The following is an 82,116-nucleotide window of genomic DNA, read 5'->3' on the forward strand; positions in this document are numbered from 1 at the left end:
CGGTTGCTTGTTGTGGTTCCAACCGATGCGCTTCGCGAACAGATCGCGAGCAAGTTCGAGACCTTCGGCATCCTCAAACAGCAGAGGTGCCTTGATACCGCTGCGGCCTATCCTGTCGTCATGCGGCTTTCGCACATTCCCCGGACACCAGAGGAGGTGGACGAGATCTTCGACAGCGCGAATGTCGTGGTCACGACCATGCAGATCGCAGGGCGCGCCGAAGCTGAGGTCCAGGAAAGGATGGCTGGGCGGGCCTCGGCGCTGTTCATTGACGAAGCCCATCATATCGGCGCGCCGACATGGGCACGCTTTCGCGGCCTGTTCGTCGAACATGATCCGCCCTTGCCGATCGTTCAGTTCACCGCCACGCCGTTCCGTGAGGATGGTCGCCGTGTCGATGGCGAGTTCATCTACACCTACCCGCTCAAGAAGGCGCAGGCGGAGGGCTACTTCAAACCAATCCGCTTTGAAGCGGTCTTTGGTCTCGACCAGGCAGATGCCGACGCAGCTATTGCCGAGAAGCTCGGCGAAGTTCTTCAGGCCGATCTTGACCAGGGGCTCAATCACCTCGCGATGGCGCGCTGCTCGACGATCAATCGGGCCAAAGAACTGCACCAGATCTACAGTGCGATGTACCCCGAGTTTCGGCCAGTCATCGTTCACAGCCAGCAATCGACAAGGGACCGCCGCGACAATCTCGCTGCGCTCCGGCGTTTCGACAGCAGGATCATCGTCTGCGTCGACATGCTGGGCGAAGGATTTGACCTGCCCGAACTCAAGATCGCTGCGCTGCACGATCCGCACAAGAGCATTGCGGTGACAATCCAGTTCGTGGGCCGCTTTACCCGGCAGGATCCGCGATTGGGCGACGCCACCGTGATCGCCAACACCGGCGTGGACGACATCGACCGGTCGCTGGCAAAGCTGTACGCGGAGGACGCTGACTGGAATGCGCTGGTTGAAGCGCTAAGCACTGCCAAAATCGATCGACAAGTTCGCCGCGCCGAGATGTTCAAAGGGTTTGTCGGCGACCTCAGTGACATTCCCTTGCAGACACTCGAACCCAAGATGAATGCTGTCGTCTATCGTACGTCATGCGATTCCTGGGAGCCGCTACGCGCCGAGGACCTTTACAACGCCGGCGTCTATCTCGGCATGAAGGTCAATCCGCACCAGCGCGTCGCCATCTTCGTCACGCGTTCGGAGGAACTGGCCGGTTGGACGACCGCCCAACACGCAATCAATGTGGTCTGGGATCTGCATATGATGCACTGGGATCCTGTGAAGGGGCTGCTCTATATCAGCAGTTCGTCAAAGGGCCCGTACGATAGACTGGCCAAGGCTGTCTGTGGTGAGACGACGCGGCGTGTCGAGGGCGAGGAAGTATTCCGCAGTCTTCATGGCTTCAACCGCCTGATCCTTCGGAACCTCGGCCTGACGCACCATCAGGGGCGCGGCGTCCGCTATTCCATGTACATGGGCGTCGACGTCGCCGATGGGCTCGACAACGCCAAATCGCAGTCCAGGATCAAGAACAATGTCTTTGCAACTGGCTTTCTGGGCGGAGTGCCGACCTCCCGCGGCTGCTCTGCGAAGGGCAAGTTCTGGTCCATTGCGCCTGTTCGCGACCTCACCGACTGGGTCGAATGGTGCGCGGACATTGGCCAGGCCGTAAACGACCCAGGGATCACGACCGACGGGGTTTTCAAGAGCGCGATGCGTCCCCGCCAGATCAGTGCCCGGCCGGACGTTCCTCCGGTGGCGATCCACTGGCCGGAATCGCTGCTGACCCAGATCGAGGATCGGATCGAAATCAGCTTTGACGACGAGCCCGTCCTGTTCACTGAATGCGACATCGAGCTGCTCGACCACGAACGGACCGGGCCACTTAGGTTTGCCGTGCGCAGCGAGGCGCACACCGCGGAATTCGAGATTGTGTTCAGCGAGGGCGGCGCCCGCTATCCGCAAAAGTCCGGTCCGAAAACCAGCATCAAGGTCGGGGGCAAGGTCAAGTCATTGTCCGAATCCTTCGGCGACGATTCTCCCCAAATCGACTTTGGTGATGGTTCGCTTCTGATCTACAGTCATCTCTACTCCTTGCCGGACGGTGTTTCCGTCGAGCCCTATCCTGCGGACCAGATCGAGGCCTGGGATTGGTCCAAGATCAACATTCGTGCCGAAGCGCAGGGCTTGGAAAAGCGGGCGGACTCCGTCCAACGGCACGTAATCGACACGTTGCTCGCCGATTGCGACGCCTACGATCTTGTGTTCGACGATGACGGCGCAGGTGAGATCGCCGACGTGGTTTCGCTGCGCGTTACCGAAGGCCTGGTCCAGGTCACACTCTTCCACTGCAAGTATTCCAGTGCCGATCAGCCCGGCGCTCGGGTCAAGGATCTCTACGAAGTCTGTGGCCAGGCGCAGAAGTCCGCACGCTGGCGGGATCGTCCCAATCGCATGTTTACCCATATGCTCAAACGCGAGAAGCTGCGCCTCGATAAGGGGCAAAGCACACGCTTCGAACTCGGAACGCCAGCGTTCCTCAAAAAGCTCAAGGCGAGTTGGCAGGACTATCGCTACGAGTTCGACGTGCGCATCGTTCAGCCCGGTCTTTCGCGGAGCGCCATCTCCGAAGAGGGGCTGCATCTTGTCGCCGGCGTAGAGACCTATCTGCTGGAAACCAGGGGCATGCGCTTGCGCGTAATCGGTAGCGATTAAGTTGAACCCTTGGACTAGCGACTGAGGCGTACGCTCCGCTCGATCTCAATCGGGCGAGTGGTCAATAGTCGTATTCATTGTCGCCAAGTAGGCTAGAATTTTGTCATACGTCTTGCGCCTCGGCCGACGCCCTTCGCGAAGATCCTGAACAAACCGTGGGTCGCCGACGGCCTGCCTACCAAACATGCTGGCCTTCGTACCGCTTCGCGCCAAATAGCCCTCAATCTGGTCCAGGAGCTCCATCGCCTTCGACTCGCTTTCCGCTTGCGTTCTTGTTATGTTCTTATTAGGAAGGCTTCCTAGAGTCTAGGATCGAATTTCCTAGACGGATGCGATAGGACCCGCAGCGATGGAAGATGCACGCAAAGCCCTGGACGATCTGATCCAGCAACGAGGCTGTAATTACACCTCGATCTCCCGCCTTCTTGGACGCAATGCGGCCTACATCCAGCAATACATCCGTCGCGGCAGTCCCCGGCAGCTGGACGAGCAGGACCGCTCCGTGCTCGCCCGCTTTTTCGGAGTAGACGAGAAGATCCTCGGCGCGCCCGAGCGGCGTTCCGGCCCGGTCGTCGAACTGGTCCATGTTCCGGTTCTCGATGTCGAAGCCTCGGCAGGGCACGGCGCTTTGGCCGAGATGGAATCCAAATGCGCCCAGTTCGGGTTCGACGAGAAGTGGCTGCGCCGCCTGACCGCAAGCAAGGCGACGAGCCTTTCGATCATCGCCGTGCACGGAGATTCGATGGAGCCAACGCTGCATGACGGCGATGAAGTCATGGTCGATCTCAATGATGGGCAGTCGCGGCTGCGCGACGGGATCTATGTGCTGCGCATGGACGACATGCTCAGCGTCAAGCGGGTCGCAATCGAGCCGCAAGGCAAGCGGGTCTCGGTGCTCAGCGACAATCCGGCCTATCCCAGTTGGCGCGGACTGGAGAAGCGGACGATCAATATTGTCGGCCGCGTGCTTTGGTTCGGCCGCGCGCTTCGCTAGGTAGCTCGCCAATGCTTGCCCTACTCGCTGCCTCGATCGTCGCTGCCGGCCAGACCTTTACCTGCACACCCACGCATGTCTGGGATGGCGATGGGCCCATATGGTGCGCCGAAGGCCCCCATGTCCGCATCGCCGGGATTGCAGCGCGCGAAATGGACGGGACATGCCGGACCAACCAGCCGTGTCCCGACGCGTCGGCTATCGAAGCGCGCGACGCGCTCGTCGATCTCCTTGGCGGCCCTAGCGGGACCATCTCGACAGGGCACGTCGTAGTTCGCGGACCGAGATTGACGTGCCGGTCGGAAGGTTCGGCAGGCGGCAACCGGACGGCTGCCTGGTGCCGACTGCCGAGCGGAGCCGATCTCTCCTGTTCGATGATCCAGACACGCACGGTGCTGCGTTGGGATCGCTACTGGAAAGGGCCTGCATGCCGCTAAGCCCGGAGATCAATCTGACAGGCCGTCTTGCCGAAGGCCCCTTCGGACTAGAACTCCATTCGGGAGGCGGCGTGTGGGAACTCGACACCGGGCGTGGAGCACGCCGGTTGCTCGGATGCGAAGTGGAAGTCTGCGGACGGCGCGCCGGGTTCAACGAGCTCATCTGCGATCAGATCTGGCCAGCAGGACAACCCCGCCCTCCTCGCTCCAAATTCAATATTGAACTGCTCCTCGCCAGCAGTGTCGTGGGCTATGGTTTGATCGCGTTCTTCCTCGGCCTTGTTGGACGTCTCGGCTGATGCTGAGCGATTGGGAACTCTGGGCTTGTGCCAACCAGGTCCTGAAGACCCACGGTGAAAATGCACCGCTTCATGTTGCCGAGCAGATCGGCGTGCTCGCACTGGCACGGGACGAGGCGGGCATCGCCACTTGGAAAGCCATCGCCCAACGCGTGGCAGAGCTGATGGGCAAGGATGGCCCGAACCAGCTTCAATAGACCAGAACGGCCTCAGCCAAGTTTCAACAACGGTTAGCCTATCGGCGATAGATCGCCCGGAAAGAGAGTGGGCTGAGTGCTCCTGCCTGCATTCGTCCCACCTTCAATCTCCAAGCCCTGCATCCTTTCGACCAGATGGCGCGCGAGATCGAGACGAGCATTGCGCTGGGTTCGCGGATCGTCAGCGCCGAGCCCGACAAGCGTTGCTTCAGACGCAACCGCAAGCGCGACTTCGATATGCGTGAACAGGATTGCATCGGCGATTCGGGACATAGTTGCCATGAGAACAAAAACAGAACTAACAGTCAACCGGTACCATATGCACCCATGCGGATAGGCGCTGTGTCAGATCCCGATTTCGAAGGGCTTGGTGATCGAGCGATCGAGTTCGGGCGGCTTGCGAGCCGGTTCTTGCGAACGATCGGGCACCTTGTCCTTCGCCAGCCCGGATGCAGCCGCATCCCGCAGCTGATTGACCGTTTCGAGCGCCGAGCGTTTCATTCCCGGATTGCGCTCAACAGCTGCTTCGAGCTTGCCCGCATTGTCGACAAACAGGGTCAGACCATCGCGCAGGCGGGTTATCGTCACGAGGAATGTCTGCTGGTTGGCAAGATTGCGTTCGCGGCTGTCCATGACGGCAATCCCGCGGTCGGAGGTCAGGCCCTGCGCCATGTGCGCGTTGAGCGCGTAAGCGAGATCAAGACGCTCGAGCATGGGGTCGCCCAGCCCCAGCCGGTGTTCGGCGCCAAGGGAGGTTTTCACCGTAACACCCTTCCCATCAACCTCCACGATGCGCGCCTGATCGGCGTTGAGCAGGCCGCGCTTGTGATCGGTCGCCGTCCAGCGAATGCGGTCGCCATCGTGGATCTCGAGTGGGCGAACCTCAAACAGGCGCAGTGGATCCTGCTCACCTTGCGGTCGCATTTGGCCCGGCCGGAATTCAAAGCGCTTGCCCCGCTCGTTCTGCAGCATCACGCGTTCGCGGGTCGGATCGGTTTCGACCACTTCATAGCGGCCCTTCTGCAGCCCCTGCCCCCTTTGCCGGCGGTCGACTTCGAGCACCATGCCGGCCGCATAGCTGCGCGCATAGCGCATTTCCTCACGCGTCAGGTTGATGCGCGACAGGACATTCAGCCGCAAAGAACCCGGTCCCAATTCTCCATTGGCCTTGAGCCCGGTCTGAACGGCGTCATTCACCTGTCCGCGCAAATTGCGACCCGACGCATAGATCGCGGTCACCTCACGCTCAGCAGGCGAAAGCGATAGCCAGGCCGCCGCGGCGTCGACGGCAGCTGTATTACCTGAAGCGACGATTTGCGGACCGAGATGCCGCAAGGCCTCGTCGATATGTCCGCCCTGCGCTGCATATTGGGCATCGCGCAGCGCCTTATCGCGGGCACGGAGATTGGTGTTCATGGTGGCCGTTTCGACGCCTGCCTTCTGCATGACGTCGAAGGGTTTGCCGGCATCGACAGCGCCCAATTGCTTCCTGTCCCCAATGCTGGCGAAGCGGTCGAGCTGGAGCAGATTGGCGAGACGCACGAGCCTTTCCTTGTCGGCATTGCCGACCATCGAGGCTTCGTCGAGCAGCACCGTGGTGCCGCGCAAAGACGCGCGAGCCTCGCCAAGCCTCGCCTGGTCTGCTCCTTCCAGAAGGTCCCGATGTTGGCGCAAGAAGCGCGCGACCGTCATCGACGGAATGCCGGTGTCACGTTCAAGCATCTGCACGAGCGTGTTCTGGACTGCGAGCCCGAGCACGGACCTGCCTTCCTCGCGCAAGATGTCGGCAACGGGTTTGAGGACGGTACTCTTGCCGGCGCCAGCTACGCCTTGAATAGCGACAATCCGGTTATGCGAAGCAAGAAGCAGGCGCCCTGCCCCCTCCTGCCCAGTGTTCAAGGTCAGGCCATATTTGAGCTGAGATAGCGCCTGTAGCCGCCCTCCAGCCACATCAGCTTCGACCACCGCAGTCCCATGTCCCCGGCCACCTTCGACGGCCGCAATGATGCGCTGCTCGAGCCCGATTGCATCGCGGGTTGTGACAAGATTGCGATCTGCACCCTTGCCTTTTTGCAGGTGGCCCTGGCGCAGCAATTGGTCGACGCGGTGTTCGATATCGGCAAGAGTTGTGGGCAACGCGAAGCCTAGCGCTGAGCGATATATCTCGGTCCGCGAGAAGGCCGCCTCGCGCTCGCCCAAGTGCCTGATCGCCGATGCGACCGCATGAACGGCCGCGATCTGCTCGGGCGTCCGGCGCCCCATGTCGCGAGGCACAAGCGGGTCGCCCTGACGTAGTCCCAGATGCTCCGCAAAGGTCGCAGCCAAAAGGCGCGCGCGCTGGCCGATCGATCGTACTGAATTTCCAATTCCGGAGACGGAGCCAATGTCGGTGGCGGCCCGTGCATTGGCCTGTGAAATGACAAGCCTCGGATCAAAGCCCAACTGTGCTGCTGCCTCGCGCCATTGGTTCACGAGAGCCTGGCGGTCTGCCACCGGCCCTTTGTCCGCCCGGGTCATCAGATTGGCCGCATTGCGCGCCGCGATGCCCTTGCCTTCCATCGTCGAAAGCTTGTCGAGGATCTCGGCACGGCGCGAACTGAAGGCATCACGAACGGGTTTGGGAACGCCCACCGCTTCGAAATTGCCATGCTTGCCGTATTCCCCAACCTGGTAGCCGAGCTTTTCTACGGCCAAGCGGAAGCGCGCCATGGTCATGGCATTGAGCAGCGTGTTGTGCTCCCAAATCTTGTCATTTCTCAGCGCTCGCCATTTGCCATCGGGCCCCTGGGTTACATTGGCAACCACGGCGTGAAAGTGCGCGTTGGGCTCCTGATTGCGGTTCGTATCGTGCTGGAAAAGCCCGATCACGAGATTGCGCGTCGCGACCACCCGTTCCTTGCCTCGGACCTCCATGCGGGTTTCGGCGAGATTCTTCTCAGCCCAGACCAGAGTCTCGCGGACGGCAGCGCCATAGGCATCGAGGATACGCCTGTCGCCGCCGACGAGGGCAAGGATGGACCAGCTCTTGGGCATCGAGAATGTGAGGTCGGTGCCGGCGCGATGCGCCCTGTTGTCGCTCCCGACACGGCTCCCATCGGGCAGCATGCCCTTGAGCACGGCCTCGAACTGCGAGGCTTCGATAACGCCTCGCAGTCCAAGCGCCTCCGCGCCTTTGCCAAGCCATTGACCAGATCTCTCGGCATCGGCGCGGGTATAGTAATTGTCAGCGGCAAAGTAGTTAGCAGCGCCGCCAGCCGTGCGGACATTGGCTACAGAGAGCATCAGGCGTCACTCCGCCCGGCGGCGTCTGCCTCGTGCGTCACAGTTCGAAATCGCCGAGATCGGGACCCTCGTGCGAAGGCTGATCCTGCTCGGGAACGCCGTCTTCGAGCATGAGCTTGCGGGCTTCTGCCTCTCGCTGGCGCTGGGCTATCCGATCGACGGCTTGCGGCTTATCCGAGGGCGGATTGGCCCGCGGCAAGTCGCTTCGGCGTCCCTCCTTCACGCTTTTCGATGGATTCTTCTCATCGCGATGATCGCCTTTGCGGAGCGCCGTATTCGTCGGCTGCAGCGGACGGGAGTTACGCGGCGTTGCCGTGCGCTCTTCGGGCGACGATTTTCGCGGATGACCGGACTTACCTGACGGCTTCCTGAGGTCGTCGGGAATGTCCTTTTCGTCCTGTTTCGCCGCCTGCTGGCGTGATCGCTTGGCATCCACCTCGACTACCGGCTCAAGCGGAAGAGTACCTTGCTTTGGGACGACAGGCTTGCCTGCCCCGTCATCGTTCGACGAAGGATGTTCGCTCTGGTTTGTTGGCGGATTAGCAGACGTCTGGCCGCCCCCAGTTTCGCCTTCGGCTTTCCGGATTGGCTCTCGATCCTTGGCCCGACCGACGAAGACATGTGCGATTCTTTCCCGGTCTATCGGCTTCAATCGGACCGGCGCTGCAGGAAAGCCATCCGGGAATTTGATGAAGCCTGACAGGCGCGGCAGGTTCATCAACTGGTCGGGCAGCAGCAAAGGCTCGATATGCTTGCGCGGCGTCAGGCTGACGGCGTCGCGAGCATTGTTGTAGCCATAGGTGTAGCCCTCTTCCATATCGCGAACCTGGCGATGGCCGATGAAGTCGGAACACCAGGTAGCTGTCTCGCGGTCTGCCGTACCGAGGATCAATTTGGTCCGGGCAAGCGATGCAAGCGTCATCGCCATGTTCTCACCGTAGACCTCCTTGAGCTTGGCGTAGGCATGGATGCCGGTGACGATTGCGCCGCCGAAATTGCGCGCCGTCTGCAGGCCTTTTTCGAGAGCGGGGAGCCGGTGAAGCGCACCCAGCTCGTCGATGAAGAACCAGCATTTGAGGTCCTTGGTGCGGGGCATCGTCATCAGCGTATTCATCGCCGTATCGAGCCACAGTGTGAGAAGCTGCGCGCACACGCTCATATCGACGTAGCGCGCGGAGATGAAGACCATCGAGCCACTTTTCTTGGCGTTAGTGCCTTCGTCTTCATTGGCGCCCTCCTCGATCCAGTCTCGGACCGAAAAACGGCGCCCGGAAGTGGGCAAGAGCTTCAGCGCCTTGGCGTTCACGTTGAACACTGCCCGGATCGATTCCGCCATGCGCGCGGCTTCAGGAGCAGTCAGGGGATCGGCGATCGTGCCTCGCATCATGGCGTGGACCCGCGAGAGATCAGCGGTCATCAGTTCACGGGCAAGCGCAGCATTGGTGCCCCGCCCTTCGGCCACCAGCTTGAGGCAGAACTCGACGAACAAGGCACGCGCCGCGATGACCCAGAACTGCGCCTCCCCGCCCCCGTCATGGGGCACGAGGGCTTCCGCTGCCGCCCAGAATTCACCTTCGGTGCGGCATTCGTCGAAGAGGCTCCATTGCGGACAGCGCGCGTCGAGCGGGTTCAGAATGATGTCCCGGTCGGCCTGGTAGAAGTGTTCGATGAAAGCGCCGGTTAGGTCGAATACGACGCAGCGCTGTCCCTTGGCGCGGGCTTCGGCAATCATGTCCGACATGGCAACTGTCTTGCCCATGCCGGTGGTCCCGATGAGCATGGCGTGGCTCTGTTCGAGCCGCCAGGGATAGACAACCGTCGCAAGATGCGAGGGCCGGTATGGAAATGCCGCAGACAGTTCCTTGGGCGAACACAGATGCCATTTCCAACCCATAGCGCTCGAAAGCTCACGGGCGCGCTCGCGCTGGTTGTGCCCGCGCAGCTCATCGACCAGTTCGGGTAGTGTCACGAGCATGGCCCCGCGCTCATGTTTGCGCTCTTTTGAACGACTGCCGAAGCGCGCTGCGAACCAGTAGAACAACACGAAGGCCGGCACGAGAAGCAAGGCCGAACGCACCAGAGCATCGCCCAGCAAGTCGAGCAGATGATCCCAGGCATTGATCACCGGCGGATAGGCATCGAGCATGATGATGGGGAGCTGGACGGTTCCTCCAAACCCCGTTTCGAGTGCGACCTGTTTGGCCGGGTCGAACTCCATGAAGCCGTAGATGGCAGCATAAATTCGCATCCAGACGAGGTAGGCTTCGTGATCGCTCAGCCCTGCCGAAATGGTCCACCAGCTAGTCCAGGAAATGCCGATGGCGGCGATGATCAGCGGCCCCTTGAGACCTGCTGCAAACATGAAGCTGAAGTGTCCGAGCAGCTGACTTCCGCGCGTGAAGTTGACGAGGTTACGCTTCATCGGAACCTCCCTCGCCGGCGTTTGCGGAGAGCCCCAGTTCCTTGCATTTGCGCGCGTAGGCTTGATGGGCTCGCTCACGCAGACTGTGATCGGCATGCCCTGCGAGAAGGGCATCAACGCCGACCATCGTGAACACTGATTGACGGCTGATGCGGTCGACCGATGTTTCGAGCTTCGATGCAAGATCGTCATTTTCGCATGCCTGCGAAAGCAGCGACCGGATCCATTCGCTGACGCTTATATCGCGCCGCTTTGCTGCAGTACGAACCCGCTCAGCGAGCTCGACGGTGACATGTACCTGGAGAGATTTTGGCCGTGTCATGCACGGACTCCTTGTGGTCAGGAGCCCGGAACGCACTGCGAAAGGCGGTTATTGTCTAAATCAGAAACGAGAACATGTCAAGAACACGCAAGATGCGCAGGAATGCGCCCTTTCTGGCTGCCTTCAATCAAATTCGATTGGCGAATTGGCGACCATTCATTTCTGATTGAGAAGCAGCCATTTTTGCAAGAATCCATCAACACCCTATATTTACTATATTTTTTACTGACTACCGCCTGCGATTTGTCGCGTACGGTGTGCTCTTCCGTCCCCTGCTTAGATGGTAGGTTCCAGTGTCATGACCAGCACGGGATCGGCGGTTTTGAAGTCCCAAAACCAAGGGATGAATACCATGCCGCTCGATTGCCGATTGTGTTAAAGATCGATCGAGTCCGCCAGCAGGAAGAATGGTGTCGCGGGCACCCCACCAGGAGCATGGCTATGGCAGATGTAACACTGAGCGCGACGCCCAAAGGCAACGGTTTCCAGGCAACCGTTACCTATTCGAGTGGCGTGTCGATCAGTTCGGCAGAAGCCTTTCCGACGAAGGCCGAGGCCATTTCAGCAGCGGCCATGAAGGTGCTCGACATGCCCGATCGGCTGGAGGAATTCGATGCGTCTAACGCCGAGGACTGATGCTGCAGGGAATGCTCGCGCGAAACCTACGGGAGCGACAATACGGGACCCGAGCAAAAAGAAAGGAGGAAGCCCTGACGGACTTCCTCCTTGTGTGTGGCATCAGAATTCATCGCTCAGCTTTCCGGGCACTGTGTCGATGACCCGGTCCAGCATGGCCTTGGGCAGTGCGCCATAATCGCCCTCATCGACCGCGATGTAACCTGCCTCACCATCGGTCAGGACATATTGGGTGAAGTAGCTGTGAAGGGACCGGGCATGGGCCTTGTCGAGTGCGGCAACGAAAGCTGCCTGATCTGCCTGGAATGAACCCTGCGCGATGTTCAGTGAAGCGTACATGATCTTTCCTCCTGATGTTCGATGCGTCGCATCAGGAGCTGCGAGGATGTGGGTGACGGGCCGGGTCAGGGACCGCGCATAGCGCGGCCGCGAAGCGGCGATGGGGGAAACGATTTTTGCCGGGCTTGCCCGGTAAAAATGGTGGGGCCCCGCCGTCCTTGACGCGGCCCCAAAGCCCGCATCACACTTGGACTTTCTGCGAGAGAGACCTCTCCAACGTCAGCGTGAAAAGCACTGGCATCGCGGCAAAAACCGTTTTCCTACATGGCCCCATGCTGGCACTGTCGCGCGTGGAGGGGACCAACGGCCAGCGAAAGGACAATCTGATGGCCAGGTCCAAACCGAGCGCGCGTAATGCGCTCAAGAAACTGCGTGAACAGCGCGACGAACTCGATGCACAGGAGGCCAGGCTCCGAGATGAAGCAGCCGGCGAACTGGGCAAGGTTCTTCTCGAATGCGGAGCCGAGACTATCGAACCTGCGCAATTGAAGCAGCTCATCCGCGCATCTCTCACCATCGGGATCGACGATGCTCTCAAGCGGCTCTCCCCCGCCTGACACTTCAACTGCGGCGGGGTGTGGGCTCGATGCCCCGCCCCGCCGTCCAAGCAGCGAGCACAAAAAAGGCCCCGATGGCGCGAACCATCGGAGCCTTGTCATATGCGGGAGGAACTCAGTCCTCGTCGATGTCGGGCGCACCCTCATTGTTCGACGCCCGGCCTTTGGTGAGGAAGTCCACCTTGTCGGCGATGATCTCGCAGCCGTAGCGCTTGGTGCCGTCCTGGTCTTCCCACTGCGTATAGTGGATGCGCCCCTCGACCGTCACGAGCTGGCCCCTGGTGCAGTACTTGGCGACGTTCTGGCCGAGACCGTTGAAGCAGGTCACGCGGTGGAATTCGCTGTCCTTGGCGGTGTAGCCGTTTTCGTCCTTGTAGGTCTTGCCGTCCTTGCGGGCGGGACGGTCGGTGACGACCGAGATCGAGGTGATGCTGGTGCCGCCCTGGGTAGTGCGGGTTTCGGGGTCGCGAGCGATGCGGCCAACGAGGATAACGAGATTGGTCATGGTCTTTCTCCTGATCGAGCATTCCGGGTCCATCCCGGCTGCAAACCCGACTAGGAAGCGGCCACGGCGAAGCGCACCGAAGGGAAACCTCGATCTGGTTCGGGTGGTGCGGGCAGCCGGGCGCAGCCCGGCAACTCGGCCGGACCTGATCGGGGTTGCGCGTCTCGACGGGGATGCTTCAGGAAAGGTTTGCTTACAGGCCGGGTTGGTCCCGAGTGCATTGCACAGGCCAAGCCATGACTTTTCGTACTATCGGGATGCGACGTGCCCCCTGACTTCGCCTGCCTCGAAGGCGACCTCATATCTCGACTACGAAAGCTCCTCCCGAAGCCGACGAATGACGTCCTGAAAACGCGCCGCCAGCACCAGTCTCCACAGTGCCTAGCGGCATAGGCTCGTCCAGACGATGTCCGCGCAGCATCCAGTCTTGGGGGGTGATTAGGCGCCCCCAATCCGCAAAGGAAGGAATCGTACCCAAGTCCTCGCGGACGTGCTGCTCGCCTACAAGGCGAACGGGCACGACACGGCTGTCGGCGTTGACGATGGTAGAACCGAACAGCGTTTCGAGCATGAAGATGCCTTCGGCATGATGCCGAAGGGCCCGGTGCCGCGGATCAGCAAAGATCGTCTTCGACTGGTCAAACCATTGGTGGAGCGGCAGGTAATCTTCCACCACCCCTCCCCATTTCCGGACCGACGATAGGGCGTGATAGTAGCAATGAGCCATCGCACCTCTCCTAGAGATCAGTCGAATGGTCGTCGGTCGCCGTGTAACGCAGCTGGCAGTCCAGAACGAAACTCGGCGTAGCCACGTCGATGACCAGTTCGCCGCAGGCACCATCATTGATTTCCCATCCGGGATGATGGCGTTCGAGAGCAAGGTAAGTCAGTTGCTCGAGGGTGGAATTGAGGCTCTGGTCGCCGCCTTCTCCAGCACAGTCGATCGTCACTTCGGGACACGGAACACTCGCCCCGACGGCGTCAGAGAAGACGCATTCTTCGACTGCACCGCTGTCGCCGCACCCATCGAAACGGATTTCTACGCGGGCAATTTCGGCATTGCGCAGCGGGGCAATGATAGCTGCCTTGAGCCGTTGGATTTCACTTTGTGCCTGCGCCGCGCGCTCGGCCTGGCGGACAGCAAAATCCGCCATGATCGCCTGAAAATCAGTCATCAGATTTCTCCTGCAATGTGGGGGCAAGGACAGATCGTCTTGCCCACGAGAACAGGCGAATTCTTTCCTCTAAAGGGCTGCGCCAGCGCCGATGGCGCTGGCGCGATGCCGGACGCATCAGTCGGTATCCTGAGCCGCGCGCTTGGGAGAAGTTCCAAGCGGACCGCGGCGATCGACGACGGTAATCCGACGGGATTTGGCTTCGATGACGAGGCGCTCCAGGACCCCGTTTCCGGGAAAGGCGACGACATAACGGGGGTCGAGCGAGAGCATACGCTCGTTGCGCTTGAAGCCTGCGCGCGCGCCCAGGCGCATGTCGAGGGAGAAGCTGATTTGCGGGATGTTGCGTCGTTCCGCCCAAGAAGATGCCAGACGGTCAACGCCCTTGGTATCACCGCCGTGGACAAGAACCATGTCAGGAACCCGGTCGTGAACCTTGTCCAGAGTAGCCCAGACGTTGTTGGCGAAAGTGAGAGCGTCCTGCTCGTTTGGATGGCGTGTGCGGCCACCGGCAAAGATCACCGGCGTACCTTCTGGCATGGCGGCGCGGCGCTTGGCTTCGGACCGGGCTCGGACGAACTCGCGGCCCTCCACAAGCGCGGAAGTCAGCATGGCGCTGTGATTGAAGCGCGAACTCGACACGGGCTTCCACGAGGAGCCAAACTCGTTGAGATAGAGGCCAGCGGCCACTTCGCGCATCTCTTCGAGAGCGAGCATAGCCCCTTCGGCACACTGCGCACGCTCAACCTGGGTCTCGAGTTCATGGGTGTGAATTTCGGATCCATCTGCAGTGGCGACGAGCGCTCGGACTTCGTCGGTTGCGCGGTCGACGGCGGTCGATTTGCGGGTCGCGGAACGGTGGAAGATGTTGACGAACGCCCAGCCGAGGTCCTCGGCATCGGCCTCCAGCGCAGTCCCCGTGACCATTGCAAAGAGATCGGACCAAACCGCTTCGAGAGTCTGGACGACCGCCTCGTGGACCGGAAAGTCATTGGTGGAAACAGGGGCAGGACCAACCGAAAAACCGGAAAGATCGAGGCCGGCAAGTTGGTCAGAAAATGATGAGTGCATGGGTATTGTCCTCCTGACTGGCGTGAGGCTGACGCTCCCGCTCATGGCTGCGCCAGCGAGAGCCCGTCAGGGCCAGCTTGAGGCAGTCTCCGCACCCGACAGGGGAAACCCGCTTGGGCAGGCTGGCGCGGGCAGGCCAACGGCCCACAGGGCCGGGCCAACTCGGGCCTGCGCAAGCCGGGTTGCGGCAGACTGGCGGCTGGCCCAGGGCCTTTCTCGCATGGCTTCAGGCCATGAGTGCTAAAGCAAGTTTCGTTAGGGAGGACAGGCACCTCGCCACGATCAAAGTGACTGGCGCATTCAGGCCACCCGTTTTGCGTAGACGCCCTCACCGTTCGACATGTGACCGAGGCAGACGAAGTCGCCGAACAACGCTTCAAAGCGCGAGGCGATCTGGGACAGCCAGCGCTGTGCTCTGGGCGATCTGGCCGTGCGCCAATCGGCATCCCAATAGGCGCCATCGTCACGCTCGACAATCCACACCGCAACCAGGCCGGCGTAAACCGACACGCCGAAATCTGCATAGGCATTGCGCATGAGGATGCGGTCTTCGCGGCCCCGCCAACCGTCGTGGGCGATCAGGGAAGGGAATACCTGCCCTGCGCGCTCGCGCAGATCTTCGCGGAGCCACTCATATTCGAAGTCCCAGTCGTCGTCGTCTTCAACTTCGAGCACGGTGAAGGCCACAACGGCCCCGCTGGGGCAACTGACTGATCGGCCCATGACACCCTCCTTCAGGCGGCCAATGCAGCGTCGGCAGACGCTTCGTCGGCATCATCGGCAGAGGCACGTCCTCCGAGTTTGAGCAGAAGCCTTGATGCTTCCTCCGCCTTTGCGGCAGCGGTGAGAATGGCACGGTCATCCTGCTTCAGGAGCTTGAGCCAGTGCTCGATATAGCTCGCATGGCTATCCAAGTGTGTGACTGGCAGACCGAGTTCAGCGCCAAGCATAGCGCTCGAAAGTTCGGCAATGAGTTCCTCGGCAGCGTAAGCTGCAGAACCAAAGCGATTCTTGAGATTACGGTCGAGGCGGCTGGCATGGCCGGTCCAATGCGACAGCTCGTGGTAGGTCCCATCCATAACGTGTCCTTTCTGTCCTCTTCTGCCAATCAAGCAGGACACATGATCCGAGCCCCCTCTTCTCTGCCGGACAGGGAGGGCCCGAGGGCCCTTCCTGTCCGGTTGCAATCTTGGGAGTGGGTATGGCGCAGCTGTTGTTCTCGACGCCTGCATTCCGGCCCGACGGATCATCGGTGGAGAATGTCCCGATGCTGCTCGACGCCCGGATGCGGCTCGTCGAACCGGCCTGCGCATGGCTGATGCACGTTGCTTTGGTGCGCGGCAGGACCCGCAGCCCGCAGACCTGGCGAACCTACGCTGAAGCTCTCTACGACTGGTGGCAGACGCTAGAGGCCAATGGCTGGGCCTGGGACGAGGTCGGTCCTGGCGAACTGGCCGCCTATCGCGATCAGATGCTCCGGCCCCGTGGCGACAGCGGCAGACCGCTGGCACGCAGTACAATCAACGGGCGGCTCAGGACCATAGGGCGTTTCTACCGCTGGAGCGTGGCGACCGGACTGATGAAGCAGGTCCCGTTCGCAAGCCAGGAAATCGCGTTGTCGCGCAGTCGCCCGCAGGCGTTCCTGGCCCATGTCGATGCCACCGGCGGTCGAATCCGGGCCAACGAGCTTACCGTGCGGCATATGCCGATGTTGCCGCGCCCGCTCGCGCCGGAAGCGATCCGGCGCATCATGGCCGCAATGCCGGCACGCGACAGACTGATCGTTGAATGGGCAGTGACTACGGGAATCCGTCGGATGGAAGTGGCGGGCCTGACCGTGCGTCATCTGAAAGGGGCCGGCAGTGAACCGATGGTGCCAGTGCAGATCGACGAAACCAAGGGTGGGCGGTCGCGAATAATATATCCACCGGCCCCGCTGGTCGATCGTACCCGTGCCTATGTGCGGGAAGAGCGGGCGGTCCTCGTCCGTCGTGCGGCGACAAAACGGGCAGATCGCGATCCCGAGGCTCTGTTCCTGACTTGTCGGGGGCAGCCCATGAAACCGCGCAGGGTTGGCGCGATGTTCACGGCTGCCGCCGAGGCAGCGGGTGTGACGGCGACGTTCCATGCGCTGCGACATACCTTCGCCGCCGCCATGCTGCGGTTCCTGCAACGCGAAGCCCGGGCCAATCCCGAACTCAATCCCTTGCTCGCGTTGCAGGTGCTGCTCGGCCACGCCGATCTGGCAACCACCGCGGTATACCTGCGCGTTGTCGAAACCGACCTCTCGGCAATCGAGACCTCGGTCGACGATCTCTATGCGGCGCTGCTGTAATGCCGCGTCGGCAAAAGGACTACCGGGTCGAGCCATCGCCGAAGCCGCTGATCGGCAATCCGGGCGCATTGCTGGTCAATGTCGTAGATGCCGACGGCCAGCTCGAATGCGCGTTCGACTTCTCGATCTTCGATCGGCCGACGATGGCTGCCGAGTGGGCGCTCGCGTTCCGGCATCACTATGCTGCCAAACAACCGGCCAACAGAGGCTCAGCGTTCCGTACTTTGAAGTTCTGGTTTGCGTTCCTTGCCGAATACGATTCCGCCATCTTAGCCACGCGCGACGTCGATAGCGGCATTCTCAATGCGTTTATCGTTTGGCTCGGCACGAGGCCCTGGAGCAAGGGGTCACGGTATACTGTCTGGTCGATCATCAAGCAGCACATGGCCTGGCTCAAGCGCAACCGGCCCGACCTGGTTCACCCCGAACTCGAAATCCCGTTCAATCCGTTCCCCCGCAAGAATGCGGAAGCGCGCCAGCGTGAGGCACTGAGCCGCGATGAAATGGAACGCGTGCTCACGGCGGCCCATCGGGACATCGAAACAGCCTGGGCACTGTTCGAGGAAGGCCGCGCTGCGCTGGCTCGGGTCGATCGCAAGGCCATTGTCTCCGAACCCGACCTCGCCAAGCTCGATCTCGACGATATCGGGGTCATGCTCGCGGTGATCGACGGTCGGTTCGGCGGCGTGCCACCCAAAGTCGGCGACATGTTGAGAAAGGGCGCGGGCCTCTCGCATCTCCACTTCGCCATGATCCGCCATGGTGGCATGGGCGAAATCGCGGGGCGGCTGTTTGCGCTGCCGGATACGATCGTTGCCTATATGATCGCCATCGGCGCGCAAACCTTTGCAAATGCCGAGGCCCTCAGGCTGATGCGGCGCGACTGCCTGAGCGAGCATCTGCTGCTCGAAGGCAGGGTTCTGGTCAGTTGGCGCAAGGGGCGCGCGGGACGTGAACAGCGCCGCAGCTTCCTGCGCGACAAAAGCTCCTCGGTGCCCGTGCTGATCGATCAGGTTCTGGCTATGACCGAAAGGCTGGTGTCGCATACGCCACGCCGCGACCAGAGTTATCTCTTCCTCACCGGGATGATACACGGGTCTCGCAGAGTCGGTGTGATCCCCGGCTATCTGGCCACGAAACTTACCCGGCGGTTTGTGGAGCGCCATGGCCTGCTGGGCGACGATGGCAAGCCGCTCAAACTGACGCTGGCGGCGCTGCGCGCATCGGGGCTCACACTAGCGCACGAGCGGCTCGGGCATGATATCCTGAAGACGCAAGTGCTGGCCAACCATGCTACTCCAGACACGACACAGCGCTATGTGGACCGGCCCCGCGTCCGAAAGGCGCAAGCGCTGGCAATCGGCAGGTTGCAAGCCCGGTTTGTGGAAATGGTCCGGGGCGATGTCGAGTCCCCGCCCGGGACGGAGGTGCTTCCCGATCTGCGCCACGCGACCGCAGGCGGATTTATCTGTAGCGATCCCCTTGCCGGCGCTGCCGAGGGACAGCGCAAGGGCGAGCTGTGTACGGCCTGGCTCGGATGCTTCACCTGCCCCAATGCCGTGATCCCGCTCAACGAGGACGTGCTGGTTCGCCTGCTGGCGACGCGGGCAGCGCTCACCGACGCGCGTGCCGCCATGGCTCCCGAACGCTGGCGGCTGCTTTATGCACCCAAGCTGGAAATCCTCGAGCGCGATATCCTGCCCCGGTTCTGCGAGGCGATGCTCGAAGCAGTTTCGAGGATGTCACTGCCACAGCTGCCGCCAGTCGAATGAACCAGCACCCCCACCCACTCACGCAGTCGTCGCCATCCTGGGAGGATGCGCGGCTTTCCCCGTGGAGCCGGTTCGGCGACGATGAATGGCGGCTCGATATCCGCACTGCGGGTCGCCGCGCGGATCAGAAGCGGTTCAGTTGGGCGTTGGCCATGCCGGAGCACACGCGCATCGGGAACAGTGATCATGCTCAGCTTGTCCGCGCCGCCAAGCACTTCCTCTGGTCGATGCACTATCATCCTCCATCAGGGCGCAAACGCTCGTCTCCGGCGTCGATCCATCACAAAGCAATGTTGCTGCGCGCGCTGCTGGAATGGATGGCATGCGAAGGACACTCGCGCTTTGCCGGGATCGATCCAGCTTCGGTCGAACAACTTTGCAAATGGTTGCGCAGTCGTCCTGCACGCGCCGGCGGAGGCAAAGGCAATATCTCAACTGCCACAATCACGAACTATCTGCTCGTGATCAAAGACCTTTATCGTCAGCGGGAAAAGCTGAACGATGCGCCACTGGTCGATCCGCTGCCGCTGGAAACGACCTATGAGGCCGCCGGCCACACCAGGGCGACCAAGGGCGTCATACCGTTCATCCCCGAAGACGTGGCCGTTGCAATCCTGAGCGAAGCCCTGCGGTGGGTCGAGGAGCATGGCGATACGATCGTCGCAGCCGAAACGATCCGCCGCGAAGCGCGAGCGCAGGGTCTGCGGCGCGGCAAGCGCCAGGCATCTGATCATGTTAGAGCGGCGCTGAGGCTCGCATCGCTGGCCGGACCATCGGGCGAACGGTTCGATGGCGCCTATGCAGTTCGGCACGCCGCCGTCCACCTCGTCGAGGCGTGCTATATCTTGATCGCGGGCTTCGTCGGGATGCGGTCCAGCGAAATCCTGTCAATGAAAACAGGGGCAATCGAGCATCACCCGATCGGCGAAACCGGCGTTAATCAGGCATATGTCGTGTCCCGGCTGTTCAAGACTGTCGATGATCTCGATGGCCGTAGGGAGCGCTGGGTTGCCCCGGCACCGGTCGTGCGCGCGGTGGAGCTGCTCGAGCAGCTGAGCGCGCCGCTGCGCGAAGCCTCGGGCCGCGACGATCTGTTCCTGGTGAAGAACACGCAGTATGGCCAAATCGTGCCGGTGACGCACATGCATATCGCCTGGCGCATCAATGACTTTGCGCGGCATGTCGGCATCCCCGATCATGATGGGAAACCCTGGAGGTTCAGCACGCACCAGTTCCGTAAGACCTTTGCCCGGTTTATTGCCAGGCGCGACCGTACCCAGCTTCTGGGCCTGGCCGAGCACTTCAAGCATGCTTCCGTTGCCATGACCGCGCGGGGCTACGTCGGCAACGACTTCGACCTGCATGGCCTCATCGACCACGAAGCCCGCGCCGAAACCGCAGCCGCCCTCGATCGCCTGCTCGCCGCGAAACGGCTCGGCGGCAAGATGGGCGAACGTATCGTCGCCGGAAACGCCCGGTTCCGCGGCCGCGCGGGAGAACAGGTACGCCGAGACTATGTTGCGTTTATCCTCAAGGAGACTGATCTTCGCATCCATGCCTGCGACTATGGCTGGTGCGTGTTCCAGCAGGAGACCTCCCGCTGCGGCGGCGAACTGCAACCGAATGAGGTCGGACGAGCGCCGGCGGTCTGCCTCTCATGCGCCAACATGGTGATCGAAGCGAAGCACGGAGCCTACTGGCGGGATCGCCGGAGACGCAATGCTGCGCTGTTGCCGGAGGCCAATCCGATGACGGCGGCCGTGCTCAATGAGGCGATCGGACAATGCGAGCGGGTGCTCACGCAAATCGGAGATGACGATGGGCAAGGATGATCAGGGGCAGCGCTGGCAATCCGCGGCAAGGAGCTACCGGGCGGCGCTGGCGAGGCTGGTGCGCGGCGAAGGGCGCCACGCCGACCATGCGGGACGCGTGAAGATCACGCCGACTTCGGTCGCGCGCGAAGCGGGACGCAGTCGCAATCCGCTCTATACGAGCCATCGGGACATCCTCGACGAGATCGAAGCTGCGGCAGGACCAGGCACGCCCGCACGCGACCTGGCAGCGCGCATCGCCACGCTCGAGACCGAGCTGACGCACCTCAGGGCCGATGCCCGGCGTCACGCCGAGGAGCGGCGCGAACTCGCCAGCGAGAACCTGACGCTGTTGCACCGCGCCCGAAGCGCAGAGGATCGGCTCACGGCGCTCCTGCGGCGAATGCCTGAGGCATCCACCGCAGGTGCCATCATGCAGCCACGCTGAGTTGTTCGGGCTGCTGCGTATGCATCCAGTCAGCTGCCGCCTGCGCTTTGCTCGCCAGCGTGAAAATCGCGCGAGCGTCGGCCTTGAGCACGCGTAGCCAGGACGCGATGTACGCCGCATGGTCCGGCCGTGGATGGTGCGCGATACCGAGATCTGCCATGACCAAGGCGGCTCCCAGATCTGCGATGGCCTCCTCCGCTGCATATCTGTCCGATCCGAACCTGCCGGACAGATCACGGTCGCAGCGGGACGCCGCTCCTGTGGCATGCAGACCTTCATGGAAAAGCGTGCCATAATAAGCGGCAGGCTCCCTGAACTGTGCGAAGGGTGGCATTTGCACGCGATCTTCCGAAGGAATATAGTACGCCTCGTTGCCGCCATGCCGGCACTCAATGCCAAGGTTGCCCCAAAAGATATCGGCGTTCCGCATCCGCGCATCGTCGGACAGGAGATCGATGGTTGGTGGAGCATAACCCTCTACCTGCGCCTCGTTGAAAACGCTGTACCCCCGCGCAAACATGCGAGCGCGGCCACGCCCCTCCTGCTCGGAATCCCGGTCATCGGCATCCTCGCCGCGATCGTTGACCTTCCAGAAGACAATCGTGGTGGCCTGCTCGCCCTTGCGAACCTGGGCTCCCAGCGCTTGCCACTGACGATAGCTGGCCCAGCGTCCGGAACTGTAGCCTGCAGCCTGCGCCGCGATCCACAAGCTGAGAATGTTGGATCCCCGGTAAGCCTTGCCGGTGCCGGCGTTGATGGGGCGCGAGGTCGCTGATCCATCGTGATGCCACGGCATTGTCCACGAGCCCGCCCCTGCCTCGATGGCGGCAACGATCTCGTTGGTGACGCGCGTGTATATATCGGTGCGTTCTTTGCTGCGCATGATCAGGACTCCCGTCCTGAAATCGCACAGCAGGCCGTACGATGGTTGGGAAACAGCAGCGCGCAAAGGCCATCGACTGTCCTCGAAATGAGGACACTTGCGATGTTACATACCTCGTGCGCGAGCGTCGCGTAATAGTGGTCGAAGCCCGAGAAGAGATGCGCGGGCGGCATTGTCACCCGGTCAGCTACCGGCTCATAATAGGCTTCGTCGCCCTGATGACGCAGGACGGCCGGAATATTGGCAAAGAATGAGTCGAGTTCAGCCTGACGGCCCTCGGGTTCCACCACCTCAAGCGTCGCGGCGGGATGGAAACGTTCCGGAAGACCTTCGACCTGATCGGCATTGAAAACCGGATAGGCCTTCAACACGCGACGACTTTCGTCAGTTTTTTCGCCGGTGTCGGGGGCTTCGACTTCCTTGGTGTAGCTCTTGTAGAATATGGCGATGGTGGATTTTTCGCCCTTGCGCACCTGTGCGCCCAGTTCTTTGGCCTGATTGTAGGTCATCCAGAACGGCGAGGCGTAACCGCACATATCGGCAACCATCCAGAGCCAGAATACATTCATGCCGCGATAAGGGACGCCGCACGCCCGCAATGGACGCGAGACTGGCACACCGCGCCATGGCTTGATCCACGGCTTCGTGCCGGACTCGAGGCGGGCGATGATTTCTTGGGTGATACGGGTCGCAGGCGACACTCCGCCGCTTTGTCCCTTGCGATAGGCCATGTTGGATCTCCTGAAATGGCCTGACGACAGTTCCGTCGGTCAGTGCCGGAGATCCCGGAGCCCCCTCCGCTCTCTTTCCATGAAGGAAGCGGCCCCCCGGCATGTGCCGGAGGACCGCTTCACGGTGGCGAGTAGCCGTTCCTGTCAGGAGGAGGTCAGGCGGCCAACTCGCTCGGGGGTTGATTGTCGTCGTTGGCGACGAAATCCGCGTTGGGACTTTGCGCTTCGTTATCGGCAGGAATTTCCGGCAGGTCGGCAAAGCGCATGACCTCGGGCACCCAGGCGAGGGCCCTTTCCCGAACTTCGACCTCGGTGATGTAGGTCCCCGCGAAGACGCGCTCGGCGCTCATCGCGAGATCGCCCTTTTTCACCGATGCGAAGCGCGAGGACAGTTCCAGGCCGCCGACATCGGTGAGCGCATCGAGGATGACCTGCTTCGAGACGCGGTCGAAGTAGTTTGCCGCGGTCGGACGCCACCATTGCGCCATATCGATGCCGATCGCGCTGCCCAGATGATCCTGGAACGCGATTTGGCGTTCGCCTGCCATGTTGAGGCTCGCCTCGAGCGTGCGAGCGACGACAAAGCCGAGCCATGCTGCGCGGCTTTCATCAGCGAGTGCCCGAAACATCTTGAAGCGCGACGAAGCGTCTTCGCCAGATCGCCAGCTCTCATCGAGACCAGAGCGCAGGTCCGCAAGGGATGCGCTTGCCGGCGCATCCTTCGCTTCGAACCCGACAATCGGACCCGCAGGGACGCCGCCACGCAGGGTCGTGGCCGCGCGTGACCGCCAGTCGTGGGTGTCGGCATCCGCGAGGGTGAAGACCATGATGTCGAGCGAAAGGCCGGGATCCGATGCCACGTGGAGCGCGAGCACGTCACGACGTTGCATCGCAAGTTCGTCGATCAGACGCTTGGAAAGCGCTGCACGGCGTTTGCCATCACTGTCGACACTGGCCACGACTTCGACGACATCGTCGTCACCAACGACTTCGATATCGCGCTCGCCGTAGAACACCGGCTGGAGGACCGGTGTCCCGTCGCGCGAGAGAACGAGGATCATTCCGGCATTGGCCTTCAGTTCGGGCGCCAGCTCCGGGGGCTTTGCCCGAATGTCCTGGCATTCGCGCTCGATCGCTTCGATCGTCGCCTCGGCCGCAGCAATTGCTTCTTCTGCGCTGTCTTCATCCTCGAGAATGGCCGCATGATCGTCGTAGGAAGCATCGAGTTCGTCAAGGCGGGCCAGTTCGGCGTCAGTCAACGGAGCCGGCTCGGCCGGAAGGCGAATGAGGCCTTCCACAAGATCGTGACTGGCATAGGCGTCAAGCGTCGGCTTAACCCAGGCAAGGCCCTGCTCTGCTGCGAGCGCCTTGGCGCGTTTCTCCATCTCCTCCGAGGCGAGGGTTTCGAGAAGCGCGACATCAACCCAGGACTCGCTGTCATCGTCGTCGAATAGTTCGCGTTCGATCCGGCCACCTGCAGCGGTATATGCGTCGCGACCGACAAGACGGGCCCGAGCATCGCTACCGCGAACCGTGCCGGAGAGCACCATGCGCCGGATGCTGTCGGCGCTGGGCGCATAATAGCCCGAGGACGCCTGTTCATAGACGCGAGCCTGAATCTCCTGGTCGGAGGTCGCGCCGAAAGCTTTGGCGAGATCGAGAGTGATTTCACCGGATGCCAGAGCATCGAAGACGACAGGCGCAAGGGTCGCGAGACGCAGCCGGCCTTCGACGAAGCGGACCGTCAGTCCGAACCTGCGCGCGACATCTTCCGTCGAGGCGCCTGCCTCGATCAGGGCAGCGAACGCCTGCGCTTCGTCGGCGGGGTTCATCGCGAGGCGATGGAAGTTCTCGGCCAGGCTCGTTTCGACTGCGATTTCCGCATCGTCCTCAAGCACGAGGCAGGTAACCTCGTAGCCCTTCGGCAGGACTCTCTCTTCGGCAAGCGCCAGCAAGGCGCAGCGGCGGCGCTCTCCGGCTTCGACCTCGAATTTGCCACGAGCCGCAGGCCGAACGATGAGGTTCTGCAACAGCCCATGGGCTGCAATGCTCGCTTTCAGTTCGGAATCTGCAGCTGGGTCACCGTGGCGGCGCACATTGCGAGGAGACTGGACCAACTTGGTCAACGGGATCGACTTGATCATGGGACATACTCCTGATTGCGAGCACAGGCATCGACCATCGACGCTCCTTCGGCTCAGTCAGAAGCAAGCCCCCTTCCCTCTCTCTTCACCGTGGCCGGTCAGACAGGTGACGTTCTGCGGCCAAACGAAATTATGGAAGAAGGGAACACGGCCCAAGGATCGAACCGATGCTGTTGCATCACGGAAACTACCTTCCCCATGGCAAGCCAAACGAATTGTATTGGTTCGCATTTTGTTCTACTGGATGGATGATCAATCGACAGGCGGCGAAAAAGCATGGCAAACCAGAAGTTCTTCGAAGAGAGGACTGATCAATCCGAGGTCAAAGCCCGCATCGTGAACAAGTACTTCTCTACTTGGGCACAGGTCGTCATGCCCACGGTTGCGAAGCGCGGCGGAAAGATCGCTTACATGGACCTTTATGCCGGCCCAGGCCGCTACAAGGATGGTGCGGCGTCGACGCCCCTTCTCGTATTGCAAACGGCCATCAATCATCCGCTAATGTCACAAATGCTCACCGCCTATTTCAACGACGCAGATGGTGACAAAACTTCGACGCTCCAAACAGAAATCGATAGCCTCCCGGGTCTAGGAAAACTCAAATATAAACCCGTCGTGACTTGTGGTGAGGTAGATGATGATGCCGCGACGTATTTTAACGAAACGCGCCTCGTCCCTTCGTTCTCGTTTGTCGATCCTTTCGGTTACAAAGGCCTCTCTCTTAGGATTGTCCAGGGCGTCATCAAAGATTGGGGTTGCGATTGTGTATTCTTCTTCAATTACAATCGGATCAATGCGGGGATCAACAATCCCGGCGTAAAAAAGCATATGGATGCGCTGTTCGGAGAAGAGCGCGCGGACACGCTTCGCGCGAGGCTCCCCGGTTTAACGCCGGAATTGCGAGAGGCTGCCATTCTCGAAGAGCTGGCCAATGAGATTCAGTCGCTTGGTGGCAAGTATGTGCTGCCCTTCACATTCCGTAACAGCGAAGGCACGCGCACATCTCATAAGCTGATTTTCGTCTCAAAGCACTTCAAGGGCTATGAGATTATGAAGGACATTATGGCGGCTGAGAGCTCAACTCTCGACGAAGGTGTCCCGTCGCTCACATATTCACCTGCTGATGCGTCGATGCCGCTTTTGTTTTCGCTGGTCCAACCCATGTCTAAGCTGAAAGAGATGCTGCTGGAAGATTTCGCGGGACAAACCCTGTCACTCACGGAAATCTATGAGCGACACAGCGTAGGCAAGCCATACATCAAAAGGAATTACCGCGAGGCGCTTAGTGCGCTTGAAGCCGCAGAGAGGGTCTCGGCGTATTCGACTAAAGGGAAGCGTCGCAAGGATACCTACCCCGACCATGTGAAGGTCCAGTTCAAGGAAGGGTGCTGAGCATGGCGACGAATTCATCAATCGAATGGACAGAGGCGACATGGAACCCCGTCGCAGGCTGCAATGTGGTCTCGCCTGGCTGCACCAATTGCTATGCCATGCGGATGGCGCGACGGCTCGAAGCCATGGGCCAGCCCAAGTACGCAGGCACCACCAGAATGTCTGGTGGACGACCGAAGTGGAACGGCGTTGTGCGGATTGACGAGGAAAGCTTTAGGCTGCCCGCCACATGGCGCACGGGCCGCATGATTTTCGTGAACTCAATGTCCGACTTGTTTCATGAGGCCGTGCCCGTGAAATTTGTGCAGCGCGTGTTCGAAACCATGAGGGCAACTCCACAGCACACCTATCAAATCCTTACCAAGCGCGCGGAACGGCTCGAAGAGCTCGCTCGTAAGCTGGACTGGCCAGCAAATGTATGGATGGGTGTAAGCGTTGAAAATGCAGACTACCTTTATCGCATCGACCACCTGCGCCGCACAAAAGCGGCCATCAAATTTTTGAGCTTAGAGCCCCTGCTTGGGCCGCTTGAGAACATGAACCTCCAGGGAATCGATTGGGTTATTGCAGGCGGCGAAAGCGGGCCAGGTGCAAGACCGATGAACCCTAGCTGGGTGCGATCGATTCGCGACCAGTGCCAGAGCGCTGGTGTGGCCTTCCATTTCAAGCAATGGGGCGGCGTCAACAAGAAGAAGGCTGGTCGAATGCTTGACGGCCAAACTTGGGATGAATTTCCCAAGGAGCCGCTGCGTAGCGAGGCGGCATTGGCGGCGGCTTTCGTCTAGGATCGATCAAAAATCCATGTTGGCGTAGCGATCGTTCAAGTGCACTTGATAATCGGCATAGCTCTCCATGGCGTCGACTGAAGCCATGGCGCGTGCATAGTCGCCGTTAACGACCTTGGTCAGGTTGAGAGGCAGACCAAAGTCCTGAATGTGTATCTTTGCGGGCTCGAGTGAGCCTGACCAAAGATGATCGATAAAATCCCGGATAAGTGCGATAGCCTCAGCGGCCACGAAATCGACACCCTGTCCAAACTTCAAAGCGGCACGGTCACGCGGATGAGGCAGAAGCATCGGTACAGCCCCAGCCTTCGAGTGGAAGTGGAACGCCTCGCCGTCTTTCCCGAACGCCCCGTGGGCAACGAAGTTTCGAAGCTGACGCCGGACTATGGCCAGCTGATCGTAAAATTGTTTTGTGGTGGGGTCGGTGATATCCAGCGCTGCTTTGAACTTTTCGGCCCATTCCGCCTTTGCGAGCTTGGTGACATCCTCCCCTGTCGCGCAGTTACCGCGAAGGATGGCGATGTGGATGAAGACATGCTCAGTCCAGCTAAAGAAGCATTCGATGGCAGAGAGCCCCAGCCATTTGGCCTCCCGATTGAGCTCGACTGCCGGAAAGGCTACCGTATAGCTCATATCGCTAAGATGGTTGACAATCCGCTCGTCCTTCCGGCCCTCCGCTTGCTGTTGCCTGTCGTCATAAAGATCGAGGTAGAAATTTAGCCGTTCGAACAGATCGGGCGAGCGGTTGACGACATTGAGTTGGGAGGCCTTTGCTGCCTGCTCAGCCCTCCAATCGAAATAAGGCTGCGCCGCTTTGGTGGCCTTGTGGATCAATCTGACAATTTCGGCAGCCGCTTCTTCGTCTTCTGGAACATTGGCAGCGAAGACGCCCAATCCAAATTTGCGGTGTTCCACAAGGAAGGGCCGCCCATCATATTCCACCGGGACTGACCAGGCTACCTTTTCGAACTGACCTAGATTCGTGAAACCCAGCAAGTCGACAAGAAGAAAGTAGACCAGATAATATGGTGGCAGCGTCCGCCCGGCATCGGTGCGCTTTGCGTTGAAGAGAAATCCCTTCGGCGCTCGCATGCTGAAATCTGCTGGTTCTAGTGGAGAAATCGCCTTCTGGGCGCGGGTTCGGACAGTTTCGATTTGCTCGCTGTTCAATGTTGCCCACCTTTCAGGTAGATACCACTCGAAACACGGCACCTGTTCCCGCATTTCGAACTAGGTCGACCCCCGTACCATCCCAGTGATAGTCTAGGTGACGCCCTTGAATAGGGTCTGACGCGCGGTCGGGGTAAAACAGCCCAACACATTCGCCGTTCTGATGCCGGATGCTCGGATAGACCAGACCTTCCGCGCCATTCGCCCTGAGCGTTGCAGCGAGGCTTTGCGATGCGACATAGCTGTCGGGATCAAGCGCAGGATCCTCTGGCTCAATGCCCCTGAGATCACGAAGGTCGGCGTTTACTGACAATACGATTTCACGGAACTGCGAGATCCAACCTGGCGCTTCGGCAGTGCGAGTCATGAAGCGGGCATGATGATGGATTGTTTCGAACAGCGCTGTTTCGAATGTATCCCCCGCGTATAGCACGCCGTAGGTCCCATCGGTGAAGCGACTTGGCCGGTCCGTGCTAACATGCGTGAACGGCGCCATCAGATAGGATGCGCCATTTCCGCCTACCCGGCGATCAGCCGGCACCAGATCGAGATTGCCGATCGTCGCCATAATGCGAGGATTGGTTTTTTGCTCGGCGGAGATCAGCAGCGGCCAATCTGCAGGGTCTGCGATGTCTTCGAACAGGTCAATCGGTGGAAAGGCACTGCGGATAATCCGTACAGCACCTTTCCACTCGACCTGGGCAACCGGAATCGCCTTGGGATCAATCACCAGGCACCACGTTCGGCATCAAGATAGCGACGCACCCGCATGATATCAGTCAGCTCGCCGCCAAGCATGACGTCGAGCGCACTCACTCCGGCAAAGGCGGCGTTACCTGCCTTGATCCAGGCGTAGCCACGTTGGGCTTCGGAAAAAATGATCCTCAGCGCCTTGTGGATACCCATCAGGTTGGAGAGCCGCGCCGCACCATCACGCGAGACACGGCCCGGCCCCTCAGCCTTCCATCGCCGGTAGGAGCGAACCGGCATGTCGAGCAAAGTCGCTGCCTGCTCGTCGGTGAGTTCCCATTTCCCAAACAGGTTCAGCACGGCGCGGAACATCGCCGCTGCTTCCTCCTGAGTTATAGGATCGGGCCGGAAGGCATCGGGGACGGTATCAACGGGTTGCAGTGCCAACATGAGCATTCTCCATATGGCAGTATATATCACATTGAATGCCATTTGGCAAGATAACAATCTCATCCCACAAGTCGCGCCAAGACCGATACTGCGCTCGTCGTCGGGACGAAAAGTCGCGTTTGATAGCGTATGATCTCGGTGAAACACCCATGTGCCTTGTACCAGTCTAGGCGAGACGCCGACCAACCAGTCAGTTCGAGCCGCTGCGCGCCGTTGACGAGGCTGCGCTTGAGCGTGAGCGCTTCGCGGCTTTTGATTTGCATCGGCCGCCCGGTCCCGTTCACCGCATCGACGATTTGCTCTGCCGAAAAGGCATGTTCGTCTTCAAGCCCAAGCGCCTGGCATAGTTCGGGCACGCAATGGAGCGGAACCTCCCGGCCTAACAGCGAGCGTCCGTCTCGCGCCGAAATCCGGCTGACGCGAACATAGTCGGAAGGGAGTTTGTCCCACACCGGGAGCAACAGGCCGGTTGCAAGATGCAGTCGCTCACGCTTGTGATTTGAGGCGGCGTCATCGACCTCCGCCTGCCAGAGGCGCTGAAATTCGGTTGGATCCACTGTTTCCCAGTTGCTCTCCTCGAGTTGATCGGCAGTGATGTGTCCGTGCTTCAAGGGACGAACTAGCTCGAAGCGGGCCACACGCATACCTTCGTCGGTGAGCAGACTGCGAGCCGGGACAAGCAACCCGATCCGGCCTGAGCGCGCATTACGCAGAAGTTGCTGACGCGCACCTGACAAGCCGTAGAGCTCGTCGAGGCGTTCGAGACGCAAAGGCTTAAGCGCGCGGGCGATCTCGAGTTCGAGGAGATGCGTAGTCGCACCCGACAGCGCATCGGTGCGCAGTAGCGTGTCGGTCAGCACCTCGTAATGCTCTACCGCAATAGTCTCGACCCCAATGTCGAGCGTGCCGGCCTGGCGTGCTGCATCGATCCGCGCTTCGACGAGGCCGAGAAACTCGTCAAATATGCCGTTTTGCAAAGCAATCGGCAACGCGAGGATGCGATTGAGCCAGCGCTGGATTGTTGGCAGGTCATCGACCATCCCGCCGTCGGGCCCTTCGACCCTGAGCCCGCTCAATTCCTCAAACCGAGAAAGCGTAACGGCTTCCAGCTTGCCTGCGAACAACAGGCCGAACCAGCGATGAAGCGCCTCCTTGGCGTAGGTGCTCTCAAGATTATCGGCAGGATCGAAGAGGTTCTGCCCACCTGTCTGGCGCTGCCCTCGGGTCAGTGCCCCGAGACTGTCGAGCCGACGTGCAATGGTCGATATAAACCGACGTTCGCCACGCACGTCGGTGGTCACCGGGCGGAACAGTGGGGCCGACGCCTGATTGGTGCGGTTGGTACGGCCAAGGCCCTGAATTGCGGCATCGGCCCGCCAACCCGGCTCAAGCAGGAAGTGGACCCGGCGCATCTGGTTCTTTGCCGCAAGGTCGGCATGATAACTGCGGCCGGTGCCACCGGCATCGGAGAAAACCAGAATCCGCTTTGTCCCGTCCATAAAATCTCGCGTTTCGGCGACATTGGCGCGCGGAGAGCGCGACTGGAGCACCTGGCGTCCATCGCGTCCGACGATCAGGCGGCGGGTACGTCCGGTGACTTCGGCGACCTGATCGACACCGAACCGTTCGATGATCGCATCGAGCGCCGTCGCGATCGGCGGCAAGGCACAGAGCTGCTCGATCATGCGGTCGCGCGCGGCAAGCGCCGAACGACAGAGAACAGGAGCACCATTCTCATCACTCATCGGTTCGGACCGGGCATTGCCATTCTCGTCCGTGAACACCGCCATCAGCCGAACCGGGAAGCTTTTGGTGAGGTAATCGACCACGTATTCTTTGCAGTCGCAGTTTATGTCGAGCGTGGCGGCGGTAGGCGCAGGTTTCCTTCGGTTTTCCATGATTTCACTCCAGATAACTACGGTTCCGTCGACCTCAGCAAGTCGAAGGAGCCAACATGCGAACACGATCATCACTGCCGTTTCGGACTGCCCCGCTCCGGGTCGAAGATTCGCCCAGTCACGGCACTCTTCTCGCCGCATTTCTCTCCTCTCTGTCGCTCGACGAGAGGTCAGGCTGTGCGGTTCTGTATGGCGCGGCGGTCCGCCATTTCCTGCATTGGCTGGACCTGCACGAGATCGCGATCCGCACGATTGACGATCGGGCTGTCCGGCGGTTCGAGAAGCATCGGTGTCGGTGCCACCGGTATTCGGCGCAGCAAGCGCACTACAAGGCTGACCAAGCAGCAAGGGTCAGGCGCTTCGTCCGGTTCCTGGAAGATCAAGGCTACGTCGAAGTCGACGACGGGATCGACGATCTGCCACGGCACCTCGCTGACTATTCCGATGCGATCGATCGCCTGCAACTCGCCGAGGGACCCGCGCAGGCCTATCGGTCCGAGGCCGAGCATTTCATGGCCTGGCTTCGCATTACGCGACGCCAATGGATCGATATCGACGACACGATCATCGACCAGTACGCTGCGCATGATTGCCGATGCCCGGTATGGCGCAAGCGCGGCAAGCTGGTCGCCACGGGCACGAAGCGGCGGCGGCGATGCGCACGGCACTTCGTCGAGTTCCTGCGAGGCCGCGGTGTCATCCCATCGGTTGAACCGGTGGCTGACGATGACCCGCACATGTCGGCTTACCTCACGTGGCTCAAGCAACATCGCGGCGTCACCGATGAGACGATCCGGCGCTACCGGACCGATATCAGACGGCTCATGCCGATGCTGGGCGAGCCTTCGCAATGGGATGCCGCCGGACTCAGGAGCGCATTTCAACGACGAAGCAAGGAGACGCCGGGCTCGGCATCGCTGCTCGTCACGATAATGAGGAGCTACATCCGGTTTCTGGTCGTGCGTGGCGAGTGCCGGCCTGCATTGTTGCATGCAGTTCCATCAGTGCAGCGCTACCGCCTTTCGACGCTGCCGCGCCACGTCGACCCGGCAACGATCGAGAGGATCATTGCGGCCTGCCCGACAGATCGTCCGGTAGAAGTCCGGGACAAGGCCATCATTCTCCTGCTCGCCAGGCTCGGCCTGAGGGCTGCCGATGTTCAGGACATGCGTCTCGACGACATCGACTGGCGGTCCGGCCACCTGACGGTCAAGGGCAAGACGCGTCGACCGGACCGTCTGCCATTGCCGCAGGATGTCGGCGACGCGATCTTGGCATATCTTGCGGCAGCCCGCCCGGAGGCCGCCGAAGAGCATCTGTTCCTGCGTGCACAAGCACCGTTTCGGCCATTCCGCTCGTCCGCCGAGATCGCGGGCATCGTCGCTCGAACGCGCGACCGCGGTGGGATCGAAGGAGTGCCGACCGGGTCGCACATATTCCGGCATTCGCTTGCCACCAACCTGCTGCGCGCGGGCGCAGGCCTGGAGTCCGTTGGGACCATCCTGCGTCACAGCTCGCCTGAGACCACTGCCATCTACGCCAAGGTCGATCTGCCGATGCTCATGAAGATCGCGCAGCCATGGCCGGGAGAACCGTCATGCTGAACATGCACATTTCCAGATACGTCTCGCTCCATCGCAGCTTGGGACGGAAGTTCTCCGAACAGGAACGCTTGCTGCGCCAATACGCCGATTTCGCCGGCCGCGCCGGTGACCGGCACACCCAAGTGCAGCGCATTTACGACTGGTGCCACACGGCAAGCTCGCAGAACGTGGCCCGCCATAGGTTCGACGCCGTACGTAACTTCAGCCTTTTCGCTCATGCTGAAGATCCAGCTCACGAGGTTCCGCCTGCGGGCGTCTTCGGTCGGGGCAAGCGGCCACGCCCGACCCCGACCATCATCGAACCGGAACAGGTCCGGGCGATCATGACCGCGGTATTGGACGTTGCGCCCCAAGGCACGATCAGCCCGTACACGTATCATTATCTGTTCGGCCTGCTGGCGGCGACAGGTCTCCGGATTTCCGAGGCCCTCGCTCTTCAATGCAACGATCTGGTCGAGGATGGCCTGATCGTCCGCAACGGCAAGTTCGGCAAGCAGCGGCTGATTACCTTGCAGCCATCGACCCGTCAGGCGCTCGAAGCATATCTCGCCACCCGAGCAAGGCTTGGCGCCACGGGCAATGACCTGTTCGTGACCATTCGGGGGAGAGCACCACACAAGGTGCGCGCCCACGTGGTGTTCGTCAGGCTGGCCCGGCAGCTCGGATACCGCGGACCGACCGGAACGGCCGGGATGCGGTTACACGACCTGCGGCACACTTTCGCCGTGCGTTCCCTTGAGTCCTGTCCGCGCGACAGGGAAGCCATCGCACACCACATGGCCGGACTCAGCGTATATCTGGGGCATGCGTCGGTCGCCAACACCTATTGGTATCTCGAGGCCACTCCGGTGCTGCTGCGCGATATCGCTGTCGCCAGCGAGCAACTTTACCGGGGAGAAGCGGCATGACGGCACTCGCTCCGCACCTCTCGATCTACCTGCGTGAACATCTGCCGCGCGAACGTGCTGTCAGTCCGCACACGGTGAAGACCTATGCCAACTGCTTTGTCCTCCTGGTCCAGTTCGCTGCCGATCGGCTGAAGCGTCGGCCGACCGATCTCGAGATCGAGGATCTCGGCACCGACATGATCATGGCCTTCCTTGACCATGTCGAGAACGGTCGCGGCAGCTGTGTTCGGACCCGCAATGGCAGGCTCGCCGCGATCCGGTCCTTCTTCCGCTACATCGAGTATCGTATTCCGGCCTGCCTGGATCAGGCCCTTCGCGTCAGATCGATCCCTACCAAGAAGACCGACAAGGCGCTGATCGACTACCTCGACCGGGCAGAGATCAAGGCTTTGCTCGACGCCCCGGATCCCCGGACACGCCTTGGCACCCGCGATCGCGCAATGCTGCATCTGGCCTATGCTGGCGGGCTGAGGGTGTCGGAACTCGTAACGCTACAACTGCGCGATTTCCCGGACCGCTTCCTGTCCACCGTGCACATCATGGGCAAGGGACGGCGTGAACGGGTCCTCCCGCTCTGGAAGGAGACTCAGTTCGCATTGCGCGCGTGGCTTGCGATCCGCCCCGATGCGCAAGCTGCCGAGATATTCCTCAATGCCAGCGGGCAACCCATGACCCGCGACGGATTTGCGTTCCGTTTGGCGGAGCACGTCAAGCGCGCGGCAGAGAAGCAGCCGTCGATCCTTGGCAAGCGCGTAACACCGCACGTGCTGCGCCACTCCTGCGCAATGCACACGCTCGCGGCGACAGGGGACATTCGCAAAGTCGCATTGTGGCTCGGCCATGCCAGCATCCAGAGCACCGAGACCTATTTGCGCGCCGATCCCGAGGAGAAGCTGCAGATTCTCGCGGCGCACGGCGCTCCTGCCATCAAGCCCGGGCGCTTCAAGCCGCCATCCGATGCCCTGATCACGATGCTCACCGACGTTCGAAGGCGGGCCTAGCCCGTCTCCGGACAACCCCCTGGCACTCATATTATCTGGAGTGAAATCATGGAAAACCGAAGGAAACCTGCGCCTACCGCCGCCACGCTCGACATAAACTGCGACTGCAAAGAATATGTGTAATGTTGAGCTCAACATTACAGGAATTCGCGAGGGGAGAGATCGATTTCGAGTGCTTCGCGTTCCGCATCGGAGAGATCAGCGAGGCGGCGGTTGAGCATGGCTTCGGCGGTCGAGACGAGTTGCACGACAACCGCGTTGCCGTCCGCAAGTGCCGCGTCGATTGCGGGCAGTAGGCTCGGCAACTTCATCGATAGAAGGAGCTGCGCGAAGAAGCGCTGCTTGGTGCCTTCAAAAACCGAAAGCGCCGCTGATTTGGCACCTGAATTGAGGGTTTCGCCACTATCAGTGTCGACGATCCGGGTTGCCTCGAGTGCCTCGCGCAGGTTGCCATGTATGATTGCCCAAGCGTCTGCATACGCGTCATAAACCGCTACCTGGTCGGGGGTCAGGCAATGCTCGAGAATCTCGTACTCAACTCCGGCGAATGAAAGTGCCCTCGCCGCGTACAGTCCAAGTGACTTCAGATCACGGGCGACCAGTTCCATTGCAGCGATACCGCCATCGCGAATGTCTGCGACGAAGGCTTCGCGATTGGCAAAAGCCGTCTCGGGACCCCACAGCCCAAGACGGGTGGCATAGGCGAGATTATTGACGTCGGATGCCCCGGTCGCCGATGCGTAGAGCACGCGGGCGCGCGGCAGCAGATTCTGGATGCGAACACCGGCAATGCCCTGTTCCGATCCTTTGACCTTACCACGTGAGCCTTCCCCGCCAGCGGCGTTGGCCATCGCATGGGCTTCGTCAAAGACAATGAGCCCGTCGAAGTCCTCCCCTGCCCATTCGAGAATCTGCTCGAGCCGTGTCGCGTCGCTGCGGCCCGAGCGTAGTGTCGGATAAGTCACGAAGAGTATGCCTTCGCGCATCCCGATCGGGACACCGAGCTTCCATTGGCCAAGGGGCTGGACGTCGATGGGAAGGCCTCCGAGCGCGGTCCAGTCGCGGCGGGCATCTTCGAGCAAAGCTTCGTTCTTGGAAATCCAGATGTGGCGCCGTTCGCCCCTCACCCACCGGTCGAGGATGACGGAAGCGACCTGCCGTCCTTTCCCTGCACCAGTTCCGTCACCAAGAAAGTAGCCCATGCGGTAGGCGTGCCCGTCGGGGCTCGCCTTCAAGGCACAGCCCTTGTCGTCGGGCTCAAACCGTACCGGCAGATCGCGGGCATGCGCGCTTGCGGCATAGATCAGGGTCTCGGCCTGCGCAGCGGATAGGACGCCCCCAGCAATGAGGCTCGACGGAAGCTGAGGCACCACTTCGGGCACGGGTGCGGTTATCGAACCCATCGCAACGGATTCGACCAGGGGGGTCGGATGCGGGACAGCATCTGCAATTGAGATCCGGCTCGGCCGGTAGGGCAAATAATGCCCAACCTGGCTTTCGATCGGCGCAGGTGCTTCGAGCGGAGTAAAATCAAGCGGCAGGATCGACGGCGCCGCAGCGGTTGGATGGACCTTAAGTGGAACAGGTTTCGTCCTGTTCGCAACCAGCCGAAGCGGCAATGCTGGCTTGATGCCGATGCTGGGCTCGGCGGGCAGGCTTACCCGGTCAGGCAGCATATCGATCAGCAGATGAAGCTCGGCAAAGTTTGCCGGCTGGGCGATGATCGGGCTGGTACCATCGTCAGCCTTGTCGAGAACCAAGAGCCGGGTTGCGATAGAGGTGCCCTGCTTGACGAAACCGCGCTCGATCATCGCGTTGAGGCGCAACGAGACGGGACCGGCGATCCCGACAAGAAACTTCGGAAGCTCGAACCATTCGGGCATCACTGCGACCAGGCGGCCACCGGGCAGAAGGCGATTCCAGGCAGAACGCAAGTGCCGATCGCCAGTGCGACTATCGTGGCCCCTTTCGATTCCGTGTGAATAGGGCGGGTTCATCAGCACCACGCTCGGACCCACGTCGGGCTTGAGAAGTTCGTCGATCAGTTCCCCGTCAAATCCCGTGACTGTCGCCTCTGGGAACACGGCGCCCAGGCATTCGCGGCGCAGCGGCGATATCTCGTTGAGAGCGAGACGCGCAGCTGCCTTTGCTGCCCATACGCCCAGCATCCCGGTCCCGGCCGACGGTTCGAGAACCAGTTCAGCGGCAGAAATCGCGCATGCCTTTGCAGCCATCCAGGCCAGACGGGGCGGCGTCGCGAATTGTTGCCACTCGATCTGCTCGTCGCTACGGTTGGACTGGGTCGGGACCAGACCTTCAAGGCGCGTGAAAGCCTCATCGGCAAAGCTGGGTGACATTGCAGGTGAGAATTCGGTCGCCTGCGCCAGAAACAACACCTGCGCCAATTCAAGTGCCGCATGGGCATCGCGTACGGACCAGCGTCCTTCGGCGTCGCTACCGCCGAAGTGATCGGCCATCGTTGCATTCACAGTGAGCCGTGAAATTGCTTGATCTGCAACGAGCCGCGCGGCCAGCGCCCTCGCCGCTGCCAGCACTGGCAGCTCGGCGGGATCGGAGAATGCGAAAGCGGTATTTGCGTGTGACATGAGAGACCTCCTGAAGAGGCCCTGGGTTTGTCCGGGTGTCCGTTCGGATGGATCCGCCCGGGGGCCTCACAAGGCCCCAAGCCCGCTTTCCTCTCACCGACATTCAGACCGCAGCTCGGACTGAGCGCATGAGCACATCATTCCAGTCGTCGCCGGTTAGCTCCGGACGCCTGGTGACAATCAGACGCCCTTCGCAAGCGTAGGCCTCTCGCGCACGCTCTTCAGCAAGGTGCCCGCCCGCATCATTGTCGACAAAGAGATACAGCTGGTGCACCGATTCCGGGATTGTGGCCAAGCCGAAGCGTTCGTTTCCTAGCGTCGCCCAGCAGGGAACCTTGAACATTTGCATCGCTGAGAGGGCCGTTTCGTTTCCCTCTGCGAGGCCAAGGCGTCCGCCATTCGGGTACGCGAAACGCACCGCCCCAGAACCGGGGCTGCCTAACGCACGCCTGGGCTGATCGAAAGAAGCCAAGCTGGTTTTGTCGAGGTCAAGGAAGGAGCGGTGCAGCGCCAGAATTCCGGCATCATTGCGCACGGCTGCCACCATCGCGGGTAGAAACCGGACAGCACCCTTTGGCCCCAGCGGCATGTGCGGGTGGAAACGCAGCTCCGGCGAAGAAATCGTGATGCCTCTGGACACGAGGTACTTCTCGGCGGGGCTGCCAGCGATGGTCGACGCCTCACGCCAGAGCCTCAGCGCATTGCGATTGGCGACTTCCTCGCGCGGTTCGGCCACGATCGGACCACTCGTGCCATCGAACAGATCCGCAATTCTTATTCCGAGCCCGGCCATGGCTTCTATCACCGCCTCGTTCGTGCAGCCGGCAAAGCAATGAACAAGAATTGCGCGCTTTCCGAGTGTGATACTTAGCGAAGGAGTGCGGTCGTCGTGGGCCGGACAGCAGCACATTCCGCGCGAACGCGACCAGGCACCGCCCAGCTGCTCGACTATCTTGCGCGCGCGGGTTTCCAGTTGCAGACCTTGGAATTGGGATGATCGGTGTTGGTGCATGGGGGCATCTCCATCGTAACGTGCCTCCACCCGCGCAGCCTCCGCTCTGCGTCGCTGACGTTTCATTTTCCTACATCATATGTTCTATATATGTTCTTTCCCGATTCGACCACCAAAGGATTTGGGAATGAGACTGAAATGGGCAGTAGTTGCAGGGGCAACGACAGGATTTGGGTCCGTCCTCCCCGCTCACGCGCAGGAGATGGAGCCCCCTCAGATGACCGTTGCCTCGGAGTTGACGACCGATGGCTTCCGCGTTGCAGAAGGGACTGATGGCTTCCTTCTCGTCGAACATGGCATTTGGAGAAAGCCTCCAACGGCCTCGTCCGAGCCGCTGGCTACCGATGCGGGTCGAACCTATCTGCCCTATCGATATCCAAAGCCCCAAAGCAGCGCGCCATCGGGCTTCCGTCGGGCAAGCTACCTTCCTCATGTTTACGCTGCTGAGGCTCAATACTCGCTACCAAGCGGCCTTCTCGACGCTCTTGTATGGACGGAATCACGATATAATCCGATGGCCATCAGCAAGGCCGGGGCCGCAGGCTTGGGGCAATTGATGCCAGGGACAGCGCGGGACCTTGGCGTTTCAAATCGCTTCGATCCCAAGGCGAACATCTTGGGTGCGGCCCGATACCTACGCCAGATGCTGGACAAGTTCGGGGTGGTTCATCTGGCCCTCGCTGCCTACAATGCAGGTCCAGGTGCCGTCGAGCGCGCAGGCGGTATTCCTCGCAATGGCGAGACACCGGCCTATGTGCGTGAAGTGCTGCGCCATTGGCGTTTTTGAACGGGGGGGTGTTGTGAGCGCGGATCGAAGACGCGTCTCGGGAGTTTTGAGCCGTGGTAGACGCGGGTTGTTCCTGACCACGACAGACGACGTCGTCTGGATCATCGAGAGCGAAGAACCCAAATGCGAATTCGTCGGATCAGCGGTGATTGTCGAGGGGGTTGTCGCAGGTCGAGATCGTTTGCGCGCAGACTGGATTGGACCGGTCTGATCGAAGCCATAGTTATCAGGCTGCGCGCTTCCCTGCCTTCTTGATGTCGATGACCTTCCCGCCGCTCAGATAGTCAGCCCAGTCCTGCATCATCCGGCGCCGAGGAGCCAGGTATTCAGCGGCATTGTAAGCTCCACGCACGTCGTTTTTCTCCGAATGCGCGAGCTGTAGTTCGACCCAATCCTCATGGTATTTCCTGATCCACATGGGCGGCTTGCCGAACTCGACCAACTGCTCATTGGCCCAGGTGCTCGCCAAGCCCCGGAAGCCGTGTACGGTTTGGCGACTGTGGTATCCGAGGCGATAGAGCGCGTAGATCATTGTGTTCTCTGAAAGCGGCATGTTTGGGCCATTACCCGGGAAGAGAAACTCGCCAGGCGCTGCTGCTATCATAGATTTCGCGATGTGCGTTGCCTGCTGCGAGAGGGGCACCAAATGCTCTCGTCCCATCTTCATTCGCTCGGCCGGTATGCGCCAGACAGGTGATTTGCCGCCGAGGTCTTCGAACTCGGATTTGGCGGCGAAGCGGAGCTCCTTCGTTCGAACCCAAGTCAGGAGCGCAAAGAGAACTGCGTCACGGGTGATTGAGGACCGCCGTTCGCCCTCTTCCTGGTAGGCATGCAGCTTCTCGATGAATGCGGGCAATTCGCTGAGCGGCAGACGGCTCATATGCTTCACTCGTGGTCGCGGCTTTAGCGCCCCACGCAGATGTGTCGTCGGATCATTCGAGGCCAGGCCACACGCGATTGCGAACTGGAAGACTTGCCCCACCCCTTGCTTCGCACGCCGGCTGATATCGAGCGCGCCTCTTGCTTCGATTTTGCGTATCATTGCCAGGACGTCGGGCGCCGTGATTTCATGAACGAGTTTCTCGCCGATGGCTGGAAACACGTCCCTTTCCATGCGCGACCAGACGCGTTCGGCGTGCGCGGCATTCAACGCGCTCTTTCGATTTTCATGCCAGCGCTTTGCGACATCAAAGAAAGTGGCACCCTCCTGCGAGATCACTTCCCCCTTGGATTTCATTGGATCCTTGCCCTCGGCTAGCAACGCCTTTGCGGCTGTGCGCTTGGCACGCGCTGCAGCTATCCCGAGGTCTGGGTAAGCGCCGAACGAGAGCAACTTCTCCTTGCCTGCGAAGCGGTACTTCATCCGCCACAACTTTGATCCGTTCGGCTGGACGAACAGGAATAGGCCCTCCCCGTCGGCCAGCTTGTAGGCGCGATCACTTGGCTTGGAATTTCGGGCCTGAGTCTCCGTGAGAGGCATTGGGGGTATCGCTCCTTTCCGACACTCCGCGAAAATACCCCCAAAATACCCCCACACCAAATCTGGCTGCATGTGGAAGACCATGGGCGCATGCGGACGCGAATCACCCGCAAACCTCTGCTTTTCTTTCGATTTTTGGAAAAATGCGGAAGCTAGTGGAAGCTTCCGGATCAAGGAATGGTAGCGGAGGAGGGACTCGAACCCCCGACACGCGGATTATGATTCCGCTGCTCTAACCGACTGAGCTACTCCGCCATACCAAGGCCGCTGCGATGAGCGGCTCGATCCGGCGCCCCGTTGCTGCGGGGCAGGCCGCGTCCTCTAGGGGCAAGGTTCGCATCGGTCAACACCGAAAAAGCACCTTCAACCCCGAAAAGATACGAGGCGGATCGGGCGCCACAGGCCCTCCTCCCAGGCATAGAGTCCGAAGCCGCGAAAACGGAATGTGCGCGGCTGCAATTGCTGCGCCAGTTCCGCCTGCAGCACCCTCGCCGCCTGCGCCGTCACCTTGTTCTGGATCGTCACGTGAAGGCGTAGCGGCTGTGCGTCCTGCTGGGTGAGCAGGCCGTGCATGCGCTCGGCGATCTCCGCGTGGAGCGCCACCATTTCCGGGCTTTCGATGGAAAGAGCCGTGCCAGTGCCCAGCTTCATCAGCCCCTCGATCCGCGCTGGCGGCGGCGCGGCGCGGGCAAGGTCGCTCAGAAGGTCGATCAGTTCCTCTTCGACCGATGGCGGCAGCGCATGGAACAGCGTCACATGGGCGCGCAGGCGATTACGCTCGGGCGGGTAATGCGCACGCCTGAGGGCGTCCGCCCAGCCCAGCACGTCGGACGGCAGTTCCGCAGTGACGAGCAAAGGGGAGCCCGCCTTGCGCGGGCCGGTCGCGACCCAGTTTTTGGCGGGCCAGTCAGGCGATTGTTCGGTCATCGTGAAACTCCGCTGCCCGTCCCGAATCCGCCCCGATTGCCAGAAAGAGCGACGCAGGGCAAAGTTCGGCCCGGGAGTGCATGAAGGGGGAAGCAGATGCGAACGTTCCGCGTGATCTCGATACTGATCCTGATCTGGAATTTGATCGGCGATGCCGCTTATCTGATGCAGGTCAACGCCGATCTCGACGATGTCGCGAAGACGGACCCGGTCACCGCACAGGCATTCGGCTCGATGCCCGCATGGGCATGGGCCGCTTATGCCGTGGCGGTCTGGGGCGGCACGCTTGGGGCGATCCTGCTGCTCATGCGCCGCGAGATCGCATGGGTGTTCTTCGCGGCCTCGCTGGCGGGCGTGGTGATGCAGTTCGGCTGGAGCTTCCTCGGCTTCGGGATGATCGCGGCCAAGGGGTGGTCGACGGCGGTGTTCCCGGCCGTGATCTTCGCCATCGCCCTCGCCTCGCTGCTCTATGCGCGGGCGAAAGCAAGGGACGGAACGTTGAGCTAAGTTACAGCTCGCCCCTTTGACGGCGAATGGCGAACCACTTGGCGACGTTGCGGTTGTGCTCGGCCAGAGTGCCCGCGAAGGCGTGGCCACCGGTGCCGTCCGCGACCATGTAGAGCGCGTCGGTCTTGGCCGGGTTCAGCACCGCCGCGATCGATTCGCGGCTGGGGTTGGTGATCGGCCCCTTGGGCAGACCGACCATGGTGTAGGTGTTGTAGCCGTTGACCGCCTGAATCTCCGACTGGAGGATGCGGCGGCCGAGGCGCTTGCCCTTGGTGATGGGGTAGATGATCGTCGGGTCGGCCTGAAGCAGCATGCCGGTCCGCAGTCGGTTCGAGTAGAGCCCTGCCACCATGCGCCGTTCGGAGGGCTTGCCGGTTTCCTTCTCGACGATCGAGGCGAGGACGATCGCCTGCTCCGGCGTCTTTACGACGAGGCCCTTGGCGCGGTTCGCCCAGAGTTCCTTGAGCGTGCGGCTCATCGCCGCCTGCATGCGCCGCACCAGTTCCTCGCGCGGTTCGCCGTTCTCGAAGTTGTAGGTGTCGGGGAGGATCGAGCCCTCTTCCGGCACCGAAACGTCGCCGGTCAGCGCCGTCTGCGCCTTGAGGCGATCGTAGACCATCACCGAGGGCATGCCTTCGGGGATCGTCACGAAGCGGCGGATGATCTCGTCGCTGGAGATGATCGCCAGCACGGCCGAGGGGCTGGCGTGCGCGGGAATGGCGAACTCGCCCGCCTTGATCCCGCTGCCGCCTCCGAACACGCGGGCGCGCAGCTTGAAGCCGGAAGCGGAGGCGATCACGCCCTGCTTTTCCAGCCGGTCCGCAACGTCCCCAAGGCTGGCGCCGGTGGGGACGACGAAGTGCTTGTCTTCTTCCAGCGGGCCGGAGCCGTACCAGCCGCCGAAGAAGGCCCAGAGGCTCCCGACGAAGAGTACGGCGACGACTGCCGCCAGGCCGCATCCGCGCCGGGAGATCATGAGTTTAGTCGATCTTGCGCATCACGAGGCTGGCGTTGGTACCGCCGAACCCGAAGCTGTTGTTGAGCACGGCGCGCACTTCGCGCTTGCGGGCGACGTGCGGCACGAGGTCGACGCCCTCGCAGCCCTCGTCCGGGTTGTCGAGGTTGAGGGTCGGCGGCACGATCTGGTCGCGCAGCGCAAGGATGCAGAAGATCGATTCGACCGCACCCGCGCCGCCCAGAAGGTGGCCGATGGCCGACTTGGTCGAGCTCATCGAGACATTGCCGATGGCGTCGCCGAACAGGCGGCGCACGGCGCCCAGTTCGATGGTGTCGGCCATGGTCGAGGTGCCGTGGGCGTTGATGTAGTCGATGTCGGCAGGCGTCATGCCGGCCTTCTTCAGCGCCATCTGCATCGAGCGGTAGGCGCCGTCGCCGTCCGGGTGCGGGGCGGTGACGTGGTAGGCGTCGCCCGACAGGCCGTAGCCGATCACTTCGCAGTAGATCTTTGCGCCGCGCGCCTTGGCGTGCTCGTACTCTTCCAGGACGAGGACACCGGCGCCTTCACCCATGACGAAGCCGTCGCGGTCCTTGTCGTAGGGGCGGCTCGCCTGTTCGGGGCGGTCGTTGTAGCTGCAGTTGAGCGCACGGGCCTGCGCGAAACCGGCGATGCCGATCGGACAGACGGTCGATTCGGCGCCGCCCGCCAGCATGATATCGGCGTCGCCGTCACGGATCATGCGCGCGGCATCGCCGATCGAGTGCGCGCCGGTCGAGCAGGCGGTGACGACCGCGTGGTTCGGACCCTTGAGGCCGTACTTGATCGAGACCTGGCCCGAGATCAGGTTGATGAGGCGGCCATGGACGAAGTGCGGCGAGACGCGGCCCGGGCCCTTCTCGGCCAGCACCAGCGATTCGCTCTCGATGCCCGGCAGGCCGCCAATGCCCGAGCCGATCGAGCAGCCGGCCATGAGCTTGTCTTCCTCGCTCATGTCGGTCAGGCCCGCGTCCTCGAGCGCCTGGCCCGCGGCGTCGATGCCGAAGACGATGAAGGGATCGACCTGGCGCTGTATCTTGTGATCGACGCGCTTTCCGGCGTCGAAGCCGTATTCGTGATCGGCGGGCTTCACTTCGCACGCGATCAGGCACTTCTGGCCCGTGGTGTCGAACTTGGTGATCGGACCTGCGCCCGACTTGCTCGCGAGGATGTTGGCCCAAACGGTCTCCACGTCAGCGCCCAGGGGGGTGACGAGACCAAGTCCGGTTACGACGACACGACGCATATGCTCTCCGAAAATCTCAAATGGCCGCATCCGGTCGTCGGGAAACCGACGGCCCGAAAACGGCGACAGGCCCGCCCCCTTAAAGGGCGAGCCTGCCGATTTCAATCCGGTGTTGCATTCACGCCCCACCCCTCACGAGCGGAGCGCCGAAATGCAGGCCCGAAATCAGACCGAAGGGATTAACCCTTGTTCTCTTCGATGTACTTGATGGCATCGGAGACGGTGCTGATCTTCTCGGCGGCATCGTCCGGAATCTCGACGCCGAATTCTTCCTCGAACGCCATGACCAGCTCGACGATGTCGAGCGAGTCGGCGCCCAGATCGTCGATGAAGCTGGCGTCCTCGGTGACCTTCTCGGCTTCAACGCCGAGGTGCTCGACGACGATCTTCTTAACCCGATCGGCGGTATCGCTCATTTGTATAGACCCCTTCGAAAATAGGCGGGTTTGAATTACGCTAGTCGCCCTAAAGACTGGGCGGCGCGCTGGCAAGAGCCTTGGGGCGGCAGTGATCGCTGATGAGCCTCGCGTTATCCACGGTTGACGGCAGAAAGCGCCCTTGCGGCCAAGGCTCCTCCCCGAGCTTGCCTTGGGGAGGTGGCAGCGCGTCAGCGCTGACGGAGGGGGAATGCCTCACCTCTTCCCCTCCACCACCGCCGGCGGAGGCGGTCCCGCTCCCCGAGACAAGTTCGGGGAGGAATGGGTTTTACTCCGCCGCCTTGGCGGGCGCAGCCTGCTTGACCGGCTCCACCACGCGCAAGTGCAGTTCGCGCAGCTGCTTGGGCTCGGCGTGGCTCGGCGCGTTCATGAGGAGGTCCTCGGCGCGCTGGTTCATCGGGAACAGCGTGATCTCGCGCAGGTTCTGCGCGCCGCACAGCAGCATCACGATGCGATCCACACCGGCAGCCATGCCGCCATGCGGCGGGGCGCCGTACTGGAACGCGCGGTAGAGGCCGCCGAAGCGATCCTCCACGTCCGCTTGCGTCAGGCCGGTCATCTCGAAAGCCTTGACCATCAGCTCGGGCGACTGGTTGCGGATCGAGCCCGAGGCGATCTCGAAGCCGTTGCAGACGAGGTCGTACTGGTAGGCCTTGATCGTCAGCGGGTCCTGGTTCTCCAGCGCGTCCATCCCGCCCTGCGGCATCGAGAACGGGTTGTGCGCGAAGTCGACCTTCTTGTTGTCCTCGTCCCATTCGTAGAACGGGAAGTCGACGATCCAGCACAGCTCGAAGCGGTCCTTGTCGATCAGGCCGAGCTGCTCGCCCACGCGCGTACGGGCGAGGCCCGCCAGCTTGGCGGCCTGCTCTTCCTTACCCGCGGCGAAGAACACGCCGTCGTTCGGGCCGAGACCGAGCGCCGCGATCAGCGCGGCGGTCTTTTCCTCGCCGTGGTTCTTGGCGATCGGGCCGCCGGGGACGCCGTCCTTGATGTTGATGTAGCCGAGGCCCGAGTAACCCTCGCCGCGTGCCCAGACATTCGTGTCGTCGAAGAACTTGCGGCTACCCGCGCCTGCCCCCGGAGCCGGGATCGCGCGGATCGTGCCGCCATTGGCGACGATGCCCGCAAAGATGCCGAAGCCGGATTCGACGAAGTGTTCGGTCACGTCCTTGATCAGCAGCGGGTTACGCAGGTCCGGCTTGTCCGAACCGTAGTCCAGCATCGCCTGCGCGTGCGGGATGCGGCGGAATTCACCGGCCGGGGTGACCGGCTTGTCGCCCGCGAACTCGGCGAAGGTGGCGCGCAGGACCGGCTCCATCGTCTCCCAGACTTCTTCCTGGGTGACGAAGCTCATTTCGAGGTCGAGCTGGTAGAATTCGCCCGGCAGGCGGTCGGCGCGCGGGTCTTCGTCGCGGAAGCAAGGAGCGATCTGGAAGTAGCGGTCGAAGCCCGCGACCATCAGCAGTTGCTTATACTGCTGCGGTGCCTGCGGCAGCGCGTAGAACTTTCCGGCGTGGATGCGGCTGGGCACCAGGAAGTCGCGTGCGCCTTCGGGGCTGGAAGCGGTCAGGATCGGCGTCGAATATTCGGTGAAGCCGGTGTCTTCCATGCGGCGGCGCATGTCACGGATGATCTGCGTGCGCTTGACGATGTTGGCATGCAGCGTCTCGCGGCGCAGATCCAGGAAGCGGTACTTGAGGCGGATGTCCTCCGGGTACTCCTGCTCGCCGGCGACCGGCATCGGCAGTTCCTCGGCCTTGCCCAGCACGGTGGCGACGCGGGCGTAGACCTCGATCTCGCCTGTGGTGAGGTTCGGGTTCACGGTGCCTTCCGAACGCGCCTTCACGGTGCCCTCGATCGTCACGACGCTTTCCGCGCGCAGCGAATCGAGCACGGCGAGCGCCGGGCTGTCGCTGTCGGTCACGACCTGGGTGATGCCGTAATGATCGCGCAGGTCGACGAACAGCACGCCGCCATGGTCACGCTTGCGATGGACCCAGCCCGAGAGGCGGACGGTCTGGCCGACCTCAGCCGCGCTCAGGGCGCCGCAGGTGTGGGAGCGGTAGGGATGGGTCATGACGGGCTCTTTTGGTCGAATGGAATAGTTGCGGCCCCACTAAAGGAGTGCCGCAGCGATTGCCAGATGGGGATTCGCGTAAAATCCCCGTCATCCCGGCGCAGGCCGGGAACGCTTGCGGTCTTCAGGCATTGGCCGGGAGCCTCGATGCAAGGTGGGCTGTTCATCGCCAGCGGTGCCGGCCTGCGCCGGGATGACGGCGGTAACTCCAAATAAACCATTTGGCGATTATGCTCCCGCGCACGGGTCGCCACACCAAAAAACCGGGAAATGCAGATGTTTGCTGACGGCAAGCTGGACGAAACCATCTTCCACCCGACCGACGAAGGGAAAGCGGCGCAGTACCAGGAATGGGCCGACGCACCGGTTTCCGCGCCTGCGAGCGCTTCGGTCGAGGCCGAATTTCCGGCCATGCTCGACTTGCGCGAACTCGCCGATCCGGAAGCGGACCCGGGACATGAACCCGAGGGCCTGTACCTTCCCCTCCCCTACGGTCACACCACCGGATCGCAGTTGCGCCACCGCTTCGTGACGGCCGAGAGCATTGCCGAACTGGCCGACATCAAGAAGCCCAGCCTGTGGCAGCGGCTCCTCGGTCGGAAATAAACTGCGACAAAACGGTAACACGGGGCGTTGATCCCCCGCGCGGTTAGGCGTAACGCCCTCGTTCAATGAAAATTCACCCGCTGATAACGAAAACCGAAGATCTTGCCGCCCTGTGCGAGCGTCTCGCGAAGTCCGATTTCGTGAGCGTCGACACGGAGTTCATGCGCGAGAACACCTATTGGCCCGAACTCTGCCTCGTGCAGATCGCCAATACCGAGGAAGCGGCGGCGATCGATCCGCTGGCGGACGGTCTCGACATGACCCCACTGCTCGACCTGCTGACGCAGAACGAGGACGTCCTCAAGGTCTTCCACGCGGGCGGGCAGGACGTGGAGATCATCTTCAACTTCACCGGCCGCACCCCGCACCCGATCTTCGACACCCAGATCGCGATGATGGCGATCAGCCAGTCCGAGCAGATCGGCTATTCCAACCTCGTCGAATCGTGGCAGGGCCTGACGATCGACAAGGGCGCCCGCTTCACCGACTGGTCGCGCCGCCCGCTGACCGACCGCCAGATCGAATACGCGATCGGCGACGTCACGCATCTTTCCAAGATCTTCCCCAAGATCCTCAAGCGCCTGATCAAGACCGGGCGCGGTGCCTGGCTGGACCAGGAGATGGAAAAGCTGGCCGATCCGGAGAACTACCGGAACGACCCCAAGGAAGCCTGGCACCGGATCAAGGCGCCGGGCCGCAACCCGCAAGTGCTTGGCCGCCTGCGCGCGATCGCCGAATGGCGAGAACTGGAAGCGCAGGGCAAGAACATCCCGCGCGGCCGCATCGCCCGTGACGAGACGCTGGCCGACATCGCCAGCCACCCGCCCAAGAGCCAGGCCGATCTGGCTAAAGTGCGCGGCCTGTCGCAAGGCTGGAAGGATAACGAAATCGGCCGCCGCCTGATGACCGCCATCGCCAAGGCGGAGCCACTGACCGACGACGAGATGCCCGCCCGCGCCCCGCGCGGCGCGCCGCTCGGCAAGGAAGGCTCGCTGGTCGCCGACCTGCTCAAGCTGCTGCTCAAGATCCGCGCCCGCGAGATCGACGCCGCGGCCCGCCTGCTGGCGCGCAGTGATGAGCTGGAACTGCTCGCGGCGGGCGTTCGCAAGAACCTCAGCCTGCTGCAGGGCTGGCGCTACGACGTGTTCGGCCGCGATGCGCTCGATCTCGTCGAGGGCAAGCTCGCCTTCGCGGTGGAGAACGGCAAGCTCAAGATGACGCGCGTGGAAGACGTCGTCGACGATACGGTGGCCGAATAAGCCCTCCCCGCTGCGACTAGGTCCTCTGGACCAAGTCTCGCTCCCCTCCCGCAAGCGGGAGGGGCAACGCTGCGATTTTTCCTCCCCTCCCGCTTGCGGGAGGGGCCGGGGGTGGGCTCCCTTCCTCCTTCTTCCGCATTGCACAACTCCGCTTGGCGAACCGCTCCCACCGTGCAATAGCCACCACATGACCGTCTACCAACCGACGCTCAAGCAGCTCCAGTATCTCGTCTCGCTCCACGAGCACGGCCATTTCGGCCGTGCCGCCGATGCCTGCTTCGTGTCGCAATCGACACTGTCGGCGGGTCTGCGCGATCTGGAAACGCTGCTTGGCGTAGTCCTCGTGGAGCGCACCAAGCGCGCCGTCCGCTTCACGCCGCTGGGCAATGCCGTGGTCGAGAAGGCCCACCGCATCCTGCGCGAGACGGAGGAACTGTCCGAACTCGTCCAGTCCAGCGGCAAGCCGCTCTCGGGCGAAGTGCGCATGAGCGTGATCCCGACGATCGCGCCGTTCCTGCTGCCCCGGATGCTGCCACGCCTGCGCCGCGAACGCCCGAATCTCAAGCTCTTCCTGCGCGAGGAACCGAGCCAGGCGGCGATGGAATCGCTCCACCATGGCCGCGCCGACTGCGTGCTGCTCGCCCTGCCCTATGCGACCGGCGAGGTGGAGAAGGAGACGATCGAACTCGACGCCTTCTTCGTCGCCTTCCCCCGCGACGATCCGCGCGATCCGCCCGCCGAAGTCAGCCCCGACGTGATCGACGAGAACCGCCTGCTCCTGCTCGAGGACGGGCACTGCCTCAAGGACCATGCCCTCGCCGCCTGCAACCGGCCCGAACTGCGGGCCAGCGCGACGATGATCGGCACCTCGCTGCATACGCTGGTGCAAATGGTCGACAACGGGCTGGGCCTGACGATGCTGCCGGAAATGGCGCTCGACGCAGGGATTCTCAATGGAACCAACGTCGTCGCCCGGCCGCTGATCTCGCCCAACGCGAATCGCGAGATCACGCTGGTGTGGCGCAAGAATTCCCCGCGTGCAGAGGAATTCCGGATGCTGGCGGACGAGTTGCGGGCTGGTTGACCTGGCTTTGTAGCCTGAGGGGGCTTCGACAAGCTCAGCCTGAGCGGTATTGAGAGCCAGTCCTTGAACCCCGCTCAGGCTGAGCTTGTCGAAGCCCCGGCGTCCTAGCGCCGCCGCAGCACCTGCAGCGCCACGCCGAGCACCGAAATGCCGATCCCGAGCGCCGAGACCCCGCTCCAGCCCCACTCGTGCCATGCCGCCGTCGCCGCGCCCGAACTGGCCGCACCGGCCAGAAACATCATCGCCATGTAGACGGTGTTGATGCGTGAGCGAGCCTCAGGCCGCAGCGCGTAGATGATGCTCTGGTTGGAGATCTGGCTGAGCTGCACCGCCACGTCGAGCACCAGTACCCCCACGACCAGCCCGGCCAGCGAATGCCAGAAACCGAAGATCAGCCACGCCGCCAGCGTCATCACCGTGCCCAGCACGATGGCGGGATGCGGACCGCGACGGTCGGCGAGCCGCCCTGCGACCGGTGCTGCAAGCACGCCCGCCGCACCGACGATACCGAACAGTCCCGCAGCTTCCGGCCCAAGGTCGAAGTGCTCCTGCAGGCGCAGGGCAAGAATGGTCCAGAACACGCTGAAGACGCCGAACTGGCAGCACTGGGTATAAGTCGCCAGCCGCAGCGCGGGAAATTCGCGCCACAGACTCCAGAGCGAGCGCAGCAGGCCGACATAGCCGAGTCCGGTGTCTTGCGGACGGCTGCGCGGAAGCTGGAACGCCATGAGCAGTGCGGTCAAAAGCGCCAGTGGAACCGCGAGCCAGAACATCTCCCGCCACCCGAGCGTTCCGGCAACGAAGCCCGCCAGCGTACGGCTGAGCAGGATACCGCACAGGAGACCGGCCATCACCGTGCCGACGATTGCGCCACGCTTCTCGTCAGGGGCGAGATTCGCCGCGAACGGCACGATCTGCTGCGCAACCGAAGCGAGCAGCCCGACCAGCAGCGATGCGGCCAGCACCAGCCCGGCACTCGGCGCGACGGCGACGAGTGCCAGCGCGGCGGTCAGCGCCAGGCATTGCAGCACGATCAGCCTCCGCCGCTCCACCAGATCGCCAAGCGGCACCAACACGACGAGGCCGAAGGCGTAACCGAGCTGCGTCGCGGTCGGCACGTAAGTCGCCGCCGCACCCGCAAGGTCGCGCTCCATCAGCCCGATCATCGGCTGGTTGTAGTAGATGTTGGCGACGGTCAGCCCGGCAGCGACGGCCAGCGAGAAGACGACCGGGCGACTGGGGCCGCCGACGGCACTGGACGCCGACATGGTGCTGGACGCGACGGTAATGGTGAAATCCTTCGTGCTGTAGCCCCCGCTCCAAGCGCAAATGGCCCTCGAGCCGCGTCAGACCAAGTGCGGGGAACGCAAGTCCGCTTGCCCGCACCGCAAGCGCAAGGGGTTCAGTCCATGTGCTTGAGGCCGACCCGCAGATAGTCCCAGCCCGTCACCACCGTCAGTGCGGCGGCCGCCCACAGCGTCGTCAGGCCCACGGTATGCGGCACGTTGATTACCAGCGCGCCGAGGTCGAGATTCCACCACGGCATCGCCACGCCAAGGATCAGCGCCCCCAGGCAGATCAGCTGGAACGTCGTCTTCCACTTCGCAAGGCGGCTGACCGGCACCGAAACCTGCAGCCCCCCAAGAAACTCACGCAGGCCCGACACGGCGATCTCACGCACGAGGATGACGAGGCCCGCGATCACGTGCATGTCGCCCACGAAAGGCCCACGCAGGATGCCTTGCGCGGTCAGCACCAGAATCACCGTCGCCACCATGATCTTGTCGGCGATAGGGTCGAGGAATACGCCCAGCTTCGACACCGTCCCGCTCGAACGAGCAAGATAGCCGTCGAAATAGTCGGTGAGTCCCATCAGGCAGTAAAGCCCGAAAGCCAGTCCGTACCCGAATTCCCATCTGGGCCACCAGAGCAGGAAGGCCAGCAACGGAAGGGCGACGATGCGTGAAAGCGTCAGGATGTTCGGCAGAGTCAGCATGATGGGAATGCCATAGCCCGCAATCGCTACGGGAATAAAGTGGTGAACAGGGCTTGTGCCCCCGCCCCATGCCATTAAGTGTCCCGACGACCAATGAGCAAGGCCGGCGGCATACTTAGATCATGACCACGACGACCCAACTCATCCGGGCGCGACGTTTTCTCCCCCTTTTCGTCACCCAGCTTCTGGGCGCGTTCAACGACAACCTGTTCAAGAACGCGATGGTGCTCTTCGTCGTCTACGAGGTGTACCACTCGGAAGGCCAGGAGGCGCGGTTCAGCGCGATGGCCTCGGCGATCTTCATCATCCCCTTCTTCCTGCTCTCGGCGCTGGCCGGACAGCTGGCCGACATGCGCGACAAGGCGAAGCTGATTCGCATCATCAAGGCCTGCGAGATCGGCATCATGCTGGTCGGCGGCGCGGGCCTTGCCCTTGCGTGGCAGGGGCAGGCGCTCGACGCCGTGGCCATCCCGCTGATGCTGCTGGCGCTGTTCGCGATGGGCGTTCACTCGACGTTCTTCGGACCGATCAAGTACGCGATCCTGCCGCAGCACCTGAAGGACGGCGAAGTCCTCTCCGGCACCGGGCTGGTCGAAGCGGGTACGTACATCGCCGTACTCGCCGGCACGATCGTCGCGGGCTGGATCAGCGTCGATGCCGCCGCGATCGGGGTGATCGTCGTCGCCATAATCGGCTGGTTCGCAGGGCGACAGGTCCCATCCGCCCCGCCGCTGGGCAAAATCGAGCCGCTCGACTACCACGTCATCCGCGCTTCCGTGCGCCTGGTGCGCACGACGATGCAGGACCGCCGCGTGTTCCTTGCCATCTGCGCGATCAGCTTCTTCTGGGCGATCGGCACCGTCCTGTTCGTCCAATTCCCGCCGCTCGCCAAGAACATGCTGATGGCCAGCAAGGAAGTGGCCAGCCTGTTCCTCGTGATCTTCTCGGTCGGCGTCGCAATCGGGTCGATGGCGATCAATGCGCTGCTCAAGGGCACCGTTTCCGCGCGCTGGTCGCCGATCTCGGTGATCGGCATGGGCGTGTTCCTCGTCGCCTTCCAGCAGGTCTGCCGCATCTGGCCGCCGCATAGCGGAACGGGGACGCTGATGGACGTGGGCATCTTCGTCGTGCAGCCGCTGGCGATCCCGCTGATGCTGACCTTGCTGGGCATCGCCATCTGCGGCGGTATGTTCGTGGTGCCGCTCTACGCCTTCCTCACCACCTTCGTGCCCAAGTCGCAGACCGCGCGCACGATTGCCGCAAACAACATCGTTAATTCGGGCGCGATGGTCGTCGGTTCGCTGGCGACCGGCGTAATGACGCTGATGGGCGTTGCGGTGGCGCAGCAACTGCTGGTCGTCTCGCTGTGCTGCGTCGCCTCGGCATGGCTGGGCTACCTGCTGTTCCGCGCCGAGAAGTGCCCCAGCGCGGGTTGAGCCTTCTACGCATCATCATTGCGAATAACCGACGAAACCCAAGATAGCCTGACGCTGCCTTGGGTTTCCTCGGTTATTCGCAATGGCGGAAATGGTCAGGCGATGAACAGGGTGATCGCCACGAAACTCGCGCAGTAGGCCGTCAGGAACCCACGCCAGTCGCCGCCACTGAAGCGCCATTTGCGCGCGGCCTCCACATCTTCGTCTTCCTCCTCAAGCGATTCGGTGAAGACGTGGGGCGGCAGTGAGCGGCGGAACCAGTGCCCGGCCGACTCCTGCGTGAGGACGAGTGCGCGACGTGTCATGCTTCGCATAAGTCACGCATTAACGATTTGTTTACCATTGCGCAAAGCGCTTGGCGAACCCTTCCCGAAACGGGACGATTCGTTCTTGCAAGCATCGGAAACCCAAAGAAAAAGGGCCGCCCTAAGGCAGCCCTCTCGCTGGTTTCCGTCAGGAAGAGGTCAGGTCAGACCCGGTCGCCGAGCGCGCCCTTGACCTTGCCGATGCCCTGCTGAAGCTCGCCCTTCTTTTCCTGGGCCTTGCCTTCTGCCTGCTGGGCCGGGTCGTTGCGGGCCTTGCCTGCGGCCTGCTTGACGTTACCGGCAATCTCGTTGCCCAGGCCCTTCACGGTGTCCTTGAGTTCACCCACGGCGGTATCTCCTTAGCTCGGCGGCGAAACATCTCGCTGCCGTCACGTGAAGAGAACACGCTGCTCCGCCGCTAAGTTTCGTACGCCTGCGCCGAGGCGTGCCTTAGCGGCGATATGTCGTCACTCCCCTGCCAGCCCCAGCACGTAGCCCCACTCCTGCGGCGTCACCACACCCACCGACAGGCGCGAGAACTTCACCAGTTCCATCTCCGCCAGCTTGGGATCGCCCTTCACTTGCGCGAGTGTCACCGGCCGCTTCAGCTTGCGCACCGGCTTCACCTTGACCGCCGCCCACTTGCCCTCGGGATCGCTGGGATCGGTGATCCCGGCCTTGCTCACCGTAGCGATGCCGACGATCTCCTTGCCGATGTTGGAGTGGTAGAAGAACACCTCGTCTCCCACTTCCATGGCGCGCAGGTTGTTGGCGGCGCGGTGGTTGCGCACGCCGTCCCATGTGCCCTCGCCTTCCTTCACAAGATCGTTCCAGCCGTAAGCATCGGGTTCAGACTTCATCAGCCAGTATGCCATGCCCGCACCTTCCATCGTAAATTTCCGGCCCGAATTAGACTGTGACGGCCGGGGCGCCTAAAGGGGCGGCATACCGACTCGTTACGGATTGCACTACCATGGACCTCGCACAAATCCCCGTCCTCAGCCTCGTGGCCGACAGCGCCGACCTGCCCGCGCGCGTCGGCGAGAGCTTCCGCACCTTCGGCTTCGCGATGATCCGGGACCACGGCATCGACCAGTCGCTGATCGACCAGGCCTGGGCCAGGACCGAGGAATTCTTCGCCCTCCCGGTCGAGACCAAGCAGAAATACTTCATCCCCGGCCAGGGCGGCGCGCGCGGCTATACGCCGTTCCGCACCGAAGTCGCCAAGGGCGCTAAGGAGAAGGACCTCAAGGAATTCTGGCACGTCGGCCGCGACGTTCCCGCCGATTCGCCGCTCGCCGCCTCGATGCCGCCGAACATCTGGCCGACCGAGGTTGAAGGCTTCGAAGAGACCTTCCGCGAACTCTACGCCCAGTTTGACGAGGCCGGCGCCAAGGTGCTCTCAGCGATCGCCGTCGACCTCGGCCTCGATGCGGGTTGGTTCGACGCAGGGATCGAGGACGGCAACTCGGTGATGCGCCTGCTGCACTACCCGCCGGTTTCGGCTGAATCCGGAGGCGCCATCCGTGCCGGCGCGCATGAGGACATCAACCTCATCACCCTGCTGCTCGGCGCACAGGAAGCGGGCCTCGAACTGCTGAGCAAGGACGGTCGCTGGCTCTCGGTCGCGCCGCCCGAGGGCGCGATCGTCGTCAACATCGGCGACATGCTGCAGCGCCTGACCAACCACGTGCTGCCCTCGACCACGCACCGCGTCCGCAACCCCGAGGGCGCGCGTGCCGGGCACAGCCGCTACTCGATGCCGTTCTTCCTGCACCTGCGCAGCGACTTCCCGTTCGTCACCCTGCCCGAGTGCGTGAGCGACGAGAACCCGGATCGCTACCCGGTCTCGATCACCGCCGACGACTACCTGCAGGAGCGCCTGCGCGAGATCGGCCTGAAGATGTAAACGGCGCCGATTAAAACTCTGTAATAGTCCAAGCCGCGGCCCGCTCGCGCAGGCCGGGGCTTTTTCGTTAACTGATATTTCAGAGGAACTGCGTAGCTCCAACGGCTTACAAGCCACGCCCTTGGAGGGGCCATTTCGTGCACGCAGCAAGTATCCTTTCCTCCCGGCGTGACACGGAAGGCAGCGAGGTCGACATCGTCGCTTTCGGCATCGTTACCGCGGCGATCATTCTTTTCGTCGCCACCGGCAGCGAAATCGGCCCGGCGGTCGTCAACTCGCTTACCGGACAAGGTCCGGGGCCGGACCATTTCCTGCTCAACGCCTTCCTGCTCAACATCGCGATCATCATCTTCGGCTGGAGCCGCTACCGCGAACTGTGCGACGAGATCATGCTGCGCCGCGCCGCCGAGCGTGAAGCGCGGCGACTTGCCGAAACCGATTCGCTCACCGGCTTCCACAACCGCCGCAGCTTCAACCTGAGCGTCGACGCACTGATCGACCGCAGCGCGACGGCGGGGCGGGCCGTGGCGGTGCTGATGATCGATCTCGACAACTTCAAACAGGTCAACGACTACAACGGCCACGCCACCGGCGACCGCCTGCTGGTGGAATGCGCCCGCCGCATCACCGCCGCGCTTCCAGAAGGCACCATCGTCGGCCGCATCGGCGGCGACGAATTCGCCGTAGCCGTTCCGTTCGAGCCCCGTCACAGCGAAACCGTCGACAGCATCGCCGCGGCCCTGGTGCAGGCCATCGCCGAGGGCTCGCGCATCAGCAACGCGACGATCGACGTCACCGCCTCGATCGGCCTCGCCCGCGCCGAATCGCGCACGACTTCCTCGCCCGCGCTGCTGGAGATGGCCGACGTCGCGATGTACCACGCCAAGCGACAGGGCCGGAACCAGTTCTCGTGGTTCGAGCCGCAGATGGCGCACGAGATGCGTTTCCGCGCCGACCTTGAGGCAGGCATCCGCCAGGGCATTCCGCGCGGCGAATTCGTGCCGTTCTACGAACAGCAGGTCGATCTGGAAACGGGCGAGCTGACCGGCTTCGAGATGCTGGCGCGCTGGGATTCGCCGCAATTCGGCATCGTTGCACCTGACATCTTCATCCCCGTCGCCGAGGAGATCGGCGCGATCACCGAACTCTCGCGCAGCGTGATCGCACAGGCGCTGGAAGACGCGAAACTGTGGGACCCGAAGCTGACGCTGGCGGTCAACATCTCGCCCATCCAGCTGCGCGACCCGTGGTTCGCCCAGAAACTCCTGCGCATGCTGGTGGAGGCCAACTTCCCGCCGCAGCGGCTGGAGATCGAGATCACCGAAAGCTGCCTCCACCAGAACCTGGGCCAGGTACGCACGCTGGTGACCAGCCTCAAGAACCAGGGCATCCGCATCAGCCTCGACGATTTCGGCACCGGCTACAGCTCGATCGGGCAGCTCAAGCAGCTGCCGTTCGACCGCATCAAGATCGACCGCAGCTTCGTCTCCAGCATGCTCGACGACGAGGACAGCGCCGCCATCGTCCGCGCCGTGGCGACGCTGGGCGAAGGGCTGCACATGCCGGTAACGGCCGAGGGGATCGAGACGCAGGCCGTGCTCGACCACTTGCGCCAGTACGGCGGGATCACCGGCCAGGGCTATCTGTACGGCCGCCCCCGCCCCGCGGCCGAACTCGGCGAATGGCTGGGTGAGGAACCCAAGACCGAAGTCGCCCCGGATGATACACCGGAAGTGAAGCGCGCCTGACGTCGTCCCGGACCTGATCCGGGACCGCTTGCCTTGAGCGACCTTGCTCTCGGCAAGGCGTCTCGCCGACCGCATCCGCCTAAAGACAGCCACCGGTCCCGGATCAAGTCCGGGACGACGAAAACGGCAGGGGAAATTGACCTTCCCCCCCGCACCACCTAAATCGCGCGCATGCGGATCGACTTCACCAAGATGCACGGCCTGGGCAATGACTTCATCGTGCTCGACGGCCGCGTGCACGCGCTGCCCCCGGTGGACGCCGCCTTCGCCTCGGCGCTGGCGGACCGCCACACCGGGATCGGCTGCGACCAGCTCATCGTCCTCGAACCCTCGATGGACGCCGATTTCCGCATGCGCATCTTCAACGCCGACGGCAGCGAGGTCGAGGCTTGCGGCAACGCCACGCGCGCGGTCGGCCTGCTGCACGGTGAACCCGCCCGGATCGAGACGCTCGGCGGGCTCGTCATCTCCACGCCCACCGATGGCGGCATCAGCGTCCAGATGGGCAAGCCGCGCTTCGACTGGAACGCGATCCCCCTCGCCTACGCCATGGACACCCACGCCATGCCCGTCGCGTGGGAGGAACTGGTGAACCCGATTGCGGTCAACGTCGGCAACCCGCACGTCATCTTTTTCGTCGCCGATCCCTACGCGATCGACATGGCCCGCATCGGCCCGATGATCGAGACCGACCCGCTGTTCCCCGAGCGCATCAACGTCAACGTAGCTGGCATCACCGCGCGAGACGCGATCACCCTGCGCGTGTGGGAGCGCGGCGCGGGCCTCACGCGCGCCTGCGGCACCGGCGCCTGCGCCACCGCGATCGGCGCGATGAAGCGCGGCCTCGTCGACCGCCGCGTCACCGTGACGCTGCCCGGCGGCCCGCTGGTGATCGAGTGGCGCGAGGACAACGAGATCGTCATGACCGGCCCCGCGACCGAAGCCTTCCGCGGCTCCTTCGACGCCGCCGATTTCGGAGCGCACATCAGGATCGCCATTTGACCGTCGAGGTCCATTCGCTCGGCTGCCGCCTGAACCTCGCCGAAAGCGAGTCCCTGCGCGGGATGCTGGGTGAGGCGGACGACCTCGTCGTCATCAACTCCTGCGCGGTCACGGCGGAAGCCGTGCGCCAGACCCGCCAGGCCATCCGTCGCGCCCGCAAGGCCCGTCCCGACGCGCGCCTCCTCGTCACCGGCTGCGCGGCCGAAGTCGAGCGCGAGGCGCTAGCGGCGATGCCCGAGGTGGACGGCCTCATCGCCAACACCGCCAAGCTCGACCCGCGCGCCTGGAACGTGCCGCTCGCCACGCGAGCGCCGGAAACCCGCGCCCACACCCGCGCCTTCGTGCAGGTACAGAACGGCTGCGACCACGCCTGTACCTTCTGCGTCATCCCGCAAGGCCGAGGCCCGAGCCGCTCGCGCACCGTCACGCAAGTGCTGGACGACGTGGCCCGCCACCTCGACGCAGGCGTACAGGAAGTGATCCTCACCGGCGTCGATCTCACCTCATGGGGCGACGACCTGCCCGGAGAGCCGCGCCTCGGTACGCTGGCAGAAGCGATCCTTACCCGCTTCCCCGACCTGCCGCGCCTGCGCCTCTCCTCGATCGACGGCGCCGAAGTGGACGACCTGCTGTTCGACCTCCTCGCCTCGGAGGCCCGGGTCATGCCGCATGTCCACCTTTCGCTGCAGCATGGCCACGACCTGATCCTCAAGCGCATGAAGCGCCGCCACTCTCGCGCCGACGCGGTGAACCTTGTCGCAGGCTTGCGCGCCCGCCGCCCGGAGATCGCCATCGGTGCCGACCTCATCGCCGGTTTCCCCACCGAGGACGACGAGGCGCACGCCGCCAACCTGTCGATCATCGAGGCGCTGGGTGTCGTCCACGGCCACGTCTTCCCCTACTCGCAGCGCCCCGGCACTCCCGCCGCGCGCATGCCGCAAGTGGAGCACGCGACGATCCGCGCCCGCGCCGCGCAGTTGCGCGCAAAGGTGGCCGAAACCCGCGCATCCTGGCTTGCCGCGCATCTGGGCTTGCCGCTATGGGTGCTCGCCGAAAGGGGCGGGAGCGGCCACGCGGCCGACTTCGCGCCCGTCCGGGTTCCCCCCGGCACGCCGCCCGGCGCGCTGGTGGAAGTGACCCCGACCCGAATTGTCGAAGGAATGCTGGAAGCATGAGTACCCCTGACCCCCAGCAAAACGAGGGGGCATCAAGCGACTGGTCCGACCGTCTCTTCGGAGGCTTTCGCCAGACCTCGCAGCGCCTCGCGGGCAACCTCGCGGGCCTTGGCGGCGGCACCCGTCTGACCTCGGCGCAGCTCGATGCGCTGGAAGACGCGCTCATCATGTCCGACCTCGGCCCCCGCGCCGCCGCCCGCATCCGTGACCGGCTGGCCGAGGAGCGCTTCGAGCGTGATGCCGACGAACGCGCCATCATGGAAGTCGTCGCGCGCGAGATCGCCGAGATCCTGCGCCCGGTCGCCAAGCCGCTCGACATCGTCGCCTTCCCGCGCCCGCAGGTGATCCTCGTGATCGGCGTCAACGGCTCGGGCAAGACCACCACGATCGCCAAGCTGGCGCACCTGTTCCAGGAGCAGGACTATTCGGTCATGCTGGCAGCCGGAGACACCTTCCGCGCCGCCGCGATCGGCCAGCTCAAGGTCTGGGCGGATCGCCTGTCGATCCCCATCGTCACCGGCCCCGAGGGCGGTGACCCCGCCTCGATCGTGTTCGACGGCCTCAAGGCCGCGACCGAACAGGGCATCGACGCGCTGATCGTCGATACCGCCGGGCGTCTCCAGAACAAGCGCGAGCTGATGGACGAACTGGCCAAGATCCGCCGCGTCCTCGGCCGCCTGAACCCCGCCGCGCCGCACGACGTCGTGCTGGTGCTGGATGCCACCAACGGCCAGAACGCGCTTTCGCAGATCGAGATCTTCAAGGAAGTGGCGGGCGTTTCCGGCCTCATCATGACCAAGCTCGACGGCACCGCGCGCGGCGGCGTCCTCGTCGCGGCGGCGGAGCAATACGGCCTGCCGATCCACGCCATCGGCGTCGGCGAGAAGATCGACGACTTGCGGCCCTTCAACCCCGACCTGCTCGCGCGGGTCATCGCGGGGATCGCGTGATGAGCGCCGCCGAAAAGAAGCCCAAATCCAGCTGGCTGAACCTCGTCGTCGATTTCGGGCCGCTGCTGGTGTTCTTCCTCGCCTACCGGCACTTCTCGCCCGAGGGCGACGGCAATTCGATCGCCACCGTCACCGCCGTCATCAAGGGCACGATCGCCTTCATGGTGGCGACCGTAGCGGCGCTGATCGTGTCGAAGTGGCGGCTCGGCCATGTCTCGCCGATGCTGTGGCTGACGACGGTGCTGATCCTCGGCTTCGGCGCGCTGACAGTGGTGTTCCGCAATGCGATCTTCATCCAGCTCAAGCCCACCGCCGTCTACCTGATGTTCTCGGCCGTGCTGTTCGTGGGCCTGTGGCGCGGCAAGGCGATGCTCAAGTACCTGCTGCAGGCTGCCTTCGAGGGGCTGGACGACGCCGGCTGGATGATCCTGTCGCGCAACTGGGCGTGGTTCTTCCTGGTGCTGGCGGTGCTGAACACGGTGCTGGTCTATACCGTCAGCTTCGACACGTGGCTGCAGGCCAAGCTCTGGGGCTTCACGGTGCTTTCGTTCCTGTTCACGTTCTCGCAGCTGCCGATGGTGCTGAAGCACGGCATGGGCGAAAGCGCGAAGGAAGAACTGGTCGAGAACCCGCCGCACGATTGAGCCTCGGACACCAATCGTAGAAAGAGACCGTTCGCCCGCAAGGGGGAACAGGGGGCGCATGCAGCATTCCGGCCCGATTCCCCGCACGATCATCGTTATGGGGCGCACCGACAAGACCCGCAATTCCGGGGATATTCATCGCATCTTGTTGATGCTGGAGGCAAAGGGCTTCCATCTCCACTGGTTCGTATCCGACTACGCCAGGTCTTACGAGGACATAGGTGCACGCATCGTCGCCAGATGGCCCTGGCTATGCTGGCGCAGCAGCGACTCAAAGCCACGCCGCCTTTTGCGCATGCTGTTGCGCGTCGCTTTCGTAGCGGTCGATGCACACCGCTACGACCATCTTTACACCGCCTTGCATGGTCAGCCCGCCAACGATGCCCGCCAGTTGAGGCGATTACTGGACGCAATGAGCGACCATTCTGCCTGCCTCGTGACGCATTCCGCAGGCGGCATCTCAGCCACGCAAATCGCAGATCATCGCGGCATCGAGCGGATAGTGTGCTTCGGCTACCCCTTCCGGCATCCACACCGGCAGCCGCAAGCCTATCGTACCACGCACCTGCATGCCGTGAACAAGCCGCTGCTGATCATCCAGGGCGATGCGGACGACTATGGCTGCGACCCGTCAGACTTCGGACGCCACCTGCCGGTGAGCGCGCAAGTGGTATCCCTCGCTTGTGATCACGACTGCGACAACTTGCGAGCCACCGAGTTTGACCGAGCATGGGCAGCGGTTTCCGACTTTCTGGAGAAGCCGTTTGGGAAATCCTAAAGAGCTATAGCCCATCTAATATGCTGCACATCGTCCCAATAGTGACGCCAAACACCGGCAAGGTCACACTAAAGGTCCTCAGTGATGGTCCCTCTGGACCGGTATCTCTGCCCCTCGCACAAACAAAAAACCCCCGTCCGAGGACGGAGGCTTCTTGATCCCACCCGCAAGGGTGCGGAAAATCAGATCCCGGCGATCGCCTGGTCCACCAGCGCCTTGTCGGCGGCGGCGGAATGGTTCGCGGCGATCAGGCCCTTCGCGGCAGCGGCGGCGGCAGCGGCAGCCTGATTGCGCAGCTGGGTCACGGCAGCGAACTCGGCTGCGGTGATCTTGTCCTGCGCCATCTTCTCGCGGCGGGCGATGGTCTCGGTGGTGTCCGCCTCGGCCTTGGCGACGATCGCCTCGGCTTCGTGACGGGCATGGTCGAGCATCGCGGCGGCGTCCTTCTCAGCGTTCGCGATCTTGCTCGCGTATTCCGAACGAAGGGCTTCCGCCTCGGCGCGCAGCGACTTGGCTTCGGCGAGCTGGGCCTTGATCTCGGCGATCTTGCCGTCGAGACCCTTGCCGATCATCTTCGGCACGCCTTTCCAGGCCAGGATCGCGAGCAGCACGATCATCGAGCTGCTGACGACCGCGACCGGCGGCGCGAAGCCGAGGAACAGCGGTTCGGCGTGATGCTCGGTCGAAGCGTGCGTACCTTCGGCACCCGTCACTTCGGCGGCTTCATGGTCGAGGCCGTGCTCGACGGCGGCGTTGGCGTCAGCCATGGACCAGGTTCTCCTTCACGGCGCCGCGCACGACGTCGTCGCCCAGCGACAGGCCGGCGATGCGGCTGACGATGTCGCGGGTCGCCTCGGCGGCCACGGTCTCGATATCGTCGGCAGCGGCACGGCGCGCCTCGGCGATGCGGGTTTCCGCACCGGCTAGGGTGGCGTCGATCGATGCCTGGGCAACGGCGAGGCGCTGCTCGGCAGCGGCTGCGGCCTTGGCGCGGGCGTCGGCGATGGTGCCCTGCGCCGAAGCGCGGTTGGCGTTCTCGCGGGTGCGCCAGGAGGCCTCTTCGGCATCGGCCTGGGCACGAGCGGCTTCGGCTGCCTTGAGGTCGGCGGCGATCTGGTTGTCACGGCTGGCGACGGTGTCCATCACCTTCGGCACCATGCCCCGTCCAACGACGAAGAAGGTGATACCGAAGAAGATCAACAGCCAGAAGATCTGGCTGGAGTAGAACTCGCCTAGCTGAGCGATCTGAGGCATGGGTTCAGCCCTGTCTCGAAGGAAGCCGGAAAAAATCTTGCCGGAAATCCCGGCCGCCTCACCAAAGGGTCAGGGCGGCCGGAAATCCGGTCAAACGCGAGCGATCAGGCGAAGATCAGCAGCGCGGCAATGACGAACGAAAGCAGGCCGAGAAGCTCTGCACCGGCGAAGCCGATGAACAGGCGACCCTGCTGGGCGTCAGCGGCGCCCGGGTTGCGCAGCGCGCCTTCGAGGAACTTGGCGAAAACGTTGCCCACGCCGATCGAGGCGAGGCCGGCGCCGATTGCAGCGAAACCGGCTCCGAGCAGCTTTGCAGCTTCTGCGTCCATATCAAAAACTCCCTTTGGTGTGCCCGCAAGTGAGGCGAAAAAAGATGATCAGTGAAGGTTCTCGGCGTCGTTGAGATAGACGCAAGTGAGAAGAGCGAAGACGTAAGCCTGGATGCCGGCGACCAGCAGTTCCAGCGCGCAGATGCCGACCATGAGCACGAAGCTGGGAATGCCGGCGATCGCGAACATGATCGGGCCATTGTTGCCGCCCGAGATCACGAAGCTGGAAAGCACTTCGAGCAGCACGTGGCCGGCCATCATCGCGACGAACAGTCGCAGGCCGAGGCTGAACGGGCGCACCAGGAACGAGATCAGCTCGACCACGAAGATGATCGGGATCATCAGCGCCGGCGTACCGTGCGGCACGAAAAGCGAGAAGAAGTGCAGCTTGTGCTTGGCGAAGCCGACGATCAGCACGATCGAGAACGACAGCACCGCGAGAACGCCCGTGGCCGAGAAGTGGCTGGTGAAGGTGAAGGCGTGAACGCCCAGCACGCCCAGCGGCATCAGGCCGAGGAAGTTCGCGAAAAGGATGAACATGAACAGCGAGAAGATGTACGGAACGTACTTCTTGCCGTTCTTGCCGACGTTCGCGGCGAGCATGCCGTCGATGAAACCGGTGAAGGTCTCCACCGCCATCTGCCAGCGACCGGGCACCAGCTGGCGCTTCATGCCGCCCGCAACGAACACGATCAGCGCGAGGGTGGCGATGGCCATCCACAGCGCACTGTTGGTGAAGGCGATATTGTAACCGGCAATGTTCCAGTCCGCGCCCGCCAGCTTTTCAAGCTGGAACTGGTGCATCGGATCGAGCTTCGCTTCGGCTGCCACGCGATTACCCCTGTCGCCTATTGAACTACAGCGCCCCACTCCCCAATTCGCGGGTCAGTCAGGACGCTGGTTCGTAATCCTTAGTATGTTCCTGAAGGCAATACCAATTCCCACGAACAGCATCACCATCAGACTCAAGGCCATATATCCGCTGAAATGGCCGATGAGCCATCCCAGGAACAGACCGCCCGCGACACCTCCCAGCAATTCCGAAAGCACCCGGTTGCCCATGCGATAGCTCGCATCGGTTTCCGCGCCGGCTTTCGGTCGGTTGCGTTCCTCTTCCCGCTCGCGAAGGGCCTTCAGCCTTTCGTCGAGCGAATCGATGCGCGCATCCTCGCCAACAGGGTCTCGTGCAGGTTGCTCGTCGGTCATGTCACGTCCTCCTCACGATGACAGGAACGTTAGACACAAACGACGGCTGCCCGCCAAGAGCACCGGCCCCTTAGGGTGGGGCTTATCCCGAGTCAACCGGGGCGGCGGCTCCTCAGCGCCTGTTGTTGACAGGACACGGGGCGAAGATGCGACACGGATGAAGTAGAACCGCGGCGATCCACCCAATACCGCAATGGCGATGCAGCCGGAATGGACGCGAAAAAGGCCGGAAAAGCGTGCCCGCCTCCGGCCTTTTCTTGATTCGTCAGTGCGGTGACGAAAGTGTTGAACGCCTGAGACCTAGTACTTTTGGCCGCGCCCCGTTTTCACCGCCTCATGGATATCAATGTCACGGACAGCGCGGGTCCAGTTCCGGCGCACCGGCGCCGCGCGTCTTCCACGAACCGTCGAGGCCCTGGTACTTCTCGCCGGGCTTGGTGTCGCGGATCAGCTTGCAGCCGGTGGTGAAGGCGTATTCCTCGATGGTGCTCTTGCCCTGAGCGGCAGTGGTGTAGACCGAGCGGCGCTTGTTGTTGATGTCGCGGACCATGGCGGAGATGTCCCCGCCGCCGCTGATCACGCCGAGATAGCCGTCGCGCTGCTCGCCGACCTGCCCGGCCGCGCGCGCAGCGACGTATTCCGGCGAGCGCTGCGCATAAGCCGTGGACGCACCGGCGACGGCGAGAACCGTTACGGCTGCGGCGGCAATGAAACGAATGCTCGTCATCAGAAAATGCCCTTGTTCTCGTCCACCGTCTTGGCCGCGTCGGCGGCTAGGCGGTAGACGACTTCCTGCCGGATGTTGATGTTGAGTTCGATCACGATCGGCTTGTCGGGTGCTGCAACCTGAATGCAGCCTCCGAGGCCGAAAGCGACCGCCATCACCGTCGCGGCCATCATTGCGGCGCGAACGGCGCGCCTGCCGGACCGTGTGCCCACCTGCTGCTCTGTCGAATACCCGTCGATCATCGCCGGGCTTGTCGCAGCCGGAGGGCTTCCGGTCAATTCCGAGGGCATCATGGCTTTTTCTCGCTGACTGGAGGCTGAATAGCGCCGGATGGAGCCGAAGTCGGTTTGGGGGGCGCCAGATTGAGCGTCGCATCGGGCGCGGTGGTCGAGCGCGTCCCGTCGGTATTGAGCAGGCCGAGCACCCTCGGGTCCGTCACGTACGTCGGATCGTAGAGCGAACGCATCGAGCCGAACAGGCTGAAGAACGGCGCCTTGATGTTGACGATGAAGCGGAGCGGGAGCTTCGCGATCTGCTTGGTGATGAAGTTCTTGCTGGCGCCCTGCCCCTGGCTGAGCCCGTCGAAGCTGATCTTCGTGACGATATCGCCCGAGAGCGAACCGCCCAGCCCGATCTCCATCTTCTTGTAATTCACCGACTTGAGCGCGTCGAAGGCGTAATTGCCCATCGCCGACAGGTCCTTGTACGTCAGCGCGCCGACGTAGGAAACGTTGCCGCCGGGATCGCGCGAGCGCAGGAAGCCGTTTTCGATCCGGCCGCCGTTTTCGTCGAAGATGAGCGGAAGCTCGCCGTCGAATATGCCGCTGGCGTTGATGTTGGTGAGTTCGAGATGCTGCACGAAGTCCGCCGCGTCGAGGCCCGTGACGCGCAGCGTGTAGTAGCGCGTCTCCGCCGCCCCGATCTGCATCTTCGCCGGATCGAGCGTCAGCGTACCGTCCATGAACGGCCACTTTCCGCCGTGGACGATGAGGTTGTAGCCGGGGCGTATCTCGTAGGAGAGCGTGCCGTCGGTCACCTCGATGCCCGGGTTCATGGAGGCGATGCGTACGTACTGATTGGGCGCGGTAACCATGCCGAGGAGGTCGGTGAACACCACCTCGCCCGACAGCCCGCGTAGCGGACCGAAAGCGGCTGCGAAGTCGACGCCGTCGGTGGAGAAGCGGCCACGGCTGGTCACGCTCTTCGGGTTCCAGTCGATCCGCCCGGTGCCGCGCACGACGCCCTTGAGGTCGGACACCACGCCCAGCACCAGCCGCGAGAGCGCGTCGGGCTGCAGCTTGTCGTCGAAGACAATCCCCTCGACGGCGAGATTCGCATGACCGTCGGCCCTCGACAGATCGTGGACGATGTCGGCGCGGACGACCGCCCGGTCGCTGCCCGGCTCGCGGAGCAGGGCCTGCGCGGTGATGCGGTTGTCGGCCAGTTGCAGCGTCGCGTTGCGCGCCACCATCGGCTGGAAGCGTGCCACCTGTTGGCGGTCCACCAGCGTGAACTGCGCGCCCTCGATCGAGGCCACACCGCCGGCATAGCGCCAGCGGCCCGCAGCCTGCCGCATGTCCAGTGGTACGGCGGCAAGGCTGATGTCGGCCTGATCGAAGGTGCCCGCGATGTCCTTGCCGATCTGCCCGTCGAGATGGCTGACGAGGAAGTGCGATGCGGTGTCCGCCGGGCCAAGCGCCACGTTGATGGCGCTGGCCTTGATGACACCGGGCCTGCCCCCGCCCATCGCGAAGCCGAGCGGCCCGCTGGCGATGCGGATCGGCGTCTCGCCAAGGTGTCCGGACAAGTCGAGCGCGGTCATGCCTGCCGCGAGCAGCAGGTTGTCGGGGCGCCCTTCCACGATCGCGCCGCCGCGCGCCGGGCACAGGGTCAGCTTGCGCTTGTCGATGGTCAGGTTGGAGAAGCTCAGGGCATCGAAGGCGACGTCGGTGCAGCGGCGCCACACGGCGAGCCTGCCGTCCGCGCCCCATCGGCCATCGACCGGAAGCTGCAGGTTGCGCGTGTTGCCGCCCGGAAGATCGCCGCTGAGAGTGACCTGCCCGTTGAACGAGAGCGCGCCGTCTGGCGCCTGCTCCAGCGACAGCCTCGGCACGCCGACCATCGCCGATCCGGCGCGGTAATCCGTCATCGTCGCGCGCATGGCGAGGTGGCCGTCGTCGCCGCTCTCCATCCGCCCCCACGCCTGCGGCAGCCCTCGCCCGCCGGTCGTGAAGTTGCCGTTCACCCGCGGCACGCCGCCCTTGCGGCCGAACATCGCCTGCACGCGCGAGAGCGAAAGCACCGATTCTCCGCTGCCGCCTTTGAGCGACCCGCGCGTGACGACGACGCTCAGGCCCTCGCGCGAATTGCGCACGAGGAGGCCCGCGTTGATCGTACTGCCGCGCATCTCGCGGCCGAGCGCCTGCCGCACTTGCGCCGTGATCGGCGCGCCGAGGGTTCCGGCGGCCGCCTGCTGCGCTGAGAGCAGTGCGCGGTCCACGGTATTGCCAAGCGCCAGTTCCCTGCCGGTGAGGTCCGCGTCCACATCGAATCGCGCGATGCCGCCGGTGGAGCGCGCGCGCCCTTCGAGGGTGACTTCGCGCATCCGCGCCTGCGGCGTGTCGAGTCCGCGCCCGGTAACCCGGTACGTCGCGCTCAAGGCGTTGCCGCGATAGGTGAACCGCCCCGAGCCGCTCGCTCCAGCCAGCTTTTGAACCCCGAAGCGCGCGGCTCCGGCGGAAAGGCCGAGCTTGCCCGAAGCCCCGTCGAGCGCTTCGTCGAGCGTCACGTCCAGTTGCACACCGGCCCTGGCCAGCCGCAACCCCTGCGACGGGCACGACAGGCTTTCCAGCCGCACCGGCCCTTCAAAGCGCGGCTTGGCGGCAGACGTCGTCAGCTTTCCGTAAATCGTCGCGCGCCCGGTCGAGCAGCCGCCGCCGGTGAGCGCGGGCGACAAGGCCGCCAGTTCGCCGGAGAACCCGCCGCGCAGTTCGCCTTCACCCGCCAGCTTGACGCCGATGCGGCCGTGGTCGCTGTCGATCAGGGCGCGCCCGTCGACCACCGCAAGGTCGAGGTCGGGCATCTCGAACGGCCCGCCCTTGCCGCTGAACAGCGCCTTGTCGAGACTGCCGAAGCTGGCCTTGCCGCCGCGCCACGAACCGTAGAGGCGCGGCTTCACCACGGTGATCCGGCCGATACCGGGAAGTCCCCAGGAAAGGCGCGTCGCCACCCGCAGTTCCTGCACCGTCAGGTCCGGCCGCGCCGGATCGCCGATGACGAGGTTCCGAATCACCTGCTCCGAGGGTCCGATCCGCACGATCTCGTAGCGGGCATCGAGGCCCAGCGAATCGAGTTCGCGCTCGATGAGGTTCGCCGCGATCTCCTCGCGCGATAGCCAGGCAGCACCCAGCGCCGCCGCCAGCAGGCCGCCCACCACAAGCACGGGAGCGCCCCAGCGCCTGCGCCAACTGTGGCCGCTTCGAAAGCGCCCACGCGAAGAATGGCCCCCGGTAGCGGCCTCGTCGGTGTCCGGGGTCTGGTCGATCTCTTGCGACATCCGATCGTTCACTTGCGCCGGGCGGACGGGAAAGGCAATTGTTTGTACGCAGCATGGACGGACAACCTCCCCTCTTCGATGAACGCCCCCTCCCCCTCAGGGAAGCGCGCGGCGATTTTGCCAATGATTCGAGCGGCCACCGCGCACGGTTGCGCAAGCGGTTGCTCGATGGCGGGGCGGAGGCTCTGGCGGATCATGAGGTCATTGAACTCCTGCTGATGCAGGCCGTTCCGCGCCGCGACATGAAGCCGCTCGCGCGCAGCCTGATCCATCGCTTCGGCTCGCTCGCCGGCGTGCTGCAGGCGGAGCCGCGCGCCCTCGCCGCCCATCCCGGCATGGGCGAGGCTACCGCCGCGGCACTGCGCGTGGTCACCGTCGCCGCCACCCGCATGGCCCGCCAGAAAGTGCGCGAGGCGCCGGTGCTGTCCTCGTGGCACGCGCTCATCGACTACCTGACGATCGACATGGCGCACCTGACGGTCGAGCGCGTGCGCGTCCTTTATCTCAATGCCCGCAACATGCTGATCCTCGACGACCTCGTCGGCGAAGGCTCGATCGACGAGGCCGCGATCCACCCGCGCGAGGTGATCCGCCGCGCGCTCGACCTTGGCGCCACGGCGCTGATTCTCGTCCACAATCACCCTTCGGGCTCGCCGCAGCCGAGCCGGGCGGACATCGACATCACCAACCGCATCGCCGAGGCCGGGCGGCTGCTCGGCGTCTCCGTTCACGACCACGTGGTGATCGGACGCGAGGGCCACGTCTCGCTGCGTGCCAAGGGACTGATCTGACACCATGTGCGTCGCGGCCGTCGCCTGGGATGCCCATCCCGACTGGCTCCTCGTCGTGGCGGGCAACCGCGACGAGTTCCATGCCCGTCCCGCCGCGCCGCTCGCGCACAGGCCGGACGGCATCATCGCCGGGACCGACCTCACCGGCGGCGGCACCTGGCTGGGCGTCACCGAAGAAGGCCGCTTCGCCCTCGTCACGAACTACCGCGTGCCGGAAGGCTCGCAGCCCGGCCGTCCCTCGCGCGGGAAGCTGGTAACGGATCTGCTGGAGGGCGCGCTCCCGGACACGCTGACCGACGCGATGGCGCAGATGAATCCGTTCAACCTGATCCTGGCCGATACGGGCGAGGCCTCGTTCCTCACCAATCACCCGCAGGTCGAGGCGCGGCCGCTGTCTCCGGGAATCCATGGGCTGTCGAACGGCGGTTTCGACGTGCCCTGGCCCAAGACGCTGCAGGTGGGGGAAGCGATCGAACGGTGGCTGGAAAATGGATCGTCCGATCCCGCGCCGCTCCTCGACGCGCTGCGCGACGAGACACCCGCACCGGCGCCCGCACGCCCCGAACTCGGCCCCGAACCGCGCTTCGCGCCGGTTTTCATCCGCGATGCGACTTACGGTACGCGGTGCAGCACGGTGATCATGATCGACCGCGCAGGCCGGGGCGCGATCGCCGAGCGCAGCTTCGATGCCGACGGTGCCCGCACCGGCGACGTCCGGATCGACTTCGCCTGGCCCGGCATCGGAAGCCGGTAGATCGCCGCGCAAGCGCCTTGCCTTTCGCGCCCGCGCCGCCTAGCGGCACCGGCACGAATTGGCCGATACCCGCGTCAGCTGCAAGGAGTCGAACATGGTCCCCCGCTACGCCCGCCCCGCGATGACCGCGATCTGGGAACCCGAAGCCCGCTATCGCATCTGGTTCGAGATCGAGGCCCATGCTGCCGTCAAGATGGGCGAGATGGGCACCGTCCCCGCCTCCGCCGGCAAGGCGCTGTGGGACTGGTGGGCGACCAGCCCGAAGATCGACGTCGCCGCGATCGACGCGATCGAAGCCGTGACCAAGCACGACGTCATCGCCTTCCTCGACTGGGTGGCGCAGCAGGTCGGCCCCGAGGCGCGCTTCATGCACCAGGGCATGACCAGCTCCGACGTGCTCGACACCACGCTGAACGTGCAGCTGGTCAAGGCCGCCGACATCCTGCTCGCCGACCTCGACGCCCTGCTCGCCGCGATCAAGCGCCGCGCCGAGGAGCACAAGTACACCCCCACCATCGGCCGCAGCCACGGCATCCACGCCGAGCCCGTCACCTTCGGCCTCAAGCTCGCCGAAGCCTATGCCGAGTTCGCCCGGTGCCGCACGCGCCTCGTCTTCGCGCGTGAGGAAATCGCGACCTGCGCGATCTCGGGCGCGGTCGGCACTTTCGCCAATACCGACCCGGCAGTGGAACAGTACGTCGCCGACCAGCTGGGCCTCGGGATCGAACCGGTCTCCACGCAGGTCATCCCGCGCGACCGTCACGCGATGTTCTTCGCCGTGCTGGGCGTCATCGCCAGCTCGATCGAGCGCCTTGCCGTCGAGGTCCGCCACCTGCAGCGCACCGAAGTCCTGGAGGCCGAGGAATACTTCTCGCCCGGCCAGAAGGGCTCGTCGGCGATGCCGCACAAGCGCAACCCGGTCCTCACCGAGAACCTCACCGGCCTCGCACGCGTGGTGCGTTCGGCCGTCGTCCCCGCCATGGAGAACGTGGCGCTGTGGCACGAGCGCGACATCTCGCACTCCTCGGTCGAGCGCTTCATCGGCCCCGACGCGACGATCACCCTCGACTTCGCGCTGGCGCGCCTGACCGGCGTGATCGACAAGCTGCTGATCTATCCTGCGCGCATGCAGAAGAACCTCGACCGCATGGGCGGCCTGGTCCACTCGCAGCGCGTGCTGCTGGCGCTGACGCAGGCGGGCCTGACCCGCGACGAGAGCTACCGCCTCGTCCAGCGCAACGCGATGAAGGTGTGGGAATCGGACGGCCAGCTCTCGCTGCTCGAACTGCTCAAGGCTGACCCCGAAGTCGCTGCCGCCCTTCCAGCCGAAGTGATCGAGGACAAGTTCAACCTCGACTACCACTTCAAGCACGTCGACACGATCTTCGCCCGCGTGTTCGGCTGAGCCGATCGTCGTCCCGGACTTGATCCGGGACCGCTGGCTGTCTTTAGATGCGCGCTGTCGATAAGGCGCCTGGCCGAGAGCAATGTTGTTCTCGGCCAGCGGTCCCGGATCAAGTCCGGGACGACGGCGGAATCCCTTCCCTTGCGGAAAATTCACGCCTAGCATCGCCGGGAAAGCAGGAGGAACAATGCAGGTCATCCGCACCATCGCATGGGTCGTGCTCACCGCCGTGCTCGTCGCATTCATCGCGATGAACTGGACCAAAGTGCCGGTAAACTTCTGGCCTCTGGCAGACGGCAACTACTTCCACTTCGAATGGCCGGTCGGCGTCGTCGCGCTGCTCTTCTTCGGGCTGGGCATGCTGCCGGTGTGGGCTTACCTGCGCGCCGTGCGCTGGCGGCTCAACCGCCGCATCGCCAGCCTCGAGAACTCGCTGCGCGCCACCTCGATGCCCTCGCTCGCCGAAGCGCACGAAACCGTGCCCGTCACCCCAATCGAAACCCCGTCGGAAATCGAGAAGTCATGAACCGCAATCCCGTCTACCTCGCCCTCGACCTCCCTCGCCTCGACGCCGCAGAAGCGCTGGCGCGCAAGGTCTCGGGCCATATCGGCGGGATCAAGCTGGGCCTCGAATTCTTCTGCGCCCACGGCCACCACGGCGTCCATGAACTGCACAAGGTGGGCCTCCCCATCTTCCTCGATCTCAAGCTGCACGACATTCCCAACACCGTCGCCGGCGCCATGCAGGCGATCCATGTGCTGCAGCCCTCCATCGTCACCATCCACGCCGCCGGCGGCCGCGCCATGATGGAAGACGCCAAGGCCGCCGCCGGTGAAAACTGCAAGGTCGTGGCCGTCACCGTGCTCACCAGCCTCGACGGCGACGACCTCTCCGCCATCGGCGTCAACGCCAACCCCTACGACCAGGCCCTGCGCCTCGCCGACCTCGCCCATTCCGCAGGGCTCGACGGCATCGTCTGCTCGGGCCACGAAGTCGGCGCGGTGCACAAGCAGTGGAAGGACGGCTACTTCGTCGTCCCCGGCCTGCGCCCGGCAGACGGCAAAGTCGGCGACCAGAAGCGCACCGTCACCCCGCGCGAAGCCCGCGATGCAGGCGCCAGCGTGCTCGTGATCGGACGGCCGATCAGCCGCGCGGAGGATCCCCTCGCAGCGGCGAAGGCTATCGAGGCTACTCTTTAAGAACGGAAAAAGAGGATTCTGGGGCCATCGCCCCAGACCCTTTTACTGTCATCGTTGTGCGCGCAGCAGCGTCGCGTCCACATTGCGCCGCAGGCTATTGGTCTCCCGACGCAGCCTCATTGCATGACGATGCTGCGCGCCCGACCTCGACGGGTCACGGGGTGCAGGGGTGGTAAACCCCTGCTTCATCCTCTTCTCACCTTAACATTCGCACACTTCACCGTTCAGCCCTTCGCAACCTCGCTCCGTCCAGATTGTTGTCCACCGAACAACCCCCGGGAGTGCGACCCCATTATGAAGACCCTGAGCCTGCTCGCCGCCACGGCTATGGCAGCATCCGCCCCTACCGCCTTCGCCCAGCAGGCCCCTGCTCCCGCCATCGAGGCGGGGCACACGATGCTCACCGTCACCGCCGAAGGTTCGTCCACGCGCGAGCCCGACATGGCGAACTACAGCGCCGGTGTGACCACGCAGGGCACGACTGCCAGCGAGGCGCTTTCGGCCAACTCGGCGCAGATGACCAAGGTGATCGCCGCGCTCAAGCGGGCCGGGATCGCCGACAAGGATGTCCAGACCAGCAACCTCAACGTCAATCCGGTCTATGCCCAGCCCAAGCGCCTGCCCGATGGCTCTTACGAGGACGACGGCCAGCAGCGCATTGTCGGCTACCGTGCGAGCAATTCGGTCTCGGTCCGCCAGCGCAAGCTGCAGGACATGGGCAAGGTGATCGACGCGCTCGTCACCGCCGGTGCGAACCAGGTCAACGGCCCGAACTTCATGCTCTCGCAGCCCGAGGCGGCGATGGACGAGGCGCGTGTCGAGGCGATGAAGTCCACCCGTGCCCGCGCCGAACTCTATGCCAAGGCATCGGGCCTGCGGGTCGCGCGCATCGTCTCGATCAGCGAGAGCGGCGGTTATTCGCCGCAGCCGGTGATGTTCGTGCGCAAGGAGGCCCGTGACATGGTCGCCGCCGCCGCGCCGCCGCCGGTCGCTGCGGGCGAGTTGGAGATGAACGTCAATGTGACGGTGCAGTTCGAACTGGCGCCGTGATCGACCATCAATTGACCATCATCTCGTTCGATTGAATGTGATAGCCGACGAGCGCGAGCTTGTCGGCTTCACTTTTTCGGAACACGAATTGCTCGGTTCCACTACCGCGTTCGAACACGGTTTCGTTGGTTGTCGTGGTGAAGCTGCCGTTGGTGCTGGCGTTGCGGTTCCAGCCGACCTGCTTGCTCGACTTCACGTTGCCCAGCTTGCGATGGACCGCGTCGAGCAGGGCGACGAACTGCTTCTGTGTGGTGGCCTTGCGCATGTCCGGCCCGGTGGCATCCCAGATCGCCTGCGAACGGCCTGCGTCCAGCGCCTGGTGGAAGCGGACCACTTCGGCGTCGGCTTGCTGGATCGACTCCTTCACGCTGCAGCCGCCGAGCATTGCCGCGGCTGCGATTGGCATTAGATAGCGGCCCAACCGATTCACTTCACGTCCTTCATTTCATGCAGGACCGCAGCTTAGGGCAAGGCGCGCATATGCCAACAGCGGCAATCAAGATTTGCGGTATCAGCACCGCCGCTTCGCTGGAAGCGGCCATCCGCGCCCGCGCCGCGCACATCGGCCTGGTGTTCTTCTCCAAGAGCCCGCGCGCGGTGAGCCCGGTGCAGGCGGCGCAGCTTTCGGAGCGCGCGGCGGACCGGATCGGCCGCGTCGGCCTGTTCGTGGACGCCGACGACGCGCTGCTCGGCGAGGCCGTGGGCGCGGCGAAGCTCGACGCGCTGCAACTCCACGGGTCCGAGACGCCCGAACGCGCCGCGCAGCTGCGTGCCCGCTTCGGCATCCCCGTATGGAAGGCTTTGTCCGTCGCCACCGCCGACGACGTCACCCGCGCGAACGCCTACGCGGGCGCCGCCGATCTTGTCCTCTTCGACGCCAAGACGCCCAAGGGCGCCCTGCCCGGCGGCATGGGCCTCAGCTTCGACTGGGGCCTTGTCGCGAATTGGAAGGGACCGCTGGCATGGGGCCTCGCGGGGGGCCTCGACCCGGCGAACGTCGCCGAGGCCATCCTGCTGACAGGAGCGCCGCTGGTCGACACCTCCTCGGGCGTGGAGAGCGCGCCGGGCGTGAAGGACGAGGCGCGCATCGCCGCCTTCTGCGCGGCGGTTCGATCGGCCTGACCCAACCTTTCGTCATTGCGAGCGTAGCGAAGCAATCCAGGGCGACTCAAGATTGCCCTGGATTGCTTCGCTACGCTCGCAATGACGAAGGCCTGACGAAGAAAGGGGCGGCCCGTCGGACCGCCCCTTTCCTGGCTTACACTGCTTTCGCAGCGATCAGATCCGTGGGATCAGAACTTGACGCCCACGCCCACGAGGCCGCGGTCGGCGTCGGGGGTGTTGTCGCCGACCAGCAGGTGCTGGTATTCGGCCTTCACGTAATAGCGCGAGCCCACGTCCTGCTGGACGCCGCCACCGACGCCCACGGCGCTGTTGCAGTACTTGCAGTTCTTCGACTGCCAGTCGGCCAGCGCGTAGACCTTGGTGCCCGGGATCGGCTGCACGCCGATGCGGCCGCCAGCGCCCCACGAAACGCGGGTGTTGTCGGTCAGGATCTTGTCGGCCGAACCCTGCACACCCACGAAGAGCTTGTCGCCCAGGTCGTAGTCGTAGCCGGCGGCGACACCTGCAACTGCGTCGCTGTTGCTACCGTCCCAGATCACACCGCCGCGTGCTTCGACGCGAGCCTCGTTGGCCAGGGCGGGAGTGGCAGCGGCCACGGCAGCAACCGCGGCGAGCGAAACAAGTGCAATACGCATATTATATAACTCCAAGTATTCCTGCGATCCCGACCCTCATCGGGGTTATCGTCGGGAGCCCTGCCGCTGGACCCCGTCACCTTTCAGTCAGATGAACGGTAAATTCTTGGAATCGTTCAAAACGTCACAAAACTGCAGTTTATGCCGGTTAGGTGCTTTTGCCGATTTTCAGTTGCATTGTTTGCAATTGAATGTCCGCCAGGCGATCACCAAGCCCCTGTAGGCACGCATGGTTTTCCGGCGTTCCCGGGGCAAACATGGCCCCTCTCCTCAAGGCGTCTGGACAAGCGCGGGGGGGTCTGCCAAGCGCCGGATCATGACCGTTCAGAGCCCCAATTCGCTTCGTTCGTATCCCGATGAGTCGGGTCACTTCGGCCAGTTCGGCGGACGCTACGTCGCCGAGACGCTGATGCCGCTGATCCTCGACCTGGAAAAGGAATACCGTGCCGCGAAGCTGGACCCGGCGTTCCAGGCCGAGTTCGACGATCTGCTCAAGAATTTCGTCGGCCGCCCCAGCCCGCTCTATCCCGCCCCGCGCATCACCGAGCATTTCCGAAAGCTCGCGCCCGAGGGCAAAGGCCCGAAGATCTACTTCAAGCGCGAGGATCTGAACCACACCGGCGCGCACAAGATCAACAACTGCATCGGGCAGGTTCTGCTCGCCATGCGCATGGGCAAGACCAAGATCATCGCCGAGACCGGCGCGGGCCAGCACGGCGTCGCCACCGCCACCGTCGCGGCGCGCTTCGGCCTGTCCTGCACGATCTTCATGGGCGCCAAGGACGTCGAGCGCCAGGCGCCCAACGTGTTCCGCATGAAGCTGCTCGGCGCCGAAGTGGTGCCGGTCACCAGCGGCGCGGAAACGCTCAAGGACGCGATGAACGAGGCGCTGCGCCACTGGGTCGCCAACGTCCACGACACCTTCTACATCATCGGCACCGCCGCAGGTCCGCACCCGTACCCGGAACTCGTCCGCGACTTCCAGAGCGTGATCGGCACCGAAACGCGCGAGCAGATTCTCGAAGCCGAAGGCCGCCTGCCCGACATGCTGGTGGCGGCCGTGGGCGGCGGATCGAACGCGATCGGCATGTTCCACCCCTTCCTCGACGACGCGGACGTGGCGATGGTCGGCATCGAGGCCGCCGGTCACGGCATCGAGAGCGGCCAGCATGCCGCCTCGCTGATGGGCGGGCGTCCGGGCATCCTCCACGGCAACAAGACCTACCTGCTGCAGGACGAGGACGGCCAGATCACCGAAGCCCACTCGATCAGCGCCGGTCTGGACTACCCCGGCCTCGGCCCCGAGCATTCGTGGCTGCACGAGGCGGGCCGCGTGAAATACGTGCCGATCACCGACACCGAGGCGCTTGAAGCGTTCCAGCTGTGCTGCGCGCTGGAGGGCATCATTCCGGCGCTCGAAAGCGCCCACGCCCTCGCCGCGCTGCCGCAGCTGACGGCCGAGCTGGACGCGGACAAGCTGCTCGTCGTCAACGTCTCCGGGCGCGGCGACAAGGATATCTTCACCGTCGCCGAGGCGCTGGGGGTCGAGCTTTGAAAAAGGGCGGGTGGCAACGGTCGCTGATCGACGCCGCCGTGCTCTGGATGGCGGTGTTCCCGGCGATCAAGGTCCTCGCCGACCTCGTCCGGGTGCGCTCCTTCGACCTTTCGGGTGCGGGCTACTACTGGGCCTTCGCCTTTCGAGGAAGCTGGAGCGACATTGCCGTCAGCCTCGCCTACCTCGCCGTTTTCGTCGGCCTGACCGCCGCCATTCTCCGCTATTCCGGAAAGACGCTGTTCTCCTGATGACCCGCTTCGAAACCGCTTTCGCCAAAGGCCCCGCGCTCGTCTGCTTCATCACCGGGGGCGACGGCGACACCGCATCGAACCTCGACGCGCTCGTCGCGGGCGGCGCCGACGTGATCGAGCTGGGCATGCCCTTCACCGATCCCATGGCCGACGGCCCGGCGATCCAGGAAGCCAACTTGCGCAGCCTCGCCAAGGGCACGCGCACGGCCGACATCTTCCGCATCGCCGCCGAGTTCCGGCAGCGTCACCCCAATGTGCCGCTGGTGCTGATGGGCTACGCCAACCCGATGACCATCCGCGGCCCCGAGTGGTTTGCCGAGGAATGTGCCAAGGCCGGCGTCGACGGCGTGATCTGCGTCGACATCCCCAGCGAGGAAGACGCCGCCCTCGGCCCGGCGCTGCGTGAAAAAGGCGTGTCGCTGATCCGCCTCGCCACCCCGACCACCGACGCCGCGCGGCTTCCCAAGGTGCTGGAGGGCTCCTCGGGCTTCCTCTACTACGTCTCGGTCGCGGGCATCACCGGCATGCAGCAGGCGGCGCAAGGCTCGATCGAGGACGCGGTGGCGAAGCTCAAGGCCGCCACCGACATTCCCGTCGCGGTCGGCTTCGGCGTCCGCACGCCCGAACAGGCCGCCGCCATCGCCAAGGTCGCGGACGGCGTGGTCGTCGGCTCGGCCTTCATCGATATCGTCAAGCAGCATGGCGATGCCGCGCCCGGGCCGCTGCAGGACTATACCGCATCGCTCGCCGAGGCGGTGCATTCCGCTCGATAGAGCCAAGCCGATGGGGCTTCGACAAGCTCAGCCTGAGCGGTGTTGGAGGCTTACGCCACTTCCGCTCACCCGGAGCTTGTCACAGGGTCGGACACAGCCTCTCGAAGCCCCCACGCGCAAGACGCCGTCGAGGACACCATGAAAGACTTCGCCGTGTCGGACTCCCCCGCCGTTCAGGCCCAGCTCGATCGCCTTGCCGCGCTGTCGCTGCCGCAAGGCCGCATCGGGCTTGAGGCGATCCGCACGCTGCTGGCGCGCCTCGGCAATCCGCACTTGCGCATCGCGCCCGCGTTCCACGTCGCGGGCACCAACGGCAAGGGGTCGACCTGTGCCTTCCTGCGCGCGATCCTGGAGGCGCAGGGGTACAAAGTCCACGCGATCACCAGCCCGCATCTGGTGCGCTACAACGAGCGCATCCGCATCGCGGGCGAACTGGTCGGCGACGACGAACTCGCCAGCCTGCTGGCCGAAGTGCTGGACGCGGCGCACGATCTCGAAGTCAGCTTCTTCGAGACGACGATCGCCGCCAGCTTCCTCGCCTTCGCGCGCCATCCGGCGGACGTCTGCGTGATCGAGGTCGGCCTCGGCGGCCGGTTCGACGCGACCAACGTGCTGCCCGCACCGCTGGTCTGCGGCATGGCGACGCTGGGCATCGACCACGAACGCTTCCTCCTCGCCCCCGAGGACGGCACGCCCGCCGAGCCGCTCACCCGCATCGCCTTCGAGAAGGCGGGCATCCGCCGTCCGCACGTGCCGCTGGTGACGCAGAACTACCCGCACGAAGTCGCCGCGTTCCTGCAATCCCTCGCCGCTTCAGAGGACGTACCGCTGCAGTCGCGCGATGCCGAGTGGAAGGCGCAGGTCACCCGCGACGCCATCTGGTTCGAGGACCGCCACGGCTCTTTGACCCTCCCCCTGCCCGAGATGCCCGGCGCGCACCAGGCGGACAACGCCGCCCTCGCCGTCGCCATGCTGCGCGCGCAGGATGTGCTGAAGATCGATCCTCACGCCTTTGCCGAGGGTATCCGCGCCGCGCGCTGGCCCGCGCGGATGCAGCTCTTGGGCGACGGACCGCTGACCGCGCTCGTCCCCGGCACGCCGGTCTGGCTCGACGGCGGGCACAACCGCGACGCCGGGCTGGCACTGGAAGCATTCCTGCGCGAGCGGGAGCAGGCGCCGCATGTGATCCTCGGCATGATCGAAGGCAAGGACCCCGCCGCCCTGCTCGATCCGCTGCACCGGCTGGTCGAGAGCGTGACGCTGGTGCCGGTGCCGGGGCATGACTGCCACCCGCCCGAGGCGTTCGCAGGCTGGTCGCTGCCGACTTGCTCCGCGCCGGATGTGGCGACGGCACTGCGCGATCTGGAAAAGCTGGCCCCACGCGCCGTGCTAATCGCGGGTTCACTCTACCTTGCGGGCGCGGTGTTGCGGGACAACGGCGAAGTGCCGGATTGAGGCGAAGGCGATCCCATCCCGCTGCGACTAGGCGATAAATCGCCAAGTCTCGCTCCCCTCCCGCTTGCGGGAGGGGTTGGGGGTGGGCCTTCTGCTGTTACTCTACCTCGCCCGCAGACCCCAGCGCCTGATCGACGAGCCCTGTCCGGCTAAGCCACCAGAACAGCGCGATGCCGGGCAGCGACGCCACCGTGGTGAGCAGGTAGAAGTTCACGTAGCCCATGGCCTCGATCAGCGCGCCCGCCGTCGTGCCGGTAGCAAGCCGCCCCACCACACTCGCTCCGGCCGAGATCAGCGCATACTGCGCCGCCGTGTAGCGCAAGTCGCACAGCGCCGAGAAATAGGCGATCACCACCACGCCGCCGTAGCCCGAGGCGATGTTCTCGAAGCCGATGGCGCCCGCCATGCCCCAGTTGCTGTGCCCGGCCGCAGCCAGCGCCGCGAAGCTGAGGTTCGACACACCCATCAGCACCAGCGAGAGCATCACCGAGCGCTTGAGGCCCATGCGCGCATAAGCAACGCCGCCGATGAACACGCCGATCATGTAGGCCCAGAAACCCAGGCCGATGTCGTAGATGGCGATCTCGTCGTTGCTGAAGCCGAGGTCGTCGAACAGCAGGCGGAAGGTCAGGTTCGCCAGCGTGTCGCCGATCTTGTGGACGAGGATGAACAGCAGCACGAGAAACGCGCCGTTGCGGCGGAAGAACTCCCCGAACGGCCCGGCGATCGAGGACCAGACTTCGGCCAGCCCCTTCTTCTCGACCACCACCTTGCGGCGCTCCGGCTCGCCCAGCACCAGCGCGGTGAGCATCGCGGGCAGCGCGAAGACGGCGCATGCCGCATAGCCCACGCCCCAGCCGTAGCGCGCCGAAAGCACCAGCGCGAGCGCGCCCGCGCCCGCCGAGCCGATGCGCCAGCCATACTGACTCATCCCCGACCCGGTGCCGAGTTGGTAGGGCTTGAGCGTCTCAATGCGGTAGGCGTCGATAACGATGTCGAAGCTGGCGCCCGCCACGCCCACCAGCACGGCGGCCAGCACGGTCGCGCCGATGTCCGCCGCCGGGTCGACCAGCGCGAGATTCAGAACCGCCGCGATCACGGCAACCCCGCAGACCAGCATCCACGATACGCGCTGCCCCATGCGGTGCAGGACCGGCAGGTGGACACCGTCGACGATCCAGGCCCAGAAGACCTTGAGGTTGTAGACGAGGAACGCCAGCGTGAAGGCGGTGACGGTCTTCTTGTCGATCCCGTCCTGCGCCAGGCGCGTGGTCAGCGTCGCGCCGATCATCGCATAAGGAAAGCCCGAGGACAGCCCGAGCATGAACGAGGCGAGCGACTCCCGCTCGAAATAGGGCTTGATCGAATCCCCGACGCTGCGACGCTCTGCGATGGTATCGGCGTCCACGCCGGTCTCCTCATTTGCGGTTGCCGCCAACTTAGCGGCGGCGATCCGTAAGGGAAGGCTGGATGAAGCGGCGATCAACAGGTATGGGCCACGCATGTCCAAACCTCCCAGCAAGTCTTCAGGCGGCAGATCAGGCGGCTCCGGCCGCGGTCGCGATTCCGGTTCCTCTTTCGGCGCGGGTCCGCGTGGCGGCGCTTCGCGCGGCGGTGCATCGCGTGATGGCGGCCCACGCTACAACGCCGGAAGCGGCAGTGCACGTGGCCGCACCGGCCGCGATGACGGTCACGACGCGCCCCGCGGCGACGCTCCGCGCGGCGGACGCGGGCGCCGTGAAGCCCCCCGTATCGGCAGCCGCGAGGACTTCCGCAATGAATTCCCGCGCCGTGGCTCCAGAGACGGTGGGCGTGACGGCGCCTCCCGCGATGCTGGTCCGCGCGATGCCGCTGCCCGCGATGGCGCCCGTACCGGCGCCCCGCGTGGCGATCGTCCGCGTGAGGATACCCCGCGTGGCGGTTCCTACCGCAGTGGTCCGGGGCGCGACGGCGCGCCGCGTTCAGAGCGTGCGCAAGGCGGCGGATCGCGCGATGCGACCTATCGCAGCGGACCTGCACGTGATGGCGCCCGCTCCGATTCCCGCGACGGCGAACGCGGCTATCGTCCGCGCCGCGACGATCGCGCATTCGGCTCGGATCGCGGCCCAC

General features: G+C 63.5%; 81 protein-coding genes, 1 tRNA gene and 3 pseudogenes. 42 read left to right on the plus strand and 43 right to left on the minus strand.

Annotated elements, in window-relative coordinates; genetic code table 11:
• The 5 genes from HWN72_RS10020 to HWN72_RS10035 all read left to right on the plus strand — a co-directional run.
• The coding region (locus HWN72_RS10020; protein ID WP_211150211.1) for a DEAD/DEAH box helicase at positions 1–2,718 on the plus strand (2,718 nt) is incomplete at its 5' end.
• Positions 2,719–3,067: 349 nt separating this feature from the next.
• Positions 3,068–3,712, plus strand: coding sequence for a S24 family peptidase (locus HWN72_RS10025; RefSeq protein WP_067738029.1), 645 nt, complete (start codon positions 3,068–3,070; stop codon positions 3,710–3,712).
• An 11-nt stretch (positions 3,713–3,723) separates the two neighbouring features.
• On the plus strand, positions 3,724–4,149 hold the full coding sequence (locus HWN72_RS31050; protein ID WP_248005923.1) for a thermonuclease family protein: 426 nt from the start codon (positions 3,724–3,726) through the stop codon (positions 4,147–4,149).
• Entirely contained in the window at positions 4,140–4,448 is a 309-nt protein-coding gene (locus HWN72_RS10030) for a DUF5818 domain-containing protein (RefSeq protein ID WP_211150248.1), read from the plus strand. The genes HWN72_RS31050 and HWN72_RS10030 overlap by 10 nt, the downstream gene beginning before the upstream one ends.
• A complete protein-coding gene (locus tag HWN72_RS10035) occupies positions 4,448–4,645 on the plus strand; it encodes a DUF6961 family protein (RefSeq protein WP_211150212.1) in 198 nt (65 codons plus the stop codon). Before HWN72_RS10030 ends, HWN72_RS10035 begins: the two co-directional genes overlap by 1 nt.
• Positions 4,646–4,678: 33 nt before the next feature.
• On the opposite strand, the gene HWN72_RS10040 is transcribed toward HWN72_RS10035, so the two are convergent.
• The 4 genes from HWN72_RS10040 to HWN72_RS10055 all read right to left on the minus strand — a co-directional run bounded on the left by HWN72_RS10040 (position 4,679) and on the right by HWN72_RS10055 (position 10,671).
• Positions 4,679–4,927, minus strand: a complete 249-nt coding sequence (locus HWN72_RS10040; protein WP_248005924.1) for a hypothetical protein — start codon at positions 4,925–4,927, stop codon at positions 4,679–4,681.
• A gap of 63 nt (positions 4,928–4,990) precedes the next feature.
• Positions 4,991–7,927, minus strand: coding sequence for a MobF family relaxase (gene mobF, locus HWN72_RS10045; RefSeq protein WP_211150213.1), 2,937 nt, complete (start codon positions 7,925–7,927; stop codon positions 4,991–4,993).
• A gap of 37 nt (positions 7,928–7,964) precedes the next feature.
• Complete coding sequence (locus HWN72_RS10050; RefSeq protein ID WP_211150214.1) at positions 7,965–10,349, minus strand: type IV secretion system DNA-binding domain-containing protein; 2,385 nt, start codon at positions 10,347–10,349, stop codon at positions 7,965–7,967.
• On the minus strand, positions 10,339–10,671 hold the full coding sequence (locus tag HWN72_RS10055) for a ribbon-helix-helix protein, CopG family (RefSeq protein ID WP_062902927.1): 333 nt from the start codon (positions 10,669–10,671) through the stop codon (positions 10,339–10,341). The genes HWN72_RS10050 and HWN72_RS10055 overlap by 11 nt, the downstream gene beginning before the upstream one ends.
• Positions 10,672–10,773: 102 nt before the next feature.
• Here HWN72_RS10055 and HWN72_RS31985 point away from each other — a divergent pair, with 102 nt between their 5' ends.
• On the plus strand, positions 10,774–11,307 hold the full coding sequence (locus HWN72_RS31985; protein ID WP_248005925.1) for a hypothetical protein: 534 nt from the start codon (positions 10,774–10,776) through the stop codon (positions 11,305–11,307).
• Positions 11,308–11,409: 102 nt separating this feature from the next.
• Here the strand turns inward: HWN72_RS31985 and HWN72_RS10065 are convergent, their stop codons facing one another.
• Positions 11,410–11,646, minus strand: a complete 237-nt coding sequence (locus tag HWN72_RS10065) for a hypothetical protein (protein ID WP_013832744.1) — start codon at positions 11,644–11,646, stop codon at positions 11,410–11,412.
• A 272-nt stretch (positions 11,647–11,918) separates the two neighbouring features.
• Between HWN72_RS10065 and HWN72_RS10070 the strand changes: the two genes are divergently transcribed.
• Entirely contained in the window at positions 11,919–12,203 is a 285-nt protein-coding gene (locus HWN72_RS10070) for a DUF6437 family protein (RefSeq protein WP_239987412.1), read from the plus strand.
• A 115-nt stretch (positions 12,204–12,318) separates the two neighbouring features.
• Here the strand turns inward: HWN72_RS10070 and HWN72_RS10075 are convergent, their stop codons facing one another.
• From HWN72_RS10075 to HWN72_RS10100, 6 genes and pseudogenes are all read right to left on the minus strand, one after another.
• On the minus strand, positions 12,319–12,708 hold the full coding sequence (locus tag HWN72_RS10075; RefSeq protein ID WP_098108513.1) for a single-stranded DNA-binding protein: 390 nt from the start codon (positions 12,706–12,708) through the stop codon (positions 12,319–12,321).
• A gap of 298 nt (positions 12,709–13,006) precedes the next feature.
• Positions 13,007–13,435 carry a DUF6915 family protein gene (locus HWN72_RS10080; RefSeq protein ID WP_098108453.1) on the minus strand — a complete coding sequence of 143 codons (429 nt, stop codon included), beginning with the start codon at positions 13,433–13,435 and terminating at the stop codon, positions 13,007–13,009.
• Between the two features lie 10 nt (positions 13,436–13,445).
• Entirely contained in the window at positions 13,446–13,883 is a 438-nt protein-coding gene (locus tag HWN72_RS10085; protein WP_098108454.1) for a DUF6878 family protein, read from the minus strand.
• 117 nt (positions 13,884–14,000) lie between these two features.
• Positions 14,001–14,954 carry a DUF2493 domain-containing protein gene (locus HWN72_RS10090; RefSeq protein WP_211150247.1) on the minus strand — a complete coding sequence of 318 codons (954 nt, stop codon included), beginning with the start codon at positions 14,952–14,954 and terminating at the stop codon, positions 14,001–14,003.
• A 300-nt stretch (positions 14,955–15,254) separates the two neighbouring features.
• Positions 15,255–15,677 carry a hypothetical protein gene (locus HWN72_RS10095; RefSeq protein WP_098108456.1) on the minus strand — a complete coding sequence of 141 codons (423 nt, stop codon included), beginning with the start codon at positions 15,675–15,677 and terminating at the stop codon, positions 15,255–15,257.
• Positions 15,678–15,688: 11 nt separating this feature from the next.
• Positions 15,689–16,018: pseudogene (locus HWN72_RS10100) on the minus strand (zincin-like metallopeptidase domain-containing protein); the annotation flags it as partial.
• 137 nt (positions 16,019–16,155) lie between these two features.
• On the opposite strand from HWN72_RS10100, the gene HWN72_RS10105 reads away from it, so the two are divergent.
• The 4 genes from HWN72_RS10105 to HWN72_RS10120 are packed head-to-tail and all read left to right on the plus strand — an operon-like array spanning position 16,156 to position 21,320.
• Positions 16,156–17,289 carry a tyrosine-type recombinase/integrase gene (locus HWN72_RS10105; RefSeq protein ID WP_039338042.1) on the plus strand — a complete coding sequence of 378 codons (1,134 nt, stop codon included), beginning with the start codon at positions 16,156–16,158 and terminating at the stop codon, positions 17,287–17,289.
• Positions 17,289–19,061, plus strand: coding sequence for a site-specific integrase (locus HWN72_RS10110; protein ID WP_039338044.1), 1,773 nt, complete (start codon positions 17,289–17,291; stop codon positions 19,059–19,061). Before HWN72_RS10105 ends, HWN72_RS10110 begins: the two co-directional genes overlap by 1 nt.
• Complete coding sequence (locus HWN72_RS10115) at positions 19,058–20,893, plus strand: hypothetical protein (protein ID WP_039338224.1); 1,836 nt, start codon at positions 19,058–19,060, stop codon at positions 20,891–20,893. The genes HWN72_RS10110 and HWN72_RS10115 overlap by 4 nt, the downstream gene beginning before the upstream one ends.
• Positions 20,880–21,320 carry a hypothetical protein gene (locus tag HWN72_RS10120; RefSeq protein WP_039338226.1) on the plus strand — a complete coding sequence of 147 codons (441 nt, stop codon included), beginning with the start codon at positions 20,880–20,882 and terminating at the stop codon, positions 21,318–21,320. Before HWN72_RS10115 ends, HWN72_RS10120 begins: the two co-directional genes overlap by 14 nt.
• Here the strand turns inward: HWN72_RS10120 and HWN72_RS10125 are convergent.
• From HWN72_RS10125 to HWN72_RS10135, 3 genes and pseudogenes are all read right to left on the minus strand, one after another.
• Positions 21,304–22,203, minus strand: a complete 900-nt coding sequence (locus HWN72_RS10125) for an ArdC family protein (protein WP_039338227.1) — start codon at positions 22,201–22,203, stop codon at positions 21,304–21,306. The genes HWN72_RS10120 and HWN72_RS10125 overlap by 17 nt on opposite strands.
• Before the next feature lie 110 nt (positions 22,204–22,313).
• A pseudogene (locus HWN72_RS10130) lies at positions 22,314–22,934 on the minus strand (ArdC family protein); the annotation flags it as partial.
• Between the two features lie 155 nt (positions 22,935–23,089).
• On the minus strand, positions 23,090–25,078 hold the full coding sequence (locus tag HWN72_RS10135; protein WP_054725404.1) for a ParB/RepB/Spo0J family partition protein: 1,989 nt from the start codon (positions 25,076–25,078) through the stop codon (positions 23,090–23,092).
• 276 nt (positions 25,079–25,354) lie between these two features.
• Between HWN72_RS10135 and HWN72_RS10140 the strand changes: the two genes are divergently transcribed.
• The gene (locus tag HWN72_RS10140; RefSeq protein ID WP_054725401.1) at positions 25,355–26,470 is read left to right on the plus strand and encodes a three-Cys-motif partner protein TcmP; all 1,116 of its coding nucleotides are present in this window, start codon (positions 25,355–25,357) and stop codon (positions 26,468–26,470) included.
• 2 nt (positions 26,471–26,472) lie between these two features.
• Positions 26,473–27,255 (plus strand): DUF5131 family protein, encoded by a 783-nt coding sequence (locus tag HWN72_RS10145; protein WP_098108459.1) that lies wholly within the window; start codon positions 26,473–26,475, stop codon positions 27,253–27,255.
• Positions 27,256–27,261: 6 nt separating this feature from the next.
• Here HWN72_RS10145 and HWN72_RS10150 read toward each other — a convergent pair whose 3' ends face one another.
• The 4 genes from HWN72_RS10150 to HWN72_RS10165 are packed head-to-tail and all read right to left on the minus strand — an operon-like array spanning position 27,262 to position 31,355.
• On the minus strand, positions 27,262–28,425 hold the full coding sequence (locus HWN72_RS10150) for a hypothetical protein (protein WP_054725397.1): 1,164 nt from the start codon (positions 28,423–28,425) through the stop codon (positions 27,262–27,264).
• Between the two features lie 13 nt (positions 28,426–28,438).
• The gene (locus tag HWN72_RS10155) at positions 28,439–29,155 is read right to left on the minus strand and encodes an RES family NAD+ phosphorylase (protein WP_054725394.1); all 717 of its coding nucleotides are present in this window, start codon (positions 29,153–29,155) and stop codon (positions 28,439–28,441) included.
• Positions 29,152–29,565, minus strand: a complete 414-nt coding sequence (locus tag HWN72_RS10160; RefSeq protein WP_054733039.1) for an MbcA/ParS/Xre antitoxin family protein — start codon at positions 29,563–29,565, stop codon at positions 29,152–29,154. Before HWN72_RS10160 ends, HWN72_RS10155 begins: the two co-directional genes overlap by 4 nt.
• 59 nt (positions 29,566–29,624) lie before the next feature.
• Complete coding sequence (locus HWN72_RS10165) at positions 29,625–31,355, minus strand: strawberry notch C-terminal domain-containing protein (protein WP_082396231.1); 1,731 nt, start codon at positions 31,353–31,355, stop codon at positions 29,625–29,627.
• 164 nt (positions 31,356–31,519) lie between these two features.
• Here HWN72_RS10165 and HWN72_RS10170 point away from each other — a divergent pair, with 164 nt between their 5' ends.
• Genes HWN72_RS10170 through HWN72_RS10180 form a run of 3 tightly spaced genes read left to right on the plus strand, consistent with a single transcriptional unit; the run spans position 31,520 to position 34,976 of the window.
• Positions 31,520–33,067 (plus strand): tyrosine-type recombinase/integrase, encoded by a 1,548-nt coding sequence (locus HWN72_RS10170; RefSeq protein WP_030540400.1) that lies wholly within the window; start codon positions 31,520–31,522, stop codon positions 33,065–33,067.
• Positions 33,061–33,975: a tyrosine-type recombinase/integrase gene (locus tag HWN72_RS10175; protein ID WP_030540399.1), complete on the plus strand. Its 915-nt coding sequence runs from the start codon at positions 33,061–33,063 to the stop codon at positions 33,973–33,975. Before HWN72_RS10170 ends, HWN72_RS10175 begins: the two co-directional genes overlap by 7 nt.
• Complete coding sequence (locus tag HWN72_RS10180; protein ID WP_030540398.1) at positions 33,972–34,976, plus strand: tyrosine-type recombinase/integrase; 1,005 nt, start codon at positions 33,972–33,974, stop codon at positions 34,974–34,976. The genes HWN72_RS10175 and HWN72_RS10180 overlap by 4 nt, the downstream gene beginning before the upstream one ends.
• 137 nt (positions 34,977–35,113) lie before the next feature.
• On the opposite strand, the gene HWN72_RS10185 is transcribed toward HWN72_RS10180, so the two are convergent.
• Together HWN72_RS10185 and HWN72_RS10190 are read right to left on the minus strand one after the other, a co-directional pair.
• Positions 35,114–37,582: a strawberry notch family protein gene (locus HWN72_RS10185; protein ID WP_054725375.1), complete on the minus strand. Its 2,469-nt coding sequence runs from the start codon at positions 37,580–37,582 to the stop codon at positions 35,114–35,116.
• Positions 37,583–37,685: 103 nt separating this feature from the next.
• Positions 37,686–38,594, minus strand: a complete 909-nt coding sequence (locus HWN72_RS10190; RefSeq protein ID WP_062912871.1) for a toprim domain-containing protein — start codon at positions 38,592–38,594, stop codon at positions 37,686–37,688.
• A 127-nt stretch (positions 38,595–38,721) separates the two neighbouring features.
• Between HWN72_RS10190 and HWN72_RS10195 the strand changes: the two genes are divergently transcribed.
• Both HWN72_RS10195 and HWN72_RS31060 read left to right on the plus strand, forming a co-directional pair.
• Positions 38,722–39,381 (plus strand): lytic transglycosylase domain-containing protein, encoded by a 660-nt coding sequence (locus tag HWN72_RS10195; protein WP_082395425.1) that lies wholly within the window; start codon positions 38,722–38,724, stop codon positions 39,379–39,381.
• Complete coding sequence (locus HWN72_RS31060; protein WP_234716087.1) at positions 39,347–39,592, plus strand: DUF5818 domain-containing protein; 246 nt, start codon at positions 39,347–39,349, stop codon at positions 39,590–39,592. Before HWN72_RS10195 ends, HWN72_RS31060 begins: the two co-directional genes overlap by 35 nt.
• Before the next feature lie 15 nt (positions 39,593–39,607).
• On the opposite strand, the gene HWN72_RS10200 is transcribed toward HWN72_RS31060, so the two are convergent.
• From HWN72_RS10200 to HWN72_RS10210, 3 genes are all read right to left on the minus strand, one after another.
• On the minus strand, positions 39,608–40,861 hold the full coding sequence (locus HWN72_RS10200; RefSeq protein WP_054733036.1) for an integrase arm-type DNA-binding domain-containing protein: 1,254 nt from the start codon (positions 40,859–40,861) through the stop codon (positions 39,608–39,610).
• Between the two features lie 178 nt (positions 40,862–41,039).
• Positions 41,040–41,116, minus strand: a tRNA-Met gene (locus HWN72_RS10205).
• Between the two features lie 108 nt (positions 41,117–41,224).
• A complete protein-coding gene (locus HWN72_RS10210; RefSeq protein ID WP_211150217.1) occupies positions 41,225–41,788 on the minus strand; it encodes a 2'-5' RNA ligase family protein in 564 nt (187 codons plus the stop codon).
• Between the two features lie 96 nt (positions 41,789–41,884).
• On the opposite strand from HWN72_RS10210, the gene HWN72_RS10215 reads away from it, so the two are divergent.
• A complete protein-coding gene (locus tag HWN72_RS10215; RefSeq protein WP_211150218.1) occupies positions 41,885–42,295 on the plus strand; it encodes a sugar transporter in 411 nt (136 codons plus the stop codon).
• Between the two features lies 1 nt (position 42,296).
• Here the strand turns inward: HWN72_RS10215 and mltG are convergent, their stop codons facing one another.
• From mltG to aspS, 4 genes are all read right to left on the minus strand, one after another.
• Positions 42,297–43,271 carry an endolytic transglycosylase MltG gene (gene mltG, locus HWN72_RS10220; protein WP_211150219.1) on the minus strand — a complete coding sequence of 325 codons (975 nt, stop codon included), beginning with the start codon at positions 43,269–43,271 and terminating at the stop codon, positions 42,297–42,299.
• A 4-nt stretch (positions 43,272–43,275) separates the two neighbouring features.
• Positions 43,276–44,535 carry a beta-ketoacyl-ACP synthase II gene (gene fabF, locus HWN72_RS10225; protein WP_211150220.1) on the minus strand — a complete coding sequence of 420 codons (1,260 nt, stop codon included), beginning with the start codon at positions 44,533–44,535 and terminating at the stop codon, positions 43,276–43,278.
• 179 nt (positions 44,536–44,714) lie between these two features.
• Positions 44,715–44,951, minus strand: coding sequence for an acyl carrier protein (locus HWN72_RS10230; RefSeq protein WP_007679564.1), 237 nt, complete (start codon positions 44,949–44,951; stop codon positions 44,715–44,717).
• Positions 44,952–45,240: 289 nt separating this feature from the next.
• Positions 45,241–47,049, minus strand: coding sequence for an aspartate--tRNA ligase (gene aspS, locus HWN72_RS10235; RefSeq protein ID WP_211150221.1), 1,809 nt, complete (start codon positions 47,047–47,049; stop codon positions 45,241–45,243).
• A gap of 270 nt (positions 47,050–47,319) precedes the next feature.
• On the opposite strand from aspS, the gene HWN72_RS10240 reads away from it, so the two are divergent.
• The 3 genes from HWN72_RS10240 (at position 47,320) to HWN72_RS10250 (ending at position 49,998) form a co-directional block, all read left to right on the plus strand.
• Positions 47,320–47,655, plus strand: a complete 336-nt coding sequence (locus HWN72_RS10240) for a hypothetical protein (RefSeq protein WP_211150222.1) — start codon at positions 47,320–47,322, stop codon at positions 47,653–47,655.
• Between the two features lie 65 nt (positions 47,656–47,720).
• Entirely contained in the window at positions 47,721–48,914 is a 1,194-nt protein-coding gene (gene rnd, locus HWN72_RS10245) for a ribonuclease D (protein WP_008833266.1), read from the plus strand.
• Between the two features lie 187 nt (positions 48,915–49,101).
• A complete protein-coding gene (locus tag HWN72_RS10250; RefSeq protein WP_008833267.1) occupies positions 49,102–49,998 on the plus strand; it encodes a hydrogen peroxide-inducible genes activator in 897 nt (298 codons plus the stop codon).
• A gap of 104 nt (positions 49,999–50,102) precedes the next feature.
• Here HWN72_RS10250 and HWN72_RS10255 read toward each other — a convergent pair whose 3' ends face one another.
• Positions 50,103–51,266 (minus strand): MFS transporter, encoded by a 1,164-nt coding sequence (locus HWN72_RS10255; RefSeq protein ID WP_211150223.1) that lies wholly within the window; start codon positions 51,264–51,266, stop codon positions 50,103–50,105.
• Between the two features lie 134 nt (positions 51,267–51,400).
• A complete protein-coding gene (gene pgsA / locus HWN72_RS10260) occupies positions 51,401–51,994 on the minus strand; it encodes a CDP-diacylglycerol--glycerol-3-phosphate 3-phosphatidyltransferase (RefSeq protein WP_008833269.1) in 594 nt (197 codons plus the stop codon).
• A gap of 122 nt (positions 51,995–52,116) precedes the next feature.
• On the opposite strand from pgsA, the gene HWN72_RS10265 reads away from it, so the two are divergent.
• Positions 52,117–53,430: an MFS transporter gene (locus HWN72_RS10265; protein WP_211150224.1), complete on the plus strand. Its 1,314-nt coding sequence runs from the start codon at positions 52,117–52,119 to the stop codon at positions 53,428–53,430.
• A gap of 95 nt (positions 53,431–53,525) precedes the next feature.
• Here HWN72_RS10265 and HWN72_RS10270 read toward each other — a convergent pair whose 3' ends face one another.
• From HWN72_RS10270 to HWN72_RS10280, 3 genes are all read right to left on the minus strand, one after another.
• Entirely contained in the window at positions 53,526–53,735 is a 210-nt protein-coding gene (locus HWN72_RS10270) for a hypothetical protein (protein WP_248005926.1), read from the minus strand.
• Positions 53,736–53,899: 164 nt separating this feature from the next.
• Positions 53,900–54,082 carry a CsbD family protein gene (locus HWN72_RS10275; RefSeq protein WP_008833272.1) on the minus strand — a complete coding sequence of 61 codons (183 nt, stop codon included), beginning with the start codon at positions 54,080–54,082 and terminating at the stop codon, positions 53,900–53,902.
• A gap of 120 nt (positions 54,083–54,202) precedes the next feature.
• A complete protein-coding gene (locus HWN72_RS10280; RefSeq protein WP_211150226.1) occupies positions 54,203–54,610 on the minus strand; it encodes an EVE domain-containing protein in 408 nt (135 codons plus the stop codon).
• 98 nt (positions 54,611–54,708) lie between these two features.
• Between HWN72_RS10280 and HWN72_RS10285 the strand changes: the two genes are divergently transcribed.
• The 7 genes from HWN72_RS10285 (at position 54,709) to HWN72_RS10315 (ending at position 61,941) form a co-directional block, all read left to right on the plus strand.
• Positions 54,709–55,644, plus strand: a complete 936-nt coding sequence (locus HWN72_RS10285; protein WP_211150227.1) for an isopenicillin N synthase family oxygenase — start codon at positions 54,709–54,711, stop codon at positions 55,642–55,644.
• A 137-nt stretch (positions 55,645–55,781) separates the two neighbouring features.
• Entirely contained in the window at positions 55,782–57,392 is a 1,611-nt protein-coding gene (locus tag HWN72_RS10290) for a bifunctional diguanylate cyclase/phosphodiesterase (protein ID WP_211150228.1), read from the plus strand.
• A gap of 171 nt (positions 57,393–57,563) precedes the next feature.
• A complete protein-coding gene (gene dapF / locus HWN72_RS10295; RefSeq protein WP_008833276.1) occupies positions 57,564–58,394 on the plus strand; it encodes a diaminopimelate epimerase in 831 nt (276 codons plus the stop codon).
• A complete protein-coding gene (locus tag HWN72_RS10300; protein ID WP_211150229.1) occupies positions 58,391–59,569 on the plus strand; it encodes a MiaB/RimO family radical SAM methylthiotransferase in 1,179 nt (392 codons plus the stop codon). Before dapF ends, HWN72_RS10300 begins: the two co-directional genes overlap by 4 nt.
• The gene (gene ftsY / locus HWN72_RS10305; protein ID WP_211150230.1) at positions 59,566–60,519 is read left to right on the plus strand and encodes a signal recognition particle-docking protein FtsY; all 954 of its coding nucleotides are present in this window, start codon (positions 59,566–59,568) and stop codon (positions 60,517–60,519) included. Before HWN72_RS10300 ends, ftsY begins: the two co-directional genes overlap by 4 nt.
• A complete protein-coding gene (locus HWN72_RS10310) occupies positions 60,519–61,163 on the plus strand; it encodes an inner membrane-spanning protein YciB (RefSeq protein ID WP_211150231.1) in 645 nt (214 codons plus the stop codon). The genes ftsY and HWN72_RS10310 overlap by 1 nt, the downstream gene beginning before the upstream one ends.
• A gap of 58 nt (positions 61,164–61,221) precedes the next feature.
• Positions 61,222–61,941: an alpha/beta family hydrolase gene (locus HWN72_RS10315; RefSeq protein WP_211150232.1), complete on the plus strand. Its 720-nt coding sequence runs from the start codon at positions 61,222–61,224 to the stop codon at positions 61,939–61,941.
• A gap of 182 nt (positions 61,942–62,123) precedes the next feature.
• On the opposite strand, the gene HWN72_RS10320 is transcribed toward HWN72_RS10315, so the two are convergent.
• From HWN72_RS10320 to HWN72_RS10355, 8 genes are all read right to left on the minus strand, one after another.
• Entirely contained in the window at positions 62,124–62,708 is a 585-nt protein-coding gene (locus HWN72_RS10320; RefSeq protein ID WP_211150233.1) for a hypothetical protein, read from the minus strand.
• On the minus strand, positions 62,701–63,195 hold the full coding sequence (locus HWN72_RS10325) for an F-type H+-transporting ATPase subunit b (protein ID WP_008833282.1): 495 nt from the start codon (positions 63,193–63,195) through the stop codon (positions 62,701–62,703). The genes HWN72_RS10320 and HWN72_RS10325 overlap by 8 nt, the downstream gene beginning before the upstream one ends.
• A 104-nt stretch (positions 63,196–63,299) precedes the next feature.
• Complete coding sequence (locus HWN72_RS10330; protein ID WP_008833283.1) at positions 63,300–63,524, minus strand: F0F1 ATP synthase subunit C; 225 nt, start codon at positions 63,522–63,524, stop codon at positions 63,300–63,302.
• A 48-nt stretch (positions 63,525–63,572) separates the two neighbouring features.
• A complete protein-coding gene (locus HWN72_RS10335; RefSeq protein WP_008833284.1) occupies positions 63,573–64,355 on the minus strand; it encodes a F0F1 ATP synthase subunit A in 783 nt (260 codons plus the stop codon).
• A 54-nt stretch (positions 64,356–64,409) separates the two neighbouring features.
• On the minus strand, positions 64,410–64,730 hold the full coding sequence (locus tag HWN72_RS10340) for a hypothetical protein (RefSeq protein ID WP_008833285.1): 321 nt from the start codon (positions 64,728–64,730) through the stop codon (positions 64,410–64,412).
• A gap of 349 nt (positions 64,731–65,079) precedes the next feature.
• The gene (locus tag HWN72_RS10345) at positions 65,080–65,457 is read right to left on the minus strand and encodes a YdbL family protein (RefSeq protein WP_008833286.1); all 378 of its coding nucleotides are present in this window, start codon (positions 65,455–65,457) and stop codon (positions 65,080–65,082) included.
• Complete coding sequence (locus HWN72_RS10350) at positions 65,457–65,699, minus strand: YnbE family lipoprotein (protein WP_051211603.1); 243 nt, start codon at positions 65,697–65,699, stop codon at positions 65,457–65,459. The genes HWN72_RS10345 and HWN72_RS10350 overlap by 1 nt, the downstream gene beginning before the upstream one ends.
• Before the next feature lie 47 nt (positions 65,700–65,746).
• Complete coding sequence (locus tag HWN72_RS10355; RefSeq protein ID WP_211150235.1) at positions 65,747–69,013, minus strand: YdbH domain-containing protein; 3,267 nt, start codon at positions 69,011–69,013, stop codon at positions 65,747–65,749.
• Positions 69,014–69,066: 53 nt separating this feature from the next.
• On the opposite strand from HWN72_RS10355, the gene radC reads away from it, so the two are divergent.
• From radC to HWN72_RS10385, 6 genes are all read left to right on the plus strand, one after another.
• Positions 69,067–69,804, plus strand: coding sequence for a DNA repair protein RadC (radC, locus tag HWN72_RS10360; RefSeq protein WP_211150236.1), 738 nt, complete (start codon positions 69,067–69,069; stop codon positions 69,802–69,804).
• A 4-nt stretch (positions 69,805–69,808) separates the two neighbouring features.
• Positions 69,809–70,558 (plus strand): NRDE family protein, encoded by a 750-nt coding sequence (locus HWN72_RS10365; RefSeq protein WP_211150237.1) that lies wholly within the window; start codon positions 69,809–69,811, stop codon positions 70,556–70,558.
• 94 nt (positions 70,559–70,652) lie between these two features.
• The gene (purB, locus tag HWN72_RS10370; protein ID WP_211150238.1) at positions 70,653–71,963 is read left to right on the plus strand and encodes an adenylosuccinate lyase; all 1,311 of its coding nucleotides are present in this window, start codon (positions 70,653–70,655) and stop codon (positions 71,961–71,963) included.
• Positions 71,964–72,150: 187 nt separating this feature from the next.
• The gene (locus HWN72_RS10375; protein ID WP_211150239.1) at positions 72,151–72,489 is read left to right on the plus strand and encodes a LapA family protein; all 339 of its coding nucleotides are present in this window, start codon (positions 72,151–72,153) and stop codon (positions 72,487–72,489) included.
• Positions 72,486–73,163 carry an orotidine-5'-phosphate decarboxylase gene (gene pyrF / locus HWN72_RS10380; protein ID WP_008833293.1) on the plus strand — a complete coding sequence of 226 codons (678 nt, stop codon included), beginning with the start codon at positions 72,486–72,488 and terminating at the stop codon, positions 73,161–73,163. Before HWN72_RS10375 ends, pyrF begins: the two co-directional genes overlap by 4 nt.
• A gap of 294 nt (positions 73,164–73,457) precedes the next feature.
• Complete coding sequence (locus HWN72_RS10385; RefSeq protein ID WP_211150240.1) at positions 73,458–74,213, plus strand: SIMPL domain-containing protein; 756 nt, start codon at positions 73,458–73,460, stop codon at positions 74,211–74,213.
• Positions 74,214–74,220: 7 nt separating this feature from the next.
• Here HWN72_RS10385 and HWN72_RS10390 read toward each other — a convergent pair whose 3' ends face one another.
• The gene (locus HWN72_RS10390; protein ID WP_211150241.1) at positions 74,221–74,619 is read right to left on the minus strand and encodes a DUF4019 domain-containing protein; all 399 of its coding nucleotides are present in this window, start codon (positions 74,617–74,619) and stop codon (positions 74,221–74,223) included.
• A gap of 74 nt (positions 74,620–74,693) precedes the next feature.
• On the opposite strand from HWN72_RS10390, the gene HWN72_RS10395 reads away from it, so the two are divergent.
• Entirely contained in the window at positions 74,694–75,335 is a 642-nt protein-coding gene (locus HWN72_RS10395; RefSeq protein ID WP_211150242.1) for a phosphoribosylanthranilate isomerase, read from the plus strand.
• A gap of 170 nt (positions 75,336–75,505) precedes the next feature.
• Here HWN72_RS10395 and HWN72_RS10400 read toward each other — a convergent pair whose 3' ends face one another.
• A complete protein-coding gene (locus HWN72_RS10400) occupies positions 75,506–75,973 on the minus strand; it encodes an outer membrane beta-barrel protein (protein ID WP_211150243.1) in 468 nt (155 codons plus the stop codon).
• A gap of 316 nt (positions 75,974–76,289) precedes the next feature.
• Here HWN72_RS10400 and trpB point away from each other — a divergent pair, with 316 nt between their 5' ends.
• The 4 genes from trpB (at position 76,290) to HWN72_RS10420 (ending at position 80,007) form a co-directional block, all read left to right on the plus strand.
• On the plus strand, positions 76,290–77,528 hold the full coding sequence (trpB, locus tag HWN72_RS10405; protein ID WP_211150244.1) for a tryptophan synthase subunit beta: 1,239 nt from the start codon (positions 76,290–76,292) through the stop codon (positions 77,526–77,528).
• Positions 77,525–77,776 (plus strand): hypothetical protein, encoded by a 252-nt coding sequence (locus tag HWN72_RS10410; RefSeq protein WP_008833299.1) that lies wholly within the window; start codon positions 77,525–77,527, stop codon positions 77,774–77,776. The genes trpB and HWN72_RS10410 overlap by 4 nt, the downstream gene beginning before the upstream one ends.
• On the plus strand, positions 77,776–78,552 hold the full coding sequence (gene trpA, locus HWN72_RS10415) for a tryptophan synthase subunit alpha (RefSeq protein ID WP_008833300.1): 777 nt from the start codon (positions 77,776–77,778) through the stop codon (positions 78,550–78,552). Before HWN72_RS10410 ends, trpA begins: the two co-directional genes overlap by 1 nt.
• A 138-nt stretch (positions 78,553–78,690) precedes the next feature.
• Complete coding sequence (locus HWN72_RS10420) at positions 78,691–80,007, plus strand: folylpolyglutamate synthase/dihydrofolate synthase family protein (RefSeq protein ID WP_211150245.1); 1,317 nt, start codon at positions 78,691–78,693, stop codon at positions 80,005–80,007.
• A gap of 97 nt (positions 80,008–80,104) precedes the next feature.
• On the opposite strand, the gene HWN72_RS10425 is transcribed toward HWN72_RS10420, so the two are convergent.
• Positions 80,105–81,415 (minus strand): MFS transporter, encoded by a 1,311-nt coding sequence (locus HWN72_RS10425; protein WP_081798926.1) that lies wholly within the window; start codon positions 81,413–81,415, stop codon positions 80,105–80,107.
• 94 nt (positions 81,416–81,509) lie between these two features.
• Here HWN72_RS10425 and HWN72_RS10430 point away from each other — a divergent pair.
• Positions 81,510–82,116 (plus strand): annotated as a pseudogene (locus tag HWN72_RS10430) (pseudouridine synthase); the annotation flags it as partial.

This window comes from Novosphingobium sp. HR1a (assembly GCF_015594425.1).
GTDB lineage: Bacteria > Pseudomonadota > Alphaproteobacteria > Sphingomonadales > Sphingomonadaceae > Novosphingobium > Novosphingobium resinovorum_A.

What these genes read in the sequence shown, in the direction of transcription:
- HWN72_RS10095 (WP_098108456.1), bottom strand. Translation starts at nt 15,677, where the DNA reads ATGGGCCGATCAGTCAGTTGCCCCAGCGGGGCCGTTGTGGCCTTCACC.
- HWN72_RS10165 (WP_082396231.1), bottom strand. Translation starts at nt 31,355, where the DNA reads ATGGCGGTGTTCACGGACGAGAATGGCAATGCCCGGTCCGAACCGATG.
- fabF (WP_211150220.1), bottom strand. Translation starts at nt 44,535, where the DNA reads ATGCGTCGTGTCGTCGTAACCGGACTTGGTCTCGTCACCCCCCTGGGC.
- HWN72_RS10330 (WP_008833283.1), bottom strand. Translation starts at nt 63,524, where the DNA reads ATGGACGCAGAAGCTGCAAAGCTGCTCGGAGCCGGTTTCGCTGCAATC.
- purB (WP_211150238.1), top strand. Translation starts at nt 70,653, where the DNA reads ATGGTCCCCCGCTACGCCCGCCCCGCGATGACCGCGATCTGGGAACCC.
- HWN72_RS10365 (WP_211150237.1), top strand. Translation starts at nt 69,809, where the DNA reads ATGTGCGTCGCGGCCGTCGCCTGGGATGCCCATCCCGACTGGCTCCTC.
- HWN72_RS10135 (WP_054725404.1), bottom strand. Translation starts at nt 25,078, where the DNA reads ATGATCAAGTCGATCCCGTTGACCAAGTTGGTCCAGTCTCCTCGCAAT.
- mltG (WP_211150219.1), bottom strand. Translation starts at nt 43,271, where the DNA reads ATGATCTCCCGGCGCGGATGCGGCCTGGCGGCAGTCGTCGCCGTACTC.
- HWN72_RS31985 (WP_248005925.1), top strand. Translation starts at nt 10,774, where the DNA reads ATGCGCCCTTTCTGGCTGCCTTCAATCAAATTCGATTGGCGAATTGGC.
- HWN72_RS10215 (WP_211150218.1), top strand. Translation starts at nt 41,885, where the DNA reads ATGCGAACGTTCCGCGTGATCTCGATACTGATCCTGATCTGGAATTTG.
- HWN72_RS10280 (WP_211150226.1), bottom strand. Translation starts at nt 54,610, where the DNA reads ATGGCATACTGGCTGATGAAGTCTGAACCCGATGCTTACGGCTGGAAC.
- HWN72_RS10105 (WP_039338042.1), top strand. Translation starts at nt 16,156, where the DNA reads ATGGCGCAGCTGTTGTTCTCGACGCCTGCATTCCGGCCCGACGGATCA.
- pgsA (WP_008833269.1), bottom strand. Translation starts at nt 51,994, where the DNA reads ATGCTGACTCTGCCGAACATCCTGACGCTTTCACGCATCGTCGCCCTT.
- HWN72_RS10420 (WP_211150245.1), top strand. Translation starts at nt 78,691, where the DNA reads ATGAAAGACTTCGCCGTGTCGGACTCCCCCGCCGTTCAGGCCCAGCTC.
- radC (WP_211150236.1), top strand. Translation starts at nt 69,067, where the DNA reads ATGGACGGACAACCTCCCCTCTTCGATGAACGCCCCCTCCCCCTCAGG.
- HWN72_RS10115 (WP_039338224.1), top strand. Translation starts at nt 19,058, where the DNA reads ATGAACCAGCACCCCCACCCACTCACGCAGTCGTCGCCATCCTGGGAG.
- HWN72_RS10125 (WP_039338227.1), bottom strand. Translation starts at nt 22,203, where the DNA reads ATGCGCAGCAAAGAACGCACCGATATATACACGCGCGTCACCAACGAG.
- pyrF (WP_008833293.1), top strand. Translation starts at nt 72,486, where the DNA reads ATGAACCGCAATCCCGTCTACCTCGCCCTCGACCTCCCTCGCCTCGAC.
- HWN72_RS10385 (WP_211150240.1), top strand. Translation starts at nt 73,458, where the DNA reads ATGAAGACCCTGAGCCTGCTCGCCGCCACGGCTATGGCAGCATCCGCC.
- HWN72_RS10140 (WP_054725401.1), top strand. Translation starts at nt 25,355, where the DNA reads ATGGCAAACCAGAAGTTCTTCGAAGAGAGGACTGATCAATCCGAGGTC.
- HWN72_RS10310 (WP_211150231.1), top strand. Translation starts at nt 60,519, where the DNA reads ATGAGCGCCGCCGAAAAGAAGCCCAAATCCAGCTGGCTGAACCTCGTC.
- HWN72_RS10265 (WP_211150224.1), top strand. Translation starts at nt 52,117, where the DNA reads ATGACCACGACGACCCAACTCATCCGGGCGCGACGTTTTCTCCCCCTT.
- rnd (WP_008833266.1), top strand. Translation starts at nt 47,721, where the DNA reads ATGAAAATTCACCCGCTGATAACGAAAACCGAAGATCTTGCCGCCCTG.
- HWN72_RS10055 (WP_062902927.1), bottom strand. Translation starts at nt 10,671, where the DNA reads ATGACACGGCCAAAATCTCTCCAGGTACATGTCACCGTCGAGCTCGCT.
- HWN72_RS10285 (WP_211150227.1), top strand. Translation starts at nt 54,709, where the DNA reads ATGGACCTCGCACAAATCCCCGTCCTCAGCCTCGTGGCCGACAGCGCC.
- HWN72_RS10270 (WP_248005926.1), bottom strand. Translation starts at nt 53,735, where the DNA reads ATGACACGTCGCGCACTCGTCCTCACGCAGGAGTCGGCCGGGCACTGG.
- HWN72_RS10180 (WP_030540398.1), top strand. Translation starts at nt 33,972, where the DNA reads ATGACGGCACTCGCTCCGCACCTCTCGATCTACCTGCGTGAACATCTG.
- HWN72_RS10355 (WP_211150235.1), bottom strand. Translation starts at nt 69,013, where the DNA reads ATGTCGCAAGAGATCGACCAGACCCCGGACACCGACGAGGCCGCTACC.
- HWN72_RS10170 (WP_030540400.1), top strand. Translation starts at nt 31,520, where the DNA reads ATGCGAACACGATCATCACTGCCGTTTCGGACTGCCCCGCTCCGGGTC.
- HWN72_RS10315 (WP_211150232.1), top strand. Translation starts at nt 61,222, where the DNA reads ATGCAGCATTCCGGCCCGATTCCCCGCACGATCATCGTTATGGGGCGC.
- HWN72_RS10160 (WP_054733039.1), bottom strand. Translation starts at nt 29,565, where the DNA reads ATGTTGGCACTGCAACCCGTTGATACCGTCCCCGATGCCTTCCGGCCC.
- aspS (WP_211150221.1), bottom strand. Translation starts at nt 47,049, where the DNA reads ATGACCCATCCCTACCGCTCCCACACCTGCGGCGCCCTGAGCGCGGCT.
- HWN72_RS10195 (WP_082395425.1), top strand. Translation starts at nt 38,722, where the DNA reads ATGAGACTGAAATGGGCAGTAGTTGCAGGGGCAACGACAGGATTTGGG.
- HWN72_RS10065 (WP_013832744.1), bottom strand. Translation starts at nt 11,646, where the DNA reads ATGTACGCTTCACTGAACATCGCGCAGGGTTCATTCCAGGCAGATCAG.
- HWN72_RS10175 (WP_030540399.1), top strand. Translation starts at nt 33,061, where the DNA reads ATGCTGAACATGCACATTTCCAGATACGTCTCGCTCCATCGCAGCTTG.
- HWN72_RS10040 (WP_248005924.1), bottom strand. Translation starts at nt 4,927, where the DNA reads ATGGCAACTATGTCCCGAATCGCCGATGCAATCCTGTTCACGCATATC.
- HWN72_RS10050 (WP_211150214.1), bottom strand. Translation starts at nt 10,349, where the DNA reads ATGAAGCGTAACCTCGTCAACTTCACGCGCGGAAGTCAGCTGCTCGGA.
- HWN72_RS10320 (WP_211150233.1), bottom strand. Translation starts at nt 62,708, where the DNA reads ATGGCTGACGCCAACGCCGCCGTCGAGCACGGCCTCGACCATGAAGCC.
- trpB (WP_211150244.1), top strand. Translation starts at nt 76,290, where the DNA reads ATGACCGTTCAGAGCCCCAATTCGCTTCGTTCGTATCCCGATGAGTCG.
- HWN72_RS10075 (WP_098108513.1), bottom strand. Translation starts at nt 12,708, where the DNA reads ATGACCAATCTCGTTATCCTCGTTGGCCGCATCGCTCGCGACCCCGAA.
- HWN72_RS10255 (WP_211150223.1), bottom strand. Translation starts at nt 51,266, where the DNA reads ATGTCGGCGTCCAGTGCCGTCGGCGGCCCCAGTCGCCCGGTCGTCTTC.
- HWN72_RS10145 (WP_098108459.1), top strand. Translation starts at nt 26,473, where the DNA reads ATGGCGACGAATTCATCAATCGAATGGACAGAGGCGACATGGAACCCC.
- HWN72_RS10200 (WP_054733036.1), bottom strand. Translation starts at nt 40,861, where the DNA reads ATGCCTCTCACGGAGACTCAGGCCCGAAATTCCAAGCCAAGTGATCGC.
- HWN72_RS10325 (WP_008833282.1), bottom strand. Translation starts at nt 63,195, where the DNA reads ATGCCTCAGATCGCTCAGCTAGGCGAGTTCTACTCCAGCCAGATCTTC.
- HWN72_RS10400 (WP_211150243.1), bottom strand. Translation starts at nt 75,973, where the DNA reads ATGCGTATTGCACTTGTTTCGCTCGCCGCGGTTGCTGCCGTGGCCGCT.
- HWN72_RS10070 (WP_239987412.1), top strand. Translation starts at nt 11,919, where the DNA reads ATGCTGGCACTGTCGCGCGTGGAGGGGACCAACGGCCAGCGAAAGGAC.
- mobF (WP_211150213.1), bottom strand. Translation starts at nt 7,927, where the DNA reads ATGCTCTCTGTAGCCAATGTCCGCACGGCTGGCGGCGCTGCTAACTAC.
- HWN72_RS10025 (WP_067738029.1), top strand. Translation starts at nt 3,068, where the DNA reads ATGGAAGATGCACGCAAAGCCCTGGACGATCTGATCCAGCAACGAGGC.
- HWN72_RS10085 (WP_098108454.1), bottom strand. Translation starts at nt 13,883, where the DNA reads ATGACTGATTTTCAGGCGATCATGGCGGATTTTGCTGTCCGCCAGGCC.
- HWN72_RS10395 (WP_211150242.1), top strand. Translation starts at nt 74,694, where the DNA reads ATGCCAACAGCGGCAATCAAGATTTGCGGTATCAGCACCGCCGCTTCG.
- HWN72_RS10190 (WP_062912871.1), bottom strand. Translation starts at nt 38,594, where the DNA reads ATGCACCAACACCGATCATCCCAATTCCAAGGTCTGCAACTGGAAACC.
- HWN72_RS10120 (WP_039338226.1), top strand. Translation starts at nt 20,880, where the DNA reads ATGGGCAAGGATGATCAGGGGCAGCGCTGGCAATCCGCGGCAAGGAGC.
- HWN72_RS10390 (WP_211150241.1), bottom strand. Translation starts at nt 74,619, where the DNA reads ATGCCAATCGCAGCCGCGGCAATGCTCGGCGGCTGCAGCGTGAAGGAG.
- HWN72_RS10345 (WP_008833286.1), bottom strand. Translation starts at nt 65,457, where the DNA reads ATGACGAGCATTCGTTTCATTGCCGCCGCAGCCGTAACGGTTCTCGCC.
- HWN72_RS10035 (WP_211150212.1), top strand. Translation starts at nt 4,448, where the DNA reads ATGCTGAGCGATTGGGAACTCTGGGCTTGTGCCAACCAGGTCCTGAAG.
- trpA (WP_008833300.1), top strand. Translation starts at nt 77,776, where the DNA reads ATGACCCGCTTCGAAACCGCTTTCGCCAAAGGCCCCGCGCTCGTCTGC.
- HWN72_RS10375 (WP_211150239.1), top strand. Translation starts at nt 72,151, where the DNA reads ATGCAGGTCATCCGCACCATCGCATGGGTCGTGCTCACCGCCGTGCTC.
- HWN72_RS10340 (WP_008833285.1), bottom strand. Translation starts at nt 64,730, where the DNA reads ATGACCGACGAGCAACCTGCACGAGACCCTGTTGGCGAGGATGCGCGC.
- HWN72_RS10240 (WP_211150222.1), top strand. Translation starts at nt 47,320, where the DNA reads ATGCAGATGTTTGCTGACGGCAAGCTGGACGAAACCATCTTCCACCCG.
- HWN72_RS10090 (WP_211150247.1), bottom strand. Translation starts at nt 14,954, where the DNA reads ATGCACTCATCATTTTCTGACCAACTTGCCGGCCTCGATCTTTCCGGT.
- dapF (WP_008833276.1), top strand. Translation starts at nt 57,564, where the DNA reads ATGCGGATCGACTTCACCAAGATGCACGGCCTGGGCAATGACTTCATC.
- HWN72_RS10210 (WP_211150217.1), bottom strand. Translation starts at nt 41,788, where the DNA reads ATGACCGAACAATCGCCTGACTGGCCCGCCAAAAACTGGGTCGCGACC.
- HWN72_RS10030 (WP_211150248.1), top strand. Translation starts at nt 4,140, where the DNA reads ATGCCGCTAAGCCCGGAGATCAATCTGACAGGCCGTCTTGCCGAAGGC.
- HWN72_RS31060 (WP_234716087.1), top strand. Translation starts at nt 39,347, where the DNA reads ATGTGCGTGAAGTGCTGCGCCATTGGCGTTTTTGAACGGGGGGGTGTT.
- HWN72_RS10185 (WP_054725375.1), bottom strand. Translation starts at nt 37,582, where the DNA reads ATGTCACACGCAAATACCGCTTTCGCATTCTCCGATCCCGCCGAGCTG.
- HWN72_RS10230 (WP_007679564.1), bottom strand. Translation starts at nt 44,951, where the DNA reads ATGAGCGATACCGCCGATCGGGTTAAGAAGATCGTCGTCGAGCACCTC.
- HWN72_RS31050 (WP_248005923.1), top strand. Translation starts at nt 3,724, where the DNA reads ATGCTTGCCCTACTCGCTGCCTCGATCGTCGCTGCCGGCCAGACCTTT.
- HWN72_RS10080 (WP_098108453.1), bottom strand. Translation starts at nt 13,435, where the DNA reads ATGGCTCATTGCTACTATCACGCCCTATCGTCGGTCCGGAAATGGGGA.
- ftsY (WP_211150230.1), top strand. Translation starts at nt 59,566, where the DNA reads ATGAGTACCCCTGACCCCCAGCAAAACGAGGGGGCATCAAGCGACTGG.
- HWN72_RS10110 (WP_039338044.1), top strand. Translation starts at nt 17,289, where the DNA reads ATGCCGCGTCGGCAAAAGGACTACCGGGTCGAGCCATCGCCGAAGCCG.
- HWN72_RS10250 (WP_008833267.1), top strand. Translation starts at nt 49,102, where the DNA reads ATGACCGTCTACCAACCGACGCTCAAGCAGCTCCAGTATCTCGTCTCG.
- HWN72_RS10350 (WP_051211603.1), bottom strand. Translation starts at nt 65,699, where the DNA reads ATGATCGACGGGTATTCGACAGAGCAGCAGGTGGGCACACGGTCCGGC.